The organism is Streptomyces sp. NPDC050147, from assembly GCF_040660195.1.
In the GTDB taxonomy this organism is placed as follows: domain Bacteria; phylum Actinomycetota; class Actinomycetes; order Streptomycetales; family Streptomycetaceae; genus Streptomyces.
The window spans coordinates 55852-170820 of record NZ_JBFALJ010000022.1; the positions used below are offsets into that span (position 1 = coordinate 55852).

Annotated in this window: 105 protein-coding genes and 2 pseudogenes (2 of these 107 cut by a window edge); 78 read left to right on the top strand and 29 right to left on the bottom strand. The window is 70.2% G+C overall.

The features are described 5' to 3' along the window. From glpK to AB0I94_RS29135, 3 genes are all read right to left on the bottom strand, one after another. Positions 1 to 251, bottom strand: partial view of a glycerol kinase GlpK gene (glpK, locus tag AB0I94_RS29125; RefSeq protein ID WP_363312671.1) — the start only. Its footprint begins 1297 nt before the window's first position; the window shows 251 of its 1548 coding nt (coding positions 1-251); the start codon lies at positions 249 to 251; the stop codon falls past the left edge of the window. A gap of 63 nt (positions 252 to 314) precedes the next feature. After that, entirely contained in the window at positions 315 to 1106 is a 792-nt protein-coding gene (locus AB0I94_RS29130; RefSeq protein ID WP_363312672.1) for an MIP/aquaporin family protein, read from the bottom strand. 340 nt (positions 1107 to 1446) lie between these two features. Next, positions 1447 to 2217 (bottom strand): IclR family transcriptional regulator, encoded by a 771-nt coding sequence (locus AB0I94_RS29135; protein WP_363312673.1) that lies wholly within the window; start codon positions 2215 to 2217, stop codon positions 1447 to 1449. Positions 2218 to 2564: 347 nt separating this feature from the next. On the opposite strand from AB0I94_RS29135, the gene metH reads away from it, so the two are divergent. From metH to AB0I94_RS29155, 4 genes are all read left to right on the top strand, one after another. Continuing rightward, entirely contained in the window at positions 2565 to 6083 is a 3519-nt protein-coding gene (metH, locus tag AB0I94_RS29140; RefSeq protein ID WP_363312674.1) for a methionine synthase, read from the top strand. Between the two features lie 98 nt (positions 6084 to 6181). Continuing rightward, complete coding sequence (locus AB0I94_RS29145; RefSeq protein ID WP_363312675.1) at positions 6182 to 6883, top strand: HAD family phosphatase; 702 nt, start codon at positions 6182 to 6184, stop codon at positions 6881 to 6883. A 321-nt stretch (positions 6884 to 7204) separates the two neighbouring features. Continuing rightward, positions 7205 to 8812 (top strand): ABC transporter substrate-binding protein, encoded by a 1608-nt coding sequence (locus AB0I94_RS29150; protein WP_363312676.1) that lies wholly within the window; start codon positions 7205 to 7207, stop codon positions 8810 to 8812. Positions 8813 to 8884: 72 nt separating this feature from the next. Then, a complete protein-coding gene (locus AB0I94_RS29155; protein WP_363312677.1) occupies positions 8885 to 10471 on the top strand; it encodes an ABC transporter substrate-binding protein in 1587 nt (528 codons plus the stop codon). A gap of 76 nt (positions 10472 to 10547) precedes the next feature. On the opposite strand, the gene AB0I94_RS29160 is transcribed toward AB0I94_RS29155, so the two are convergent. Then, positions 10548 to 11222, bottom strand: a complete 675-nt coding sequence (locus AB0I94_RS29160) for a response regulator transcription factor (RefSeq protein ID WP_363312678.1) — start codon at positions 11220 to 11222, stop codon at positions 10548 to 10550. A gap of 14 nt (positions 11223 to 11236) precedes the next feature. Then, positions 11237 to 12118, bottom strand: a complete 882-nt coding sequence (locus AB0I94_RS29165; protein ID WP_363312679.1) for a RecB family exonuclease — start codon at positions 12116 to 12118, stop codon at positions 11237 to 11239. Between the two features lie 130 nt (positions 12119 to 12248). On the opposite strand from AB0I94_RS29165, the gene AB0I94_RS29170 reads away from it, so the two are divergent. The 3 genes from AB0I94_RS29170 to AB0I94_RS29180 all read left to right on the top strand — a co-directional run bounded on the left by AB0I94_RS29170 (position 12249) and on the right by AB0I94_RS29180 (position 15524). Next, positions 12249 to 13778 carry a site-2 protease family protein gene (locus AB0I94_RS29170; RefSeq protein WP_363312680.1) on the top strand — a complete coding sequence of 510 codons (1530 nt, stop codon included), beginning with the start codon at positions 12249 to 12251 and terminating at the stop codon, positions 13776 to 13778. A gap of 48 nt (positions 13779 to 13826) precedes the next feature. After that, entirely contained in the window at positions 13827 to 14738 is a 912-nt protein-coding gene (locus tag AB0I94_RS29175) for a tRNA (adenine-N1)-methyltransferase (protein ID WP_363312681.1), read from the top strand. A gap of 201 nt (positions 14739 to 14939) precedes the next feature. Then, positions 14940 to 15524 carry a hypothetical protein gene (locus AB0I94_RS29180; RefSeq protein ID WP_363312682.1) on the top strand — a complete coding sequence of 195 codons (585 nt, stop codon included), beginning with the start codon at positions 14940 to 14942 and terminating at the stop codon, positions 15522 to 15524. Between the two features lie 79 nt (positions 15525 to 15603). On the opposite strand, the gene AB0I94_RS29185 is transcribed toward AB0I94_RS29180, so the two are convergent. Continuing rightward, complete coding sequence (locus AB0I94_RS29185) at positions 15604 to 15918, bottom strand: ferredoxin (protein WP_363312683.1); 315 nt, start codon at positions 15916 to 15918, stop codon at positions 15604 to 15606. Between the two features lie 254 nt (positions 15919 to 16172). On the opposite strand from AB0I94_RS29185, the gene arc reads away from it, so the two are divergent. From arc to prcA, 6 genes and pseudogenes are all read left to right on the top strand, one after another. After that, complete coding sequence (gene arc / locus AB0I94_RS29190) at positions 16173 to 17939, top strand: proteasome ATPase (RefSeq protein ID WP_361834188.1); 1767 nt, start codon at positions 16173 to 16175, stop codon at positions 17937 to 17939. A gap of 213 nt (positions 17940 to 18152) precedes the next feature. Continuing rightward, positions 18153 to 19664 (top strand): depupylase/deamidase Dop, encoded by a 1512-nt coding sequence (gene dop / locus AB0I94_RS29195; protein ID WP_363312684.1) that lies wholly within the window; start codon positions 18153 to 18155, stop codon positions 19662 to 19664. A gap of 124 nt (positions 19665 to 19788) precedes the next feature. Continuing rightward, the gene (locus AB0I94_RS29200) at positions 19789 to 20007 is read left to right on the top strand and encodes a ubiquitin-like protein Pup (protein ID WP_160503981.1); all 219 of its coding nucleotides are present in this window, start codon (positions 19789 to 19791) and stop codon (positions 20005 to 20007) included. A gap of 145 nt (positions 20008 to 20152) precedes the next feature. Next, positions 20153 to 20344 (top strand): annotated as a pseudogene (locus AB0I94_RS29205) (endonuclease domain-containing protein); the annotation flags it as partial. After that, the gene (prcB, locus tag AB0I94_RS29210; protein WP_363312685.1) at positions 20296 to 21141 is read left to right on the top strand and encodes a proteasome subunit beta; all 846 of its coding nucleotides are present in this window, start codon (positions 20296 to 20298) and stop codon (positions 21139 to 21141) included. The pseudogene AB0I94_RS29205 and the gene prcB, both read left to right, overlap by 49 nt. A 53-nt stretch (positions 21142 to 21194) precedes the next feature. Beyond that, positions 21195 to 21974: a proteasome subunit alpha gene (gene prcA / locus AB0I94_RS29215; RefSeq protein WP_363312686.1), complete on the top strand. Its 780-nt coding sequence runs from the start codon at positions 21195 to 21197 to the stop codon at positions 21972 to 21974. Positions 21975 to 22041: 67 nt separating this feature from the next. Here the strand turns inward: prcA and AB0I94_RS29220 are convergent, their stop codons facing one another. Then, positions 22042 to 23124, bottom strand: coding sequence for a LacI family DNA-binding transcriptional regulator (locus tag AB0I94_RS29220; RefSeq protein ID WP_363312687.1), 1083 nt, complete (start codon positions 23122 to 23124; stop codon positions 22042 to 22044). 66 nt (positions 23125 to 23190) lie between these two features. Between AB0I94_RS29220 and AB0I94_RS29225 the strand changes: the two genes are divergently transcribed. From AB0I94_RS29225 to AB0I94_RS29305, 17 genes are all read left to right on the top strand, one after another. Next, positions 23191 to 24450, top strand: coding sequence for an MFS transporter (locus AB0I94_RS29225; protein WP_363312688.1), 1260 nt, complete (start codon positions 23191 to 23193; stop codon positions 24448 to 24450). Between the two features lie 9 nt (positions 24451 to 24459). After that, positions 24460 to 25821, top strand: coding sequence for a Pup--protein ligase (gene pafA / locus AB0I94_RS29230; protein ID WP_363312689.1), 1362 nt, complete (start codon positions 24460 to 24462; stop codon positions 25819 to 25821). Positions 25822 to 25951: 130 nt separating this feature from the next. After that, on the top strand, positions 25952 to 26953 hold the full coding sequence (locus AB0I94_RS29235) for an FKBP-type peptidyl-prolyl cis-trans isomerase (protein WP_363312756.1): 1002 nt from the start codon (positions 25952 to 25954) through the stop codon (positions 26951 to 26953). 44 nt (positions 26954 to 26997) lie between these two features. After that, positions 26998 to 27372 carry an FKBP-type peptidyl-prolyl cis-trans isomerase gene (locus AB0I94_RS29240; RefSeq protein ID WP_363312690.1) on the top strand — a complete coding sequence of 125 codons (375 nt, stop codon included), beginning with the start codon at positions 26998 to 27000 and terminating at the stop codon, positions 27370 to 27372. A gap of 138 nt (positions 27373 to 27510) precedes the next feature. Beyond that, positions 27511 to 28464 carry a WYL domain-containing protein gene (locus AB0I94_RS29245; protein WP_363312691.1) on the top strand — a complete coding sequence of 318 codons (954 nt, stop codon included), beginning with the start codon at positions 27511 to 27513 and terminating at the stop codon, positions 28462 to 28464. Between the two features lie 15 nt (positions 28465 to 28479). Continuing rightward, complete coding sequence (locus tag AB0I94_RS29250; protein WP_363312692.1) at positions 28480 to 29469, top strand: WYL domain-containing protein; 990 nt, start codon at positions 28480 to 28482, stop codon at positions 29467 to 29469. 11 nt (positions 29470 to 29480) lie between these two features. Then, positions 29481 to 29732, top strand: coding sequence for a hypothetical protein (locus AB0I94_RS29255; RefSeq protein WP_160510146.1), 252 nt, complete (start codon positions 29481 to 29483; stop codon positions 29730 to 29732). 9 nt (positions 29733 to 29741) lie between these two features. Next, the gene (locus AB0I94_RS29260; protein WP_363312693.1) at positions 29742 to 29939 is read left to right on the top strand and encodes a hypothetical protein; all 198 of its coding nucleotides are present in this window, start codon (positions 29742 to 29744) and stop codon (positions 29937 to 29939) included. A gap of 249 nt (positions 29940 to 30188) precedes the next feature. After that, positions 30189 to 30482 carry a Sec-independent protein translocase subunit TatA gene (gene tatA / locus AB0I94_RS29265; RefSeq protein WP_160503964.1) on the top strand — a complete coding sequence of 98 codons (294 nt, stop codon included), beginning with the start codon at positions 30189 to 30191 and terminating at the stop codon, positions 30480 to 30482. Between the two features lie 47 nt (positions 30483 to 30529). Continuing rightward, positions 30530 to 31492, top strand: coding sequence for a twin-arginine translocase subunit TatC (tatC, locus tag AB0I94_RS29270; protein WP_363312694.1), 963 nt, complete (start codon positions 30530 to 30532; stop codon positions 31490 to 31492). A gap of 42 nt (positions 31493 to 31534) precedes the next feature. Continuing rightward, positions 31535 to 32443 carry a diacylglycerol kinase gene (locus AB0I94_RS29275; protein ID WP_363312695.1) on the top strand — a complete coding sequence of 303 codons (909 nt, stop codon included), beginning with the start codon at positions 31535 to 31537 and terminating at the stop codon, positions 32441 to 32443. A 52-nt stretch (positions 32444 to 32495) separates the two neighbouring features. Further along, positions 32496 to 35306, top strand: coding sequence for a DEAD/DEAH box helicase (locus tag AB0I94_RS29280; protein ID WP_363312696.1), 2811 nt, complete (start codon positions 32496 to 32498; stop codon positions 35304 to 35306). Between the two features lie 417 nt (positions 35307 to 35723). Further along, on the top strand, positions 35724 to 37361 hold the full coding sequence (locus tag AB0I94_RS29285) for an ATP-binding protein (RefSeq protein ID WP_363312697.1): 1638 nt from the start codon (positions 35724 to 35726) through the stop codon (positions 37359 to 37361). Further along, on the top strand, positions 37358 to 37765 hold the full coding sequence (locus AB0I94_RS29290; RefSeq protein WP_344520684.1) for a roadblock/LC7 domain-containing protein: 408 nt from the start codon (positions 37358 to 37360) through the stop codon (positions 37763 to 37765). Before AB0I94_RS29285 ends, AB0I94_RS29290 begins: the two co-directional genes overlap by 4 nt. Then, positions 37762 to 38187 carry a DUF742 domain-containing protein gene (locus tag AB0I94_RS29295; protein ID WP_363312698.1) on the top strand — a complete coding sequence of 142 codons (426 nt, stop codon included), beginning with the start codon at positions 37762 to 37764 and terminating at the stop codon, positions 38185 to 38187. The genes AB0I94_RS29290 and AB0I94_RS29295 overlap by 4 nt, the downstream gene beginning before the upstream one ends. Then, positions 38168 to 38782 (top strand): ATP/GTP-binding protein, encoded by a 615-nt coding sequence (locus AB0I94_RS29300; RefSeq protein ID WP_363312699.1) that lies wholly within the window; start codon positions 38168 to 38170, stop codon positions 38780 to 38782. Before AB0I94_RS29295 ends, AB0I94_RS29300 begins: the two co-directional genes overlap by 20 nt. A gap of 79 nt (positions 38783 to 38861) precedes the next feature. Further along, a complete protein-coding gene (locus tag AB0I94_RS29305) occupies positions 38862 to 40328 on the top strand; it encodes a cytochrome P450 (RefSeq protein WP_363312757.1) in 1467 nt (488 codons plus the stop codon). Here AB0I94_RS29305 and AB0I94_RS29310 read toward each other — a convergent pair. The 4 genes from AB0I94_RS29310 to AB0I94_RS29325 form a co-directional block, all read right to left on the bottom strand. Next, positions 40322 to 41236, bottom strand: coding sequence for an RluA family pseudouridine synthase (locus AB0I94_RS29310; RefSeq protein WP_363312758.1), 915 nt, complete (start codon positions 41234 to 41236; stop codon positions 40322 to 40324). The genes AB0I94_RS29305 and AB0I94_RS29310 overlap by 7 nt on opposite strands. Positions 41237 to 41355: 119 nt before the next feature. After that, the gene (locus AB0I94_RS29315) at positions 41356 to 41952 is read right to left on the bottom strand and encodes a GNAT family N-acetyltransferase (protein WP_363312700.1); all 597 of its coding nucleotides are present in this window, start codon (positions 41950 to 41952) and stop codon (positions 41356 to 41358) included. Positions 41953 to 42106: 154 nt separating this feature from the next. Further along, positions 42107 to 42949 (bottom strand): siderophore-interacting protein, encoded by an 843-nt coding sequence (locus AB0I94_RS29320; protein ID WP_363312701.1) that lies wholly within the window; start codon positions 42947 to 42949, stop codon positions 42107 to 42109. Positions 42950 to 43001: 52 nt separating this feature from the next. Beyond that, positions 43002 to 43907 (bottom strand): 5'-3' exonuclease, encoded by a 906-nt coding sequence (locus AB0I94_RS29325; protein WP_363312759.1) that lies wholly within the window; start codon positions 43905 to 43907, stop codon positions 43002 to 43004. Positions 43908 to 44229: 322 nt separating this feature from the next. Between AB0I94_RS29325 and AB0I94_RS29330 the strand changes: the two genes are divergently transcribed. The 5 genes from AB0I94_RS29330 to AB0I94_RS29350 all read left to right on the top strand — a co-directional run bounded on the left by AB0I94_RS29330 (position 44230) and on the right by AB0I94_RS29350 (position 50590). Continuing rightward, positions 44230 to 45414, top strand: coding sequence for a glycine betaine/L-proline ABC transporter ATP-binding protein (locus AB0I94_RS29330; RefSeq protein WP_363312702.1), 1185 nt, complete (start codon positions 44230 to 44232; stop codon positions 45412 to 45414). Then, the gene (locus AB0I94_RS29335) at positions 45407 to 48019 is read left to right on the top strand and encodes an ABC transporter permease/substrate binding protein (RefSeq protein WP_363312703.1); all 2613 of its coding nucleotides are present in this window, start codon (positions 45407 to 45409) and stop codon (positions 48017 to 48019) included. Before AB0I94_RS29330 ends, AB0I94_RS29335 begins: the two co-directional genes overlap by 8 nt. A 162-nt stretch (positions 48020 to 48181) precedes the next feature. Beyond that, positions 48182 to 49168: a hypothetical protein gene (locus AB0I94_RS29340; RefSeq protein ID WP_363312704.1), complete on the top strand. Its 987-nt coding sequence runs from the start codon at positions 48182 to 48184 to the stop codon at positions 49166 to 49168. A 105-nt stretch (positions 49169 to 49273) separates the two neighbouring features. Next, positions 49274 to 49846, top strand: coding sequence for an XRE family transcriptional regulator (locus tag AB0I94_RS29345; protein WP_363312705.1), 573 nt, complete (start codon positions 49274 to 49276; stop codon positions 49844 to 49846). A gap of 21 nt (positions 49847 to 49867) precedes the next feature. Further along, positions 49868 to 50590 (top strand): helical backbone metal receptor, encoded by a 723-nt coding sequence (locus AB0I94_RS29350; protein ID WP_363312760.1) that lies wholly within the window; start codon positions 49868 to 49870, stop codon positions 50588 to 50590. Here AB0I94_RS29350 and AB0I94_RS29355 read toward each other — a convergent pair. After that, positions 50559 to 51692: a TDT family transporter gene (locus AB0I94_RS29355; RefSeq protein ID WP_363312706.1), complete on the bottom strand. Its 1134-nt coding sequence runs from the start codon at positions 51690 to 51692 to the stop codon at positions 50559 to 50561. The genes AB0I94_RS29350 and AB0I94_RS29355 overlap by 32 nt on opposite strands. A 70-nt stretch (positions 51693 to 51762) precedes the next feature. On the opposite strand from AB0I94_RS29355, the gene AB0I94_RS29360 reads away from it, so the two are divergent. After that, positions 51763 to 52713 carry a LysR family transcriptional regulator gene (locus AB0I94_RS29360; RefSeq protein ID WP_363312707.1) on the top strand — a complete coding sequence of 317 codons (951 nt, stop codon included), beginning with the start codon at positions 51763 to 51765 and terminating at the stop codon, positions 52711 to 52713. Between the two features lie 602 nt (positions 52714 to 53315). On the opposite strand, the gene AB0I94_RS29365 is transcribed toward AB0I94_RS29360, so the two are convergent. The 3 genes from AB0I94_RS29365 to AB0I94_RS29375 form a co-directional block, all read right to left on the bottom strand. After that, on the bottom strand, positions 53316 to 54005 hold the full coding sequence (locus tag AB0I94_RS29365) for a gamma-glutamyl-gamma-aminobutyrate hydrolase family protein (protein ID WP_363312761.1): 690 nt from the start codon (positions 54003 to 54005) through the stop codon (positions 53316 to 53318). 31 nt (positions 54006 to 54036) lie between these two features. Next, positions 54037 to 55482 (bottom strand): ethanolamine permease, encoded by a 1446-nt coding sequence (eat, locus tag AB0I94_RS29370; RefSeq protein ID WP_363312708.1) that lies wholly within the window; start codon positions 55480 to 55482, stop codon positions 54037 to 54039. Positions 55483 to 55606: 124 nt separating this feature from the next. Then, complete coding sequence (locus tag AB0I94_RS29375) at positions 55607 to 56353, bottom strand: FCD domain-containing protein (RefSeq protein ID WP_363312709.1); 747 nt, start codon at positions 56351 to 56353, stop codon at positions 55607 to 55609. 77 nt (positions 56354 to 56430) lie between these two features. Here AB0I94_RS29375 and AB0I94_RS29380 point away from each other — a divergent pair, with 77 nt between their 5' ends. From AB0I94_RS29380 to AB0I94_RS29405, 6 genes are all read left to right on the top strand, one after another. Further along, a complete protein-coding gene (locus AB0I94_RS29380; protein ID WP_363312710.1) occupies positions 56431 to 57795 on the top strand; it encodes a glutamine synthetase family protein in 1365 nt (454 codons plus the stop codon). Positions 57796 to 57802: 7 nt separating this feature from the next. After that, the gene (locus AB0I94_RS29385; protein ID WP_363312711.1) at positions 57803 to 59170 is read left to right on the top strand and encodes an aldehyde dehydrogenase family protein; all 1368 of its coding nucleotides are present in this window, start codon (positions 57803 to 57805) and stop codon (positions 59168 to 59170) included. A 6-nt stretch (positions 59171 to 59176) separates the two neighbouring features. Further along, a complete protein-coding gene (locus AB0I94_RS29390; RefSeq protein ID WP_363312712.1) occupies positions 59177 to 59959 on the top strand; it encodes a 3-oxoacyl-ACP reductase in 783 nt (260 codons plus the stop codon). A 78-nt stretch (positions 59960 to 60037) separates the two neighbouring features. Continuing rightward, a complete protein-coding gene (locus tag AB0I94_RS29395) occupies positions 60038 to 61330 on the top strand; it encodes a haloacid dehalogenase-like hydrolase (protein WP_363312713.1) in 1293 nt (430 codons plus the stop codon). Between the two features lie 34 nt (positions 61331 to 61364). Further along, a complete protein-coding gene (locus tag AB0I94_RS29400; RefSeq protein WP_363312714.1) occupies positions 61365 to 62660 on the top strand; it encodes a haloacid dehalogenase-like hydrolase in 1296 nt (431 codons plus the stop codon). A 28-nt stretch (positions 62661 to 62688) separates the two neighbouring features. Further along, entirely contained in the window at positions 62689 to 63657 is a 969-nt protein-coding gene (locus AB0I94_RS29405; RefSeq protein WP_363312715.1) for a DUF2510 domain-containing protein, read from the top strand. 33 nt (positions 63658 to 63690) lie between these two features. Here AB0I94_RS29405 and AB0I94_RS29410 read toward each other — a convergent pair whose 3' ends face one another. Continuing rightward, positions 63691 to 64893 (bottom strand): amino acid deaminase/aldolase, encoded by a 1203-nt coding sequence (locus AB0I94_RS29410; protein ID WP_363312716.1) that lies wholly within the window; start codon positions 64891 to 64893, stop codon positions 63691 to 63693. Between the two features lie 252 nt (positions 64894 to 65145). Between AB0I94_RS29410 and AB0I94_RS29415 the strand changes: the two genes are divergently transcribed. Genes AB0I94_RS29415 through AB0I94_RS29425 form a run of 3 tightly spaced genes read left to right on the top strand, consistent with a single transcriptional unit; the run spans position 65146 to position 68706 of the window. Next, positions 65146 to 66777 carry a hypothetical protein gene (locus tag AB0I94_RS29415; RefSeq protein WP_363312717.1) on the top strand — a complete coding sequence of 544 codons (1632 nt, stop codon included), beginning with the start codon at positions 65146 to 65148 and terminating at the stop codon, positions 66775 to 66777. Continuing rightward, positions 66774 to 67964: a type VII secretion-associated serine protease mycosin gene (mycP, locus tag AB0I94_RS29420; RefSeq protein ID WP_363312718.1), complete on the top strand. Its 1191-nt coding sequence runs from the start codon at positions 66774 to 66776 to the stop codon at positions 67962 to 67964. Before AB0I94_RS29415 ends, mycP begins: the two co-directional genes overlap by 4 nt. A gap of 10 nt (positions 67965 to 67974) precedes the next feature. Beyond that, positions 67975 to 68706, top strand: a complete 732-nt coding sequence (locus AB0I94_RS29425) for an SseB family protein (protein ID WP_363312719.1) — start codon at positions 67975 to 67977, stop codon at positions 68704 to 68706. 22 nt (positions 68707 to 68728) lie between these two features. On the opposite strand, the gene AB0I94_RS29430 is transcribed toward AB0I94_RS29425, so the two are convergent. Continuing rightward, positions 68729 to 69115: a DUF1844 domain-containing protein gene (locus AB0I94_RS29430; protein WP_363312720.1), complete on the bottom strand. Its 387-nt coding sequence runs from the start codon at positions 69113 to 69115 to the stop codon at positions 68729 to 68731. 400 nt (positions 69116 to 69515) lie between these two features. Here AB0I94_RS29430 and infC point away from each other — a divergent pair, with 400 nt between their 5' ends. From infC to AB0I94_RS29480, 10 genes are all read left to right on the top strand, one after another. Next, positions 69516 to 70196 (top strand): translation initiation factor IF-3, encoded by a 681-nt coding sequence (gene infC / locus AB0I94_RS29435; protein ID WP_363312762.1) that lies wholly within the window; start codon positions 69516 to 69518, stop codon positions 70194 to 70196. 119 nt (positions 70197 to 70315) lie between these two features. Beyond that, positions 70316 to 70510, top strand: a complete 195-nt coding sequence (rpmI, locus tag AB0I94_RS29440; RefSeq protein WP_135330421.1) for a 50S ribosomal protein L35 — start codon at positions 70316 to 70318, stop codon at positions 70508 to 70510. Between the two features lie 94 nt (positions 70511 to 70604). Next, on the top strand, positions 70605 to 70988 hold the full coding sequence (rplT, locus tag AB0I94_RS29445) for a 50S ribosomal protein L20 (protein ID WP_173311610.1): 384 nt from the start codon (positions 70605 to 70607) through the stop codon (positions 70986 to 70988). Positions 70989 to 71178: 190 nt separating this feature from the next. Beyond that, positions 71179 to 72024 (top strand): RNA methyltransferase, encoded by an 846-nt coding sequence (locus AB0I94_RS29450; RefSeq protein ID WP_363312721.1) that lies wholly within the window; start codon positions 71179 to 71181, stop codon positions 72022 to 72024. A 55-nt stretch (positions 72025 to 72079) separates the two neighbouring features. Continuing rightward, on the top strand, positions 72080 to 73222 hold the full coding sequence (locus AB0I94_RS29455; protein WP_363312722.1) for an ATP-binding protein: 1143 nt from the start codon (positions 72080 to 72082) through the stop codon (positions 73220 to 73222). Positions 73223 to 73399: 177 nt separating this feature from the next. Then, positions 73400 to 74539, top strand: a complete 1140-nt coding sequence (gene pheS, locus AB0I94_RS29460; RefSeq protein ID WP_363312723.1) for a phenylalanine--tRNA ligase subunit alpha — start codon at positions 73400 to 73402, stop codon at positions 74537 to 74539. After that, complete coding sequence (gene pheT, locus AB0I94_RS29465; RefSeq protein ID WP_363312724.1) at positions 74539 to 77049, top strand: phenylalanine--tRNA ligase subunit beta; 2511 nt, start codon at positions 74539 to 74541, stop codon at positions 77047 to 77049. The genes pheS and pheT overlap by 1 nt, the downstream gene beginning before the upstream one ends. Positions 77050 to 77466: 417 nt before the next feature. Then, positions 77467 to 78396: a PP2C family protein-serine/threonine phosphatase gene (locus tag AB0I94_RS29470; RefSeq protein WP_363312763.1), complete on the top strand. Its 930-nt coding sequence runs from the start codon at positions 77467 to 77469 to the stop codon at positions 78394 to 78396. 267 nt (positions 78397 to 78663) lie between these two features. After that, complete coding sequence (locus AB0I94_RS29475) at positions 78664 to 80013, top strand: transcriptional regulator (protein ID WP_363312725.1); 1350 nt, start codon at positions 78664 to 78666, stop codon at positions 80011 to 80013. Positions 80014 to 80137: 124 nt separating this feature from the next. Further along, positions 80138 to 80680: an NUDIX hydrolase gene (locus AB0I94_RS29480; RefSeq protein WP_160503895.1), complete on the top strand. Its 543-nt coding sequence runs from the start codon at positions 80138 to 80140 to the stop codon at positions 80678 to 80680. On the opposite strand, the gene AB0I94_RS29485 is transcribed toward AB0I94_RS29480, so the two are convergent. Continuing rightward, positions 80677 to 80934 carry a hypothetical protein gene (locus tag AB0I94_RS29485; protein ID WP_363312726.1) on the bottom strand — a complete coding sequence of 86 codons (258 nt, stop codon included), beginning with the start codon at positions 80932 to 80934 and terminating at the stop codon, positions 80677 to 80679. The two genes, AB0I94_RS29480 and AB0I94_RS29485, sit on opposite strands and share 4 nt — an antisense overlap. Before the next feature lie 199 nt (positions 80935 to 81133). Continuing rightward, on the bottom strand, positions 81134 to 81994 hold the full coding sequence (locus tag AB0I94_RS29490) for a 3-hydroxybutyryl-CoA dehydrogenase (RefSeq protein ID WP_363312727.1): 861 nt from the start codon (positions 81992 to 81994) through the stop codon (positions 81134 to 81136). Between the two features lie 179 nt (positions 81995 to 82173). On the opposite strand from AB0I94_RS29490, the gene AB0I94_RS29495 reads away from it, so the two are divergent. Next, positions 82174 to 83406 carry a family 10 glycosylhydrolase gene (locus AB0I94_RS29495; protein ID WP_363312728.1) on the top strand — a complete coding sequence of 411 codons (1233 nt, stop codon included), beginning with the start codon at positions 82174 to 82176 and terminating at the stop codon, positions 83404 to 83406. Positions 83407 to 83425: 19 nt separating this feature from the next. On the opposite strand, the gene AB0I94_RS29500 is transcribed toward AB0I94_RS29495, so the two are convergent. Both AB0I94_RS29500 and AB0I94_RS29505 read right to left on the bottom strand, forming a co-directional pair. Next, entirely contained in the window at positions 83426 to 83620 is a 195-nt protein-coding gene (locus AB0I94_RS29500) for a DUF1918 domain-containing protein (protein WP_344528111.1), read from the bottom strand. Between the two features lie 76 nt (positions 83621 to 83696). After that, entirely contained in the window at positions 83697 to 84680 is a 984-nt protein-coding gene (locus AB0I94_RS29505; protein WP_363312729.1) for a DMT family transporter, read from the bottom strand. Between AB0I94_RS29505 and AB0I94_RS29510 the strand changes: the two genes are divergently transcribed. Together AB0I94_RS29510 and AB0I94_RS29515 are read left to right on the top strand one after the other, a co-directional pair. Beyond that, complete coding sequence (locus tag AB0I94_RS29510) at positions 84679 to 86124, top strand: PLP-dependent aminotransferase family protein (RefSeq protein ID WP_363312730.1); 1446 nt, start codon at positions 84679 to 84681, stop codon at positions 86122 to 86124. The two genes, AB0I94_RS29505 and AB0I94_RS29510, sit on opposite strands and share 2 nt — an antisense overlap. A 35-nt stretch (positions 86125 to 86159) precedes the next feature. After that, the gene (locus AB0I94_RS29515; protein ID WP_363312731.1) at positions 86160 to 86600 is read left to right on the top strand and encodes a GNAT family N-acetyltransferase; all 441 of its coding nucleotides are present in this window, start codon (positions 86160 to 86162) and stop codon (positions 86598 to 86600) included. 16 nt (positions 86601 to 86616) lie between these two features. On the opposite strand, the pseudogene AB0I94_RS29520 reads toward AB0I94_RS29515, so the two are convergent. The 3 genes and pseudogenes from AB0I94_RS29520 to AB0I94_RS29530 all read right to left on the bottom strand — a co-directional run. After that, positions 86617 to 87105 (bottom strand): annotated as a pseudogene (locus AB0I94_RS29520) (DUF6314 family protein); the annotation flags it as partial. A gap of 47 nt (positions 87106 to 87152) precedes the next feature. After that, a complete protein-coding gene (locus AB0I94_RS29525; protein ID WP_363312732.1) occupies positions 87153 to 88139 on the bottom strand; it encodes an aldo/keto reductase in 987 nt (328 codons plus the stop codon). Positions 88140 to 88246: 107 nt separating this feature from the next. Next, complete coding sequence (locus AB0I94_RS29530) at positions 88247 to 88720, bottom strand: VOC family protein (protein WP_363312733.1); 474 nt, start codon at positions 88718 to 88720, stop codon at positions 88247 to 88249. A 198-nt stretch (positions 88721 to 88918) separates the two neighbouring features. On the opposite strand from AB0I94_RS29530, the gene argC reads away from it, so the two are divergent. Genes argC through AB0I94_RS29555 form a run of 5 tightly spaced genes read left to right on the top strand, consistent with a single transcriptional unit; the run spans position 88919 to position 93824 of the window. Continuing rightward, a complete protein-coding gene (argC, locus tag AB0I94_RS29535) occupies positions 88919 to 89947 on the top strand; it encodes an N-acetyl-gamma-glutamyl-phosphate reductase (protein ID WP_363312734.1) in 1029 nt (342 codons plus the stop codon). After that, entirely contained in the window at positions 89944 to 91098 is a 1155-nt protein-coding gene (gene argJ / locus AB0I94_RS29540; RefSeq protein ID WP_363312735.1) for a bifunctional glutamate N-acetyltransferase/amino-acid acetyltransferase ArgJ, read from the top strand. The genes argC and argJ overlap by 4 nt, the downstream gene beginning before the upstream one ends. Positions 91099 to 91106: 8 nt before the next feature. Then, a complete protein-coding gene (gene argB / locus AB0I94_RS29545) occupies positions 91107 to 92057 on the top strand; it encodes an acetylglutamate kinase (protein WP_363312764.1) in 951 nt (316 codons plus the stop codon). Further along, positions 92054 to 93262, top strand: a complete 1209-nt coding sequence (locus AB0I94_RS29550) for an acetylornithine transaminase (RefSeq protein WP_363312736.1) — start codon at positions 92054 to 92056, stop codon at positions 93260 to 93262. Before argB ends, AB0I94_RS29550 begins: the two co-directional genes overlap by 4 nt. Positions 93263 to 93269: 7 nt before the next feature. Then, positions 93270 to 93824 carry an arginine repressor gene (locus tag AB0I94_RS29555; RefSeq protein ID WP_363312737.1) on the top strand — a complete coding sequence of 185 codons (555 nt, stop codon included), beginning with the start codon at positions 93270 to 93272 and terminating at the stop codon, positions 93822 to 93824. Positions 93825 to 93929: 105 nt separating this feature from the next. On the opposite strand, the gene AB0I94_RS29560 is transcribed toward AB0I94_RS29555, so the two are convergent. Both AB0I94_RS29560 and AB0I94_RS29565 read right to left on the bottom strand, forming a co-directional pair. Next, a complete protein-coding gene (locus AB0I94_RS29560; RefSeq protein ID WP_363312738.1) occupies positions 93930 to 94901 on the bottom strand; it encodes a bile acid:sodium symporter family protein in 972 nt (323 codons plus the stop codon). A gap of 142 nt (positions 94902 to 95043) precedes the next feature. Next, positions 95044 to 95631 (bottom strand): pyridoxamine 5'-phosphate oxidase family protein, encoded by a 588-nt coding sequence (locus AB0I94_RS29565; protein ID WP_363312739.1) that lies wholly within the window; start codon positions 95629 to 95631, stop codon positions 95044 to 95046. 138 nt (positions 95632 to 95769) lie between these two features. On the opposite strand from AB0I94_RS29565, the gene argH reads away from it, so the two are divergent. From argH to AB0I94_RS29585, 4 genes are all read left to right on the top strand, one after another. After that, entirely contained in the window at positions 95770 to 97200 is a 1431-nt protein-coding gene (gene argH, locus AB0I94_RS29570; RefSeq protein ID WP_363312740.1) for an argininosuccinate lyase, read from the top strand. Between the two features lie 95 nt (positions 97201 to 97295). Beyond that, the gene (locus AB0I94_RS29575; protein ID WP_363312741.1) at positions 97296 to 98270 is read left to right on the top strand and encodes an aldo/keto reductase; all 975 of its coding nucleotides are present in this window, start codon (positions 97296 to 97298) and stop codon (positions 98268 to 98270) included. A 78-nt stretch (positions 98271 to 98348) separates the two neighbouring features. Beyond that, positions 98349 to 98900 (top strand): helix-turn-helix domain-containing protein, encoded by a 552-nt coding sequence (locus tag AB0I94_RS29580; protein ID WP_363312742.1) that lies wholly within the window; start codon positions 98349 to 98351, stop codon positions 98898 to 98900. Continuing rightward, positions 98897 to 100438 carry an MFS transporter gene (locus tag AB0I94_RS29585; RefSeq protein WP_363312743.1) on the top strand — a complete coding sequence of 514 codons (1542 nt, stop codon included), beginning with the start codon at positions 98897 to 98899 and terminating at the stop codon, positions 100436 to 100438. The genes AB0I94_RS29580 and AB0I94_RS29585 overlap by 4 nt, the downstream gene beginning before the upstream one ends. Positions 100439 to 100596: 158 nt before the next feature. Here the strand turns inward: AB0I94_RS29585 and AB0I94_RS29590 are convergent, their stop codons facing one another. Then, positions 100597 to 101217 (bottom strand): lysophospholipid acyltransferase family protein, encoded by a 621-nt coding sequence (locus AB0I94_RS29590; RefSeq protein ID WP_361056899.1) that lies wholly within the window; start codon positions 101215 to 101217, stop codon positions 100597 to 100599. 466 nt (positions 101218 to 101683) lie between these two features. Between AB0I94_RS29590 and AB0I94_RS29595 the strand changes: the two genes are divergently transcribed. From AB0I94_RS29595 to AB0I94_RS29605, 3 genes are all read left to right on the top strand, one after another. After that, positions 101684 to 102853 carry a glycerophosphodiester phosphodiesterase gene (locus AB0I94_RS29595; RefSeq protein ID WP_363312744.1) on the top strand — a complete coding sequence of 390 codons (1170 nt, stop codon included), beginning with the start codon at positions 101684 to 101686 and terminating at the stop codon, positions 102851 to 102853. Positions 102854 to 102942: 89 nt separating this feature from the next. After that, entirely contained in the window at positions 102943 to 103458 is a 516-nt protein-coding gene (locus AB0I94_RS29600) for a sigma-70 family RNA polymerase sigma factor (RefSeq protein ID WP_363312745.1), read from the top strand. Between the two features lie 37 nt (positions 103459 to 103495). Further along, positions 103496 to 103999 carry a GNAT family N-acetyltransferase gene (locus AB0I94_RS29605; protein ID WP_363312746.1) on the top strand — a complete coding sequence of 168 codons (504 nt, stop codon included), beginning with the start codon at positions 103496 to 103498 and terminating at the stop codon, positions 103997 to 103999. A gap of 5 nt (positions 104000 to 104004) precedes the next feature. On the opposite strand, the gene AB0I94_RS29610 is transcribed toward AB0I94_RS29605, so the two are convergent. Both AB0I94_RS29610 and AB0I94_RS29615 read right to left on the bottom strand, forming a co-directional pair. Further along, positions 104005 to 104343: a hypothetical protein gene (locus tag AB0I94_RS29610; RefSeq protein ID WP_363312765.1), complete on the bottom strand. Its 339-nt coding sequence runs from the start codon at positions 104341 to 104343 to the stop codon at positions 104005 to 104007. Positions 104344 to 104404: 61 nt separating this feature from the next. Beyond that, the gene (locus AB0I94_RS29615; protein WP_363210953.1) at positions 104405 to 104764 is read right to left on the bottom strand and encodes a hypothetical protein; all 360 of its coding nucleotides are present in this window, start codon (positions 104762 to 104764) and stop codon (positions 104405 to 104407) included. A 136-nt stretch (positions 104765 to 104900) separates the two neighbouring features. On the opposite strand from AB0I94_RS29615, the gene AB0I94_RS29620 reads away from it, so the two are divergent. From AB0I94_RS29620 to cobT, 8 genes are all read left to right on the top strand, one after another. Continuing rightward, positions 104901 to 105548, top strand: a complete 648-nt coding sequence (locus tag AB0I94_RS29620) for an HAD family hydrolase (protein ID WP_363312747.1) — start codon at positions 104901 to 104903, stop codon at positions 105546 to 105548. Positions 105549 to 105955: 407 nt separating this feature from the next. Further along, on the top strand, positions 105956 to 107014 hold the full coding sequence (locus tag AB0I94_RS29625; protein ID WP_363312748.1) for an ATP-binding cassette domain-containing protein: 1059 nt from the start codon (positions 105956 to 105958) through the stop codon (positions 107012 to 107014). Next, the gene (locus AB0I94_RS29630) at positions 107011 to 107736 is read left to right on the top strand and encodes a methionine ABC transporter permease (protein ID WP_363312749.1); all 726 of its coding nucleotides are present in this window, start codon (positions 107011 to 107013) and stop codon (positions 107734 to 107736) included. Before AB0I94_RS29625 ends, AB0I94_RS29630 begins: the two co-directional genes overlap by 4 nt. A gap of 69 nt (positions 107737 to 107805) precedes the next feature. Further along, positions 107806 to 108642 carry a MetQ/NlpA family ABC transporter substrate-binding protein gene (locus AB0I94_RS29635; RefSeq protein WP_363312750.1) on the top strand — a complete coding sequence of 279 codons (837 nt, stop codon included), beginning with the start codon at positions 107806 to 107808 and terminating at the stop codon, positions 108640 to 108642. A gap of 2 nt (positions 108643 to 108644) precedes the next feature. Further along, positions 108645 to 109487, top strand: coding sequence for a MetQ/NlpA family ABC transporter substrate-binding protein (locus AB0I94_RS29640; protein ID WP_363312751.1), 843 nt, complete (start codon positions 108645 to 108647; stop codon positions 109485 to 109487). Between the two features lie 135 nt (positions 109488 to 109622). Continuing rightward, complete coding sequence (locus tag AB0I94_RS29645; RefSeq protein WP_363312752.1) at positions 109623 to 110264, top strand: GNAT family N-acetyltransferase; 642 nt, start codon at positions 109623 to 109625, stop codon at positions 110262 to 110264. A 120-nt stretch (positions 110265 to 110384) separates the two neighbouring features. After that, the gene (gene cbiE, locus AB0I94_RS29650) at positions 110385 to 111596 is read left to right on the top strand and encodes a precorrin-6y C5,15-methyltransferase (decarboxylating) subunit CbiE (protein WP_363312753.1); all 1212 of its coding nucleotides are present in this window, start codon (positions 110385 to 110387) and stop codon (positions 111594 to 111596) included. A gap of 353 nt (positions 111597 to 111949) precedes the next feature. Continuing rightward, positions 111950 to 114969, top strand: partial view of a nicotinate-nucleotide--dimethylbenzimidazole phosphoribosyltransferase gene (gene cobT / locus AB0I94_RS29655; protein ID WP_363312754.1) — the 5' portion only. Its footprint extends 1030 nt past the window's final position; 3020 of the gene's 4050 nt are visible here — the first part of the coding sequence; the start codon lies at positions 111950 to 111952; the stop codon falls past the right edge of the window.

Below are 114969 nucleotides of genomic sequence, written 5' to 3' on the forward strand. Positions count from 1 at the left end.
CCGATCGCCTTGATGTCCTCGTGGGTGATGCCCGCCTTGGAGATGGCGCTCGCGACGACTTCCTGGACGTTGGTCCAGATCTCGGTCGCGTCGTGCTCGACCCAGCCCGGCTTGGGGAAGATCTGCTCGTGCTCCTTCTGGTCGACCGAGACGATCCGGCCGTCCTTGTCGAAGACGATGCAGCGGCTGGAGGTGGTGCCCTGGTCGATGGCCGCGATGAAGGGGCCGGCGGTGTGTGCGTCGGTGGTCACGGTGTGCTCCTGAATTCTTGCTCGGCGGTCTGTCTCAGGCGATCATCGGTAGCTGTCGCGCTCCTACTTGAACGCGATGTTGTAGATACCGCCCGCGATGGCGCCGCCGATCAGCGGGCCGACGATCGGCACCCATGCGTACGTCCAGTCCGAGCCGCCCTTGTTGGGCAGCGGGAGCAGGGAGTGCACGATGCGCGGACCCAGGTCACGGACCGGGTTGATCGCGTATCCGGTCGGGCCGCCGAGCGAGAGACCGATGCCCACCACGACGAGCGCGGTGATCAGCGCACCGAGGACGCCGATGCCGTTGCCGTTGTCGTTCAGGCCCTGGGTGAGGATCGCGAGGACCAGTACGACGGTCGCGATGACCTCGGTCAGCACGTTCTGTGCGTAGTTCCGGATCTCGGGGCCGGTGGAGAAGATGCCGAGCACCGGACCGGCCTTGGGCGCGGCCTTCTGGTCGACGAGGCCCTCGTCCACCGGCTGGGCGGCGATGATCGCCGGGTCGGTGAGGTGCGCCTTGAACTGACCCATGTACGTGAGCCAGACCAGGATCGCGCCGATGATCGCGCCGAGCAGCTGCGAGCCGAGGTAGAGCGGAACATTGCTCCACTTGGTGCCGCCCTCGATGGCGAGACCGACGGTGACCGCCGGGTTGAGGTGGGCGCCTGACACGCCACCCGCCAGGTAGGCGCCGGTGAGCACCGCGAAGCCCCACCCGAAGGTGATCGCGAGCCAGCCGGCGTCCTTGGCCTTGGAGGCCTTGAGCGTGACGGCGGCGCAGACGCCACCGCCGAGCAAGATGAGTATGGCGGTACCGATGGTCTCGCCGATGAAGATGTCGGAGCTGGACACCCGCGACTCCTTTGTCCTTCGTCCAGGGGAAGGCGAACCCCGGGTCCCTCCGGTGGTCCGCGACCTCAGGTGAGGTCGTTGCCGGCCCTTGGCCTTGTCACACTCTAGCGCGTAATGCCGGTAGGTGTTCGACAATGCCGACCGATGGACGCGAGTCTCACCCCGGGGTTACTTGCCCGTCAAGAGCTCTGTTATTGAAAACACGATCGTTATTGATCGTTCCGGGTTATCGGTGGTGGCAGGGTCGCCGCAGGCTGAAACGCTGTCCGATGATGTTCGCGCAGAAGAGTGCCCCCTGCATGTCGGGCAGGGGGCAGAGCCGGGCGCGGGCGGACGTGGGTCAGAAGCGCCCGGCGCCCAGATCGCGCGACACGGCGCGGGCGCAGTCCCGTACGGCCGCGATCAGGTCGGGGCGCAGCTCCCCGTCCTTGCGGACCCGTTCCACCGCGCCGGTGATGCCGACCGCTCCGACCGGCATGCGGCGCCGGTCGTGAATGGGGGCGGCCACGGAGGCGATGCCCTCCCACGTCTCCTCGACGTCGGCGGCGTACCCGCGCGCGCGGGTCAGGTCGAGGACGCCCTCGAAGGCCTCGGCGTCCACGACGGTGCGCGGGGTGAAGGTCTGCCAGTCGGCTTCCGCCTCGGCCGCCTCGCTGTGCGCCACCGGGTCATAGGCGGCGAGCACCTTGCCGAGGGCCGTGGAGTGCAGCGGCTGCATCGCGCCGACCTCCAGGACCTGGCGGCTGTCGTCGGGCCGGAAGACGTGGTGCACGATCAGGACGCCCTGCTGGTGCAGGACGCCGAGATAGACGCTCTCGCCGCTGGACCGGGCCAGGTCGTCGGTCCACACCAGGGCGCGGGCCCGCAGCTCGTGGACGTCCAGATAGCTGTTGCCCAGGCGCAGGAGCTCGGCGCCGAGCTGATAGCGGCCCGACGCCGACTCCTGCTCGACGAAACCCTCCGCCTGCAGGGTGCGCAGAATGCCGTGGGCCGTGCCCTTGGCCAGGCCAAGGGCGGACGCGATCTCCGAGAGGCCGAGCCGTCGCTCGCCGCCCGCGAGGAGCCGCAGCATCGCGGCCGCCCGCTCGAGCGACTGGATGTTCCGTGCCATCGCAGCCTCTTCCTCCGTCCCCTCTGACTCCACGTTCGACAATGCTGAACACTATCGGTCGTTGTCGACCTCCCGCGACAGAGCGGCAGGCTGGTTTCTCGCCGTTCTCGCGGTTGCCGCCGGCTCTCGCGGGTTCTCGCCATTTCTCGCCGGTTCCCGGAGCCACCCGCAGGATTTTCGTCGTTCCCCGCCGTGCGTCGTGCCACGCACCCGGGACAGGCCGGACCCGCCGGGCGTCCGCCTCGTGAACACTCGCGCGCCGTGGACCTTCGTCCCGTTACCCTGACCGAGTGCGCCTTCCTCCGAAGCGCAAAGCCGACAGCCGTCGCACCTCAGGGAGCTCTTTCATGGCCTCGTTGCCGACCCCCTCGTCCGGTTCCTCGAACGGAAGCCGGGCCGACGCCCTCCGTGAAGCCCTCGCCACCCGCGTGGTGGTGGCCGACGGCGCGATGGGCACGATGCTTCAGGCGCAGGACCCCACCCTCGACGACTTCCAGCAGCTCGAGGGCTGCAACGAGATCTTGAACGTGACCCGCCCGGACATCGTCCGCTCGGTCCATGAGGAGTACTTCGCGGTCGGCGTCGACTGCGTGGAGACGAACACCTTCGGCACGAACTTCGCGGCCCTGAGCGAGTACGACATCCCCGAGCGGAACTTCGAGCTGTCGGAGGCCGGGGCCCGTATCGCCCGCGAGGTCGCCGACGAGTACACCGAGAAGACCGGTCAGCAGCGCTGGGTCCTCGGCTCGATGGGTCCGGGCACCAAGCTGCCGACCCTGGGCCACGCCCCGTACACGGTGCTGCGCGACGCCTATCAGACCAACGCCGAGGGCATGATCGCGGGCGGCGCCGACGCGCTCCTGGTGGAGACCACGCAGGACCTGCTGCAGACCAAGGCGGCGATCCTCGGCGCCCGTCGCGCCCTGGACGCCACCGGCGCGAACCTGCCGGTGATCTGCTCGGTCACCGTCGAGACCACCGGCACGATGCTCCTTGGTTCGGAGATCGGGGCGGCGCTGACCGCGCTGGAGCCGCTGGGCATCGACATGATCGGCCTGAACTGCGCGACGGGCCCGGCGGAGATGAGCGAGCACCTGCGCTATCTCGCCCGCCACTCGCGCGTCCCGATCTCCTGCATGCCCAACGCGGGCCTGCCGGTGCTCGGCAAGAACGGCGCCCACTACCCGCTGACGGCGCCCGAGCTGGCCGACGCCCAGGAGACCTTCGTACGCGAATACGGCCTCTCCCTGGTCGGCGGCTGCTGCGGCACGACCCCCGAGCATCTGCGTCAGGTCGTGGAGCGGGTGCGCGGAATGGAGACCGTGCGCCGTGAGCCGCGCCCCGAGCCGGGCGCCGCCTCGCTCTACCAGACCGTGCCCTTCCGGCAGGACACCGCGTACATGGCGATCGGTGAGCGCACGAACGCCAACGGGTCGAAGAAGTTCCGTGAGGCGATGCTGGAGGGCCGCTGGGACGACTGTGTGGAGATGGCCCGCGACCAGATCCGCGAGGGCGCCCACATGCTCGACCTGTGCGTCGACTACGTCGGCCGCGACGGCGTTGCGGACATGGCGGAGCTGGCGGGCCGCTTCGCCACCGCCTCCACGCTGCCCATCGTCCTTGACTCGACCGAACTGCCGGTCCTCCAGGCCGGGTTGGAGAAGCTGGGTGGCCGTGCGGTCATCAACTCCGTGAACTACGAGGACGGGGACGGCCCCGAGTCGCGGTTCGCGAAGGTGACCGCGCTGGCCAAGGAACACGGGGCGGCGCTGATCGCGCTGACCATCGATGAGGAGGGCCAGGCCCGCACCGTCGAGCACAAGGTCGCCATCGCCGAGCGCCTGATCGACGACCTGACCGGCACCTGGGGCATCCATGAGGCGGACATCCTCATCGACTGCCTGACCTTCACCATCTGCACGGGTCAGGAGGAGTCCCGCAAGGACGGTATCGCCACCATCGAGGCGATCCGCGAGCTCAAGCGCCGCCATCCGGACGTGCAGACCACGCTGGGCCTGTCCAACATCTCCTTCGGTCTGAACCCGGCCGCCCGTGTCGTGCTGAACTCCGTCTTCCTGGACGAGTGCGTCAAGGCGGGACTGGACTCGGCGATCGTGCACGCCTCCAAGATCCTGCCCATCGCGCGCCTGGAGGAGGAGCAGGTCAAGGTCGCCCACGACCTGATCTACGACCGCCGCGAAGAGGGCTACGACCCCTTGCAGAAGCTCATGGAGCTGTTCGAGGGCGTCAACATGAAGTCGATGAAGGCGGGCAAGGCCGAGGAGCTCATGGCGCTGCCGCTGGACGAGCGCCTGCAGCGGCGCATCATCGACGGCGAGAAGAACGGCCTGGAGACCGACCTGGACGAGGCCCTGCAGACCCGCCCGGCCCTGGACATCGTCAACGACACCCTCCTGGAGGGCATGAAGGTCGTCGGTGAGCTGTTCGGCTCCGGCCAGATGCAGTTGCCGTTCGTGCTCCAGTCCGCCGAGGTGATGAAGACCGCGGTGGCGCACCTGGAGCCGCACATGGAGAAGTCGGACTCCGAGGGCAAGGGCACCATCGTCCTGGCCACCGTGCGCGGCGATGTGCACGACATCGGCAAGAACCTCGTCGACATCATCTTGTCCAACAACGGCTACAACGTGGTCAACCTCGGCATCAAGCAGCCGGTGGCCGCGATCCTGGACGCCGCGGCCGAGCACCGCGCGGACGTCATCGGCATGTCCGGCCTCCTGGTGAAATCCACGGTGATCATGAAGGAGAACCTGGAGGAGCTCAACCAGCGCAAGATGGCCGCCGACTTCCCCGTCATCCTCGGCGGCGCCGCCCTCACCCGCGCCTACGTCGAACAGGACCTCCACGAGATCTACGAGGGCGAGGTCCGCTACGCCCGCGACGCGTTCGAGGGCCTGCGCCTGATGGACGCCCTCATCGCCGTCAAGCGCGGCGTCCCCGGCGCCACGCTGCCCGAGCTGAAGCAGCGCCGGGTGGCGAAGAAGGACACTCCGGTCCTGGAGGTGGCCGAGGACGAGGGCCCCGCCCGCTCGGACGTGGCCGTCGACAACCCCGTCCCCACCCCGCCGTTCTGGGGCACCCGCGTCGTCAAGGGCATCCAGCTCAAGGAGTACGCGTCCTGGCTCGACGAGGGCGCCCTGTTCAAGGGGCAGTGGGGCCTCAAGCAGGCAAGGACCGGCGACGGACCCTCCTACGAGGACCTCGTCGAGACCGAGGGGCGGCCCCACCTGCGCGGCTGGCTGGACGAGCTGCACACCAAGAACATGCTGGAGGCGGCCGTCGTCTACGGCTACTTCCCCTGCGTCTCCAAGGGCGACGACCTGATCATCCTGGACGACCAGGGCAACGAGCGCACCCGCTTCACCTTCCCGCGCCAGCGCCGCGGCCGGCGCCTGTGCCTGGCGGACTTCTTCCGCCCGGAGGAGTCCGGCGAGACCGACGTCGTCGGCCTCCAGGTGGTCACCGTCGGCTCGAAGATCGGCGAGGCCACCGCCGAGCTGTTCGCCGCCGACTCCTACCGCGACTACCTCGAACTGCACGGCCTGTCCGTGCAGTTGGCCGAGGCGCTCGCCGAGTACTGGCACGCGCGCGTGCGCGCCGAGCTCGGCTTCGGTGGCGAGGACCCCGCTGACGTCGAGGACATGTTCGCCCTGAAGTACCGCGGCGCGCGCTTCTCGCTCGGCTACGGCGCCTGCCCCGAACTGGAGGACCGCGCAAAGATCGCCGAACTCCTGGAGCCGGAGCGGATCGGCGTCCAGCTCTCCGAGGAGTTCCAGCTCCACCCGGAGCAGTCCACGGACGCGATCGTCATCCACCATCCCGAGGCGAAATACTTCAACGCGCGCTGAGCGGACAAGTCGTACACTTATCGGTCCAGTGCAGGCCGGTTGCCCTCCCGTCACCAGGGGGCAGCCGGCCTTCTCGTCCCTCATGGAGGTGTGACCGGATGACCAGTACGGTTCCCGCGCTCGGTACCCGAACGGCCGAAGGCTCCGCCCTGCAGGCGGTGCTCCTCGACATGGACGGAACACTCGTGGACACCGAGGGGTTCTGGTGGGACGCAGAGGTCGAGGTCTTCGCCGCACTCGGACACACGCTCGACGAATCCTGGCGTGACGTGGTCGTCGGCGGTCCCATGACGCGCAGCGCCGGATTCCTCATCGCGTCCACCGGTGCCGACATCACCGTCCCCGAACTGACCGTGCTGCTCAACGACGGCTTCGAGGACCGCATCGGCCGTGCCCTGCCACTGATGCCGGGCGCCGCGAGACTGCTCGCCGAACTCGCCGCGCACGAGATGCCGATGGCCCTCGTCTCCGCGTCGCACCGGCGCATCATCGACCGCGTACTGGAATCGATCGGCGCCCACCACTTCACGCTGACCATCGCGGGCGACGAGGTGACCCGGACCAAGCCGCACCCCGACCCGTACCTCCTCGCGGCGGCCGGGGTTGGCGCGGAACCGGCCAGATGTGCCGTCATCGAGGACACCGCGACCGGCGTCGCGGCGGCGGAGGCGGCGGGGTGCCAAGTGGTGGCCGTACCGTCGGTCGCGCCCATCGCACCGGCCTCGGGCCGGATCGTCGTCCCGTCCCTCGAACATGTCGACCTGCCTTTCCTGCAGGGACTGATGGCTGGAAAGCGCTGAACGGTTGAAGTTGTGACCTTTCCCACTGCCTGAGGGGTCGACAGCCGGTGACGGCTGTGCCGGACCCCCGATTTGGGCGGGTTGTGGAGTGACGTTGTGTCCCGATTGAGGGGAACCTGACGAAACCTTCCCGTGTCGGGTTATCGGTGCGTCCGCGCCCGGTTTCGCTGCGTGATTGAGGGTCAACTCCGGTCCCTTCCGGCCCTCCTGGCGGTGCGGACTAATGTCGTCGCGAGAACATCGACATGCCCCCGCGGACCGACTGACCCCACCCCTCGTTGCCGGTCCGGACGGGACCAACAGCTCTGGAGAACGTCGAGCATGAACCGTAAGACTTTGGTGCTGCCGGCCGTCATAGGTCTGCTCGCTCCCGCGCTCGCGGCGTGCGGCGGGGCAGGCGACGGTGGGGGAGACGACGCGATAGCCGTCGGCACCACGGACCGGTTCTCCACGTCACCCGAGATCCCGGCACCCTTCGACCCGGCGTACGCCTACGACGCGGGCTCCTGGAACGTCGTGCGCCAGACGGTCCAGACGCTGATGGCCGCTCCGCGCGGCGGCGGAGACCCGGAGCCGGACGCCGCCGAGAAGTGCGGCTTCACCGACACCGGCAACGAGCGCTACGAGTGCACGCTGCGCAAGGGCCTGAAGTTCTCCGACGGAGAGCCGCTGACCGCCACCGATGTGAAGTTCTCCATCGAGCGGGTGCGCGACATCAAGATCAAGGACCCCAGCGGCTCCGCGGGCATGGTGTCCAACGTCGACGCGATCGAGACCGAGGGTGACCGGGGCGTCATCTTCCACCTCAAGAGCCCCGACGCGACGTTCCCGTACAAGCTGGCCACGCCCATCGCGGGCATCATCAGCTCGGACCACTACGCCAAGAACAAGCTGCGCGACGGCTTCGACCTGGACGGTTCGGGGCCCTACATCGCCAAGCAAGAGGTCGAGGGCAACGAACTCGTCAAGACGGTGTTCTCCAAGAACCCCCACTACCAGGGCGTGTTGAAGCCCAAGAACGACAAGATCGAGATGCGGACCTACGAGTCCACCGACGCCATGGGCGAGGCGCTCAAGAGCGGCGACATCGACATGATGACGCGCACCATGTCGCCCGAGCAGATCAAGCAGCTCGACGCGGACCCGGGCAACAACATCGAGCTGGTCGAGACGCCCGGCCTGGAGATCCGCTACCTCGGCTTCAACACGGACGCCACCACCGTCAAGTCCAAGGCGGTCCGCCAGGCCATGGCGCAGATCGTCGACCGCGGCGCCCTCGCGTCCGGCGTCTACGGCGACGCGGCCGAGCCGCTCTACTCCCTGGTGCCTGCCACGATCACGGGCCACACCAACTCGTTCTTCAACCAGTACGGCGACCCGAGCCCGTCCAAGGCCCGTACCCTGCTGCAGAAGGCCGACATCAGCACCCCGGTGAAGCTCACCCTGCACTACACGACGGACCACTACGGCCCGGGCACCAAGAAGGAGTTCCAGCTCCTGCAGAAGCAGCTCAACGGGAGCGGCCTGTTCGACGTGTCGATCAAGGGCACGGAGTGGAACACCTTCCGCCCCGCCGAGCAGAAGGGCGCGTACGACGTCTACGGGATGGGCTGGTTCCCGGACTTCCCCGACGCCGACAACTTCCTGACGCCGTTCCTCGACAAGGACAACATCCTCGGCTCGCCGTACGTCAACAGCACCATCAACGACGAGCTGCTCCCGCACTCGCGCCGCGAGGCGGACCGCCTCACCGCCTCCAAGAGCATCAAGAAGATCCAGGACATCGTCGCCGAGGACGTGCCGGTGCTTCCCCTCTGGCAGGGCAAGCAGTACATCGCCGCCCGCGACGACATCACAGGCGTCGAGTGGGCCCTCAACTCCTCCTCGAACCTGCAGCTGTGGGAGCTCGGCCGCGGTGTGAGCGGCTGACCTCCGCGCGCACCGGCACACAAGACCGCCGGGCTTCGTTCCACCGATTGACATCAACGACAAGGCACGTTCGTGAATTTGCGTAACCAGTGGCTGGCCCTTCCCCTCTCGGGCGGTCTGGCGGCGGCTCTGCTGACCGGCTGCGGCTCGGAATCGGGTGGAGCGGGGGAGGACGGCGACTCGGTGGTGATGGGGATGTCGGACGACGTCCTGGCCACCGACCCGGCGTCCGGCTACGACCCCGGGTCGTGGCTCCTGTTCAACAACGTCTTCCAGTCCCTGATGAGCTTCCCGAACGGGGCCACGGAGCCGGAGCCGGAGGCCGCCAAGGAGTGCGGCTTCACCGACACGGAGACCAAGGTCTTCACCTGCACGCTGCGGGACGGTCTGAAGTTCAGCAACGGCAACGCGCTGACCTCGAAGGACGTCAAGTACTCCTTCGACCGCATGATGAAGATCAACGACGACGACGGCCCCGCGATCATGTTCCCGATGCTTGACCGCGTCGAGACCCCGAACGCCAAGAAGGTCGTCTTCAAGCTCAAGTACGCCGACGCGACCTTCCCCAGCAAGATCGCTTCCGGCGCGGGTTCCATCGTCGACCACGCGTCGTACGACATGAACTCCCTGCGCGACGGCGGCGAGGCCACGGGTTCGGGACCGTACAAGCTCGACTCCTTCGACAAGGAGCAGGCGGTGTTCTCGGTCAACCCCGACTACAAGGGCACCGCCAAGGTGAAGAACAAGGGCGTCACGCTCAAGTTCTTCCACGACGACCAGAAGGGCCTGAAGAAGGCGCTCCTGGACGACAAGATCGACATCGCGTACCGAGGCCTCGCCGCGTCCGACATCGCGGACATCGAGCAGGACACCTCCGACGCGAGCCAGAACATCGACGTCGTCGAGGGCACGAGCGCCGAGGTGCAGCACCTGGTCTTCAACATGAAGGACCCCGTCGCGGGCAAGCTGGGCGTCCGCAAGGCCATGGCCTACCTGCTCGACCGTGACGCCCTGGTCAGGGACGTCTACCGGGACACGGCGACGCCGCTGTACTCGATCGTCCCGGCCGGCATCGGCGGTCACAACACCGCCTTCTTCGACACCTACGGCGCCCGCCCGCAGCGCTCCAAGGCCGCCGCAGCCCTGCGCGCTGAGGGCCTGAGCGGCAAGGTCAAGCTCACGCTCTGGTCCACGCCCTCGCGCTACGGCCCCGCGACCGACCAGGAGCTGCGGGCGATCGCCAAGCAGCTCAACGCGAGCGGTCTCTTCGACGCCGACGTGAAGTCGATCGAATTCAGCCAGTACGAGCGGGACATCAAGTCCGGCAAGTACGGCGTGTACGTCAAGGGCTGGGTGCCGGACTACCCGGACCCGGACAACTTCACGCAGCCGTTCTTCGGCAAGGGCAACGTCCTGGGCAACGGCTACGAGAACAGCGACATCACCGGGAAGATCATCCCCGGCACCGCCGCCGAGACGGAACGCACGAAGACCGACGAGGACTACGCCGAGCTCCAGGACACCGTCGCCGACGAGCTGCCGATCCTGCCGGTCTGGCAGGCCAAGCAGTACGCGGTCATCCGCGACGACGTGTACGGCGTGGAGTCCTGCCTCGACGCGTCGACCGTGTTCCGCTTCTGGGAGCTCAGCAAGGGCTGAGCCCACGGACAACTGAAGGTGGCCGCCCCCGTGGGGGCGGCCACCTTCGTCGTTCGTCCGGCCGGACCGTCTGCTGCTACTGCTGGGCGCCCGGCCGCACCAGACCGCTCTCGTACGCGTACACGGCCGCCTGCACCCGGTCGCGGAGGCCGAGCTTCGTGAGCACATGGCCCACATGCGTCTTGACCGTCGTCTCGCTCACGAACAGGTCCGCCGCGATCTCCGCGTTCGACAGGCCGCGCGCCACCAGCTTGAGGACCTCGACCTCCCGCTCGGTGAGCGTGTGCAGGGTGTCCGGCACCGGCTCGTCCCCCGACGGGAGATGACCGGCGTACTTGTCGAGGAGTCTGCGGGTGATGCTCGGCGCGAGCATCGCCTCGCCCGACGCGACCACCCGGATCGCCTGCACCAGTTCGTTCGCCGGGGCGTCCTTGAGCAGGAAGCCGCTGGCACCCGCGCGCAGCGCCTCCACCACGTACTCGTCGAGGTCGAAGGTGGTCAGGACCAGGACCTTCGCCGGTCCGTCCCGGCCGGGCCCGGTGATCTGCCGGGTCGCCTCGACGCCGTCCATCCTCGGCATACGGATGTCCATCAGGACCACATCGGGCTGCAGAGCCCGCACCTGGTCGAGAGCCTGCAGGCCGTCTCCGGCCTCGCCGACGACCGCGACGTCCTGCTCGGCCTCCAGGATCATCCGGAATCCGGTGCGCAGCAGTGGCTGGTCATCGACCAGTAGGACACGGATCGCCACGTAACTCTCCTTCGCTAGCCCGGGGCCATTCTGCCCTGCGCGTCCTGCGCGGACTCGGGCACCCTCACCGCAAGGGGGTACGGCGGGGGAGTCCCGCCGAATTCCGGACATACGGCCTGGTGGTCGCACCAGCCGCAGAGCTTCGTGGGCCTCGGCCGCCAGTCACCCGTCTCGGTGGCGAGCGTGATCGCCTCCCACAGCGCGTGCAGCTTCCGCTCGACCTGCTCGAGGTCCTCGGTCCTGGGGTCGTACGTGATGACGTCGCCGCTGCCCAGGTAGACGAGCTGGAGGCGGCGCGGGACCACGCCCTTCAGCCGCCACACCACCAGGGCGTAGAACTTCATCTGGAAGAGCGCGCCCTCGGAGTACTCGGGGCGGGGAGCCTTGCCCGTCTTGTAGTCGACGATCCGCACCTCGCCGGTGGGCGCCACGTCCACCCGGTCGATGATGCCGCGCAGCTTCAGGCCCGACTCCAGCTCCGCCTGCACGAACAGCTCACGCTCGGCGGGCTCCAGACGGGTCGGGTCCTCAAGCGTGAACCACCGCTCGACGAGCTTCTCCGCGTCCGCCAGCCAGCGCGCGAGCCGCTCACCCTGCTCGTCGCCGGCGAACAGCTCCGTCAGCTCCGGCTTGGCCTCGCGAAGACGGTCCCACTGGCCCGGGATCAGCTCCTTGGCGCGCGGCGCGGTCCGCTCAGCCGCGGGCGCGTCGAAAAGCCGCTCGAGGACGGCGTGCACCAGCGTGCCGCGGGTCGCCGCCTCGCTCGGCTTCTCCGGCAGCTTGTCGATCACCCGGAACCGGTAGAGCAGCGGGCACTGCATGAAGTCGCTGGCCCGCGAGGGCGACAGGGACGCCGGACGCACGGCCGTCACGGCGCCCTCGGTGCTGGTTTCCATGTAGACAGACCCTACGGCCCGCCACTGACAACGGCCGCATACCATCGACGGCAGACCCTCTCGCCCTGCATGATCGAGCGTGAACCGCGCCGGGCAGGGGCGAGGGACGCTTATCGAACGAGGGGACATCGTGGACGAGAGCGGCGGGAGCGGCAGGCCGCGCTCCGACGGCACGGACGGCCGGCGTCCGGTTGCCGCGGCAGACTCCGCCCACCCGGAGTCGGCACATCCGGTGGACACGGCCGCGGACACCACCGGGGACGGCAGCACCGAAGACACCGCCCGGCCCCAGGCCCGAGACGAGGCGACCCCGCAGGTGCCCGAGTCCGAGCAGGCGCCCGAGTCCGAGCGGGCGCAGGCGCCCGCGGCGGAACCGGCCCGGCCCGCCGACCGCCTCACCAAACCCCCGCGCGACACGCCCGGCAACCCCCCGCGCGACACGCACCCCGAGTTCGCGCACGCCACCCAAGGCCCCACCGAGAAGGCCACCCCTCCGAACGGCAAGAAGAGCCCCGGCGGAGGACTTCTGATGGGACGCCCCTTCGGCGTGCCCGTGTACGTGGCGCCGAGCTGGTTCCTGGTCGCCGCCCTCATCACCTGGGTCTTCGGCGGCCAGCTCGACCGCGTCCTGCCCGAGCTGGGCGCCGCCCGTTACCTGGTCTCCCTCTTCTTCGCCGTCGCCTTCTACGCCTCCGTGCTGGTCCACGAGCTCGCGCACACGGTCGCCGCCCTGCGCTTCAAGCTGCCGGTGCGCCGCATCCAGCTGCAGTTCTTCGGCGGCGTCTCGGAGATCGAGAAGGAGTCCGAGACCCCCGGACGCGAGTTCATCCTCGCCTTCGTGGGGCCGCTGCTCTCCCTCGTCCTCTCGGGCGTCTTCTACGGGGCCATGCGCCTCGTGGAGCCCGGCACCGTCCCCGGCGTCCTGCTCGCGGGACTGATGATCTCGAACCTCATCGTCGCCGCCTTCAACCTGCTGCCCGGCCTGCCCCTGGACGGCGGCCGCATGCTCCGCGCCGTCGTCTGGAAGATCACCGGCAACCCCATGAGCGGCACCATCGCCGCCGCCTGGGTCGGCCGCGCGCTCGCCATCTCGGTCCTGATCGGCCTGCCCCTCCTCAACCAGTCCGGCGCGCTCGGCGGCGAGAGCCAGGACATCGGCGGCATGGACACCATCACGGACGCCCTGCTCGCCGCGATCCTCGCCGCGATCATCTGGACCGGCGCCGGAAACAGCCTGCGCATGGCCCGCCTGCGCCAGCACCTGCCCGAACTCCGCGCCCGCGCGCTGACCCGCCGCGCCGTCCCCGTCGAGTCCGGCACCCCGCTCTCCGAGGCGCTGCGCCGCGCCAACGACGCCGGGGCCCGCGCCCTCGTCGTGGTCGACGCCGACGGCGACCCGATGTCGGTGGTCCGCGAGGCGGCCATCGTCGGCGTGCCCGAGCACCGCCGACCCTGGGTCACCGTCAGCGGCCTCGCCCAGGACATCACCGAAGGCATGCGGATCTCCGCCGAACTGGCCGGCGAGGAACTCCTCGACACCCTCCGGGCGACGCCCGCCACCGAGTACCTCGTGGTCGAGGCCTCCGGCGAGATCTACGGAGTGCTGTCAGCCGCCGACGTGGAGCGCGCCTTCGTCAAGGCGATGGCCCGCCCCAGCTGACGCCGCCACCTGGTCGGCGGCCCCCGCACGGGCCGGTAGGCTGGTCACATGTCCGAACCGACCGGTGCCGCCCGCCGACGCGGGCCCTTCAAGGTCGGGGACCAGGTTCAGCTGACCGACCCCAAGGGCCGCCACTACACGTTCACGCTCGAGGCCGGGAAGAACTTCCACACCCACAAGGGTTCCTTCCCCCACGACGAGCTGATCGGTGCTCCCGAGGGCAGCGTTGTCCGCACCACGGGGAACGTCGCCTACCTCGCGCTGCGCCCCCTGCTCCCCGACTATGTCCTGTCCATGCCCCGCGGCGCCGCCGTGGTCTACCCCAAGGACGCGGGGCAGATCCTGGCCTTCGCCGACATCTTCCCCGGCGCACGCGTCGTCGAGGCGGGGGTGGGCTCCGGCTCGCTGAGCAGCTTCCTCCTGCGCGCCATCGGCGACCAGGGAATGCTGCACTCGTACGAGCGCCGCGAGGACTTCGCCGAGATCGCCCAGCAGAACGTGGAGCGCTACTTCGGCTCCCCGCACCCCGCCTGGCAGCTCACCGTCGGCGACCTCCAGGACAACCTGAGCGACACCGACGTGGACCGCGTCATCCTCGACATGCTCGCCCCGTGGGAGTGCCTGGACGTCGTCTCCAAGGCGCTCGTCCCCGGCGGCATCCTCTGCTGCTACGTCGCGACCACCACCCAGCTCGCGCGGACCGTCGAGTCCATCCGCGAGATCGGCGGCTTCAACGAGCCGACCGCCTGGGAATCGATGATCCGCAACTGGCACGTCGAGGGCCTGGCGGTCCGCCCCGACCACCGGATGATCGGCCACACCGGCTTCCTGCTCACCGCACGCCGCCTCGCGGACGGCGTCGAGCCGCCCATGCGCCGCCGCCGCCCCTCCAAGGGCGCCTACGGCGACGACTACACCGGCCCGAACGCCGGTGGCGGCACCCCCCGCGCGGAAGACTGAAAGCCCCGGCACCGCCGGCACCCGCGTACAACCGCTGAACGCACGGACGCCGTCGCCGAGTTCCCCCCGAAACCGGGGAACTCGGCGGCGGCGTCTTTCGGTTACGGAAGCGGACGACCCCGGTGTTCCGCCGCACTGTGAGGTATGGCACGATGCTGGCCACCTCCCCCACCGGCACAGCCCTCACAGGAGACACTCCTAGTGCAGCACCCCGCCGTCCCGGAACTGGCACACAACACCACCCGCCCCATCCACTGGCTGGCCACCGCGGCCGCGCTCGCCGCCGTCATCGCCGGCTCTTCCTTCCTGCAGCCCGACCCCGCGACCGCCGCCCAGTCGGGCCCCGAGCCGTCCGGGAAGACCGCGGCGGCCCCCGCGCCCGCGACCGCCCCGGACGCGGCCACCGTCACGTACCCCCTCGCCTGCGGCAACGTGAAACCCGTGGTCAAGAAGAAGGCTTCCGGGGACCTCGACGGGGACGGCAGCCCCGAGACCGTCGCCGTGGTGCACTGCGCCGCCGGATCGGGCACACCGCCCGACGGCGTGTACGTCGTCACCCGCGCCACGCAGGGCAAGCCCCGGGTCGTCGCCACACTCGTCGACCCGAAGGACCGACAGAACGTCAGCGACTTCGCCGTACGTGATGGTGTGATCACCGCCACACTCCTCGGCTACTCCTCACCGAACGTGCCCAGCTGCTGCCCCGACCTCCAGGACGAGGCCAAGTGGCAGTGGAAAGACGGCACGTTCGCGCGGTCCACGCCGGCCGAGGCGCACAGCGTGTGACCGCACCGGCGTGAGCAAGGGCCTGTACCCGCCGCTGGACGGCGGGTACAGGCCCTTGCTCACGCGTCAGTTCGTGGCCTCAGGCCGCGTCGGGACCATAGACCTCGACTCTGTCCGAAACGCGGCGCACATGAATGCAGTCGCCCGGGCACTCCTTCGCCGAGTCGACCACGTCACGCAGAAGCGGCAACGGAACGGGCGTTGTGGCGCCCGGAGCCTGCAACAGCTCGTCATCGCCGCTCTTCACATAGGCCAGTCCGTCGATGTCCAGCTCGAAGACCTCAGGCGCGTACTGCGCACAGATGCCGTCGCCAGTACAGAGGTCCTGGTCGATCCAGACCTCCAGCGGATCACGGCTCTCGGAGCCGGTACCGGCCTCGTCTCCCACGGTCATCTCTCCTGCCGATCGTCACGCCGAGTGAGCCGACTTGGCAGCAAGTCGGGCCAGCTCTGACGGGTGTTGAACGCTTCGACGATACAACCGCTCGCTTTCCGATGTTGTTGGGTGGGTAATGACCTGACGTGAGGGAGAGCGCAAGGGTGAAGATCGGACACACCTCTACCGTCTTTGTGATCTAGGGGTTTCAATCGACACCCACCCAGGTAGGGTCTGGAAGCGTCCAGCTCCCCTTGGAGGAGGTGAGGACCGTGGCAGCCCACGACGACGACATCAACCGCGGCATCCGGCCGGGGCGAGGGTCTGAGGACCCCGCCGGTCAGGTTGCCTATCTCGAGCAGGAAATCGCCGTCCTGCGACGCAAGCTCGCCGACTCTCCGCGTCATACGAGGATTCTCGAAGAGCGGATCGTCGAGCTGCAGACCAACCTGGCCGGCGTATCCGCACAGAACGAGCGGCTCGCCAACACGCTCCGTGAGGCCCGCGACCAGATCGTGGCCCTCAAGGAGGAAGTCGACCGGCTCGCACAGCCGCCGGCCGGCTTCGGAGTCTTCCTCGTCGCGAACGAGGACGGCACGGCGGACATCTTCACCGGGGGCCGCAAGCTCCGGGTGAACGTCAGCCCCAGCGTGGAGCTCGAAGAGCTCAGGCGTGGCCAGGAAGTCATGCTCAACGAAGCGCTCAACGTGGTCGAGGCCATGGAGTACGAGAGCGTGGGAGACATCGTCACCCTCAAGGAGATCCTCGAGGACGGCGAGCGCGCCCTGGTGGTCGGGCACACCGACGAGGAGCGGGTGGTACGGCTCGCCGAACCACTCCTCGACGTCACCATCCGGCCCGGCGACGCACTCCTACTCGAACCCCGCTCCGGCTACGTCTACGAAGTGGTTCCCAAGAGCGAGGTCGAAGAACTGGTCCTCGAAGAGGTACCGGACATCGGCTACGAGCAGATCGGCGGTCTGGGCAACCAGATCGAGCTGATCCGCGACGCGGTCGAACTGCCCTACCTCTACCCGGACCTCTTCAGGGAGCACGAACTGCGGCCGCCCAAGGGTGTCCTGCTGTACGGGCCCCCCGGCTGCGGCAAGACGCTGATCGCGAAGGCCGTCGCCAACTCCCTTGCCAAGAAGGTCGCCGAGGTGACCGGACAGGCGTCGGGGAAGAGCTACTTCCTCAACATCAAGGGCCCCGAGCTCCTCAACAAGTACGTCGGCGAGACCGAGCGTCACATCCGCCTGGTCTTCCAGCGTGCGAGGGAGAAGGCGAGCGAGGGCACCCCCGTCATCGTCTTCTTCGACGAGATGGAATCCCTCTTCCGCACCCGCGGATCCGGCGTCAGCTCGGACGTGGAGAACACCATCGTCCCCCAGCTGCTCGCCGAGATCGACGGCGTGGAAGGCCTGGAGAACGTCATCGTCATCGGCGCCTCCAACCGTGAGGACATGATCGACCCCGCGATCCTGCGGCCAGGACGACTCGACGTGAAGATCAAGATCGAGCGCCCGGACGCCCAGGCGGCGAAGGACATCTTCGCCAAGTACCTCACTGAGCGGCTCCCGCTGCACGCGGACGACCTCGCCGAACACAGCGCCGACCGGCGCACCACCGTGGACGGCATGATCCAGTCCGTCGTGGAGCAGATGTACGCGGAGTCCGAGGAGAACCGCTTCCTCGAGGTGACGTACGCCAACGGCGACAAGGAAGTCCTGTACTTCAAGGACTTCAACTCCGGCGCCATGATCGAGAACATCGTCGGGCGTGCGAAGAAGATGGCCATCAAGGCCTTCCTCGACGCCAACCAGAAGGGCATCAGGGTCTCCCACCTCCTACAGGCTTGCATCGACGAGTTCAAGGAGAACGAGGACCTGCCCAACACCACCAACCCGGACGACTGGGCCCGCATCTCCGGCAAGAAGGGCGAACGGATCGTCTACATCCGTACGCTCGTCACCGGAAAGCAGGGCGCGGACACCGGACGCTCCATCGACACGGTGGCGAACACCGGTCAGTACCTGTAGAAGACAGGACGGCTGCGGGTGTCCTTCGTGGGTACCCGCAGCTGTCTGTTTTTCAATGAACGCAATGATCTCCCCACCAGCGCAAAGGCGCTCTAGGCTCTTCGGTACCGCCGAGTCGCGCAGTGCGGGGACGGGCACCGCACACGCACCGGAGAACCAGCGGTACTTGAGCGCCGTTCCCGAAGGGGAGCGCCGCCGGGCAAGGAGGGCCGCATGACCGTACGGCGAGTAATGGGCATCGAGACGGAGTACGGCATCTCCGTCCCTGGCCACCCGAACGCCAATGCCATGCTCACCTCGTCCCAGATCGTCAACGCCTACGCCGCGGCGATGCACCGGGCGCGACGCGCCCGCTGGGACTTCGAGGAGGAGAACCCCCTGCGGGACGCGCGGGGCTTCGACCTGGCCCGTGAAACCGCCGACGCCAGTCAGCTCACCGACGAGGACATCGGCCTCGCCAACGTGATCCTCACCAACGGGGCCCGCCTCTACGTGGACCACGCGCACCCCGAGTACAGCTCACCCGAGGTCACGAACCCCTGGGACGCCGTCCTGTGGGACAAGGCCGGCGAACGCATCATGGCGGAGGCGGCCGAGCGGGCCGCGCAGCTGCCCGGGGCCCAGCCGATCCACCTCTACAAGAACAACACCGACAACAAGGGCGCCTCGTACGGCACGCACGAGAACTACCTGATGAAGCGGGAGACCCCCTTCTCGGACATCGTGCGCCACCTGACGCCGTTCTTCATCTCCCGGCAGGTCATCACCGGCGCCGGCCGTGTCGGCATCGGCCAGGACGGGCACGAGCACGGCTTCCAGCTCAGTCAGCGCGCCGACTACTTCGAGGTCGAGGTGGGCCTGGAGACCACCCTCAAGCGGCCCATCATCAACACCCGGGACGAGCCGCACTCCGACGCCGAGAAGTACCGCCGCCTGCACGTCATCATCGGCGACGCGAACCTCTCCGAGATCTCGACGTACCTGAAGCTGGGCACGACATCCCTGGTCCTCGCCATGATCGAGGACGGCTTCATCGCGGTGGATCTCGCCGTCGACCAGCCCGTACGCACCCTCCATCAGGTCTCCCACGACCCGACGCTCAAGCGTCTGATCACTCTGCGTAGCGGCCGGACACTCACCGCTGTCCAGCTCCAGATGGAGTACTTCGAGCTGGCCCGCAAGTACGTGGAGGAGCGGTACGGCTCCGACGCCGACGAACAGACCAAGGACGTCCTCGCCCGTTGGGAAGACGTCCTGGGCCGCCTGGAGAGCGACCCGATGAGCCTCTCCGGAGAGCTCGACTGGGTCGCCAAGCGAGAACTCATGGAGGGCTACCGCCGCCGTGACAGCCTCGACTGGGACGCGGCACGCCTGCACCTGGTCGACCTCCAGTACGCGGACGTACGGCCCGACAAGGGCCTCTACAACCGTCTGGTGGCACGCGGCAAGATGAAGCGCCTCCTGGAGGAGCCACAGGTGGAGCGCGCCCAGACCAAGCCTCCGGAGGACACGCGCGCGTACTTCCGTGGCCGCTGCCTGGAGCAGTACGCGGACGACGTGGCCGCGGCCTCGTGGGATTCGGTCATCTTCGACCTTCCGGGGCGCGACTCCCTCCAGCGTGTGCCCACACTGGAGCCGCTGCGCGGGACGCGGAACCACGTCAAGGAGCTCCTTGACCGCTGCCGCACGGCGGAGGATCTGGTACGGGTGCTCTCCGGAGGCTGAAAGACCCGGCGTGTGGGAATCATCGAGGTGGTCCCCGGACGTTGCAGTAACTACGGGGCCGATGTCAGACCTGGCTTATAGGGTCTGATCAAGTGCATCGAACCTAACGAGCGGGGTGAGGTAGATGGCGACCAAGGACACCGGCGGCGGACAGCAGAAGGCGACGCGTTCCACCGAGGAGGTCGAGGAGCAGACAGAGGAAGCGCAGGGCTCCGAAGACCTCAAGGAGCGCCAGGAGAAGCTGAGCGACGACGTGGACTCCGTCCTGGACGAGATCGACGACGTCCTTGAGGAGAACGCCGAGGACTTCGTGAGGTCCTTCGTTCAAAAGGGTGGGGAGTAGACTCTTTCACCTTCGTTTCGAAGGATTGAAGCGGAGGTTGTGAAGGGGGTTGCTGGGTTGGCCGATGACCGGCGGGCGTAAGACCGCCGTGCCTCGGATGACCTGGCGACGCTCTCCGGCCGGACCCCATGTGATCTCTCCGAACGCTCCAGCCGTTCATGTGGATCACCGCCATGAGACGGGTAGGGTCCCTGGCGTACGGTGCTTCAACTGCAATGCGGCCATCGGCAAGTTGGGAGACGTTCCCGACACCTTGCGTCGGGCCGTCACTTACCTGGAAGGAAACGCGTGGAAGCCAACACTCGTAGCACCGGGCGTCTGCCGGCTGCCTTCCTGACGCCTGGTTCCTCGTCCTTCATGGACTTCCTGTCCGAGCATCAGCCCGACATCCTGCCGGGCAACCGGCAGTTGCCGCCCACGCAGGGTGTGATCGAGGCGCCGCACGGCACGACCATCGTGGCGACGACGTTCCCCGGTGGCGTGGTGCTCGCCGGTGACCGGCGGGCGACGATGGGCAACGTCATCGCACAGCGCGACATCGAGAAGGTCTTCCCGGCCGACGAGTACTCAGCGGTCGGCATCGCCGGCACCGCCGGTCTCGCCGTGGAGATGGTCAAGCTCTTCCAGCTGGAGCTCGAGCACTTCGAGAAGGTCGAGGGCGCCACGCTCTCCCTGGAGGGCAAGGCCAATCGTCTCTCCACGATGATCCGGTCGAATCTGGGAATGGCCATGCAGGGCCTGGCCGTTGTCCCGCTCTTCGCGGGGTACGACGTGGACCGCGAGAGGGGACGCATCTTCAGTTACGACGTCACGGGCGGCCGTTCCGAGGAGCATGGCTTCGCGGCCACCGGCTCCGGCTCGGTGTTCGCGCGTGGTGCGATGAAGAAGCTCTACCGCAACGACCTGTCGGAGCAGGAGGCGACGACGCTCGTCGTCCAGGCGTTGTACGACGCGGCGGACGACGACTCGGCGACGGGTGGTCCGGATGTCGCCCGCCGGATCTATCCGATCGTCACCGTGATCTCCGACGAGGGGTTCCGGCGGCTGGGAGATGAGGAGTCTTCCGAGATCGCCCGCTCGATCCTGGAGCGGCGCCTGGAGCAGCCCGACGGCCCGCGGGCCGCGCTGCTCTGATCGATCCGTATTCGCCACTGACTGAGTCACTGACAGAAAGGGACGGATAGCCGGTGTCGACGCCGTTCTATGTCTCACCCCAGCAGGCCATGGCCGACCGGGCGGAATACGCCCGCAAGGGCATCGCCCGCGGTCGCAGCCTTGTCGTGCTGCAGTTCGCCGATGGCATCGTGTTCGTCGGCGAGAACCCGTCCCGTGCGCTGCACAAGTTCAGCGAGATCTATGACCGGATCGGCTTCGCGGCCGCCGGCAAGTACAACGAGTACGAGAACCTGCGGATCGGTGGCGTGCGGTACGCCGATCTGCGGGGGTACACCTACGACCGTGACGATGTGACGGCCCGTGGGCTCGCGAATGTCTATGCCCAGACGCTGGGCACGATCTTCTCGAGCCAGGCGGAGAAGCCGTACGAGGTGGAGTTGGTCGTCGCCGAAGTGGGTGCCACGGCGGACACCGACCAGATCTACCGGCTGCCGCATGACGGTTCGATCGTGGATGAGCACGGCTCGGTCGCGGTCGGTGGCAATGCCGAGCAGATCAGCGCGTACCTCGACCAGCGTCATCGTGACGGGATGTCGCTGGCGGAGGCGTTGAAGCTGGCCGTGCAGTCGCTGTCGCGTGACACCAACGGCAGCGAGCGCGAGATCCCCGCGGAGCGGCTCGAAGTGGCGGTGCTCGACCGTACGAGGCCGCAGCAGCGGAAGTTCAAGCGGATCGTCGGGCGTCAGCTCGCGCGGCTGCTCGAGGGGGGCGCGTCGGCTCCCACGGACGCCGCGTCCGACAACGAGGAGGAGCCGGAGACGGATTCCGACTCCGGGTCCTCCGAAGAGTAGTTCGGTTCGTCGTACGCCCCGTGTCCCGGCCTGTGGTCGGGCGCGGGGCGTACGCGTGTGTGGAGGTCTAGGGGGCGGCGGTCGAGCCGCGGATCACCAGTTCGACGGGGAGTGTGTCGGCCTGGGGTGTGTGTCCGTCGAGGACGGCGAGCAGGGAGGTCATGCCGTGTGCGCCGAACCGCTCCGCCGGGAGCCGCACGGTGGTGAGTTCGGGTTCCACGGCGGTCGCCAGGGTGAGGTCGTCGAAGCCGGTCACGGAGAGGTCCTCGGGGACGCGCAGGCCGAGGCGCCGGGCCGCCTTGCAGGCGCCGGCGGCGAGGATGTCGTCGTCGCAGACGAGCGCGGTCGGGCGGGTTCCCGGCGTGGAGAGGGCGGCTTCCGCGGCCTCGCGGGCGTCTTCGACGGTGAGGAGTGCCCGGGCGGTGCGCACGGCGGCCTCGGTGCCCCTCAGCGCCGCCGCGAGGGCGTGGGAGCGTACGTCGAAGGTCCAGGAGTCGACGTCCGCGGCGAGGTGCAGGAAGTCGCGGTGGCCCAGGGCGAGGAGATGTTCGGCCACCTGGCGCATGCCGTCGCCGATGTCGAGGTTGACGGTGGCGGCGCCGAGGCTGTGCGCCGGGTCGCTGTCGAGCATGACCAGGGGGAGTGCGTCGCCCTGGATGGTGGCGAGCGCGTCGGAGGCGATGGAGGACGCGATGATGCCGTCGAGGGCCGCGCGGCTGGAGTCGAAGGGGTCGCGGGCGGGGCCCATGCCGTCGGGGGAGGGGTAGAGGACGACTCCGAAGCCGTGTTCGGCGGCGACGCGGGCGGCTCCGGTGTAGACGCGGGCGAAGAATTCGTTGGTGAGGGCGGGGACGACGAGGAGCGCTGTCCTGGTGCGGCCGAGGCGGAGGTTGCGGGCGGCGAGGTTCGGGCGGTAGCCCAGGTCGCGGGCGGTGGCCCGGACGCGCTCGGCGGTCCGCTCGGCGACCCGGCCGCGCCACTTCTCGCCGAACACCAGGGAGACGGTGGCCTGGGATACGCCGGCGGCGCGTGCGACGTCGCGGCTCGTGGGGCGCGGCCCCGCGGGCTCCTTCTGTGGCCCGGCCACTACTGGTACCTCCCAGATCGGTGCCGCGGGGGAGATCGGGATGGACCCACGGTGAGTGCTCATGGTACGTATGACGCTCGAAGTTATACGTACAACCTCAGCGCTGGGCGCAGAGTGAGGGGCGGGAACATGGCTGCCGGATACGCGGAGATCCTCCGGACGAGATACGCCGGGCGGCTGCTCGCGGGCACGCTGGTGGGCCGGCTGCCGAACGCGACGGCCGCGATCGCGATCGTGCTGTTCATCCGCGCCGAGGGCGGGACGTACACCCTGGCCGGTGCTCTCGCCGCCGTGTACGGGGTGACCAACGCGGTGGGGCAGCCGCTGCTCGGTCGCCTGGTGGACCTGTACGGGCAGCCGCGCATCCAGCTCCCCTCCGCGGTCGTCTCCGCCCTCGGCATGGGGGTTTTCGCCTTCACCGGGCCCGATTCGCTCGGCCTCGCGTACGTCGCGGTGGGCGTGGCGGGTCTCTTCACGCCGCCCCTCGAAGGCGGCCTGCGCGCGCTGTGGCCGAGCGTCCTCGGCAAGGAGGAGCAGGTGCACACGGCGTACGCCATGGACGCCATCGCCCAGGAAGTCATGTTCACCGTGGGCCCCTTGCTCATCACCGGCTGCGCCGCGCTCTGGTCCGAGCAGGCCGCACTGCTCGTCGTGAACGCCATCGGCCTGCTGGGCGCCCTCTCCGTAGTGGTGTCCCAGCCCTCGCGCGCGTGGCGCTCGGCACCTCGTGAGGCGCACTGGCTCGGCGCGCTGCGCTCACCCGGGCTGCTCGCGCTGCTCGGCGCTTTCCTCTTCATCGGCATGGCGCTCGGCTCCATCACCGTCGCCGGTGTGTCGTACGCCGACGAACACGGCGGGGACGCGGTGTACGGCTGGATGATGGCGGCGCTCGGGCTCGGCGCTCTTGTCGGCGGTTCCGTGTACGGGGCGCGGCAGTGGGCCGGCGTGCCGGAGAGGCGGCTGACCGTCCTGGTGGCCCTGCTCGCCCTGGGCTACTGGCCGTTGACGCTGACGCCCGGTGCGGTCGCGATGACGGCGCTCGTGGCCGTCGCTGGGGTCTTCCTCGCGCCGGCGCTCGCGTGCGCGTTCATCATCGTGGACCGGCACGCGCCGCGGGGCACCGTCACCGAGGCGTTCTCCTGGCTCGTGACCACGTTCACGGTCGGCGCGTCGCTCGGTACGGCCGCCGCGGGGCCGGTCGTCGAGTGGGGCGGGACCGTGTGGGGCTTCGCCGTTCCGGGGGGCGCGGGCGTCGCCGCGCTGCTTGTTCTGCTGGCCACGGCTCGGGCGCTCGTACTCCCCGCTGATTCGACGGTCGTTGCGGGTTCATCGGAAAATGATCGAAACGGTGCCGTCGAACCCGGTTTCAGGGCAGGGCATCAGGCGTAATGTTCAGTCATGGACCGCCGCATTTTCGGGCTGGAGAATGAGTACGGCGTCACGTGCACGTTTAGGGGACAGCGCCGTCTGTCGCCTGACGAGGTGGCGCGCTACCTCTTCCGCCGTGTTGTCTCATGGGGCCGCAGCAGCAACGTCTTTCTGCGGAACGGCGCCCGCCTCTATCTTGACGTCGGGTCACATCCGGAATATGCGACACCGGAATGTGACAACGTGACCGAGCTGGTCACGCACGACAAAGCGGGCGAGCGCATTCTGGAAGGCCTGCTCGTCGACGCCGAACGCCGCCTGCACGAGGAGGGAATCGCGGGCGACGTCTATCTCTTCAAGAACAACACCGACTCGGCGGGAAACTCCTACGGCTGCCACGAGAACTACCTGGTGGCCCGGCACGGGGAGTTCTCGCGGCTCGCGGACATCCTCATTCCCTTCCTCGTCACGCGACAGCTGCTGTGCGGCGCGGGCAAGGTGCTGCAGACTCCACGCGGCGCCGTGTACTGCGTCAGTCAGCGTGCCGAGCACATCTGGGAAGGGGTCTCCTCCGCGACCACCCGCTCCCGGCCGATCATCAACACCCGCGACGAACCGCACGCGGACGCCGAGCGCTACCGCCGGCTGCACGTCATCGTCGGTGACTCGAACATGTCCGAGACGACCATGCTCCTGAAGGTCGGAGCCACCGACCTCGTGCTGCGCATGATCGAAGCGGGCACGGTGATGCGCGACCTGACCCTGGAGAACCCGATCCGGGCGATCCGCGAGGTCAGTCACGACATCACGGGCCGCCGCAAGGTGCGTCTGGCCAGCGGCCGCGAGGCCTCCGCCCTCGAAGTCCAGCGCGAGTACTACGAGAAGGCCGTGGACTTCGTGGAGCGCCGCGGCATCCGCACGGGCACGGTCGAGCAGGTCCTCGAGCTGTGGGGCCGCACGCTCGACGCGATCGAGGCTGAGGACCTCGACCGCATCGGCACGGAGATCGACTGGGTCATGAAGTACAAGCTCATCGAGCGGTACCGAGCGAAGAACAACATGACCATGTCGCACCCGCGGGTCGCGCAGATAGACCTCGCATATCACGACATCCACCGCCGTCGCGGGCTGTACTACCTCCTGGAGAAGAAGGGGCAAGCCGCCCGCATCTGCAACGACTTGAAGATCTTCGAGGGCAAGTCGGTGCCGCCGCAGACCACCCGCGCGCGGCTGCGGGGCGACTTCATCCGCAGGGCCCAGGAGCAGCGCCGCGACTTCACGGTCGACTGGGTGCACCTCAAGCTCAACGACCAGGCACAGCGCACGGTGTTGTGCAAGGACCCCTTCCGGTCGGTGGACGACCGCGTGGAGAAACTGATCGCCGGAATGTAACCCCTGATACAGCAGGCGCGTTGCGGGAACGCAACGCGGGGCGCCGTACGTTCCTCGTACGGCGCCCTTCTCCATGCGTAGAGTTGCGCGCACGCCAACCGACAAGATCGACCGATACGAGGCCCCCACCGTGCGCCGACGCTCACTTCTCCTTGCTGTTCCGGCCGGCCTGCTCACGCTGGCCGGGTGTGGTGACGACAAGAAGGCCGACAAGGCCAAGACCAGCGACAGCCCAGCCCCTTCCAACTCGACCTCGGCCGCGCCGACGGCGAAGATCGTGGACGGGCCCCTGCCCGAGATCACGAAGGGGACGAAGTTCGGTCAGAAGCCGACCGTCGCGAAGGGGTCGGGCAAGCCGTCCTCCGACCTCGCGGTGAAGACCCTGGTCGAGGGCAAGGGCGCCGAGGTGAAGAAGGGCGACTACCTCCAGGCCAACTACCTCGGCCAGATCTGGGCCACGGCCAAGGTCTTCGACAACTCGTACGACCGCGGCAACCCCACGGTCTTCCCGATCGGTGTCGGTCAGGTCATCCCCGGCTGGGACCAGGCGCTCGTGGGCAAGAAGCTCGACAGCCGTGTGCAGCTCGCGATCCCGCCGAAGATGGGTTACGGCACGGAGGGCAACAAGCAGGCGGGCATCAAGGGCGACGACACGCTGGTCTTCGTCGTCGACCTGGTGAGCACCTTCAGCGCCAAGAGCTCGGCCAAGGGCAAGGAGGTCGCGCAGTCCAACATCGACCTGCCCAAGGTCGGCACGAACACGGACGGCAAGGCCCCCTCGATCGACGTCCCGAAGAAGGACGCCCCGAAGAAGCTCGTCGCGAGCTACATCCTCGAGGGCGACGGCGAGGAGATCAAGAAGACCGACAGCCTCCTGTGCCAGTACAAGGGCGTGCTGTGGGCCGACGGCAAGGAGTTCGACTCCTCGTACAAGAGGAACGAGCTCGCCTCGTTCCAGCTCGCGCAGGTCGTCAAGGGCTGGGCGCAGGGCCTGACCGGCAAGAAGGTGGGCAGCCGCGTCCTGGTCGTCGTCCCGCCGAAGCTCGGGTACGGTGACCAGCCGCCGCAGGGCAGCACCATCAAGAAGGACTCCACGCTGGTCTTCACCGTGGACATCCTCGCGAAGATGTAACACTGTCCCGGCTGGTCATTCGTATCAAAGCAGGAGCATGAGACGTGAGTATCGAGAAGCCCGAGATCGACTTCCCCGACGGTCCGGCCCCCACCGACCTCGAGATCGTGGACATCTGGGAGGGCGAAGGCCCTGAGGCGAAGGCGGGCGCCACCGTCTCCGTCCACTACGTGGGTGTGGCTTTCTCCACAGGTGAAGAGTTCGACGCCTCCTGGAACCGCGGCACGCCGCTCCAGTTCCAGCTGGGCGCCGGCCAGGTCATCGCCGGCTGGGACCAGGGTGTGCAGGGCATGAAGGTCGGCGGCCGGCGCAAGCTGACCATCCCGTCCCACCTCGCGTACGGCGAGCGCGGCGCCGGTGGCGGCCGTATCGCGCCCGGCGAGGCCCTGATCTTCGTCTGCGACCTCGTCGGCGTCTGAGCGACGCCTGAGGCCAGGGTCTGATCAGACCTGTCCACCGAGGGTCCATGCCTGTCCTGGCGTGGGCCCTCGGCTTTTGCCCGGACACCCCGGGGCGGTACGGTCGGCGGTCGGAAGCACTGTTGAGAAAGGGCGTCGATGGCCATTGCCAAGGCCGAGCGGCTGATGAACCTGGCGCTGTGTCTGCTGGGGACGCGGCGACCGCTCAGCAAGCGCGAGCTGCGCGAGTCCATCGAGGCCTATCTGGAGGCGGGGTCCGACGACTCCTTCAACCGGATGTTCGAGCGCGACAAGGACGATCTGCGCGAACTCGGCCTGGTCATCGAGACGGTGGAGAACCTCGACGGCGAGGTGGGCTACCTCGCGCGCCGCGACAGCAACCGCCTCCCGCCCATCACCATCGACGCCGAGGAAGCCGCCGCGCTCGGCCTCGCGGCCAAGGTCTGGCAGCAGGCCCGGCTCGCCGGGGCCGCCAGCGGCGCCCTGCAGAAGCTGCGCGCCGCCGGGCTCCCGGAGGACCTCGACCCGTACGGGACGCACAGCGCGCTCGAACCGCGCATCCCCGTGCACGAGGCGTCCTTCGAGCCGCTGATGCTCGCCTGCCGCGACCGCCGCCCCGTCGTCTTCGACTACCGCAAGGCCACCGCGGCCCGCCCCGAGCAGCGCCACGTCGAGCCGTGGGCCCTGGAGTGCTGGCGCGGCCACTGGTACCTCGCGGGCTGGGACCGCGACCGCGGCGCCGAGCGGGTCTTCAGGCTCTCGCGCATCACCGGGAAGGTCCGCTCCCGCGCCGGGAAGTTCACCGCCGACATCCCCGATGTGGTCACGGTGCGCGAGACCGTCGCGAGCTGGGCCGGGGAGAGCGCCGACCGCTCCGCCCTGATCCGACTGCGTACGGGCGCGGGCTATCCGCTGCGCGCCAAAGCCGCCCGGATACGTGAAGTGGGCGAGGGGTGGGACGAGTTGGAGATTCCGTACGGGCACGGGCTCGACGCCTGGCTGGTGGAGTTCGGACCCGATGTGGTGGTTCTGGAACCCGCCGAGCTGCGGGCCGACGTAGTGGACCGGCTGCGCGCCGTGGCCAAGGGCTGAGGGGACGTACAGACCATGGCCTCGAACGCCATCGACCAGACCCGGCGGATGCTTTCGCTCGTGACCTATCTGCGCGAGCGCCCCGGCGCCCACGTACACGACGTCGCCCGCGCCTTCGGCATCACCGAGGACGAGCTGATCTCCGACCTGGACGTGCTGCCGCTGTGCGGGACCAGTTTCCGCGGTGGTGACCTCCTGGACATCGACACCGACGGCGACCGCATCTGGTGGCACAACCCGGACGACGTGGCGGCCCCCCTGCGGCTCGCCGCCGACGAGGCCACCGCGCTCCTGGTGGCCGCCCGAGCGGTCTCCACGCTCCCCGGGCTGCGCGAGAGCGACCGGCAGGCGCTGGTGCGCGCCACCGCGAAGCTGGAGACGGCGGCCGGAGAGAACGCGGGCGCCAGCGCCCGCCTCTCGGTGACCTTCGAGTCCGAGGGCGGCGTCTTCGCCGAGGTCGACCGCGCCATCTCCGAGCGGCGCAGGCTCTGGCTGCGCTACTACTCACCGGCGCGCGACGAGCTCACCGAGCGCGAGGTCGACCCGATCCGGCTCTTCGCCGTCGGGCACACGTACATGGAGGCGTGGTGCTACCTCTCCGAGGCGCGCCGCACCTTCCGCCTTGACCGGGTGGCCGAGATCAGAATTCTGGACGAGCCGTCCGCGCCGCCCGAGGTCGAACTGCGCGATCTCTCCGAGGGGCTCGTACAGCCCGCCGCGGAGGACCCCGAGGTGGTCATCGAGGTCGGCCCGGGCGGCCGCTGGGTCGCCGAGTACTACCCCCACGACGCGGCCGATGAACTCCCCGACGGCGGCCTGCGGATCACGCTGCGCACCCCGGAGCCCACCTCGCTGCGCAGGCTCGCGCTGCGGCTCGGCGGTGACGGGCACATCGTCTCGCCGACGGATCTCGCGGACAGTGCACGGCAGGCCGCACGCGAGGCACTCGCGGCCTATGACCGACACCCTGACGGGTCGTACGACAGGCAGGAGCAAGGGCATTGACCACCAGCCTTATGTCTGAGATTCCCGGAATGTCGAGAATCGCCCCCGTGCTCTTCAAGGCCGCCTGCCCCGACTGCCGCGCCCGCTTCGAGCTCTCCGCCGGCGCCCTGCGGTTGGCCATCGGAGCCTCGGCCCGCACCACCTTCTACTCCTTCACCTGCCCCGAGTGCGGCAACGCGGTGCGCAAACCCGCGGGCGAACGCATCGTCGAGCTGCTCACCGGTGGCGGGGTGCGGACACTGCGTCTGCACTCGACCGTCTAGGCTCGGCGCATGTTCTGGGCGATGCTGGCGATCGCCGCGGGGTTCTGTGGCCTCGCGGTGCTCGGCGTACTGGCGATTCGGGTCTTCATCGAGGCGCAACGCCTCAGCACTCAAGTGACGCAGACCACGCAGCGGATCAATCGCGCGGCGGAGGATCTCGAGGCGGCGGCGACGGGTGTGGCCCGCGCGAGCCGAGACGTCCTGTAGCTCCCGTGCGTCCGGCCGATGCCGCTGAGACGCGCATCGACGTCGCGGCCTGTCAACTTCCCTTGTCCGGAAGGTACGCTGCTGAAGTAGCCCGGAGTGCGAGGCGCGGGCCGCAACTGGGGGTACGCACAGGGATTGCCCTGCGTTCACCCCTGAGCGTTACGATCGCTGTCAGCACGGTGGCCGGACAGCAAGTCCGACCTGTCCGGCAGCCCCGCCCCTGCCGCCTCGGTGAGAAGGTAAAGACGTATGTTTTCCGGAAAGATCGGCGCCCCCGAGATCATTCTCATTCTCGTCGTTGTCATTCTTCTGTTCGGCGCGAAGAAGCTTCCCGACATGGCCCGGTCGCTCGGCAAGTCCGCGCGCATCCTCAAGAGCGAGGCCAAGGCGATGAAGTCGGACGGCAAGAAGGACGAAGCCGCCCCGGCCGATCCGCCCGGCGACCCTTCCGCCGCTCAGCCGCGCACCATCCAGGCCGCGCCCGGCGACGTGTCCAGCTCCCGCCCGGTCACCGAGCCCACCGACAGCACCACACAGCGCTGATCCAAGGCCGGCGACGGCCGGCCTGCCGCACGAGATGAGGACGTGGGTTGCTCAAGTCTGCCCGCAAGAAGGAACAGGATCCCGAGGGGCGGATGCCGCTTGCGGAGCACCTTCGCGAGCTCCGCAACCGGCTCGCGAAGGCCGTGCTGGCCATCATCGTCGTCGCGATCGTCGCTGCCTTCTTCTACAAGGACATCATCGAGTTCTTCACGAACCCGATCCTGAGCTCCGTAGGCTGCGAGTCGAGCTTCACCGAGTTGGCGGACAAGGGTGGCGAGGAGACCTGCGCGCGCATCGTGCTGAACGGTCTGATCACGCCGTTCACGCTCGCCCTGAAGATCTCCCTGATGGCCGGTGTGGTGCTCGCGTCGCCGATCTGGCTGTACCAGCTGTGGGCCTTCATCGCGCCGGGCCTGCACAAGAGCGAGAAGAAGTACGCGTACGCGTTCGTGAGCGCCGGCTTCCCGCTGTTCATGGGCGGCGCGTTCTTCGCGTACAAGACGCTGCCGACGATGGCACGGGTGCTGCTCGAGTTCTCACCCACCGGCGTGGACAACCAGCTGCCGCTGGACGAGCTGATCGACCTGGTCACCCGCATGGTGGTCGTCTTCGGTCTCTCCTTCGAGCTGCCTCTGCTCCTGGTGATGCTCAACCTCACCGGAGTCATCACCGGCAAGCGCATGCTCGGCTGGTGGCGCGGCATGATCATGGGCATCACGGTCTTCGCGGCCGTGGCGACGCCCAGCACGGACCCGCTGACCATGATGGCCCTCGCCGGACCGATCTGGGTGCTCTACTTCGCGGCCACCGGCTTCTCACTCCTGAACGACCGGCGCAAGGCCAGGATCGAAGCGGCGGGGCCCGACGACGACGAGGCGTCCGATCTCGACCTGACCCCCGAGGACGTCGGCGAGATCGAGCCCGTGTCCGCGAACAGGGCGCTGCCCGAGCAGGCGAGCGGCGACGGAGCCAAACGGGACCGGGTGAACGGTTTCGACGACGTGACCTGATCTTGTAAGGTCCTGCCCCACACTCCGTCCGGGGGGACCCCAGTGACCAGCGAGATCACGCTCTTCGTCAATCCCACCGCGGGCCGCGGCCGGGGCGCCCACGCGGCGCAGCCGGCCGCTTCCGCGTTGCGGGCCGCGGGTCACTCCGTACGCACGGTCATCGGTGAGGACTCCGCCGACGCGCTGCGCCGTGCCCGCGACGCCGTCGATGCCGGGACGCGCGCGCTGGTGGCCGTCGGCGGTGACGGCATGGCGAGCCTCACGCTGCAGGCCGTCGCGCGGACACCGACGCCGCTGGGCGTGATCGCCGTGGGCACGGGCAACGACTTCGCGCGTGCCCTCGGGCTCCCGGTGCGTGATCCGGCCGCCGCGGGGGCCGTCATCGCCGAGGCGCTCGACGCGGGGCGCACCCGCGACGTCGACCTGGGCCGGGTGGGCAAGACATGGTTCGGCACCGTGCTCGCCTCCGGCTTCGACTCACGGGTCAACGACCGGGGCAACCGGATGCGATGGCCCACCGGACGCTTCAAGTACGACCTCGCGATGGCTGTGGAGCTCGCGGCCTTCCGGCCCATCCCGTTCCGGATCACGCTGGACGACGAGCAGGTCCACGAGGCCGACGCGACGCTCGTCGCCGTAGGGAACGGATCGTCGTACGGCGGGGGCATGAGGATCTGCGCGCGGGCCGACATGAGCGACGGCCTCTTCGACGTCACGGTGGTCGGCGACTGCAGCCGTACGACGCTCCTGAAGGTCTTCCCCCGCGTCTACAAGGGCACGCACCTGGACCACCCCGAGGTCACCGTGTTCCGGGCATCGAAGGTGGAGCTGGCTGCCCCGGCAGTCACCGGTTACGCGGACGGCGAGCAGCTCGGCGGGTTGCCGCTGACGGCACAGTGCGTGCCGGGGGCCGTGCGGGTGCTTGGACCTGAGGGGCCGAGGGAGCCGTAAGGCAGATAATGATCGTCCGTTGTCAGTGGTGGCCGGTAGTCTCGAAAGCACGATGACAGAGGACCTCTCACCGGCCGAGCGGTATGCGGCGGCGCGCGAGCGCGCTGTCGAGCAGGCCACCGCACTCGCGGGCTTCCGCGAGATGTACGAATTCGGCCTCGACCCCTTCCAGATCGAGGCCTGTCGGGCGCTCGAGGCGGGCAAGGGCGTGCTCGTGGCCGCCCCCACGGGTTCGGGCAAGACGATCGTCGGCGAGTTCGCCGTGCACCTGGCCCTGCTGCAGGGCAGGAAATGCTTTTACACGACGCCCATCAAGGCGCTCTCCAACCAGAAGTACGCCGACCTCTCCAAGAGATACGGCGCGGACAAGGTCGGTCTCCTCACCGGTGACAACAGCGTGAACTCCGACGCCCCGGTGGTCGTGATGACCACCGAAGTGCTGCGGAACATGCTGTATGCGGGCTCCCAGTCGCTGCTGAACCTCGGCTATGTGGTGATGGACGAGGTGCACTACCTCTCCGACCGCTTCCGTGGCGCCGTCTGGGAAGAGGTGATCATCCACCTCCAGGAGTCGGTGACGCTGGTCTCCCTGTCGGCGACCGTCTCGAACGCCGAGGAGTTCGGCGACTGGCTGGACACCGTGCGCGGCGACACCCAGGTGATCGTCTCGGAGCACCGGCCCGTGCCGCTGTTCCAGCACGTCCTCGCCGGGCGCCGGATGTACGACCTCTTCGAGGAGGGCGAGGGCCGGCGAAAGGCCGTCAACCCCGACCTCACGCGCATGGCGCGGATGGAGGCGAGCCGTTCGTACAACCCGCGGGAGCGCCGCAAGGGCAAGATGGTCCGCGAGGCCGACCGTGAGCGCGAGCGCAGACAGCGGTCGCGGATCTGGACGCCGGGGCGGCCCGAGGTCATCGAACGCCTCGACTCCGAAGACCTGCTGCCCGCGATCACCTTCATCTTCAGCCGCGCGGCCTGCGAGGCCGCCGTGCAGCAGTGCCTGCACGCGGGGCTCCGGCTGAACGGCGAGGACGCGCGGGCCCGGGTCCGCGAGATCGTCGAGGAGCGCACGGCCGCCATCCCGGACGAGGACCTGCACGTCCTTGGTTACTACGAATGGCTGGAAGGTCTGGAGCGCGGCATCGCCGCGCACCACGCGGGTATGTTGCCGACCTTCAAGGAGGTCGTCGAGGAGCTCTTCGTCCGCGGGTTGGTGCGCGCCGTCTTCGCCACCGAGACCCTCGCCCTCGGCATCAACATGCCCGCGCGCAGCGTCGTGTTGGAGAAGCTGGTCAAGTGGAACGGCGAGCAGCACGCGGACATCACGCCCGGTGAGTACACACAGCTGACGGGCCGTGCCGGGCGGCGCGGCATCGACGTCGAGGGCCACGCGGTGGTCCTGTGGCAGCGCGCCATGAGCCCGGAGCACCTCGCGGGGCTCGCCGGCACGCGCACGTATCCGCTGCGGTCCAGCTTCAAGCCCTCGTACAACATGGCGGTGAACCTGGTCGAGCAGTTCGGGCGGCACCGTTCGCGCGAGCTTCTGGAGACGTCCTTCGCGCAGTTCCAGGCCGACAAGTCGGTCGTCGGCATCTCCCGCCAGGTCCAGAAGAACGAAGAGGGGCTCGAGGGCTACAAGGCCTCGATGACCTGTCACCTGGGCGACTTCGAGGAGTACGCGCGCCTGCGCCGCGAGCTGAAGGACCGGGAGACCGAGCTCGCCAAGCAGGGTGCCAACCAGCGCAGGGCGGCCGCCGCCGCGGCCCTGGAGAAGCTCAAGCCCGGTGACATCATCCATGTGCCGACCGGGAAGTACGCGGGCCTGGCGCTCGTCCTCGACCCGGGGATCCCCGCCGGGCGGGTCAACGGCCACCGCGGCTTCGAGCACCAGGACGGGCCCAGGCCCCTGGTGCTCACCGCCGAGCGGCAGGTCAAGCGGCTGGCGTCGATGGACTTCCCGGTGCCGGTCGAGACGCTGGAGCGGATGCGCATCCCGAAGTCGTTCAACGCGCGCTCGCCGCAGTCGCGCCGGGACCTGGCGTCCGCCCTGCGCACGAAGGCCGGGCACATCGTCCCGGAGCGGCACCGCAAGGGACGCGCCGCCGCTGCCGACGACCGCGAGATCGCCCGCATCCGCACGGAACTGCGGGCGCACCCCTGCCATGGGTGCGACGAGCGGGAGGACCACGCACGGTGGGCCGAGCGCTACTACCGGCTGCGGCGGGACACCGTCCAGCTGGAGCGGCGCATCGAGGGGCGCACGAACACCATCGCGCGGACCTTCGACCGGATCGTCGCGCTGCTCACCGAGATGGACTACCTCCGGGATGACGAGGTCACTCAGGACGGCAAGCGGCTCGCCCGGCTCTACGGAGAGCTGGATCTCCTTGCGAGCGAATGCCTGCGCGAAGGCGTGTGGGAGGGGCTCAGCCCGGCCGAACTGGCCGCGTGCGTCTCGGCGTTGGTGTTCGAGGCCCGGATGGCGGACGACGCGCTCGCCCCCAAGCTGCCCTCCGGGAAGGTGAAGGCCTCCCTCGGTGAGATGGTGCGGATCTGGGGTCGGCTCGATGCTCTGGAGGAAGAGTTCAAGATCAACCAGGCGGAAGGGGTCGGGCAGCGGGAGCCGGACCTCGGGTTTGCCTGGTCGGCGTACATGTGGGCTTCGGGCAAGGGCCTTGACGAGGTGCTGCGGGAGGCGGAGATGCCGGCCGGGGACTTCGTCAGGTGGTGCAAGCAGGTGATCGACGTACTGGGGCAGATCTCGGCCGCCGCTCCCCGTGAGGGTTCCACCGTGGCCAAGAACGCCCGTAAGGCCGTGGACCAACTGCTGCGAGGTGTGGTGGCGTACAGCTCCGTCGGCTGACGGCTGACGGCTGTCGGCTGATGTCTGACGTCTGATGGCTGTCGGTTTACGGCTGGCGTCGAGAAGGGCGGGCCCGGGGTTTCACCCCCGGGCCCGCCCTTTTTCGTATCCAGGTCCGCCTGTTCGACGCCATCACTCCACGTGTTCGATTGATCGCCACGCGTGCAAATGGGGCCGAGTGTATGCCCGCCGGAGAGCGCGCTGCAGGGGCTTGCTGAATATGACTCGGCGATGATTTCGGCGGACTAAGCTCGCCCGGAGCGCGGCGAGTTGAAACGAGTTGCGATAGATTCGCGCGCTTGTTCCCAAATCTTTCGATTGTTCGCATACGTCTCCAGCGCCCAACTCCCCGAGCATCCCCCCCATTTCCAGCACTTCCCCCATTCCTCCCCCGAGACAAGTCTTCAGAGGGCATACATGGTGAGTGTTCAATCGCCTCCCGGTGGCCGAGAAGTCCCTTACGTACGCGTGCTGTTGCTGCCCGCCATGCTGATGGCCGCGGCTACCGGAGCCGCCGTCGCCGCGGTGCCGGAACCCGCCCGCATCGCGGTGGGCTGGTGCGGCGCGATCGCGACCCTCGTGGTCGTCGCGGTCGGCGCCGAAGCAGTACGACGCGGCCGGTCCATCCGGGAGTTGCACACCCAGTACGCGCAGCGGCTCGCTTCCCTGGAGCGGCGCATCGCGTCCCATGACGACGAGACCATCCGCCTGGGCAGGGAGATCATCCCCGAAGCCGTCTACAGGCTCCGCCAGGGCGAAGCGCCCTCGGAGGTCATCCGCCATCTCGTCGACGCCGACGAGTCCTTCGCCGAACTGCCGCAGTCACAGCGGAAGTTGCTCCGCAACGTCCTGGACACTCTGGACTCCGGAGAGGCGATGCGCGAGTCCTCGCAGCGAGCCTTCGTCAACATCGCCCGGCGCGTCCAGTCCATCGTCCACCAACAGTCCGCGGAACTGCGCGAGATGGAGGAGTTCCACGGCCGCAACCCCGAGGTCTTCGACGACCTGCTGCGCATCGACCACGGCACGGCACTGATCGGTCGCCTCGCCGACTCGATCACCGTTCTCGGCGGCGCCCGCCCGGGACGCCAATGGCCCAAGCCCGTACCGCTGTTCAGCGTCCTGCGCGGCGCCATGTCCCGGATCCTGGAGTACCAGCGCGTCGACCTGCACTCGATCGCCAAGGTCGCGATCCGCGGCACGTCCGTGGAGCCGCTCATCCACGCCTGCGCCGAACTGCTCGACAACGCCACCCGCTACTCGCCGCCACAGACCCGCGTGCACGTCACCGCCGTCGAGGTGCAGACCGGCATCGCCGTCGAGATCGAGGACGGCGGCGTCAGCCTCAGCGAGGAGGCACGGGCACGAGCCGAGCGCATGCTCGCGCGGGCCCAGGCCGGCTTCGACCTGAACGACCTCGGCGACAGCCCGCGCCTCGGGATGGCCGTCGTGGGACGGCTCTCGCAGATGTACAACCTGCAGGTCTCGCTGCGGCAGTCCGCGTACGGCGGCGTCCGCGCGGTGCTCATCGTCCCGCACGAGATGATCACCACCGGGCCCGCCCCCGGCCTCGCCCACGGCATCGGCGCGTCCGCGGTGCCCCGGGTGAACTCCGAAGGCGTGCCCATCGAGGAGGCCCACGGCATCCGGCGCAAGAAGCCTCGCGTGATGACGGCGGGACCGCCGCTCTCCAAGTCGCTCGGCGCGGCCATGGAGGACGACATCCCCGAGGTCACGGAGTGGACGTCGAACGGTCTGCCGCAGCGCCGCAGCAGGGTCCGCACCCCGCTGCACGAGCGTCTGGCCCAGGAAGCCGCGGACGAGCGGTACGCGGCGCAGCGCGCGCAGTACTCCCCGCAGGCGGCCGCACCCGTCGTACCCGAGCCGGCGAAGAAGGAGGAGAAGGAACCCGGTCTCTGGATCGAGGCCTTCATGAAGGGTGTCAACGGCGACGACTCCGCGGCCGCTGACCCGTTGTTCCCCAAGGGCCACAGCGAGAACGACCACGGCACCGCCGACAGTGCCGACAACGCCGACGAGGGGGGCTGGAAGTGATCCAGCAACGGGCCAATTTCGACTGGATGCTCAAGGAGCTCGCCGACGGCGTGCCGCAGACCCGGCAGATCGTGGTGCTCTCCGCGGACGGCCTGCGCATCGCGCGCTACGGCGGCGACCCTGACGCCGCCGACCGGCTCGCCGCCGCCTGCGCGGGACTTCAGTCCCTGGCCGCCGCGGTCGCCACCGAGATTCCGCACGCCGACGGCGGCATGCGCATGGTGATCATCGAAGTCGGCGGCGGCTACTTCTATCTGATGGCCGCGGGAGCAGGGGCGTATCTCGCCGTGCTGGCCGACGAGACCGTCGACGCGGGCCTCATCGGCAACCGCATGCGGGACCTGGTCGTCCGGATCGGCGCCCATCTGACGAGCCCGCCCCGGCGAGACGGGCAGGCCGTATGAATCCTCCGCAAGGCGAGAACCCCTCCCACCGGGACGACCCTCCGCAAGGCGACAACCCCTCCCACCGGGACGACCCTCCGCAACGGGAACGGCGCAGCCCGGAGAACCCCGAGCGGCTCTACATCCTGACCGGCGAGGACACCGAGCGGGCAGAGCTCGACCTCGTCACGCTGATCGTCGCGCACGGCGAGGCACCGCCCACGGCCGAACCCGAGCACTCCGTCGTCCTGCGGCTGTGCAAGACGCCACTGTCCGTCGCCGAGCTCTCGGCGTATCTCGCGCTGCCGTTCAGCGTGGTGACCGTGCTGCTCACGAAGATGCTCGGGGCTGACCTGGTACAGGCGCGGGCGCCGATCGTCCGCTCCACGCTCCCCGATCGTTCCCTTCTCGAAGCGGTGATGCATGGACTTCAAAAGCTCTGACACGATCACCGGGCCCAGCAACGAAGAGGTCCTGCCGCATACGGCCACGGCCGCGGTGAAGATCGTGATCGTGGGCGGGTTCGGGGTCGGCAAGACGACGATGGTCGGCTCGGTCAGTGAGATCCGTCCGCTGACCACCGAAGAGACCATGACCCAGGCGGGCATCGGCGTCGACGACAACTACGGCTCCGACAGCAAGACCGCCACCACCGTGGCGATGGACTTCGGGCGGATCAGCATCTCCGAGGAGCTGGTCCTCTATCTGTTCGGCACCCCCGGCCAGGAGCGCTTCTGGTTCCTGTGGAACGGCCTCTTCGAAGGGGCGCTCGGCGCGGTCGTCCTCCTCGACACCCGCCGCCTCGAAGTCAGCTTCGACGTGATCGGCCGCCTGGAGGAGCGTGGTGTGCCCTTCGTCGTCGCCGTCAACGACTTCCCCGACGCGCCCCAGCACCCGATGGAGACGCTGCGCCGCGCACTCGACCTCGACGAGGAGGTGCCGATGCTGAAGTGCGACGCCCGGCAGCGCGCATCGAGCCGGGACACCCTGCTGACCCTCATGCGGTACCTGCACTCCCTGACCGTGGCCCGCGTCTGACCTTTCCCTCATCCGCAACCCCGGAGCAACGAACGTGACGACTCCTTCCCCATCCCACCCCGGCACGGAAGACCCCGCCATGCCGCCGCCCGGCTGCCCCGCGCACGGCCTCGGCGCCGGCGGCCTGCGCCGCCTCTACGGGCCCGAGGCGGAGACCGACCTCGCGGGCGTGTACGAGAAGCTGCGTGCCGAGCACGGTGCGGTGGCCCCGGCCCTGCTGCACAACGACGTACCCATCTGGGCGGTCCTCGGTCACAGCGAGAACCTCCACATGGTCCGCACCCCCTCCCAGTACACCCGCGACCCGCGCCAGTGGCGGGCCGTCCTCGACGGCTCCATGGGCCCCGAACACCCGCTCGCCCCGGTCGTCACCTGGCAGCCCATGGCCAGCATGGCCGAGGGCGACGAGCACGAGCGGCTGCGCGGCGCGGTCACCGGCGCCATGGCGAGCCTCGACCACCGTGGCATCCGCCGCTACATCAACCGATACAGCAACCTCCTGCTCAACGACATCTGCCAGGACGGGCGCGCCGACGTCGTGGGCCAGTTCGCCGAGCATCTGCCGATGATGGTGATGTGCCATGTTCTCGGCATGCCCGAGGAGTACAACGAGCGGATGGTGCAGGCCGCCCGCGACATGCTCAAGGGCACCGAGACCGCCATCGCCAGCAACGCGTACATCATGGACGCGCTGATGCGGCTCGTGGCGCGCCGCCGGGCGCAGGCCGAGGAGGACTTCACCAGCAACCTCATCGCGCAGCCCGCGCAGCTCACGGACGACGAGGTCGCCGCGCACCTGCGCCTCGTGCTCATCGCCTCGTACGAGGCCACGGCCAACCTCATCGCCAACGCCCTGCGCATGGTCCTGACCGACCCGCGCTTCCGTGCCCAGCTCAGCGGCGGCCAGATGACGGTCCCCGAGGCGGTCGAGCAGTCCCTGTGGGACGAGCCGCCGTTCAGCGCGATGATCGGCTACTTCGCCAAGCAGGACACCCAGCTCGGCGGCAAGCAGATCAAGGCGGGCGACGGTCTGATCCTCGGCATCGCGCCGGGCAACGTCGACCCCGTCGTGCGCCCGGACCTCACCGCCAACATGCAGGGCAACCGCTCGCACCTGGCGTTCAGCGGCGGTCCGCACGAGTGCCCGGGGCAGGACCTCGGCCGCGCCATCGCCGACACGGGGGTGGACGCGCTGCTCATGCGCTTCCCGGACGTGGAACTCGCCGTCGAGGAGCACGAGTTGCGGTGGACCTCGTCGATCCTCTCCCGGCACCTGGTGTCGCTTCCGGTGCATTTCGCGCCGCGGCCTCCGCAGGACGTCATGGCGCGGCCCATGGCGCGGGTCCCCGACGCGCGCAAAGACTGGCACGTGTCGTCCCCGGCGCCGCGGCCCGCGAATCCCGCGACGCCCGCGCCCCGGCCGACGCCCGGACCGGCCGCGCAGCCCGCTGCGCCGCCGCCCGTGCCCGAGTCCGCGCCGGTGGTGGTGTCCGTGCCACGACAGGGGGTGTGGCGGCGGCTCGTCACCTGGTGGCGGGGCTACTGACCGTCCACCGGCGGGCTCTGGCAGGAGTCGTGCCAGGAGTCGTACGAGGTCCAGGCGCCCAACTCGCGTGCGCTGACGAAGCGGTGGTCGGCGCCCGTGACGGGGTCTTTGAACTCCAGTACCCGTGACAGGAGTTGCAGGGGCCGCCGGAAGTCGTCCGGCGGCACCGGGCCCGTCACCAGCGGGTAGACCGGATCGCCGAGGATCGGCAGACCCAGCGCGTTCATGTGCACGCGCAGCTGGTGGGTGCGGCCGGTGTGCGGCGTGAGGCGGTAGCGGCCCAACGTGCCGTTGTACTCCGTGAGTTCGACGCGGCTCTCGCTGTTGGGCTCGGCGCCGGGAACCTCGTACGCGGCGATGATGCCGCGCTCCTTGACGATGTGGCTGCGTACGGTGCGGGGGAGTTCGACGCGGGGGTCGTGGACGGCCACGGCCTCGTACTCCTTCGCCACCCGCCGCTCACCGAACAGTGTCTGGTACGCGCCGCGTTCCTCCGGCCGCACGGTGAAGAGGATCAGCCCGGCGGTGAGCCGGTCCAGTCGGTGTGCGGCACCGAGCGTGGGGATGTCGAGATCCCTGCGGAGCCGGGCGAGCGCGGTCTCGGTGACGTGGCTGCCGCGGGGTGTGGTCGCCAGGAAGTGGGGCTTGTCGGCGACGACGATGTGCTCGTCGCGGTAGACCACGTCGATGCCGTACGGCACGGGGACCTCGTCCGGCAGATCCCGGTGGAACCACACGAAGGTGCCGGGCACATAGGGGGCGTCCGGCGCCACGGGAAGCCCGTCCACGCCGACGATCAGCCCGTCCCGCAGCATCCCGTCGATCACTCCCGGCCCGGCCTTGAGCCGCTCGACGAGATGATCCCGTACGGTCGCCCACGCCGCGTCGGCGGGCAGCTTGACCCGCATGGGGTCGACGCCGCGCCGCTGCGGCAGGGGAGAGGGCGGGATGCGGGGCTTACGGGTCACAACCGGCAAGAGTACGGGCCCGGCGCGGGCGCCCTGCCGTGGTGTCCGGGCTTCCCGGGTCAGGTGCCGGCCGGCTCGTCCCCCTGGACGCGGGCGTGCAGATGCATGTCGTGCCAGCCGTCCGTGTGCAGCCCCGAACTGCGCTTGGTGCCCTCCGGCGCGAAGCCGGTCTTGAGCGCGACGCGGCAGGAGGCCTCATTGGCGGTGGCGTGGGTGAGTTCGAGGCGGTGCAGGCCGATCTCGTCGAAGGCCCAGTCGCTCAGTGCCGTGAGGGCGCGCGGGGCGACGCCCCGGCCGCGGGCCGACGGCATGGTCCAGTACGCGACTTCGGCCTGCCCGTCGGCGAGCACGATCTGCCGCAGCGAGATCCGCCCCACCACCGCGTCCGTCGAGGCGTCGGCGACGGCCCAGTGCGCGTCGCGCTCCTCGGGCCAGGCCTTGCGCCAGCCGTCGATCCAGCCACGGGCCTCGTCGACGGAATCGGCCTCGCGAGGGTGCCAGTGCTGGAGCACGGGGTCCTGGAACGCCTCGTACACGACGGGCGCGTCGTCGGGCGACCAGGGGCGAAGGATCAGCCCTCCGGGGACGGGGACGACCGGCTGCTCCCGGCGGGCGAGGGCGCCCGCGGGGACGACGTCAGGGATCTTGAAGGGCATGCGGGCATGGTGCCAGCGGGCGCCGCCGGGGGAAACTGGTTTTGATTGCCTGTCATCCGCGAACCGGTGGGGGCTTGTCGCCCGCTCAGCGGCAGGCGACGACATCCCAGGCCGGCGGTCAGCCTCCGCACGCCGCTCAAGCCAAGCGCAGCAGTCACGCGGAGGGCACGGACTCCTGCTCCGCCTCGACTGCGGCGTTCCAGTCGCGCTTGGACGCCTGCCAGCCGTCCTCGTTGTCGCCCAGACGCCAGTAGCCGGAGATCGAGAGGCGCTCGCGCGGGACCTCCCGCTCCATGCGGAGGTGGCGGCGCAGCTCCTTCACGAACCCGGCCTCGCCATGCACGAACGCGTGCACGTCGCCCGCCGGGAAGTCGAGGGAGCGCACGGCCTCGACGAGGGCTTCGCCCACGGGCCGCTGCCCGCGGTGCAGCCACTCGATCTGCGCGGCCGAGCTGATCTTCTGCTCCTCTTCCGCGTCGGCGACCTCCACGAAGGCGAATGCCTTGGCGCCCTCGGGCAGTGCCTCCAGGGCGGCGGCGATCGCGGGCAGCGCGCTCTCGTCCCCGGCAAGGAGGTGCCAGTCGGCCTCGGCGTCCGGGGCGTACCCACCGCCGGGACCGAGGAAGCGGACCGTGGCACCGGTCTTGACGCGCTGGGCCCACGGGCCCGCGAGGCCCTCGTCGCCGTGGATGACGAAGTCGACGGCGAGCTCACGGGTCTGCGGGTCCCAGGAGCGCACGGTGTACGTACGCGTCACGGGCCACTGGTCGCGGGGGAACTCCTCGCGGATCCGCTGGATGTCGAACGGCTCCGGATAGGTCACGCCCTCGGCGCCGAAGAGCAGCTTGATGTAGTGATCGGTGGAGTCGCCCACCGTGAACTCCGCGAGGCCCTCGCCGCCCAGGACCACGCGCTGCATGTGCGGGGTGAGGCGCTCGGTGCGCACCACCTGGGCGACGTGAGTCTTCGGTGCCTTGCGTGCCGGACGTTCTGCCATGGCGGCGGCCTCCCCTGATCAAATGTTGCTTAGGCTTACCTAAGCTAACACCTCATCCCTGAAGAGTCGTGAGCAACCGCTTGAGCGCCCCGCCCAGGTTCCACCGCGCCGCGAGCTCGTCCAGCGCCGCGGGATCGCGGGGTTCGCCCGGCAGTGCGAGGTCCACGTCCGGCAGAGGCACGTCGCCCGCAACGCGGACGACCGTCGGCGCGACGGCGACATACGCGCGGGATTCGTCGAGCCGCTTGCGCTGGGAGGGCGTCAGCTTGCTCCTCGGGTCGTCCACGGCAGCCATGATTCCGGCCAGATCGCCGTACGCGTCGAGGAGCTTGGCCGCCGTCTTCTCGCCAATGCCGGGGACGCCGGGCAGGCCATCGCTCGGATCGCCGCGCAGCAGGGCCAGGTCGACATAGCCGGAGCCGTCCACCCCGTACTTCTCGCGGAGCCAGGCCTCGTCCGTGAGCTGGAGCGAGCCGACGCCCTTGAGGGGATAGAGGACACGGATGCCCCGCTCGTCGTCGACCAGCTGGTAGAGGTCACGGTCGCCGGTGACGATGTCGACCGGTCCCGTGGCGCGGCCTGCGTACGTGCCGATCACGTCGTCCGCCTCGTACGACGGCACGCCCACGCGGGCGATGCCGAGTGCGTCCAGGACGTCCTCGATGATCGGGACCTGCGGTGCGAGGGTGTCCGGGGTCTCCTCGGCGTCCGGACCCTGCTCGACCTCCTCGGCGACGCGATGTGCCTTGTACGAGGGGATCAGCTCGACCCGCCAGTGGGGGCGCCAGTCCGCGTCCATGCAGGCGACCAGGTCGTCCGGGCGATGGTCCTGCACGAGCCGGGCGATGAAGTCGAGCAGACCGCGCACCGCGTTCACCGGTGTGCCGTCCGGGGCCTTCACGGAATCGGGGACCCCGAAATAGGCCCGGTAGTACAGGGACGCCGTGTCGAGCAGCATGAGCCGTCGCGTTCGCTGAGTCACCTTCGCATCATGCCGCACGGCACTGACAGCGGACCGGCTCCGGTCGGTGGCAGGCGTCGTTTCCGCTCCGGTGGGCAGGGGGCCTGTTCGCAGCGCATTCCGGCCAACAGATATGAACGGAATGTGAACTGGAACACTCTTGCGTTTGATTTGTGTAAGTGAGGGCAGGCGCCGGGCCGGAGCGCCTCCGGTCGAGGATTCAACTATTTCACCGGGCAAACAGCGGGCAGAAACCGCGTCGCTCCACGGCCCGCCGGCGGGGGAGGCGGGCCGTCTTGGTTCAACCCGAGAGGTGTATGTGTCCAGGCTGCAAGCCGAACACCTGTACAAGGTATTCGGCAGACGACCCGCTGACGCGGTGGAGAAACTCCGCCACGGAACCGACCGAGAGGAGCTGCGCGCCGAAGGCACCACTGCCGCGGTGATCGATGCTTCCTTCACGGTCGAGCCGGGCCAGATCTTCGTCGTCATGGGTCTCTCCGGATCCGGCAAGTCCACGTTGCTGCGCATGCTCAACGGTCTGTCGGAGCCGACGGCCGGACAGGTGCTCTTCGACGGTCAGGACCTGACCGGCCTGAGCGCCCGTGAGCTGCGCGAGGTGCGCTCCAAGAAGATCAGCATGGTCTTCCAGCACTTCGCGCTCTTCCCGCACCGCAGCGTCCTCGAGAACGCCGGATACGGCCTCGAGGTGCAGGGTGTGCCGCGCGCCGAGCGCGAGGAGCGCGCCACGGTGGCGCTCGAACTCGCCGGGCTCAAGGGCTGGGAGAAGTCCTGGCCCGACGAGCTCTCCGGCGGCATGCAGCAGCGCGTGGGCCTGGCCCGCGCGCTCGCGACCGACGCGGACCTGCTCCTCATGGACGAGTCGTTCAGCGCGCTCGACCCGCTGATCCGCCGCGACATGCAGGACCAGCTCCTCGAGCTCCAGAAGCGGCTGAAGAAGACCATCGTCTTCATCACCCACGATCTGAACGAGGCCATGCGTCTGGGCGACCAGATCGCCGTCATGCGCGACGGCGAGATCGTCCAGATCGGCACCGCCGAGGACATCCTCGTCACCCCGGCCAACGACTACGTCGCCGCGTTCACGCAGGACGTCGACCGCTCCCGTGTCCTCACGGCGGGCGCGATCATGGCCGAGCCCGAGACCGTGTTCGGCACGAAGACGGCCGAGGGCAAGGAGCTGACGACCCCACAGGACGTGCTGTCCGCGGCCCCCGCCACGGTCGAGGCCGAGACGCCGATCATCGAGCTGTTCACGCCGTGCTCCACCAGTGACGTGCCGGTCGCCGTGACCGACGACGAGGGCGCTCTCATCGGTGTCGTGCCGCGGGCGCGACTGCTCGCGGTGCTGGGCGAGCCGATGACGCCCGAGGACGAGCCGAAGGACACCGCCGTCCCGCTCGACAAGACGCAGGACGAGACGCGGGACGAGACGCCGCGCAACGGCGGTCAGCCTGTGAGCAAGGTGGTCAGCGGTGCCTAGGATTCCCTTCGGCGAGTGGGTCAACGACAGCGTCGACTGGCTGCTCAGCCACATGGCCTGGCTGTTCGACTTCTTCCAGACCGTCTTCCAGGGCGCCTACGACGGCATAGCCGACGTGCTCCAGGCGCCCGAGCCGCTGCTCCTCGCGGGCATCTTCGCCGTCATCGCCTTCTGGCTGCGTGGTGTGGTCGCCGGTGTGCTGACCTTCGCGGGCTTCGCGTTCATCGTCTCCCTCGAACTGTGGGACCACGCGATGATGACGCTGTCCCTGGTGCTCGTCTCGACGATCATCGCGCTCGTCATCTCCGTGCCCGTGGGCATCTGGGCGGCACGGTCGAGCACGGTCAGCGGCATCGTCCGCCCGGTGCTTGACTTCATGCAGACGCTGCCGGCGATGATCTACCTCATCCCCGCCATCCTCTTCTTCGGGATGGGCGCCCCCGCGGGTATCGTCGCCACCCTGATCTTCGCCCTGGCCCCCGGCGTCCGCATGACGGAGCTGGGCATCCGCCAGGTCGACAAGGAACTGGTCGAGGCCGCTGACGCGTTCGGCACCACGCCGCGCAACATCCTGCTCCGCGTCCAGCTGCCCCTCGCGCTCCCCACGATCATGGCCGGTGTCAACCAGGTCATCATGCTGGGTCTGTCCATGGCCGCCATCGCGGGCATGGTCGGCACGGAGGGCCTGGGCGCCGACGTCAACGAGGCCATCGGCCAGCTGAACGTCGGCCTCGGCTCCGAGGCGGGCGTCGCCATCGTCATCCTGGCGATCTACCTGGACCGGATGACCAGCTCGCTCGGCACCCAGGTCTCCCCGCTCGGCCGTCGCGCCCTGGCGAAGGTGCGTGCCGCGCAGGGCCTGAACATCTGGACCTACCGTCCGCAGGCCGCCGTCGCCGTCGTCGGCGTGGTCGTCCTCGCGCTCGTCGCGGGCGGCATGGGCGCCTTCGGCGGCTCGAAGTCCGAGAACGCAGCCACCGACGGCAAGAACGTCGGCCAGGGCAAGGAAATCAACATCGGCTACATCCCCTGGGACGAGGGCGTGGCCTCCACCTTCCTCTGGAAGGAGATCCTGGAGCAGCGTGGCTTCAAGCCGCAGACCAAGCAGCTCGAGGCGGGCCCGCTCTACACCTCGCTGTCGCAGGGCAGCATCGACTTCCAGACCGACTCCTGGCTGCCGACGACGCACGCCGCGTACTGGAAGAAGTACGGCGACAAGCTCGAGGACATGGGCTCGTGGTTCGGCCCGACCTCGCTCGAGCTCTCCGTGCCCTCGTACGTGAAGGGCGTCGACTCGCTCGAGGACCTCAAGGGCAAGAGCGGCAAGTTCAAGGGCAAGATCGTCGGCATCGAGTCGAGCGCCGGAATGATGGGCCTGCTCAAGGACAAGGTCCTCAAGGAGTACGGCCTCGACAAGGAGTACAAGGTCGTCGACGGCTCCACGCCCGCGATGCTGGCCGAGCTGAAGCGCGCGTACGCCAAGAAGGAACCGATCGTCACCACGCTCTGGTCGCCGCACTGGGCCTACAGCGACTTCGACCTGAAGAAGCTCAAGGACCCGAAGGGCGCCTGGGGCAAGGGCGACGGCGTGCACACGCTCGCGCGCAAGGGCTTCTCGAAGGAGAACCCGCAGGTCGCCGAGTGGCTCAAGGACTTCAAGATGAGCGAGAAGCAGCTCACGAGCCTTGAGGCGGAGATCAACAAGGCGGGCAAGGGCAAGCAGCAGGAAGCCGTCCGCGCCTGGCTGAAGAAGAACCCGGGCGTCGTCGACAAGCTGGCCCCGCTGCCGGACAACTCCACCCCCGCCGAGGCGAAGCGTCCGCTGAACGCCGCGTACTTCGCGTGGGACGAGAACATCGCCGTCACCAATCTCTGGAAGCGTGTCCTGGAGAAGCGCGGCTACAAGATGAAGCTGACGCCGTCCGACGTCGGCCCGGTCTACACCGCTCTCGCGCAGGGCGACCTCGACCTGGATCTCGACGCCTGGCTGCCCACGGCCCAGAAGCAGTACTGGGAGAAGAACAAGGCGAACCTCAAGGACCTGGGCTCCTGGTACAGCCCGACGTCCCTGGAGATCGCCGTCCCGTCCTACGTCAAGGACGTGAAGTCGCTCGAGGACCTCAAGGGCAAGGGCGACAAGTTCAAGGGCAAGATCATCGGCATCGAGCCCGGCACGGGCGTGATGACGGCGCTCAAGGAAAAGGTCCTGCCGGGCTACGGCCTGGACAAGGAGTACAAGATCGTCTCCGGTTCGACGCCCGCCATGCTCTCCGAGCTGAAGTCGGCGTACGCCAAGAAGGAGCCGGTGGCGGTCCTGCTCTGGTCGCCGCACTGGGCGTACAACGAGTACAAGCTCACCAAGCTGAAGGACCCCAAGGTCGGCTTCGGCAAGGGCGACACGATCCGCACGATCTCCAGCAAGGCGTTCCCGAAGCAGTACCCGCAGCTCACGAAGTGGCTCAAGAGCTTCAAGATGAGCGAGAAGGAACTGGCCAGCCTGGAGAACGAGATCAACAAGGCGGGCAAGGGCAACGAGCCCGAGGCCGTCGACACGTGGCTGAAGAAGAACCCGGGATTCGAGCAGAAGATGACTCCGCAGTCCTAGTTCTTCCTCCGCGTTCTTCCTCCGCGCCGCTGAATCACCGCATCACCCCCGAGGGGTGGGCCTCGCCCTTGTGGCGAAGCCCACCCCTCGGGGCGTTCCCGGGGGTACCTCCGCTCCCTAGGCTGGGCAGCCTCCCCGCCGCTCGAACGTAAGTGCCCCTCTGTGACCGTCCGCGTCTCCCGTGCCGTCCTCGGCCTCGCCGTGGCCCTGGCTCTCGCCGCCGCCCTGCTCCTCGCGCATGTGGCCGCAGCGAGCTCCGCACCCGCCTCCACCGGCACCGCCCGCCTCGCCGCGCTCGCCGAGGACGTCACCGCCGCCGACGGCCACCGCTACGACGCGCGGGACCACACCGGCCGCACCATGGACGCCGCGCAGATCACGCAGGCCCCCGACGGCGCGTATCTGGCCGTCTACCACACCCTTCTGGACGATGGCCGCTTCCACGCCGCCGTCGCCACCTCCACCGATCTGCGGCACTGGCACCGCCGCCACGACTTCGGGCCGGGCACTCATCAGGCGTCACTCGTCGGCAATGGGCGCGGCGGGTACGTCCTCGCGTACGAGAAGGACCCCGACAACCACATCGCCGTACGCGCCTACGCGGACGAAGCCGCGCTGCTCGACGGACGCCCGGCACGGGCCTTCGACGCGCCGCGTACCCTCTCGCGGTGCGCCGAGGGCACGCCCAGCATCACCGCCGTACACGGCGACACCATCGAGCTCACCGGGCACTACCGCGCCGACTGCGACACCGACCGCCAGCTGCGCGCCACCCTCACCGGGTTCCGCGACTGGCACGCGACACCGGACCGGCGGCTCGACCGGGCACTGCAGACGTGGGGCAACGGCGGGAACCTCGGAGACCGGGCGCCCGTCGAGCTCGACGGACGGCGGGTCCTCCTGGTGGAGGGGCAGCGGTGGCGGGGTGACTTCGGGAGCTGGCGGACCTACGCCTACGACCCGCTGAGCGGCCGGGCCGACCGCCTCGCCATCTCCACCCACGGCGGAAGCCGGGCCTTCGCCAATCCGTCGGCGACCCTCCTCACCGACCCGCACGGCAGGCCTGCCTTGCTGGTCAGCCTGTTCATACCGGCACAGGGGGCGGCTTTGGGAGAGGCGGGACAGCTCGTCTACTGGCGCAAGCTGTAGGTGGCGGTCCTGGCAACCGGGCAGAACCGTTTGGCGAACATGCGTAGGGTGCAGAAAACCCAACAGGGGTGAGAGTGGACCGACGCGCAGAAGGGAGCCGAGGCGATGGACGAGCAGAAGGAAACCCTCCGGGTGGGCTCGGCCGTGCGGCGCCGCCGCCGGCAGCTGGAGCTCACCCTCGCCGTGGTGGCCGAGCGCAGCGGTCTCTCGGTGCCCTTCCTGAGCCAGGTCGAGAACGAGCGGGCGCGCCCCAGCAGCCGCTCTCTGCAACGCGTCGCCGATGCCCTGCGGACGACCGACGTCGAACTGCTGGCCGCCGCGGATCCCGCCTGCACGGTGGAGCTGGTGCGCGCCGGGGAGGGCGAAGGTGAGGGTTCGTCCTCCGACGCCCGCGTCCGCAATCTGGTGCGCGGCCACCATCAGCTGCACGCCATCGAGTTCACCGGCGATCACGACGAGGGCCGCGAGTTCCAGCACCGGAACGACGAGTTGATGTACGTGGTGGGCGGTGCGGTCGAGGTCGAGGCGGAGGGCAGGGCCTACCGCCTCGGGCGCGGCGACAGCCTCTATCTGACCGGTGGGGTGCGCCACCGGTGGCGGGCGACCGTGCCGGACAGCCAGGTGCTCGTCGTGGCCGTCGCCGACCACGTCGAAGCCGTGGACGGCTCGCGGCGCTGAAGGGATCACACGGTGACCGAGGTGCGGCAGGTACGGGTCGTCTCGCTGGTGCCCTCGTTGACCGAGGCGGTCGCGGTGTCCGCGCCCGGTGTGCTGGTGGGGGCCACGGAGTGGTGCAGCCATCCGGAGGACCTGGACGTCGTGCGCGTCGGCGGCACCAAGAACCCGGACCTGCGCAGGATCATCGGCCTCGCCCCGGACCTGGTGATCGCCAACGAAGAGGAGAACCGCGCGCCCGACCTCGCGGCGCTGCGGGCGGCGGGGCTCCAGGTGCTCGTGACGGAAATACGCGATCTGCCGGGCGCCTTCCGTGAACTGACCCGGGTGCTCGCGGCCTGCGGGGCGGGGCGGCCCGGGTGGCTGGCCGAAGCCGAGCGTTCGTGGGCCCAACTCCCCGTCCCGGGCGCCCGTTTGAAGGCGGTGATCCCCATCTGGCGGCGGCCCTGGATGGTCCTGGGACGCGACACGTTCGCCGGGGACCTGCTGCGGCGTCTCGGCGTCGACAACGCCTACGCGAGCCACCCCGAGCGCTATCCGCGCGTGCCGGTCGATGAGCTGCGGGCCGTGGACCCGGACGTGGTGGTGCTGCCCGACGAGCCCTACCGATTCACCCGCGAGGACGGCCCCGAGGAGTTCACCGCCCCGGCGGCCCTGATCAGCGGCCGCCACCTCACGTGGTACGGCCCGTCGCTGGCGGAGGCACCCGCAGTTCTCAGCGAGGCGCTGCGAGCAGCTTGCCGTTGAGCAGGCCGCGCAGGGTCTGGGTGAGCGCCACCGTCCAGGCGGTCACCAGCAGGGCGTACAGGGCGAGTGCCAGCCAGTCGTAGACCGCCAGGCCCGTGTGCCTGCCCAGGCCCTCGGCGCCCGTGACACAGGTGCCGACGGGGAACGTGAACGCCCACCAGGTCATCGCGAAGCCCATCCCGCGGCGCCGGGCCCGCACCACCATCGCCCCCGCGAGCGCCAGCCACAGCAGGGCGAAGCCCATCACCGGGACGCCGTAGAGCACGGCGAAGACGGCGAATCCCTGGGCGTAGGGGGCGGGCACGACGCCTGCCGCGGCGGTGTCCGCGAACTTGTTCACGGCCGTCGTCGACTGGCCGAGCGGGCCGAGGACCAGGAACAGCGCGGGGGTGAGCGCGAGGGGGTACGAGCCACCGGTCAGCAGGCGGGTGAAGATCATCGGGAGCATCACCAGGGTCGCGAGCAGGCTCAGGCCGAACATCGCGAGGCAGGCGTAGAGAAGCGTCTGCTGGGCCTGCCCCGCCGGGAGGTGGGGTACGAGGAGCGGGCCGAGAGCGGCGGACACCATGGGCGCCACCACGGGCAGCAGCCAGACGGGCGACGCCTGGCCCGGCTCCGTGCGGTGCTCCACCGCCATCAGGTACGGGATCGCGACGGCCACCGCGAGGCCGATGACCGTACCGGCGGTGAAGAGCACGGCGTCCAGTGCGACCGCCGCGCTCGTGCCGATCCAGTCCTCGCCCACGAGGAGGGCGCCGCCCCCGACGGCGAGCAGGGCCATGGAGAGGCAGCCGTAGAAGGGGGCGACGGCCGGGTCGAGGAGGTGGGCGCGGGCCTGGTCGCGGTGGTGGACCCAGTGCAGCGTCCGTGCGGTGAGCAGCGCGGCCAGCATCAGCAGGGAGAGCGCCCACACCGCGGTGCAGGCGGTCCGCAGGCCGGGGATGTGAACCGGCAGGGTCGCTCCGGCGCCGGCGATGATCGCCGTGCCCATGACGGCGGCGTACCAGTTCGGGCCGAGATGGCGGGTGGCGGGGGCGATCCCGGCCGGGCGGGGGAGGGCGGCGGTGTTCGAGGGTGCCTGCGGGTGGGCGACGGTGACCATGAGTCCACGGTCGCCGTTCGGCGGGGCCCCCACCAGGAGTCATCTTCGTATGAGGGCATAACCTGGACTTATGAGTACGTCTTCTGGTTCCTCCGGTGTGTCCGATACGTCGCCGGGGGCGGCGCCGCTCGCGCATCGCGTGCCGGACCTCGGAGCGCTGGAACTGCTGCTCGCCGTGGCGCGGCTCGGCAGTCTGGGGCGGGCCGCGAAGGAACTGGGCATCACGCAGCCCGCCGCGAGCAGCCGCATCCGGTCGATGGAGCGGCAGCTCGGGGTCGCGCTGGTCGACCGTTCGCCGCGGGGGTCCCGGCTCACGGACGCGGGAGCGCTCGTCACGGACTGGGCGCGGCGGATCGTGGAGGCGGCGGAGGCGTTCGACGCGGGTGCGCAGGCGCTGCGGGACCGGCGGGACTCGCGGCTCCGGGTCGCGGCGAGCATGACGATCGCCGAGTATCTGCTGCCGGGCTGGCTGATCGCGCTGCGGGCGCAGCGGCCGGACACGGCGGTGTCGCTGACGGCGGGCAACTCCACCGCCGTCGCGGAGCGGCTGCTCGCGGGCGACGCGGACCTCGGCTTCGTCGAGGGGCTCGCGGTGCCGACCGGCCTGGACTCGGCGGTCATCGCCCACGACAGCCTGATCGTCGTCACGGCGCCCGGCCATGCCTGGGCGAGGCGCGGGAAGCCGCTGGGGGCGGCGGAGTTGGCGGCCACGCCGCTGATCCTCCGGGAGGAGGGCTCGGGAACGCGGCAGGTCCTCGACGCGGCGCTGGGCGGTCTCGCGCGTCCGCTGATCGAGCTGTCGTCCACCACGGCGGTGAAGGCGTCCGCGGTGAGTGGGGCCGGGCCCGCGGTGCTCAGTGAGCTGGCGGTGGGGGAGGAACTGTCGGCCCGGCGGCTGGTGAGCATCCCCCTGGAGCAGATTCAGCTACGCCGAGCCCTCCGCGCGGTGTGGCCCACGGGGCATCGGCCTACTGGCCCGGCCCGGGATCTGCTGTCACTTACTCGGGCGGGGGTGCTTTAGGGGGGGGCTGGGGGGCTGGGGGCGGTTGTTTCCCCCTGGGGTGGGGGTGGGGAGACCTGCCGTGCCTTCGGCGACTGCTTTCCCCCGCCCGCCCGTTGCCGTTCCTCGTGCGGGTGGGCGCCCCTGCCCCGGGGGCGAGGGCGGGGGCGCCTGGTTCCTGGTCCGCTTTCGATGACTGCTTTCCCGCCCACCCGCCCGTTTGCCCGCGGGGTAATCGGGTGGGTGGGTGGGAGAGGTCCCGCCGAGGGCGGGTGTGGCGTTGCGGGGGTGATGGGCCTGACGCGGCTCTCCCGGCGGCGCGGGTGCTGCCGGGTAATCGGGTGGGTGGGTGGGAAGGGCCCTTCGGGAGGAGTTGCCCGGGGGTGCGGGCGTCTGGTGGGGAGGGAGGTGTCTGCCGGTCGGGGGCGGCGGAGGTGCGGGGTGCTGGTGGAGATAGGTGCGCTGCCGGGTAATCGGGTGGGTGGGTGGGAAAGGTCCTCCGGGAGGAGCTGCCCGGCGGCGCCGGGATCTGGTGGGGGAGGGGCGCCGCAGGTCGGGCCCGCGGTGCGGGGGGCCGGTAGGGGCACCGCAGGTCGGGCCCCGGCGCTGCAGGGAGCCGGTGGCTAGCGGGTTGCCGCGTGGACCAAGGCAGTCATGACGCGGAGCTCCGTCCCCATCTCCGGGTGCCACTGGACCCCCAGGACCCAGTCGGCGGACGGTAGTTCCACCGCCTCCACCGTCCCGTCCTCCGCGTGGGCCGACGCGATTAGCCCCCGGCCAAGCCGGTCCACCGCCTGGTGGTGGTACGTGGGGACGGCCGACGCGGACGGCGCGATGGACGCGTAGAGCGTGCCCGGCACCGGCTTCACCTCGTGCGTGCCGAAGACCCCCACCGCCTCCACGTGACCGTCCATGTGCTGCACGAGCGTCCCGCCGAGCGCCACGTTCAGAAGCTGCATCCCCCGGCAGATGCCGAGCAGCGGCTTTCCGGACGCCAACGCCGCCTCGATCAGCGCGAGTTCCCACGCGTCCCGCTCCCGCGCCGGTGGGCCTGTACGCTCCTCACGCTCCGAGCCGTAGCGGGAAGGCTCGACATCGGGGCCACCGGCGATGACCACGCCGTCCAGCCTGGCGACGACCGCATCGGCGTACGAAGGATCATCCGGCGGCAGCATGGCGGTGAGTCCGCCCCCTGCCTGCACCAGGCGCGGGTAGCCGGCGGGGAGCAGCGCCGCGGGCAGCTCCCACACGCCCCAGCTCGCCTTCGACTCCAGGTAGGTGCTGACGCCGATCAGTGGTCGGCCGGTGGTCACGCTCACCCTCGTCTCCTTCTCTTCCGCACGCTCAGTCGCGTTCCAGTTCCGCCTCCGCGGCCGCCAGCGCCGCGAACTCCTCCTCCGGCGCCCGCGCCACAAGCCGCTTGCGGCTGTAGAAGCCGAAGTACGCGATCGCCACCACGTATACCGCGAGCGCGATCAGCGCCGCCGTCACGTCCACCAGGAATGTCGCCACCAGCGCCGCGCAGGCGAGCACCAGCGCCACCGAGGACGTCAGTACGCCGCCCGGTGTGCGGTACGGCCGCTCCAGGCCCGGCTCCCTGCGCCGCAGCACGATGTGCGAGAGCGACATCAGGGCGTACGAGATGGTCGCGCCGAACACCGCCACGTTCAGCATCCGCGCGCCGTCCCCGGTCGCCGCGGCCAGGCCGAAGCCGATCGCCCCGGGGACCAGGAGCCCCAGGTAGGGGGCCTTGCGGCTGCTCGTGAGCGACAGGAACCTCGGCAGGTAGCCCGCCCTCGACAGGGCGAAGAGCTGGCGCGAGCCCGCGTAGATCAGGGAGAAGAACGAGGCCACCAGACCGGCCAGGCCCGCGTAGTTGACGATGCGGCTCAGCGCCGTCGCCTCACCGCCCGGCTGCAACGCCTCCACCAGCGGATTGCCCGCGTCCTGGATGGCGTTCGCGCCGCGCGCCCCCGCGGAGGCGAAGAACGTGAGGAGCGCGAGGACGATCAGGATCGCCATCGACCAGCGGATCGCGCGCGGAAGAGTACGGGCGGGGTCCTTCGTCTCCTCGGCCGCCAGCGGAACGCCTTCCACCCCCAGGAAGAACCACATGCCGAACGGGAACGCCGCCCAGATGCCCAACAGCCCCATCGGCAGCCAGGAGTTGGAGCCGAACGCGTCCGCCTCCACGGGGATGTCGTTCAGCTTCGACGCGTCGAAGTCCATGAACGCGCCGACCGCGAAGACGAGCAGCGCCGCCACCGCGATGCCCGTGACGACGAAGCTGAACCGCAGCGCCTCGCCGACACCCCAGAGGTGGATGCCGATGAAGATGACGAAGCAGGCCAGATACACCGGCCAGCCGGAGGTCAGGCCGAAGAGACCGAGGGACTCGACGTAGTCGCCGATGAAGATGGAGATCGCCGCCGGCGCCAGGATGTACTCGATGAGGATCGCCGTGCCGGTGAGGAAGCCGCCCCACGGCCCGAGCGCCCGGCGCGCGAAGCCGTAGCCGCCGCCCGCCGTCGGCAGGACCGACGACAGTTCCGCCAGCGAGAAGACCATGCACGCGTACATCACGCCCATCAGCGCCATGGCGATCCCGAGGCCGCCGAACCCGCCCTCCGCCAGACCGAAGTTCCACCCCGAGAAGTCGCCGGAGACCACGTACGCGACGCCGAGGCCGGTGAGCAGCAGCCAGCCCGCGCTGCCCCGGCGCAGCGTTCTGCGCTCCAGATAGTCGTCCGCCGGCTCGGCGGTGCTCGTCTTGGAGGACTCCACGGTCATGGCACGGCTCCTGGGGACGGGTGAACGGGCGGCTCAATGGAACGGATCCATACCTTTGCCGTGCCGGGTGCGAGAAAGCAAGACCCGTGCGTTACGCCGCCGTAAATCCCGCTCGCCCCGCCCCTTATGTCAGAAAGCCCCGCAGCAGGGCGGCCGTACCGGCGCAGTGCTCGCGCATCATCTCCCGCGCCCCGTCCGCGTCCCCGTCGAGCACCGCCTCGACCAGAGCGGTGTGCTGGCGCTGTGAATGCTCCAGGTTCCGCACCAAGAGGGGGATGCAGTCCAGGAGGTCGTTGACGGTCGCGCGGACCGCCGCGTACTGCGCGGTGAGCGAGGGGGAGCCGCACAGCTCGGCGAGGGTCAGGTGCAGCAGGGTGTCCAGACGGCGGTACTCGGAGAGCGGCGCCTCGTGCGTCTGTGCGAGCGCCGTGCGCAGCCGCTCGCGCTGCTCTTCGCTCAGGCCGTGCGCCGCGCAGAGCCCGGCCGCGCCGACCTCGAGGACCTCGCGGAACCGCAGCGCGTCCTCGACGTCGACGTCCGCCACGCGCCGCCGCAGCTCGTCCTCGCCACCCGCCTCGGGGCGCGGACGCACGAACGTGCCGCCGTACCTGCCCCGCCGTGACTCGACCAGGCCCTGGTCCTGGAGCACCTTGAGGACCTCGCGCAGGGTGACCCGGCTGATGCCGAGCCGGTCGGCCAACTCCCTCTCCGACGGCAGGCGTTCGCCGCCGGGCACCAGGCCGAGGCGTACGACCTGGAGGATCTGTTCCAGGGCCTCCTCGAAACCGTTGCCCGCCCGTACGGGACGCAGGACCGGTGTGAGCCGGTCGTCGGCCCCAGCGCCAAAGGCGTCGGTACCCGTGTGCGACATCTGGCCGTACCCCCTTCCCAATCAATGGTTCTCGGCAATACCTTATGGCTCTCGGCTGACCCAAGGAGGCTTTTCCCGTGGCAGACCGCACACCCCCGCTCGGGATCGAGGAGCTGCGTGCTCTCGTCACGAGCGGCGAGATCGACACTGTCGTCCTGGCCTTCCCCGATATGCAAGGGCGGCTCCAGGGCAAGCGGTTCGCCGCCCGCTTCTTCCTCGACGACGTCCTGGAGCACGGCACGGAGGGCTGCAACTACCTCCTGGCCGTCGACACGGAGATGAACACCGTCGACGGATACGCGATGTCCTCCTGGGACCGCGGCTACGGCGACTTCGCCATGCACCCCGACCTGAGCACCCTGCGCCGCGTCCCCTGGAACGAGGGGACCGCGATGCTCATCGCGGACCTCGCCTGGAACGATTCCTCGCCGGTCGTGGCCGCGCCCCGCCAGATCCTGCGCCGCCAGCTCGACCGGCTCGCCGAACTCGGCTACACCGCCAACGTCGGCACCGAGCTGGAGTTCATCGTCTTCAAGGACACCTACGAGCAGGCCTGGGACGCGGGCTACAAGGCCCTGACCCCGGCCAACCAGTACAACATCGACTACTCGGTGCTCGGCACCGGACGCATCGAGCCGCTCCTGCGCCGCATCCGCAACGACATGGCGGCCGCCGGACTCGTCGTCGAGTCGGCCAAGGGCGAGTGCAACCCGGGCCAGCACGAGATCGTGTTCCGCTACGACGACGCCCTCGTCACCTGCGACCAGCACGCCATCTACAAGACCGGCGCCAAGGAGATCGCCTCCCAGGAGGGTGTCTCGCTCACCTTCATGGCCAAGTACAACGAGCGCGAAGGCAACTCCTGCCACATCCACCTCTCGCTCGCCGACGCGGACGGCACCAACGCCATGGCCGGTGACGGGCCCGGCGGGATGTCGCCCGTCATGCGGCACTTTTTGGCCGGGCAGCTCGCGGCGCTCAGGGAGTTCTCCCTGCTCTACGCGCCCAACATCAACTCGTACAAGCGGTTCCGGCCGGGGTCCTTCGCGCCCACCGCCGCCGCCTGGGGCCACGACAACCGGACCTGCGCGCTGCGTGTCGTCGGCCACGGCCGCTCGATGCGCTTCGAGAACCGGCTGCCGGGCGGAGACGTCAACCCGCACCTCGCGGTCGCCGGACTCGTCGCCGCTGGTCTGCACGGCATAGAGCAGAAGCTCGAACTGCCCGAGGAGTGCACGGGCAACGCCTACACCGGTGACTACGCGCACGTTCCCACCACCCTGCGCGAGGCCGCCGAGCTCTGGGAGAACAGTCCCATCGCCAAGGCCGCCTTCGGTGACGAGGTGGTCGCGCACTACAGCAACATGGCCCGGGTCGAGCTGGACGCCTTCGACTCCGCGGTGACCGACTGGGAGCTGCGCCGCTCCTTCGAACGCTTGTGAGGCACCCTTGCTGGACGTACTGAACCTCGAAGTACTGAACCCGGCGACGGAAGAGGTCGTCGCGACCGTCCCCGCCGCCACCCCGCAGGACGTCGACGCGGCCGTCGCGCGTGCGACATCGGCGCAGGCGAAGTGGGCCGCCACCGCCCCCGCCGACCGCGCCCGCCTGCTCCGCCGCTTCGCGGTCGCCGTCGACGAACACCTGGAAGAACTCGCCCGGTTGGAGGTGCGCGAAGCCGGTCACGTCATCGGCAACGCCCGCTGGGAAGCAGGCAACGTACGCGACCTCCTGGACTTCGCGGCTGGGGGAGTGGAGCGGCTGAGCGGCCGTCAGATCCCCGTACCCGGCGGCCTGAACGTCACGATCCTCGAACCCCTCGGCGTCGTCGGCGTCATCGCCCCCTGGAACTTCCCCATGCCGATCGCCGCCTGGGGCACCGCCCCGGCGCTCGCGGCCGGCAACGCGGTCATCCTGAAGCCCGCCGAGACGACGCCGCTCACCGCGCTCCGCCTCGCCGAACTCGCCCTGGAGGCGGGCCTTCCCGAGGGCCTCTTCCAGGTACTGCCGGGCGCGGGGGCCGTCGCGGGCAACGCCCTCGTCGAGCACCCGGGCGTCGCCAAGATCGTGTTCACCGGTTCTACGGGCGTCGGCAAGCAGATCATGGCCAAGTGCGCCGACCGCGTGAAGCGTCTGACGCTCGAACTCGGCGGCAAGAGCCCGAACATCGTCTTCGCCGACGCGGACGTGGAGGCCGCCGCCCTCGCCACCCCCATGTCGTATCTCGACAATTCCGGACAGGACTGCTGCGCCCGCACCCGCATCCTCGTCCAGCGCTCGGTCTACGACCGCTTCCTGGAGATCGTGCGGCCCGCGGTCGAGTCGATCGTCGTCGGCGACCCGTCCGACGAGAAGACCCAGATGGGGCCGCTGATCTCCAGGACGCAGCTGGAGCGCGTGCGTGCGTACGTCCCCTCCGGCACCGGAATCCACGGCACGGTCCCCGAAGGTCCCGGCTTCTGGTTCCCGCCGACGCTCCTCATTGACGTCGACGCCGCGTCGCCGGTGGCGACGGAGGAAGTCTTCGGGCCGGTCGCCGTCGTCCTGCCCTTCGACGACGAGGCCGACGCGATCCGCCTCGCCAACGCGACCGCGTACGGCCTTTCCGGGTCCATCTGGACGCGGGACGTGGGCCGCGCGCTGCGGGTCTCCGGAGCCGTCCAGGCGGGCAACCTGTCCGTCAACTCGCATTCCAGCGTGCGCTATTGGACCCCGTTCGGGGGTTACAAACAGTCCGGACTCGGCCGTGAGCTCGGTCCGGACGCGCTCGCCGCCTTCACGGAAACCAAGAACGTCTTCATCAGCACGGAGGCCTGAACCCCTATGTCGGACCAGAACATCTGCCGCCGCCTCGTCGGCCGCACCGCCGTCATCACCGGCGCCGGCAGCGGCATCGGCCTCGCCACCGCCCGCCGCCTCGCCTCCGAGGGCGCGCACGTCGTCTGCGGCGACATCGACGAGAGCGCGGGCAAGAAGGCCGCCGAGGAGGTCGGCGGGACCTTCGTCAAGGTCGACGTCACCGACGCCGAGCAGGTCGAGGCGCTCTTCAAGACCGCGTACGACACCTATGGCTCGGTCGACATCGCCTTCAACAACGCGGGCATCTCACCGCCCGACGACGACTCCATCCTGGACACCGGCCTCGAAGCCTGGAAGCGCGTCCAGGAGGTCAACCTCACCTCCGTGTACCTCTGCTGCAAGGCCGCCATCCCCTACATGCGGCGCCAGGGCAAGGGCTCGATCATCAACACCGCCTCGTTCGTCGCGAGGATGGGCGCGGCGACGTCGCAGATCTCGTACACGGCGTCCAAGGGCGGTGTCCTCGCGATGTCACGCGAGCTGGGCGTGCAGTTCGCCCGCGAAGGCATCCGCGTGAACGCGCTCTGCCCGGGCCCGGTCAACACCCCGCTCCTCCAGGAGCTCTTCGCCAAGGACCCCGAGCGGGCCGCGCGCCGCCTCGTCCACATCCCCGTGGGGCGTTTCGCCGAGGCCGACGAGCTCGCCGCGGCCGTGGCATTCCTCGCCAGCGACGACTCCTCGTTCGTGAACGCCACGGACTTCCTCGTGGACGGCGGCATCGCCGGGGCGTACGTCACGCCCGTGTAGTTCATCCTCCATCAACCACCCCGTCAGCCGGGCGTCGCACGACGCCCGGCTGACCTGCGTAAACACGGGAGTGTGTTTGTGAACTTCAAGCGCCGCGCCGCCGCGGCAGCAGCAGTGATCGCCGTCGCCGGAGCCGGTCTCGTCACCGTCCAGGCCACCGCGGAAGCCACCCAGCCGGCGCGGTCCCAGCCGAAGGACTGCCCCTCGCTCACCGTCTCCCACGGCTGGTACGGCGAGAACAAGGCGCGCCTGCAGCGGTTGATCGACGCGTACGGCCACTGCGGCCCCCGGCGCCACCAGGGCGCCGCCAAGCCCGTCGCCGTCTTCGACTGGGACAACACGGTCATCAAGAACGACGTCGGCGACGCCACCATGTACTGGCTCCTGCGCAACAGCAAGATACGTACGCCGCAGAACGCCGACTGGCACACCACGAGCCGCTATCTCACCGACCCGGCCGCCAAGGCCCTCGCCAAGGCCTGCCCCGCCGACGGCGCCACCCTGCCCACGCGCCGCGACACGGACTGCGCCGACGAGATCGTCTCGGTCTACGGCGAGGGCACCACCAACGGCGGTGACGCGGCCTTCGCCGGCTTCGACCACCGGCGCATGGAACCCCAGTACGCCTGGCTCGCCCAGCTCACCCGTGGCTGGTCCAGCCAGCAGGTCAAGAAATTCGCCGCCGCGGCCCGCAGCGAGAACCTCGCCGCGCCCGTCGGCACCGAACAGCGCGTCGGCAGCGGCAAGGTCACCGGCTGGGTCCGCTACTACGACCAGCAGCGCGATCTGATCCGTACGCTCAAGAAGGCCGGATTCGACGTCTACGTGGTCTCCGCGTCGCCCGAGCCGGTCGCCGAGGTGTGGGCGAAGAGCGCGGGCGTCGACGCCCGGCACACCATCGGCATCCGCAACGTCACCGCGCGAGGGAAACTGACGGCCCATGTGAAGGGATGCGGTGCCGTCAAGGACGGCGACGACTCGATGATCACGTACATCGACGGCAAACGCTGCTGGATCAATCAGGAGATCTACGGGGTCCGGGGAGCCGCCGCCGAGAAGGTCCGACCGGCGGCCGGGCGCCAGGTGTTCGCGGCCGGGGACTCCGACACCGACATCTCCTTCCTGCGCGACGCCACGGCCCTGCGCCTCGTCCTGAACCGCAACAAGAACGAGCTGATGTGCCGTGCGTACGACAACGGCGACGGCCGCTGGCTGGTGAACCCCATGTTCATCGAGCCCAAGGGCAAGCTCGCCGAGCCGTACCCGTGCGCGAGCACCGGCTACACCGAACGGAACGGCGACGAGGGCCCCGTGCGCCGCGCGGACGGGTCCGTCATCCCCGACCAGAAGGACCGGGTGCATGGCTCCTGACCTGGCCCGGGAGATTGATGTACGGTCCATGCGCATGCGCAACAGACATGCCTTGGCTCTGACGCTGGCCACGGCCGCCACCCTGGCGGCCGTGCCGGCGACGCTCCCCGCGGCCGCCGCCACGCCCGCGAACCACTCCGCTGCGAAGGCCCGTTGCCCGCAGCTGTCCAAGAAGCTGACCTGGTTCGGCGACAACCGCGACCGGCTCCAGCAGGTGATCGACGAGCGCGGACGATGCGGCTCACACCGTGGCCACGACGACAAGCGCCCCGTCGCCGCCTTCGACTGGGACAACACGGTCGTCAAGAACGACATCACCGACGCGACGATCGCCTGGTCCCTCCGCCACGACAAGATCCTGCGCCCCGCCACCTGGAAATCCACCAGCAAGTGGATGACGGACGAGGCCGACAAGGCCCTCACCAAGGCGTGCGGCACGAAGGTGGCGGTCGGCAAGCCGTTGCCCACCTCCACCGACACCGACTGCGCCGACGAGATCTTCGAGGTCCGCGAGGACGGGAAGACGATGAGCGGCGCCGCCGCCTTCGCGGGGAAGTGGGACCACCGGCACACCGTCCCGCAGTACGCCTGGGTGCCCCAGCTCTTCGCCGGGCACACCGTCCCCGAACTGGAGTCCTACGCGGCGAAGGCCCGCAAGGAGGCCCTGGCCGCCCCCGTCGGCGCCACCCGGACCGTCGGCACGCACACCATCCCCGGCTACGCGCGCTACTACGACCAGCAGCGTGACCTCATCCGCACCCTCAAGAAGGCCGGGTTCGACGTCTACATCGTCTCGGCGGGCTCGGAGCCGGTGACGGAGGTCTGGTCGAAGAGCGTCGGTGTCGACCGCGAGCACACCATCGCCATCCGCTCCGTCCTCGACCGCGAGGGGCGGATCACCACCTGGAACCAGGGCTGTGGCGGCGTACCCGTGAACAAGGGCGAGGCCATCCCCTACATCGACGGCAAGCGCTGCTGGATCAACCAGGAGATCTACGGCGTCAAGGGCAAGTCGGCCTGGGACAAGCAGGACCCGTCGCGCCGCATCGCGCTCGGCGGCGGTGACGCCGACACGGACGTGACGTTCGTCGGCGACGCCACGGACGCCCACCTCGTCCTGAACCGCAACAAGAACGAGTTCATGTGCCGCGCGTACGACAACGCCGACGGCCGTTGGGTCGTGAACCCCATGTTCATCGAGCCCATGAAGCAGAAGCCCGACCTCTACCCGTGCTCGACAGCCGCGTACAACGCACCTGACGGGAGCAAGAGCCCGCTCCTGCGGGAGGACGGCTCGGCGGTGCCCGATGAGGCGGACTCGGTGTTCTGATCCTCACGGCACGTCTTAGAGTGCCGGGATGAGCATGTCGCCCCCTCCCGGCTGGTACACCGACCCGTCGGCGCCGCCGGCACAGCACGTCGAGCGCTGGTGGGACGGGTCGGCGTGGACCGAGCACCGGCGTGCCCCCGAGGCGCCCCCCATGGGCCAGGCGCAACCAGGGTTCGGCCCGCCGCAGGCACCGACCCAGGCCCAGCCGCTTGCGGGGACCTCCACAGGCGGCCGGGCCAAGGTGGTGGCGCTGACCACCGCCGGGGTCGTCCTGGTCGCGTCGATCGTCACCGGCGTGGTGCTCCTGGGCAAGGACGACGGCGGTGACCCGCGGGTCGAGGGCCCTGTGCCGGGCACGTCGGAGCCGGTGGACCCGCCCTCGCCGACCTCGCCGACGCCGACCACCTCGGCGCCGGACCCCGACCCCTCCACCCTGGTCGACCAGCTCAACGGCATCACGATCCCCGTCCCCGACGGCTGGGAGAAGGCCGACAGCACGGTCGGCGGCGACCCGACCGTCCGCACCCCGGACGTCTACGACTGCCCGGGCGAGGGCAGCCTCTGCCGCCACGGCACGGTCTACTCGCGCACGTCGACCGCGACCGACGAACGCTCGCCCAAGGCGCTCGCCCTGGGGGACATCAAGGACGCGGCGGACCGGGCGTACGACGAGGACAAGGTCGGAATGCGGCCCTTCGGCGGCATCGCGAGCCACGAGAAGGTGAAGGAGGGGACCGTGGCGGTCGCGGGCCGCTCCGGTTACCTCGTGCGCTGGCGCGTCCGCACGGAGAAGGGCCCCGGCGGGTACGTCCAGTCACTCGCCTTCCCCTCCAGCGTCGGGTCCGAGGCGATGGTGATCATCCGCTTCGCGATCGACGCGCGAACCGACGAAGGCGCGCCGCCGCTCTCCGACATGGACGAGATCACCAAGGGGATCCGCCCGGTCGGCGGCGGGACGAGCGGCGGCGTGGGCAACAGCGTGGGCGCGACACCCTGACGCTCCCGGTTCTCACCTGACGCTCCCGGGACCTCAGAGGAAGGTGTGGCCTTCTCCCCGGTACGTCGGGACGGTGGCCGTCACCCGGTCGCCCTCGACGAGGTGCAGCGCGTCGAACCGCTCGCACATCTCACCGGCCTTGGCGTGCCGGAACCACACCTTGTCGCCGAGTCGCAGGTCGTCCGCGGGTGCGCCGAGCAGCGGGGTCTGCACCTCGCCCGCGCCTTCCTGCGGGTCGTAGCGCAGCCCCTCCGGGAGGTACGGCACCGGGGAACGGTCGGCGCCCGCGGCGCCCGACGCGGGGTAGCCGCCGCCGAGCACGGTCACGGTGCCCGCGCCGGGGCGGCGCACCACGGGCTGGGCGAAGAGCGCGGCCGGACGCCCGCTGAACGACGTGTAGTTGTCGAAGAGGCGCGGTACGTACAGGCCCGACCCCGCGGCGATCTCGGTCACCGCCCGCTCGGCCGCCGTGTGCTGCACACTGCCGGTGCCGCCGCCGTTGACGAACTCCAGGTCCGGCGCGACCGCCCGCACCGCGCGGATGGTCTCCGCCCTGCGCGCCACGAGCTCCTTGCGGGCGGCGGCCTGCATCAGCCGGATCGCCCGGGAGCGCGCGGGATGACCGGCGACCGCGTCACCGACCCCCGCCACATGCCCCTCGTACGCCATCACCCCCACGAGACTGAAGCCGGGCCGCCGGGCCACGGCGCGGGCCAGCGCGGCGACCTGGACGGGGGAGTGCAGCGGCGAGCGCAGCGCACCGATCCGCACCCGCCCGCCGAGGATCTTGTAGGCGGTGTCCAACTCCAGGCAGACCCGCACCTCTTCGCGCCCGCCGTCCCTGGCCTCGTCGATGAGCCGCAGCTGCGCGGGGTCGTCGATCATCACGGTCACGGAGGACGCGAGCTTCGGATCGGCCGCCAACTCGGCGAAGGCCGCGCGGTCGGCCGAGGGGTAGGCGAGCAGGATGTCCTGGAACCCGGACCGCGCGAGCCACAGGGACTCGGCGAGCGTGTAGGACATGATCCCGGCGAAGCCGTCGCGGGCCAGAACGCGTTCGAGCAGGGCCCGGCAGCGCACGGACTTGCTCGCGACCCGGATCGGCTTACCGCCGGCCCGGCGCACGAGGTCGTCGGCATTGGCGTCGAACGCCTCCAGATCGACGATCGCGACAGGGGCGTCGAGGTGTGCGGTGGCCCGGTCGTAGCGGGCCCGGTCTGCTGCACGGGAGGTCATGGCCGAAGCCTGCCAGACGGGATTACCCGAGGGTAGGGGGATGATCCGGGCAGATCGCCCGGGGCCGCGGACTGGTTCCCGCGCGCCCGGAACCTGCCCTTAGAGTTACGCGCACAAGAGCGAGGAAACGGGGGGTGCATGAGCACGGAAGCGCGACGGGCCCCAGTCCCGCCACGTCCCACGACTCCGCCCCCACCGCCGGGCCCTCCCTCGTCGATGCCACCGCCCGCCCCCTCGGCCCGCTTCCCCGACGTGAGCCCGCCGTCCGCGGACCCGGAGCCGGCCGACGACGACCAGGACTCACTTCTGGAGGACCTGCTCGCGCCCTTCGACCGGGTGCGGATGCCGCGGCCCTCGGTACCACTGGACGACACGGACGGCATGGGGGACGCGGGGGAGCCGGACACCCCGGACGCCCTGGACGCCCCGGCCACCGGCACCCCGGGCAACCTGGACGACGCGGACGGTGCTGCCGACGAGGCGCAGCGGGTCGCCGATGAGGCGCAGGACTCTCCGCCCCCGCCGCCCGCCTCGGCGCGTTTTCCCGACGTGCCGCCGCCGTCGGCGACGACACGGACATCCGCGCGCCCCGCCGACCCGGCCCCGGACCCCGTCCCGTCCCCGCCGCTCCCTTCCGCCCCGCCGCACGTCGAGGCCCCGGACGTGGCAGAGCGGCGCACCGCGGAGTACCGGCTCCGTCCACCGATGCCTCCGGTGCCACCGCCGGATCCGACGGCGGCGGGCATACCCGGGCAACCGCCACGGCCGACGTCCGAGCCCGTGGCGGATCCCGCCGGTCGCGCCGCCGCCGGGCCGGCGGAGAAGGCCGAACCCTGGAGCGCGCCTGACGCGGGGCTCAGCCCCCCACCGCCCGCTTCGGAGCCCCGGCCCGTGCGCGAGGCAAGGACCCCCGCGGCCCCGCCCGCCCACGCGCACCGCCTCACGCCGAAGCCCGTATCCACAGCCACACCCCCACACACCACCGCCGCCTCCCCCCGAACGGCCGCCGCCCGTCGCGCCGTCGGTGCCGTCGACCTGACGCCCGGCCCCGGAGCCGGAGGTCCCTTCGTCTCGTTCGCCCGGCCCGCGCTGTACGACGACAGCACCACGCGGCTGCGGCCCGTCCGCACCTGGGCACAGCCTCGCGTGAGCGCCGCCGCTGCCTGTGTCGTGCTCGGTCTCGGACTCATCGGGGGCGCGGCGACGGGGAGCTGGCTGACTGGGGGCTCCGAGGGGACGGCTCCCACGCGCACCGCGTACGCCGTGGCGGGCGAGCTCTGGCACAGCGTGCCCGTCGACCAGCTCTTCCCGGCCACCATCAAGGGAGAGGGCGCGGGCCCCGGCGGGGCCGACCGGACCTGGACCCGCGTCGCCGTGGCCCCCGACACCCACTGCAGAAGCGCCTTCGACCCGCTCCTGCGCAAGGCGCTCGCCCCTGCGGGCTGCCTCCGGCTGCTGCGCGCCACGTACACGGACGCGACCCGCAGCCATGTCACCACCGTCGGCCTGCTGTTCACCAAGGCCGACGCCGAAGCGATGAGCTCCCTGCGCACGCGCTTCACGGAGGAGGGCCTCGACCGGCGCCCCGACCTGATGCCACGGCCGTACGCAGCCAAGGGCACCCCGGCCGGGGACTTCGGCGACGCCCAGCGCGCCTCCTGGACCGTCTCCGTGCTCCCGGATGCCCCCGTCGTCGCCTTCGCCGTCTCCGGCTTCGCCGACGGCCGTACGGTCACCGAGCCCGAGCCCGCCGATGAGGCCATGAAGACGTCCGCCACCTCCGCTCCCGCCCAGGCGGGCCTCGGCCACGAGGCGAAGGGCATCGCCGACCGCGTCGAGCGACGCCTGCGCAAGGCCATCGCGGCCACGGAGAAGCCCTCATGAGATTCCGTCAGGCGGTCGCCGCCGCCCTCGCCCTCCCGCTCGCCCTGCTGCCCGCCACCGCCCACGCCGACGACGGCATACGCGCCCAGCAGTGGGCCCTCGACGCCATGCACACCAGCCAGGCCTGGCAGACCACCAAGGGCAAGGGCATCACCGTCGCCGTCCTGGACACCGGCATAGACGGCGACCACCCCGACCTGGCAGGCAGCGTCCTCGAAGGCAAGGACATGGTCGGCTTCGGGGCGAAGAAGGGCGACCGCCCCTGGGCCAGGCACGGCACCGCCATGGCCGGCATCATCGCGGGCCACGGACACGGCGCGGGCCGCGGTGACGGCGTACTCGGCATCGCGCCCGAGGCGAAGATCCTCCCGATCCGCGTGATCCTGGAGGACGGTGACCCCGACCGCTCGAAGGCCCGCAACACCCGGGGCAACGCCCTTGCCGACGGCATCCGCTGGGCCACCGACCACGGCGCCGACGTCATCAACCTCTCCCTGGGCGACGACTCCAAGTCCGCCCACCCGGAGCCCGCGGAGGACGCCGCCGTCCAGTACGCACTGAAGAAGGGCGCCGTCGTCGTCGCGTCGGCGGGCAACGGCGGCGAGCGCGGCGACCACATCTCGTACCCCGCGGCCTACCCCGGCGTCATTGCCGCCACCGCCGTCGACGAGAGCGGCGACCGCGCCTCCTTCTCCACCCGCCGCTGGTACGCGACGGTCAGCGCCCCCGGCAAGGACATCGTCATCGCCGACCCGGACCGGGAGTACTACGAGGGCTGGGGCACCAGCGCCGCTTCGGCGTTCGTCTCGGGTGCCGTCGCCCTGATCCGCGCCGCCCATCCCGGCCTGACCCCGCCCCAGATCAAGCAGCTCCTGGAGGACACCGCCCGCGACGTGCCGAGCGGCGGCCGCGACGACTCACGCGGCTTCGGCTTCATCGACCCGGCGGCCGCGATCGCCGAGGGCGGCAAGAAGAAGCCGGACGGGCTGAGATCGGCGACGTACGGAAAGAAGTACTTCGGGCCTGGCCCGGACGCGGACGAGGGCGACGACGGTCCTGCCGGCTGGGTGGGGCCGGTCGCGGGCGGCTTCGGCTTCGCCCTCCTGGCAGCGGCGGTCTACCTCTGGCGCGGTCGCGGGGCAACCCGCCCCGGCACCGCCCGACAGGACCGGGACCTCGGTCGATAGGGTCGTGACCGTGGCGAACAAGAACATCCCGGACCCCGGCTTCTCCGACGACGACGGCTCCGCCGACCCCCGCCTCCACGCGGCCCTGACCGCGTGGGCCGAGGACCCCACGGCCCACGGCCCCGTCCTTGAGGCGCTCACCGGCGCCCGGCTGCTGGTCCCCGTGGTCGCCGTACTGGGAGAGGTCGAGGAGGACGAGAACGGGCTGCGCCGCGAGAAGACCAGCGACATGGCGGTCCCCACCCTCAAGGCGGGCGACCGCAAGGCGCTCCCCGCGTTCACCTCGACCCGGGCGCTCGCCCTGTGGGACCCGGAGGCCCGGCCTGTCGCCGTCCCCCTGCATCAGGCGCTCCAGGCCGCGGCCCACGAGCAGGCCGACACGATCGTGCTGGACCTCGCGGGACCCGTCCCCTACGAGCTCAACCGGCCCGCCCTGATCGCCCTCTCCGAGGGCCGCCACACCCCGGACCCGCTCGCCGACCCCGCCGTCACGGCCGCCGTGCGCGCGTCCGTCGCCGCAGAGCCCGCCGTCGTGCGGGCCTACCTGGGCGCGGGCACCGCGGACGGCACCCTCGCGCTCGTCCTCGACCCCGCGGCGGACCAGGCCGAAGCCGCCCAGCGCGTCGCCCGGCACATCGCGGCCGACGAAACACTGAGGGCCCGCCTGGTGAGCGGCCTCGACCTGGCACTGCTGCCGACCGGGGCGACGCCACCGGGCGAGCCCTTCTACGTACGTCCGTGACGCGCGTGAGGTACCTGACGGCTCAGCCGAAGACCGGGCCCGTGTACTTCTCGCCCGGACCCTGACCCGGCTCGTCCGGAACCTCGGACGCCTCGCGGAAGGCCAGCTGCAGCGACTTCAGGCCGTCGCGCAGCGGCGCCGCGTGGAACGAGGAGATCTCCGTGGCGCTCGCGTCCATCAGGCCGGCGAGCGAGTGGATCAGCTTGCGGGCCTCGTCGAGGTCCTTGTGGCCCTCGCCGCCCTCGGCGAGACCGAGGTTCACGGCCGCGGCGCTCATCAGGTGGACGGCGACCGTGGTGATCACCTCGACCGCGGGGACGTCCGCGATGTCACGGGTCAGGGTGTCGAAGTCGGGGGAGTCGGAGGCCGGGCCGGTGCCGGACTCGGGGGTGGGGGTCGCGTCGCTCATGTCCCACACGATATGCGGAGCCCCGCCTGGAGCGACCCGCGGGAGTCCGTGAACACGTTCGAGCGCGGTGGTTAGCCCCACCTCTGTGGAGGTGCTAACCTTGTGTAACGACCGGCCGGACACTCGCGTGCCACGCAGAGACCCGGCCCACAAGTGGAGGCTCCGCTTCCCACCTAGTCGCTCCTTGAGCGGCGGGTCACCGGTCAGGCAGCCGTAGTCCTTGAGACTTACGGCAGGCCCGAGATGCGCCCCGCGATCATCGCGGAGGTGCTCCGGTAGTAATGGAGCCCCTTCCTGTGATCGGTTGGGGCATTTTTTATGCACTCACTCGGTTGGTCGACACAACAGACGTAACGCGGCTGTCCGCCAGACCGCCGCGTGGTGCTACCGAGGAGGATCCATCAGCGCCGAGCCCCGCATCAACGACCGGATTCGCGTTCCCGAGGTGCGACTTGTCGGCCCCAGCGGCGAGCAGGTCGGGATTGTTCCGCTTGCCAAGGCCCTGGAGCTCGCACAGGAGTACGACCTCGACCTGGTCGAGGTGGCGGCGACCGCCCGTCCGCCCGTGTGCAAGCTCATGGACTACGGGAAGTTCAAGTACGAGTCGGCCATGAAGGCCCGTGAGGCGCGCAAGAACCAGGCGCACACGGTCATCAAGGAGATGAAGCTCCGGCCGAAGATCGACCCGCACGACTATGACACCAAGAAGGGTCACGTCGTCCGGTTCCTCAAGCAGGGCGACAAGGTCAAGATCACGATCATGTTCCGTGGTCGCGAGCAGTCCCGGCCGGAACTCGGCTACCGACTGCTGCAGCGTCTCGCGAACGACGTCGAAGACCTCGGGTTCATCGAGTCGAACCCGAAGCAGGACGGCCGAAACATGATCATGGTCCTCGGTCCGCACAAGAAGAAGACCGAAGCCATGGCCGAAGCTCGCGAGGCCCAGGCGGTCCGCAAGGCGGACGCCAAGGCCAACCCGGGTCGCTCGCAGAACTCGGCCGCGGAGGACGAGTCCGACGAGGCTCCCGCCGAAGCCGCCCCCGAGGCCGAGGCGCCCGCCGAGGAGCCTGCAGAGGCCTGATCCGGGACGCGCCTCCCACGCGCGCCCTGGTGACAACCGATACATCTGACGCTCCCTGCCTCCGGTTCGCAGGAACCGGAAACGGCAGGGAGTGCCACTGACGAGGAGAGAACGGCGCTATGCCGAAGAACAAGACGCACAGCGGTGCCAGCAAGCGCTTCAAGATCACCGGCTCCGGCAAGGTGCTCCGTGAGCGCGCCGGCAAGCGCCACCTGCTCGAGCACAAGTCGTCCCGTCTGACGCGTCGCCTCAGTGGCAACGCCGAGATGGCCCCGGGCGACGCCAAGAAGATCAAGAAGCTTCTCGGCAAGTGAGTACGGGCGCACACCGCGCCTGACCTCTGACCGGGACCTATTCGAAACCGGGTCGTGTGAGTCCAACCACGGCCCCGCTACAAGGAGTTAACAAGTGGCACGCGTCAAGCGGGCAGTCAACGCCCACAAGAAGCGTCGGGCGATCCTCGAGGCGGCCAAGGGTTACCGCGGCCAGAGGTCGCGCCTGTACCGCAAGGCCAAGGAGCAGGTCACCCACTCCCTGGTCTACAACTACAACGACCGCAAGAAGCGCAAGGGCGACTTCCGTCGGCTGTGGATCCAGCGCATCAACGCCGCTGCCCGCCAGAACGGCATGACGTACAACCGCCTCATCCAGGGTCTGAACGCCGCCAACATCGAGGTGGACCGTAAGATCCTGGCCGAGCTTGCCGTCAACGACCCGAACGCGTTCGCCGCGCTCGTCGAGGTCGCGCAGAAGGCTCTGCCGTCGGACGTCAACGCGCCCAAGGCTGCCTGACGCTGCGCTGTACTTGAGCCGTGACTCGCGGACCCGCAGGCCCTCTGGCCTGCGGGTCCACGTGCGTCCGGCCTCACGTCCCCCGTCACTGCCGTCCGCCGGTCGTCGCCGGCTGAGCGCGCCCACGCGGCGGAGCCGCACATAGACACAGCCCCGCGCCCCTGACGGGGCTCTCCCCAAGGTGAGTTTCATGGTTGCCGCCCCCGAGTTGATCTCTCCCAAGTCGCCGCGCGTCAGCGCCGCCCGGCGGCTGGCCAAGCGGAACTTCCGGGGGAAGGAGCAGCTGTTTCTCGCCGAAGGGCCGCAGGCCGTGCGGGAGGGGGCCGCGCACCCGGACACGCTCGTCGAGCTGTTCGCCACCGTCGAGGCCGCCGAGCGTTACGCCGACATCGTCGGCGAGGCGCGCGCCGCCGGTGCCCGGGTGCACCTGGCGGACGAGGACGTCATCGCCGACATCTCGACGACCGTGACGCCCCAGGGGCTCGTCGGCGTCTGCCGGTTCCTGGACACCCCCTTCGACAGCATCCTCGCCGCCAGGCCGAAGCTGGTCGCCGTCCTCGCGCACGTCCGCGACCCCGGAAACGCAGGCACCGTACTGCGGTGTGCCGACGCGGCGGGGGCCGACGCCGTCGTCCTGACGGACGCCTCCGTGGACCTCTACAACCCCAAGTGCGTGCGCGCGTCGGTCGGTTCGCTGTTCCACCTGCCCGTCGCCGTCGGCGTACCCGTCGAGCGGGCCGTCCAAGGGCTGAAGGACGCGGGCGTACGCATTCTCGCCGCCGACGGAGCGGGCGACGACGACCTGGACGACGAGCTCGACAAGGGCACCATGGGCACACCCTCCGCCTGGGTCTTCGGCAACGAGGCATGGGGGCTCCCGGAGGAGACCCGCGCACTCGCCGACGCCGTGGTGCGCGTTCCGATCCACGGCAGAGCCGAAAGCCTCAACCTCGCGACGGCGGCGGCCGTGTGCCTCTATGCGTCCGCCCGTGCACAGCGTGCGGCTGGAGGGTGCCGTTCCGTCACTCCCAGCTAGTAGGGTGACGGGCTCGGAGGCCTCCTGCGCCGGTCCGAGAGGTGGGGTACGGGGAATGAGCATCGGCACGAGCAGATCACCGGGAGTACGGGGCATCCTGTCCACTCGCGCGGACCATGGCGCCCTCGGTGACCTCGGCGGCCTCGGTGTCGACCCGGACGACCTTCCCGACGGCCTCGTCGTCGCGGACGAGACCGGCCACGTCATCTGCTTCAACGCCGCTGCCGTGCGCATCACCGCGGTGCACGCCGACGACGCCCTGGGCGCGCCGCTGGAGCGCGCCCTTCCTTTAGAGGACCTCGAAGGCCGCCGCTGGTGGCAGCTGACCGATCCGTACGGCGGCCTGGCCACCCGCTTCGCCCAGCCCGAGCGCAATCTGCTGCTCCCCGGCGGACGTGAGGTCCTCGTCTCCGCGCGCTATGTGCGCACCGCGCCCACCGGCCCCGTCCGCCGCGTCGTCGTCTCCCTCCGCGACACCGAGGCCCGCCGCCGCACCGAGCGCAGCCACGCGGAACTGATCGCCACCGTCGCCCACGAGCTCCGCTCGCCGCTGACCTCCGTGAAGGGCTTCACCGCGACGCTGCTCGCCAAGTGGGAGCGGTTCACCGACGACCAGAAGAAACTGATGCTGGAGACGGTGGACGCCGACGCCAACCGCGTCACGCGGCTCATCGCCGAGCTCCTCGACATCTCCCGCATCGACTCCGGGCGGCTCGAACTGCGCCGTCAGCCCGTCGACATCGGCGCCGCCGTCGGCCGCCACGTCCAGGCCCACGTCGCCTCCGGCCAGGACGCCGACCGCTTCCTCGTGCGGATACAGCAGCCCCTGCCCGATCTCTGGGCCGACCCCGACAAGATCGACCAGGTGCTCAGCAATCTGCTCGAAAATGCCGTGCGGCACGGCGAAGGAACCGTCACCATCGACGTGGCACCCTCATCGTCCCCGCGCGAGCGGGGCGGGGCCGAGACGGCCGTGACCGTGAGCGACGAGGGGACCGGCATTCCGGAAGAATCGATGGGCCGCGTCTTCACCCGCTTCTGGCGGGGCAGCAAGCGCGGCGGGACGGGACTCGGCTTGTACATCGTGAAGGGCATCGTGGAAGCGCACGGCGGGACCATCACCGTCGGCCGCGCGCCCGGCGGCGGCGCCCAGTTCCGATTTACGTTGCCCGTGGGCACTCCGGCGTATCTCCTGTGACCTTCTCCGGTCACCACTGATCACTTCTGATCCGCCTGAGCACGGCCCGCGGGCTCATTCACCTGCGCCACCCCCGTTAGACTCGATCCTTGGCACGTTTGCGTCCCCCTATGTGGACGATTCGTCTCCGAGTCGTAGACGGGGACCATCACCAGCCAACCGGAAGCACGGGAAGAGATGTCGGCACCGAACAAGTCGTACGACCCTGTTGAGGTCGAGGCACTGAAACCTGAAGAGATCGAGCGCATGCGGGACGAGGCGCTCGCCGCCTTCGCCGCCGCCGGCGACCTCGAACAGCTCCAGGAGGCCAAGGTCGCGCACACCGGCGGCACCTCGCCGCTGGCCCTCGCCAACCGCGAGATCGGCGCACTGCCCCCGCAGGCCAAGGCCGAGGCCGGCAAGCGCGTCGGCATGGCGCGCGGCGCGGTCAGCAAGGCGCTCGCCGCCCGCCAGAGCGAGCTCGAGGCCGAGCGCGACGCCCGGGTGCTTGTCGAGGAGGCGGTGGACGTCACGCTGCCGTACGACCGCGTACCGGCCGGTGCCCGGCACCCGCTGACCACGTTCATGGAGCGTGTCGCGGACGTCTTCGTCGCCATGGGCTACGAGATCGCGGAGGGCCCCGAGGTCGAGGCGGAGTGGTTCAACTTCGACGCCCTGAACTTCACCCCGGACCACCCGGCCCGGCAGATGCAGGACACCTTCTTCGTCCAGGGCCCCGACGGCGCCAAGGACGCGGCAGGCGACGAGTCCGGTGTCGTGCTGCGTACGCACACCTCGCCCGTGCAGGCCCGCGCGCTCCTCGAACGCCGTGAGCCGCCCGTCTACATCGTCTGCCCCGGCCGTGTGTACCGCACGGACGAGCTCGACGCCACGCACACCCCGGTCTTCCACCAGATCGAGCTGCTCGCCGTGGACGAGGGCCTGACCATGGCCGACCTCAAGGGCACCCTGGACCACATGGTCCAGTCGCTCTTCGGCGCCGACATGAAGACGCGCCTGCGGCCGAACTACTTCCCGTTCACCGAGCCGTCCGCCGAGATGGACATGGTCTGCTACGTCTGCCGTGGCGAGTCCGTGGGCAACCCCGGCCGCCCCTGCCGCACCTGCGGCAGCGAGGGCTGGATCGAGCTGGGCGGCTGCGGCATGGTCAACCCGAAGGTGCTCACCGCCTGCGGCGTCGACCCCCAGAAGTACAGCGGATTCGCCTTCGGGTTCGGCATCGAACGGATGCTGATGTTCCGCCACAACGTCGAAGACATGCGAGACATGGTCGAGGGTGACGTCCGGTTCACCCGGCCCTTCGGGATGGAGATCTGATGCGGGTCCCGCTTTCCTGGCTGCGGGAGTACGTCGATCTCCCCGCCACCGAGACCGGCCGTGACGTACAGGCCAAGCTGATCGAGGTCGGCCTCGAGGTCGAGACCGTCGAGCAGACCGGTACCGGCCTCACCGGCCCGCTGGTCGTCGGCAAGGTCCTCACCATCGAGGAGCTGGAGGGCTTCAAGAAGCCCATCCGCTTCTGCACCGTCGACGTCGGCCAGGCCAACGGCACCGGCGAGCCGCAGGAGATCGTCTGCGGCGCCCGTAACTTCGCCGTCGGCGACAAGGTCGTCGTGGTGCTGCCCGGCGCCGTCCTGCCCGGCGACTTCAAGATCGCCGCGCGCAAGACGTACGGCAAGACGTCGCACGGCATGATCTGCTCCGGCGACGAGCTGGGCATGGGCGACGACGGAAGCGGCGGCATCATCGTCCTTCCGCCCGAGCACGAGGCCGGCACCGACGCCATCAAGCTGCTCGAACTGGTCGACGAGGTCCTGGACATCGCCGTCACGCCCGACCGCGGGTACGCCCTGTCGATGCGCGGCGTCGCCCGCGAGACCGCCATCGCGTACGGCCTTCCGCTGCGCGACCCGGCGCTCCTCGACGTGCCCGCGCCGAACGCCCTCGGCTACCCGGTCAAGATCTCCGACCCGATGGGCTGCGACCGCTTCACCGCGCGCACGGTCACGGGTCTGCGGCCCGAGTCCCGGTCGCCGATCTGGCTGCAGCGCCGCCTCCAGAAGGCGGGCATGCGCCCGATCTCGCTCGCCGTCGACATCGCGAACTACGTGATGCTGGAGCTCGGCCAGCCGCTGCACGCCTACGACCGCTCGCGCATCGAGGGCGCGATCGGCGTACGCCGTGCCGAGCAGGGCGAGAAGTTCACGACGCTCGACGGGATCAAGCGCGTCCTCGACGCCGAGGACCTGGTCATCACCGACGACCGCGGCCCGATCGGCCTCGCGGGCGTCATGGGCGGCGCCAACACCGAGATCGCCGACCACGAAGAAACGGCCGGGACCACCGACGTCGTCATCGAGGCCGCGCACTTCGACGCGATCTCCATCGCCCGCACGGCCCGGCGCCACAAGCTGCCCTCCGAGGCGGCCAAGCGCTTCGAGCGCGGCGTCGACCCGCAGGCCGCCTCCGCCGCCGCGCAGCGCACGGTGGATCTCCTCGTCCTGCTCGCGGGCGGCACCGCCGAGCCCGGGGTCACCGAGGTCATCGCGCCCTCCGCGCCGCACACGATCGCCATGCCCGCCGACCACCCGGACAAGGTCGCCGGCGTGAAGTACGGCCGCGAGACCGTCGTACGCCGCCTCCAGGAGGTCGGGTGTGACGTCTACGGCCAGGATGCCCTGACGGTCACCGTGCCGTCCTGGCGTCCCGACCTCGCCGAGCCGAACGACCTCGCCGAAGAGGTCATCCGCCTCGAGGGGTACGAGAACCTCCCCTCGACGCTGCCCAAGCCCCCCGCGGGCCGCGGCCTCACCGCCCGGCAGCGGCTGCACCGCCGCGTCGGCCGCGCGCTGGCCGGAAGCGGATTCGTCGAGGCGCCGAACTACCCGTTCATCGGCGAGCAGGTCTTCGACCAGCTGGGCCTCGAGCCCGGCGACCCCAAGCGCCGCGTCGTGAAGCTGGTCAACCCGCTCTCCGACGAGGAGCCCGCTCTCCGTACGACGCTGCTCCCGGGGCTGCTCGGCGCGCTGCGCCGCAACGAAGGCCGCGGCAGCCACGACCTGGCGCTCTTCGAGACGGGTCTGGTCTTCCAGCCGCGTGAGGAGTCCCGTGTCGCGGTGCGGCTGCCCGTCGACCGGCGTCCCACGGACGAGGAGATCGCCTCCCTGACCGAGGCGCTCCCCGTGCAGCCGAGGCACGCAGCCGTCGTCCTCGCGGGCGCCCGGGAGCAGGCCGGCTGGTGGGGCAAGGGCCGTCCGTCCGAGTGGGCCGACGCGGTCGAGGCCGCGCGCGTCCTGGCCGCCGAGTCGGGCACCGAACTGCTCGTGCGCCAGGGCCAGTACGGTCCGTGGCACCCGGGCCGGTGCGCCGAGCTCGCCGTCGTGATCGACGGTGCCGAGCAGGTCATCGGGCACGCGGGCGAGTTGCACCCGCGCGTCGTCAAGGCGCTCGGTCTGCCCGCGCGCACCTGCGCGATGGAGCTCGACCTGGACCGTCTGGAGGACGCGAGCTCCGGTGTCCCGCAGGGGCCGAAGATCTCCACCTTCCCGGTCGCCACGCAGGACGTCGCGCTCGTCGTCGACGGGGGCGTGCCCGCCGCCGACGTGGAGAAGGTGCTGCGCGAGGGCGCGGGTGAACTCCTGGAGTCCATCCGGCTGTTCGACGTCTTCGAGGGCGAGCAGATCGGCGCGGGCAAGAAGTCCCTGGCGTACGCGCTGCGCTTCCGCTCGGACGACCGCACGCTGACCGTCGACGAGGCCTCCGCGGCCCGGGACGCGGCCGTCGCCCTGGCGGCCGAGCGGACCGGCGCGGTGCTGCGCGGAGCGTAGTCACCGCCAGTAGTCGCCGCCAGGCGCACAAGAGGCGCAAAGAAGGGCGTATCCGGGTCTCCGGGTACGCCCTTCACTCGTTTGAGTGGCAAGTGAGCCCTCTCTGACCCGTTCGGCTCAGACGGTCGACAGAATCAGTGCGGCCGCGGGGGCTGTGATCTGCAAGGCCCGCGCGGTCCGCACGCTGAACAGGGCCTTAGGGGGGCCGTCGGCATGATCCGTATCAGGGCTGGAGATCCCCGCCGGGCGCTGCTCCGGGCGAGGAGCCGGGCCAGGCTCCGTGTGAAGGCCGGGACGAGGGTGTCCCGTGTGAATCCGCCGCGCGTCCGACGTGTCCTGGCGCTCGGCCTTCCCACGGTGTGGGGTGCGGCCGCCATCACGTACAAACTCGCCTGCCCGCTCGCCCAGCAGGACGGTATGGGGGCGCGGATCGCCACCAGCGCGGTCTTCTTCGCGGTCGGCACCGGTCTGATATGGCATGTCCGCGGCACGCTGCTGCGGGAGCTGCGCCAGCTCCGTGAGGTGGCGGGCGCCGCGCAGAACGTCCTGCTTCGCCCGCTGCCGCCATGCGTCGAGGGCCTCACGGTCGCGGCCGGGCGGCTCTCCGCGTCACGGGGTGCCTCCGTCGGCGGGGATCTGTACGAGGTCATGGCGACCGATCACGGTGTCCGCGTGGTCATGGGCGATGTACGCGGGCACGGCCTGACCGCCATCAGCACGGCCGCTGCCGTGCTCGGCAGCTTCCGCGAGGCGGCCCACGAAGAACCCGAACTCTCCCATGTGCTCAGGAAGTTGGAGCGCTCCCTCGGACGGCATCTGCGGGAGCGGTCGCGGGCCGAGCACCCGGCGGGCGGCGGCCCGGCGCCGGACAGCGCGGCCGGCGAGGAGTTCGTCACCGTACTCCTGATGGAGATCGGCCCGGAGGGCGAGCTGTCCGCGCTCAACTGCGGTCATCCCTGGCCCTACCGCCTGAGCGGGCACGCCGAGCCGGTCGCCGGAGAGGACCCGTTGCCGCCGCTCGGACCCTTCCCGCTCCCCGCCGAACTGCCCCTGCTCCGTTGCGGACCGCTCCTGCCGGGGGAGGCGCTGGCCCTGCACACGGACGGCATGGAGGACGCGCGGGACGCGGCCGGACAGTTCTTCCCGCTCCAGGCGGCGCTCACCGAAGCGGTGCGGGTCCCGCCGGTCGCGCCCCAGACCGTGATCCGCGCGGTGTACGCCCAACTCGCGCGGCACGCCGGGCGGAAAGCCACCGACGACGCCGCGCTCCTGATCCTGCGGAACGACCGTCGAAGGGTGCCGGCGCAGAAGAGGGAGACGGTGCGTCGGCAGAGCACCATGACGTGACGCACCGTCAACCTCCGCCGGCCTTGCGCCGCCCGACCCCGCCTGTAGGTGTCGGGCAGACGGCGGGGCGGGCGGCGCCAGTGAGGGCCGCCGTACTTTTCGAGGGGGAGCCGGCGGCCCGGCCGGCCTCCTTGTGAGGAACCTCAGTCAAGCGTGACGGGAGTGGCGACGGCAGAGCGCACACCCCCCGGATTCGGGCGTTCCGTTCACACCCCGTGTGAAACCACCTCTACTACGCTGGCCACACCGAGCCACCGGAGGGCCTCCATGCAGCCCAATACCCTGCTCGACGCGATCCTCGACGAGGCGGGAATCTCCCACGCGGGCCTGGCTGCCCACGTCAATCAGGCAGGGAGGAGCCGAGGCCTCGCCCTGCGGTACGAACACACCGCCGTATCACGGTGGTTGAAGGGCCAGCGCCCGCGCGGCCAGGTGCCCGACCTGATCTGCGAGGTCCTCGCGGGCCGCCTCCAGCGCACCGTCACTCTCGACGACATCGGCCTAGGCGTGCCGGGGCGGCCGGCCGTGGGGCACAGCTCCATGGCCTCGACGCTTTCCGGGTTCGTGGAGCGAGCCACGGCCCTGTGGCGCTCGGACGAACAGCAGCGCCCGCACCTTCTGGGCGCACCCGCGGTCACCGGAACACCCGCGGTCATGCCTGTCTGGGAGTGGGAGAACCCGCCCGAGGACGTGGACGTCTCGCGCGGCGGCAGGCACCAGGTGAGCACGGCCGACATCGACATGATGCGCGCGGCCCGCGCCCACTACGAGCAGATGTACCGCAAGACCGGCGGCATCGCGACCCGCACCCGCATCGTCGGCTTCCTCAACGCCGAGGCCGCGCCGCTGCTGCGCGGCAGCTACACGGACGAGACGGGACGCCAACTGCACAGATCCACCGGGGGTCTGGTGGCCATCGCGGGGATCTGTGCCTACGACTCGGACGCGCACGGCCTGGCCCAGCGCTACTTCCACCAGGCCCTGCGGCTGGCAAAGGCCAGCGGGGACAGGGGACTTGGCGCCTATGTGATCGCGCTGCTCGTCAACCAGTCGCTGTTCATGCGCGAGTACCGCCAGGCGGTGGCCTTCGCGGAGGCCGCGCTGCGTGCCGCGGGCCGCGAGCTCACCCCGGCCCTGGCATCCGATCTCTACGCCATGCAGGCCAAGTCGTACGCACACCTGGGCGACGGCAGCAGCGCGCTGTCCTGCATCCGGCGTGCGGAGGTCGCAGCGGATCGCATCCGGCGTGGGCGCGAACCGGACGAGACCGGATATGTCCAGCCCGGACTCGTCAACGTACAAGTGGCGGAGGCGCTGCTCAGCCTCGGCGACCTCACGGGGGCGCGTGAACACGCGGCGGCGGCGGTGGACACGCCGGCTCACGACCGGGGCCGGGTCCATCGGCTCGCCATGCTCAGCCAGATCGAACTACGCCAGGGGAACACCGACGAGGCGGTGGCCACGGCGGTGGAAATGGCAGAGCAGGCACGGGGAATGGAGTCCCAGCGGCTGCGCGACCGGCTGCGGGCCGTGCGGGAACATCTGGTGCGCAGCGACTGCGCGGGCACGGCCGAGGCGGCCGAACTCATCGACGGGGCACTGCGCGTACCCCTGTGATGCGCACCGCGCGTATGAAGGCTACGACCCACGGCGAGCGCTGAACTCAGCCGTCGTTCACACGCTGCTCTGAACACCCTCCTGCTGCGATATTGCCATCTACTCGGCGGAAGGTGGCAGAACCGTGCAGTGGACGAAACAAAGCGAACAAACTGTGTATGGAAACCGATGGTTCACGGTCAATTTGGCAGATGTGGAGCTGCCCGATGGCCGTCACCTCGACCACTTCCTGATACGGCTGCGGCCCGTCGCCGTGGCCACCGTCGTCAACGAGGCCAACGAGGTGCTGCTGCTCTGGCGGCACCGCTTCATCACCGACAGCTGGGGCTGGGAGCTCGCCGCGGGCGTCGTCGAGGACGGCGAGGATCTCGCGTACGCGGCGGCGAGGGAAATGGAGGAGGAGACCGGCTGGCGGCCGGGCCCGTTACGACACCTGATGAGTGTCGAGCCGTCCAATGGGCTCACCGATGCCAGACACCACATCTACTGGTCGGATGAGTGCACCTACATCGGTCATCCCGAGGACGACTTCGAGTCCGACCGCCGTGAATGGGTCCCACTCAAACTCGTCCCTGACATGGTGGCCCGCGGAGAAGTACCGGCCGCCAACATGGCGGCGGCGCTCCTCCTCCTGCACCACCTGCGCCTTGGCCAGGACGCGCACTAACGACCGATGGCCTGCCAAACTGCCACGGCGAGCGCGCCTACCGCCGTGAGGGCGAGTAGGGCGGGCAGCGGCCAGCGAGTGTGCTCAAGTGCGGTGATCCTTACCGCCAACTCATCCTGGTTCTTGACGTTCTGTTCGTCGTGTTGGGTGAGCAACGCCAGCTGTCCGTCGACGCGGGCAAGGCCCACCTCCAAGCTGCGGCGTAACTCGGCGAGTTCTTCGGGGACCACGCGAAGTTCAGGGTCGGCGGTCACAAGTCCGTTCCTTTCTGTAGCTGTCCATCCCCCTGCTACGCACGGAAAGTCAACTCGCCTGGTGGCCGGGGCGGGAGAGTGTGCGAAGGGCATATGCGAGCCCATGGCGCACACGGTGTGTGAACGCCGCGGGCCCGGCACTCGATCGAGTGCCGGGCCCGCGTGCGGTGCGAAGTTCCGGATGCCAGTGTGAGCGGCGTCAGCCGTACGGATAGAAGCCCGAGCCGGACTTGCGGCCGAGCCTGCCCGCGTCCACCATCCGCTGGAGCAGCGGGGGAGCGGCGTACAGCGGCTCCTTGTACTCGGCGTACATGCTGTCCGCGACCGAGGCGACGGTGTCGAGGCCGATCAGGTCGGTGAGCTTGAGCGGACCCATCGGGTGGGCGCAGCCCATCTCCATGCCGTTGTCGATGTCCTCGCGGCTCGCGATGCCCGACTCGAACATCCGGATCGCGGAGAGCAGGTACGGGATGAGCAGCGCGTTGACCACGAAGCCCGAGCGGTCCTGGGCGCGGATCGCGTGCTTGCCGAGCACCTTCTCGACCATGGACTGCGCGCGGCTGATCGTCCCCTCGGACGTCGTGAGCGCGGGGATCAGCTCGACGAGCTGCTGCACCGGGGCCGGGTTGAAGAAGTGGATGCCGATCACCGCGTCGGGACGCGACGTCGCAACGGCCAGCTTCACCAACGGGATGGACGAGGTGTTGGAGGCGAGGATCGCGTCCTGCCGGGTCACCACCTGGTCGAGCACCTGGAAGATTTCGGTCTTGACCGCCTCGTTCTCCACGACCGCCTCGATCACGAGGTCGCGGTCGGAGAACTCCCCGAGGTCGGTCGTGAAGCTGAGGCGGGCGAGCGTCTCATCCCGCTCCTCCTCGGAGATCTTGCCGCGTTCGGCGGCCTTGGAGAGCGAGTTGTAGAGCCGGGTGCGGCCGATCTCCAGGGCCTCGCCGGTGGTCTCCGCGACCTTCACATCCAGTCCGGAGCGGGCGCAGACCTCCGCGATCCCGGCGCCCATCTGGCCACAGCCCACTACTCCGACGCGTGCGATGTCGGGCATAGAGTCGGTCACCTCGTGCCTTTCGCTGATCAACGGGCGGGCAGTCCCCCGTACGGTTGCGGTATCTGCCCCGGCGGTGAACGTTACTCCGCAACCTCCGGTGAATGACGTCCCGGGTCGGGCATGCTGTCCCCGACAGACTGCGGTTTTGGCGGATATCAAGGCCAAGGGGCGAGCGGATGAGGCGTATGTCACGCCGAGGTTTCACGATTGCGGCAGCCGCGATGGTGGCGGGGCTCACAGCCGCGGGGGACGCGGCCGCCGTGCCGGAGAGGGCCCCTTCGCGCCGCGAGCTACGGGGTATGTGGCTGGCGACCGTCGCCAACCGCGACTGGCCGTCGAAGCCCGGACTCACGGCGGCCGAGCAGCGCGCCGAACTGATCGGCCACCTCGACACGGCCGTACGGCGTCGGCTGAACGCGGTGATCTTCCAAGTGCGACCCACCGCCGACGCGTTGTGGCCCTCGCCGTACGAGCCGTGGGCGCAGTGCCTCACCGGCGTGCAGGGCAAGCACCCCGGCTGGGACCCGCTGGGCACCGCCGTGGCCGAGGCGCACAGCAGGGGCCTCGAACTGCACGCCTGGTTCAACCCCTTCCGTATCGCCAACCACACGGACCCCTCACGCCTCGTCCCCACGCACCCCGCGCGGCTGCACCCCGAGTGGGTCGTGCCGTACGGCGGGAAGCTCTACTACAACCCCGGCCTGCCCGAGGTGCGGCGCTTCGTCCAGGACGCGATGCTCGACGCCCTGCGCCACTACGCCATCGACGCGGTGCACTGGGACGACTACTTCTACCCCTATCCGGTCGCCGGGCAGGTCTTCGACGACGACGACGCCTTCGCGCGCTACGGCGGTGGCTTCCAGGACCGGGCCGCCTGGCGGCGTGACAACATCGACCGTCTGGTGCGGGAGATGGCGGCGCGGGTGAAGAAGGTGCGGGGGCGCGCACAGTTCGGGATCAGCCCGTTCGGGGTCTGGCGCAACGCCTCGACCGATCCGCTCGGTTCGGACACTCAGGCCGGCGTGCAGACCTACGACGACCTGCACGCCGACACCCGCGGCTGGGTCAAGAAGGGCTGGCTCGACTACATCTGCCCGCAGCTGTACTGGAACATCGGCTTCACCGTCGCGGACTACGCCAAGCTGCTGCCCTGGTGGGCCGATGCCGTCAAGGACACGGGCGTGCGCCTGTACGTGGGGGAGGCCCTCTACAAGGCGGGCGACCCCGCGCAGCCCGCCGCCTGGCAGGACCCCGCCGAGCTGTCCCGCCACCTCACGTACGCCAAGAAGTTCCCGCAGGCGCGCGGGCACGTGTACTTCTCGGCCAAGGAAGTGGGCGTGGACAAGATCGGCGCGATGGCGCGGGTGGTCGCCGACCACTATCAGCAGCGGGCCGAGCCACCCCGCTGATCTTGTCCCCGGCCGGGGGCTACTGAGCCGGGTCCTGGTGCCGTACGACGGTGTCGGGGCCCGGCGACATGACCGTTTCGTGGCCGTCCTCGAGGCGCACGCGGTACGGCGGTCCGCCGTCCGTGCCGAGCACCTCGACGACCTCCGCGATCCGGTCGTGCTGCCCGACGACCCTGCCGTGGACCACCAGCTTGTCGCCTACGGTTGCGCGCATCTGGAGCGACCTCCTCGTCCCACTCTGCGGTTGCTTTCCGTGGCCGTCAGTCTACGTCCGGTGGGTGAGCCGGGCCCTAGCCGCGCGCCCGTTGGGTGACCGCGATGCACACGAGGACCGCGGCGGCGGTCAGCGGCGCGGCCGGGGTGAGGTGCTCGCCGAGCAGGAAGACCGACCAGACCAGCGTGAGCAGCGGCTGCGCCAGCTGCAGCTGGCTGGCCTTGGGCACGCCGATCATGGCCATGCCGCGGTACCAGACGACCAGGCCGAGGAACTGCGAGCCGATGGCCGCGTAGAGCAGGCCCGCGGTGCTGTGCCCGGTGAGCTGGAAGGGCTCGTGCTGGAGGGCGACGGCAGCCCCCACGACGGCGAGCGGCAGGCACAGGACCAGCGCCCAGCCGATGACCTGCCAGCCCGGCATCTCGCGGGCGAGCCGGCCGCCCTCGGTGTATCCGGCCGCGCAGATCAGGAGCGAGGCGAAGAGGTAGAGGTCGGCGGTCGACAGGGCGCCGCCGCTCTGCTGGACCGTGAACGCGATCACCGCTGCCGCGCCGGTGAGGGCCGCGGCCCAGAACGTCCGGGAGGGTCGCGCTCCGGTGCGCAGCGCCGAGAACACGGCCGTGGTGAGGGGGAGCAGGCCGACGACCACGGCCGCGTGGGCGGTGGTGGAGGTCTGCAGGGCGAGCGTGGTGAGCAGCGGGAAGCCGACGACCACTCCGGCGGCGACGACCGCGAGCCCAGCCCAGTGGCGGCGGGCGGGCAGCGGGATGCGCAGGGCGAGCAGGGCGCCACCCGCGATGACGGCGCTCAGGACGCAGCGCAGGGCCACGAACGACCAGGGGCCGATGCCCTCGAGGCCCCAGGCGGTGGAGGGGAAGGTGAGCGAGAAGGCGGTGACGCCGAGCGCCGCCATGACGGTGCCCGCGCGGCGGGAGCCGTGCTGCGGGGGCTCGGCGCGCCGGGCGTCCCCGCTCTCGGCTATGCCCGTGCTCTCCGCGAGGCCGGTTCCCGTGGTGACTGCTACTCGGTTCGGGCGAGTAGCGCTATCCTGTGCTGTCATGCATGAGGGTAGCAGTGTCGCTGAGTTGGCAAAACAGTTGCGGGGCGAGCTGGACCGCTACTCACCAGGTGGAAAGCTGCCGTCGAGTCGGGCGCTGGTCGATCGGTTCAGGGTGAGCCCGGTGACCGTGTCGCGGGCCCTGGGACAGCTGGCCGCCGAGGGTTTGGTCGTCTCCCGGCCCGGCGCCGGTGTCTTCCGCGCCGAAACGCAGGCCGCCGCGGCGCCGGCGGGGGACACCTCGTGGCAGGAGGTGTCGCTGAGCGCCGACGCGGCCACGGAGCTGGTGCCGCGCGCCGTGGACGCCTCCGGGGTCCTGGCCACGCTCGCGGCGCCCGCGCACGGCGTCATCGAGTTCAACGGCGGTTATCTGCATCCCTCGCTGCAGCCCGAGCGCGCGATGGCGGCGGCCCTGGCGCGGGCGGGGCGGCGGCCCGGCGCGTGGGGGAGGCCGCCGATCGACGGGCTGCCCGAGCTGCGGGAGTGGTTCGCGCGGGGCATCGGCGGCGCGATCACGGCCGCCGAGGTGCTGATCACCGCCGGCGGCCAGAGCGGGCTCACCACGGCGCTGCGGGCCCTCGCCCCGCCGGGCGCGCCCGTCCTGGTCGAGTCGCCGACGTATCCCGGCATGCTGGCCATCGCCCGCGCGGCGGGGCTGCGGCCCGTTCCGGTGCCGGTGGACGTGGACGGCGTACGTCCCGAGCTGCTCGCCGCGGCGTTCAAGGCGACGGGGGCGCGGGTGTTCGTCTGCCAGCCGCTGTTCCAGAACCCCACGGGCGCGGTGCTCTCGGCCGAGCGCCGACCGGAGGTGCTGCGCATCGCCCGCGAGGCCGGGGCCTTCGTCATCGAGGACGACTTCGTGCGCCGCCTCGTCCACGAGGACGCGGGGCCCCTGCCGAGACCCCTGCAGTCCGACGACCCCGACGGGGTCGTCGTGCACGTCTGCTCGCTCACCAAGGCCACGTCGCCGAGCTTTAGGGTGAGCGCGCTCGCCGCGCGCGGACCGGTCCTCGAGCGGCTGCGCGCCATCCAGGTCGTCGACCACTTCTTCGTGCCGAGACCGCTTCAGGAGGCGGCGCTCGAACTGGTCGGCTCTCCGGCCTGGCCGCGCCATCTGCGGCACGTGGCGGGCGAGTTGAAGGACCGCAGGGACGCGATGGCCGCGGCCCTCCGTCGTGAGCTGCCCGAACTCGCTCTGCCGCACATCCCCGCGGGCGGCTATCTCCTGTGGCTGCGCCTGCCCGACGGCACGGACGAGGCGGCCCTGGCGGGCGCGGCGCTGCGCGCGGGCGTCGCGGTGGCTCCGGGGCGCCCGTACTTCGCGGCCGAGCCCCCGGCGGCGTACCTGAGAATGAGCTTCGCCGCGGTCGCCGGGGTCGGGGAGATCGCCGAGGGGGTGCGCAGGCTTCGAGGGGCGTGCGACGAGGTGTGGGGGTCCGCCCGCTGAGGCCGCCCATCGGGGCGGCTGCGAGGCTTGCCCTCATGACCGACGCACTTCAGACGCTTCCCGCCGGGTACGAGTTGTCCACCGACGCCGCCCGCCTCGATGCCGCCCGCGTCCATCAGTGGCTCTCCACCGACGCGTACTGGGCCATGGGGCGATCCCGCGAGAAGCAGGACCGCGCGATCGCCGGGTCGCTCAACTTCGGCGTGTACGAGGCGGCTTCGGGCAAGCAGGTCGCGTACGCCCGTGTGGTCACGGATCACGCGACCTTCGCCTGGCTCTGTGACGTGTACGTGGACCGGTCGGTGCGCGGCAAGGGCTTCGGGAGCGCGCTCGTGGCCGCGGTCAGGGACCATCTCGAGCCGTGCGGTCTGCGCCGGATTCTGCTGGCCACGGCCGATGCGCACGGGGTGTACGAAAGGGTCGGGTTCGGGGCTCTGGAAGACCCGGCGAAGTGGATGGCGCTCGGGCTGCAGTGAGCGGTCCGCCGTCGCGCCGCGCGTACGTGGTCGTGAGGATCAGGTCCTTGGCGGGGCCCGCGACCCGCCACCGCATCCGCCAGTGCCGCTCGTCGTACACCTCGAACTCGCCGCGGTAGAGGTCGAGCGCGCACGGGTGGTCGGCGGTGTGCCTGCCCGTGCGCAGGTCGAGGTCGTGGAAGGGGCGGCCGTCGGCGAACAGGACCCGCGCGGTGGCCGGGTCGTCGCCCGGCACGAAGCGGAGGGTGCGTTCGGCGGGGCGGGGAGTGCCGCGCCAGGTGAAGGTCCCGGACTCATGGTGCAGGAGGCCGCCGCCGTCGGCCGGGGTGAACACCGTCGTGCCCGAGAAGTGGCCCTCCGCGTTGCCCGCCACGTCCAGGGCCGTCCGCTCCACCTGCCAGTTCCCCGCCAGAAACGCCAGGACATCGGGTACTCCGTGGAAGGCCCGAAGGCCCCCCACGCGTCCCGTGCCGTGCGGTTCGGCTGTCGCGTCCGGAAAGGCCATGTCCGCAGGTTACGCGGCCCCCGGCCTGGGCCCGGACCCCAGGATGTCTACTTGTCGACGAACGCGAGACTGCCCTCGTCGTACCGCGTCCCGGCGACCGCGTCCGCCGGTGCCGCCGCGTCGATCGCCGCGAGTTCCTCGGCCGAGAGCTCGACGGCGAGCGCGCCCAGGTTCTCCGTGAGGTACTTCTCCCGGCGCGTGCCCGGGATCGGCACCACGTCGTCGCCGCGGTGCTGCACCCAGGCAAGGGCGAGCTGCCCCGCGGTGACGCCCTTCTCCTCGGCGAGCGTGTTGAGGGCGGTGACGATGGGCAGGTTCCGCTCCAGGTTCCCGTCGGCGAACCGCGGCTGACCGCGCCGCATGTCCCCTTCCTGGAGACCGGCCACCGAGGTGTAGCGCCCGGTCAGGAAGCCACGGCCGAGCGGCGAGAACGGCACGATGCCGACGCCGAGTTCACGGCAGACCGGCGCGATCTCCGCCTCCAGGTCCCGCGTCCACAACGACCACTCGCTCTGCAGCGCGGCGATCGGATGTACCGCGTGCGCCCGCCGGATCGTGGGCGCACTCGCCTCGGAGAGCCCGAGGTGACGCACCTTCCCGGCCTCGACGAGCTCGGCCATCGCGCCGACGGTCTCTTCGATGGGCACGTCCTGGTCGACGCGGTGCAGGTAGTACAGGTCGATGTGGTCGACCCCGAGCCGCCGCAGCGAGGCGTCACACGCCTGTCGTACGTAGGCCGCGTCGCCCCTGATCCGCGTCGGCTCGCCGAGGCGGTTGGCGAAGCCGAACTTCGTGGCGATGACGGCCTGCTCGCGGCGGCCGGCCAGCGCGCGGCCGATCAGCTCTTCGTTGTGGCCCGCGCCGTAGAAGTCGGAGGTGTCGAGCAGGGTGACGCCGAGGTCGAGGGCGCGGTGGAGCGTCGCGATCGACTGCGCGTCGTCCGAGGCGCCGTACGCGTGGCTCATCCCCATGCAGCCGAGCCCCTGCGCCGAGACGGTCAGTGCTCCGAGACGGCGGGTGGAAACGCTGGTCATGCCGGTACCTCCAGGTGGAGCCGTTTGCCCGTTGCCGGGCGGACGGCTCCGACCCTAGGAGCTGGAGCCAACTCCAAGTCAAGCCGTTTCGGCGGGCCTTGGGACGCTCACTTCTGGTCCGCCGCCGCGTACAGCGCCGCCACGTCGAGCTTCTTCATGCCGAGCATGGCCGCCATGGCGCGCTGCGCCCGTGCCGCGTCGGGGTCCGTCAGGAGCTCGCCCAGGGCGGCGGGGACGACCTGCCAGGAGAGGCCGAACTTGTCCTTGAGCCAGCCGCAGGGGCCTTCCTCGCCGCCCTCGGAGAGCTTCGTCCAGTAGTGGTCCACCTCTGCCTGGTCGGCGCACTCGATCGTGAAGGAGACCGCCTCGTTGAAGGTGAACTGGGGGCCGCCGTTGAGCGCCAGGTAAGGCCGGCCGTCGAGCTCGAACTCGATGGTCATCACGGTCCCGGCCGGCCGCGGCCCGGCATCGCCGTAGTGGGAGACGTTCGTGATCTTCGAGTTCGGGAAGACCGACACGTAGAACGTGGCGGCGTCCTCGCCTTGCGTGTCGAACCAGAGGGTGGGTGTGATGCGGGGCATGACGTTCTCCTGTCGTGGGCGGGGCGTTGTCGGTCTTTCTGCCTGTCTTGTCTGTCTGCCTGTAGTGACCCTTGCTTCCGCGCAAACTCATCGCCGCCCGGCAGGGAACTCGGCTGCTGTGCGCTCCCGTGCCGCCTTGGGCTCGTTGCATAAAACTGCGGCCATGCGTATAGTCATGCTCTCCAGGAGGAGGGTTCCATGGCGGTACGCGCAGCAGTGGCAGGAGCGAGTGGGTACGCGGGCGGTGAATTGTTGCGTCTGCTCCTCGTCCACCCCGGGGTGGAGATCGGCGCCCTGACCGGCAACTCGAACGCGGGTCAGCGCCTGGGCGCGCTGCAGCCGCACCTGATGCCGCTCGCCGACCGTGTCCTGGAGCCGACCACCGCCGAGGTCCTCGCCGGTCACGATGTCGTCTTCCTCGCCCTGCCTCACGGCCAGTCCGCCGCCGTCGCCGAGCAGCTCGGCCCGGACGTCCTCGTGGTCGACATGGGCGCCGACTTCCGGCTGAAGGACGCGGCCGACTGGGAGAAGTTCTACGGCAGCGAGCACGCCGGGACCTGGCCCTACGGTCTGCCCGAGCTGCCGGGCGCCCGCGCGGCCCTGGAGGGGGCCCGGCGCATCGCGGTGCCCGGCTGCTATCCCACCGCGGTCACGCTCGCGCTCTTTCCCGCGTACGCCGCCGGGCTCGCCGAGGCCGAAGCGGTGATCGTCGCCGCTACCGGGACCTCGGGCGCGGGCAAGGCGCTCAAGCCGCACCTGCTCGGCTCCGAGGTCATGGGCTCCATGTCGCCCTACGGCGTGGGCGGCGTCCACCGGCACACCCCGGAGATGATCCAGAACCTCTCCGCGGTCGCGGGCACCCCCGTCACCGTCTCCTTCACGCCCACTCTGGCCCCGATGGCCCGCGGCATCCTCGCGACGTGCAGCGCGAAGGCGACGGAGGGCGTCACCGCCGATTCCGTGCGGGCCGCGTACGAGAAGGCCTACGCGGACGAACCGTTCGTGCACCTGCTCCCCGAGGGGCAGTGGCCCGCGACGTCCGCCGTGTACGGCTCGAACGCCGTGCAGATCCAGGTCGCGTACGACGAGGCGGCGGGCCGCGTCATCGTGATCAGCGCCATCGACAACCTCACCAAGGGCACCGCGGGCGGCGCCCTGCAGAGCATGAACATCGCCCTCGGCCTCGACGAGGCCACCGGGCTGACTACGATCGGAGTCGCGCCGTGAGTGTGACGGCAGCTAAGGGATTCACGGCGGCGGGCATCGCCGCCGGGATCAAGGAGAACGGCAGCCCGGACCTGGCCCTCGTGGTCAACACCGGGCCCCGCCTGGCCGCCGCGGGCGTGTTCACCTCCAACCGCGTCAAGGCCGCCCCCGTCCTCTGGTCGGAGCAGGTGGTCAAGGGCGGGCTCGTCTCGGCCGTCGTCCTCAACTCCGGTGGCGCCAACGCCTGTACGGGCCCCCAGGGTTTCCAGGACACGCACGCCACCGCCGAGAAGGTCGCCGAGACGCTCGATCTGAACGCGGGCGAGGTCGCCGTCGCGTCGACCGGGCTCATCGGCGTCACGCTCCCCATGGACAAGCTCCTGCCGGGCGTCGAGGCAGTGGCCGGTGAACTCTCCGCGCACGGCGGCGAGAAGGCCGCCATCGCGATCAAGACCACCGACAGCGTGCACAAGACGGCCGTGGCCGTCCGTGGCGGCTGGACGGTCGGCGGCATGGCGAAGGGCGCGGGCATGCTCGCCCCCGGCCTCGCCACCATGCTCGTCGTCCTCACCACGGACGCCGACCTCGAAGCCGACGTCCTGGACAAGGCCCTGCGGGACGCCACGAAGGTCACCTTCGACCGGGTCGACTCCGACGGCTGCATGTCGACGAACGACACGGTGCTGCTCCTGGCCTCCGGCGCCTCCCAGGTCGCTCCCGAGTACGCCGAGTTCGCCGAGGCCGTCCGCACCGTCTGCGACGACCTCGCGCGCCAGCTCATCGGCGACGCCGAGGGCGCCAGCAAGGACATCCGGATCGAGGTGGTCAACGCCGCGACCGAGGAGGACGCCGTCGAGGTGGGCCGCTCCATCGCCCGCAACAACCTCCTCAAGTGCGCCATCCACGGCGAGGACCCCAACTGGGGCCGGGTGCTCTCCGCCATCGGCACCACGAAGGCCGCCTTCGAGCCGGACCAGTTGAACGTCGCCATCAACGACGTCTGGGTCTGCAAGAACGGCAGCGTGGGCGAGGACCGCGACCTCGTCGACATGCGCTACCGCGAAGTCAGGATCACCGCGGACCTGGCGGCCGGAACCACCGAGCCGGTCGTGATCTGGGCCAACGACCTCACCGCCGACTACGTCCACGAGAACAGCGCGTACTCCTCATGAGCGGCAACATCAGCGGCAGCACCAGCGGCAACCCGACCGCGCGCAAGCACACCGCGCTCCCCAAGGCGCAGATCCTCATCGAGGCGCTGCCCTGGCTGACCCGGCACCGCGGCAAGACCGTCGTCATCAAGTTCGGCGGCAACGCCATGGTCGACGAGGAGCTGAAGGCGGCCTTCGCGCAGGACGTCGTCTTCCTGCACCACGCGGGCCTCAAGCCCGTCGTCGTGCACGGCGGCGGACCGCAGATCAGCAAGGCCCTCGACCGGCACGGCATCGTCAGCGAGTTCAAGGCGGGCCTGCGCGTCACCTCCGAGGACGCCATGGACGTCGTACGCATGGTGCTGGCGGGGCAGGTCCAGCGCGAGCTCGTCGGCCTGCTCAACCAGCACGGCCCGCTCGCCGTCGGTCTCACCGGCGAGGACGCGCACACCATCACGGCCACCAAGCACCAGCCCCGCATCGAGGGCGAGTTGGTCGACATCGGCCGGGTCGGCGAGATCACCGAGATCGACACCGGCGCCATCGAGGCGCTGCTCGCCGACGGCCGTATCCCGGTCGTCTCCTCGATCGCACGCTCCCAGGACGATCACCATGTCTACAACGTCAATGCTGATACGGCGGCTGCGGCACTTGCGGCTGCGTTGGACGCCGAAACCCTGATGGTCCTCACGGACGTCGAGGGGCTCTACGAGGACTGGCCGAACAGCGACGAGGTGATCAGCCGCCTGACCGCGAAGGAGCTGGAGAAGCTCCTGCCCGAGCTGGCCAGCGGCATGGTCCCGAAGATGGAGGGCTGCCTGCACGCCGTGCGCAACGGCGTCGAGACGGCCCGCGTGATCGACGGACGCGTCCAGCACTCGATCCTGCTGGAGGTCTTCACCGACGAGGGCATCGGCACGATGGTCGTGCCCGACGCGCCCGGCGTATCCGGCAACGCGACAGAGGGGGAAGCGGCATGACCGGCAACGAGGAGCTGACCAAGCGCTGGCAGGACGCGCTGATGGACAACTACGGCACCCCCAGGCTCCCCCTCGTGCGCGGCGCGGGCAGCAAGCTTCTGGACGCCGACGGCAAGGAGTACGTCGACTTCGTCGGCGGCATCGCGGTCAACGCGCTCGGCCACGCCCATCCGGCGGTCGTCGAGGCGGTCAGCACCCAGATCGCCTCCCTCGGCCACGTCTCGAACCTCTTCGTCGCCGAGCCGCCGGTGGCACTCGCGGAGCGGCTGCTCCAGCTCTTCGGGCGCGAGGGGCGGGTGTACTTCTGCAACTCCGGCGCCGAGGCCAACGAAGGCGCCTTCAAGATCGGCCGGCTGACCGGGCGTTCGCACATGGTGGCCACGGAGGGCGGCTTCCACGGCCGGACCATGGGGGCGCTCGCGCTCACCGGCCAGCCCGGCAAGCAGGAGCCGTTCCTGCCGCTGCCCGGTGACGTCACGCACGTCCCGTACGGCGACGTCGAGGCCCTGCGGGCAGCGGTCACCGAAGAGACCGCCCTCGTCGTCATCGAGCCCATCCAGGGCGAGAACGGCGTCGTGGTGCCGCCCGCCGGCTACCTGAAGGCGGCCCGCGAGATCACCACGGCCACCGGAACCCTCCTCGTCCTCGACGAGGTGCAGACCGGAATCGGCCGTACCGGCCACTGGTTCGAGTACCTCGCGCACGAGGGCGTGCAGCCCGACGTCGTCACACTCGCGAAAGGCCTCGGCGGCGGTCTGCCGCTCGGCGCGACGGTCGCGTTCGGCGCGGCGGCCGGGCTCCTCAAGCCCGGTCACCACGGAACGACGTTCGGCGGGAACCCCGTGGCATGCGCCGCCGGACTCGCGGTACTCGACACGATCGAGGCCGACGGGCTCCTGGACAACGTGAAGCGGGTGAGCGAGAAGCTGCGCGACGGAATCGAGTCACTCGGACACCCGCTCGTGGGCCACGTCCGGGGTGCGGGCCTGCTGCTGGGTATCGTGCTCACCGAGCCGCTCGCGCCCCAGGTGCAGCAGGCGGCTCAGGACGCAGGCTTCCTGGTGAACGCGCCCGCCCCCGATGTCGTACGGCTGATGCCGCCGCTGAACGTGCGCGACGACGAGGTGGACGCGCTCCTCGGGGTGCTGCCAGGCGTGCTTGACCAGGCCACCGCGGCCGACGGGGACGAACGATCCGGAGAATGAGACGACGATGAGCCAGGCGCAAGGCAACGAGCACGCGGAGCACCCGGATCACGCCGGGCCCGCCGTGCCGCAGACCCGCACCGCACGCCACCGCCGGATCGTGGACATCCTCAACCGGCAGCCGGTGCGCTCCCAGAGTCAGCTGGCGAAGCTGCTCGCCGACGACGGCCTCACCGTCACCCAGGCGACGCTCTCGCGGGACCTGGACGAGCTGAACGCGGTGAAGATCCGCAACGCCGAGGGCGACCTCATCTACGCGGTGCCGAGCGAGGGCGGCTTCCGCACGCCGCGCGCGCCGCTGGGGGAGTCCGCCAAGGAGGAGCGGATGCGCCGCCTCTCCGCGGAGCTCCTGATCTCCGCGGAGGCCTCGGCCAACCTGGTCGTCCTGCGCACACCGCCGGGCGCGGCCCAGTTCCTCGCCTCGGCGATCGACCAGGCGGAACTGCACGACATCCTGGGAACGATCGCGGGGGACGACACCCTGATGCTGATCAGCCGGGAGGCCATGGGGGGCCAGGCGCTGGCGGATCATTTGCTGCGACTGGCGTCCAACGAACACTGACCGGGCCCCTGGCCTCGGGCGCCGTCCATCACCGGCTTCGCCGAGTTCGTCCTCGAACGCCGGACGGGCTGATTCTCATCAGCCCGTCCGGCGTTCGCTGATGCGTCAGGACTGTTCGGAACGCCGCGCCCGGTGCGCCATCCACGCCGCGACCAGCGCGCCCGAGACGTTGTGCCACACGGAGAACACGGCGGCGGGCAACGCGGCCAGCGGGCTGAAGTGGGCGGTGGCGAGCGACGCCGCGAGCCCTGAGTTCTGCATGCCGACCTCGAAGGCCATGGCCCGCGACGCCGGCGGGCCGAGGCGGGCCAGCTTGCCCGCGCCGTAGCCGAGCGCGAGGCCGAGGCCGTTGTGCAGGACGACGGCGAGGAACACGAGCAGGGCGGCCGACTTGATGGCCGCCGCGCTGCCCGCGACCACGATCGCCACGATGACGGCGATGGTCAGGGCGGACAGCCACGGAAGAGCGCTGAGGACCCGCCCGATGGAGCGGCCGAACAGCAGCCGGACGGCGAGACCTGCGATGACCGGGAGCAGCACGGTCTTGAGGATGTCCGTGACCATCGACCCCGCGTCCACGGGCAGGTACTCGCCCGCGAGGAGCAGCGTCAGCGGCGGCGTGATGAGCGGCGCGAGCACGGTCGACACGGTGGCCACCGAGACGGAGAGGGCCACGTCGCCGCGCGCCAGGTACGTCACGACATTGGAGGCGGTCCCGCTCGGCGCGCAGCCCACGAGGATCACGCCGGCCGCCAACTGGGGCGAGAGCCCGAGCGCGTGGGCGATCAGCCAGCCGAGCCCCGGCATGATCACGTAATGCGCGACAAGGCCGAGCGCGACGGCCCAGGGCCGCTTGACGACGCCCTGGAAGTCGAGCGGGGTCATGGTGAGCCCCATGCAGAACATCACGAGACCCAGGAGGTACGGGACGTCACCGCCCCAGCTCTTGAAGGCGTCCGGCGCCATCAGGCCGAGCACGCCCGCGGCGAGTACGAGGACGGGGAAGACCGTGACGGCGAGGCGGGCCGCCTTGTCGCCGCTCTCCGTTGAACTGGGGGTCGTCTGTTCGGTTTGCACCCGGCGATGCAACGCCGCCGTGCGGCACGACGCAAACCCGTCTCGATATGTGGTCGCTACATGAAGTTGGCGGAGTCGTTGAGTGGCGCGTGACGGCGGCGGTCCCCGCCGTCGTCCCGACGGCGCGGACCCGGCGCAGGGCTCAGACCGTAGTAGGAGGCAAGGGCAGCGGCAGTCCGGGCAGGCCGTCGATGCTCTGTGCGATGTGCTCCTTCTTGGCGAAGTAGGCGCTCAGCGAAGCGTCGTCCTCACGCGCGAAGCGCTTGCCGTGCAGGTCGCGGTCCTCGTCGTACGACATGAAGGGCACCGCGTATCCGCAGCTGTCGCGGACGAGTTCGGCCTTCACGACGATGATCGCGCGCAGTCCGTGCGGGGTCGGGTCTATGTCGGGGAAATGCCCGAGCAGCTCCGCCCAGCGCGGGTCGTCGCGGAAGACGGGCTCGCCGCGGCCGTGCACCCGGACGATGTTCGGCGGGCCCTGGAAGGCGCACCACATCAGCGTGATGCGGCCGTTCTCCCGCAGATGCGCGACGGTCTCCGAGGTGCTGCCCGCGAAGTCCAGGTAGGCGACGGTGAGGTCGTCGATGACGGCGAGGGAGCCGGTGAGGCCTTTGGGGGAGAGGTTGACCGTGCCGTCGTCGGCCAAGGGTGCGGTGGCGGTGAAGAAGACGGGCTGAGCCTCGATGAAGGAGCGGAGTCTGCCGTCGATGCGTTCGTGAGTCTTTCCCATGGCCAGGGATTATTCGTCGAGATCTTTCGCCTGTCTAATGACTTCACGCACCGGCTCGTGCCATGGCCGGATTGACGAAACATACGGAGTTCTGCATACTCATGCATAACGGCGAATGCAGGCTAAGGAGTACGTGAAGTGAGCAGCAACAACGGCGGTGACGTCCGGCTCTGGGGCGGCCGGTTCGCGGACGGCCCGGCCGAGGCCCTGGCCAAACTGTCGGCGTCGGTCCACTTCGACTGGCGCCTCGCGCCGTACGACATCGCCGGGTCCCGCGCCCACGCGCGCGTGCTCCACAAGGCGGGGCTGCTCACCGAGGACGAGCTGACCCGCATGCTGGCCGGGCTCGAGCAGCTGGAGACCGACGTGGCGGACGGCTCCTTCGTGGGCACCATCGCCGACGAGGACGTCCACACCGCCCTGGAGCGGGGCCTGCTGGAGCGCCTCGGAGCGGACCTCGGCGGCAAGCTCCGCGCGGGCCGCTCCCGCAACGACCAGGTGGCGACGCTCTTCCGCATGTACCTGCGGGACCACGCCCGCGTCATCGGCGGCCTCATCGCCGACCTCCAGGGCGCGCTCGTCGGCCTCGCCGAGGCGCACCCGGACGTCGCCATGCCGGGCCGTACGCACCTCCAGCACGCGCAGCCCGTGCTCTTCGCCCACCACGTCCTCGCGCACGTCCAGTCTCTCTCCCGGGACGCCGAACGCCTGCGGCAGTGGGACGAGCGGACGGCCGTTTCGCCGTACGGCTCGGGCGCGCTCGCGGGATCCTCCCTCGGCCTCGACCCCGAGGCCGTCGCCGCGGACCTCGGCTTCGAGCACGGCTCGGTGGCCAACTCCATCGACGGGACGGCGTCCCGGGACTTCGCGGCGGAGTTCGCCTTCATCACCGCGATGATCGGCGTGAACCTCTCGCGGATCGCCGAGGAGGTCATTCTCTGGAACACGAAGGAGTTCTCCTTCGTCACGCTCCACGACGCCTTCTCGACCGGGTCGTCGATCATGCCGCAGAAGAAGAATCCGGACATCGCCGAGCTGGCGCGCGGCAAGTCGGGGCGTCTCATCGGCAACCTGACGGGCCTGATGGCGACGCTCAAGGCGCTCCCGCTCGCGTACAACCGCGACCTCCAGGAGGACAAGGAGCCGGTCTTCGACTCCTGCGACCAGCTGGAGGTCCTGCTCCCCGCCTTCACCGGCATGATGGCGACGCTCACCGTGCACCGCGAGCGCATGGAGGAGCTGGCCCCGGCCGGCTTCTCGCTCGCCACGGACATCGCCGAGTGGCTGGTCAAGCAGGGTGTGCCGTTCCGAGTGGCGCACGAGGTCGCCGGCAGTTGCGTCAAGGAGTGCGAGGCGCACGGCATCGAGCTCGACCAGCTCACGGACGAGCAGTTCGCCAAGATCTCCGAGCACCTCACCCCCGAGGTCCGCACCGTCCTGAACGTCGCCGGCGCCCTGGCATCCCGCAACGGCCGCGGCGGCACCGCGCCCTCGGCCGTCGCCGCCCAGCTCGCCGAGGTCAAGGCCGATCTGACGGCACAGCAGGAGTGGGCCGCGGCGCGCCAGTGACGCCGGGGCAGCGCGTACCGCGTTGACGTGGGCATCGCGGGTTACGTTGGTCATCTTCGCAAGGAGCCGAAGGAGTCGACCGAACGGAGCCCGCGATGCCCTTCTCGCGTCTGGCCGCAGCAACGACCCCCACCGCCCACATCGGCTTCGGCTTGGCCGCCGTCGGCAGGCCCGGCTACATCACGCTCGGCCGCGACGCCGACCTGCCGCCCTCGCGCAGCGTCGAGGCCCTGCGCGAGCGCACCATCGAACTCCTGGACGCGGCCTACGCGTTGGGCGTGCGGTACATCGACGTGGCGCGCTCCTACGGTCGGTCCGAGGAGTTCCTCGCCGACTGGCTGCACGCCAGGCCCGACATCCACGACGTCGTCATCGGCAGCAAGTGGGGCTACACGTACACGGCCGCGTGGAACGCCGACGCCGCGGGCCCGCACGAGGTCAAGGACCACAGCCTCGCGGCGTACGTCAGGCAGCGCGAAGAGAGCGCGCAACTGCTCGGTGAGCGGCTCGACCTGTACCAGATCCACTCCGTGACGCCGGAGAGTCCCGCCCTCACCGACAAGGAACTGCACGCCGCACTCGCAGAGTTGGCGGCCACGGGCGTGACGGTCGGGCTGTCCGTCAGCGGCCCTCAGCAGGCGGCCGCGATCCGCGCCGCGCTAGAGGTGACCGTCGACGGCGCGCCCCTCTTCCGTACGGTGCAGGCCACGTACAACGTCCTGGAGACATCGGCGGGCTCCGCGCTCGCCGAGGCCCATGACGCGGGGCTCACCGTACTGGTCAAGGAGGCCATGGCCAACGGCCGCCTCGCCGACCCGCAGGCCCCCGCGGCTCTGCGCGAGATCGCCGGGGCCACCGGGCTCGGCTGCGACGCGGTCGCCCTGGCCCTGGTCCTCCGGCAGCCGTGGGCGGGCGTGGTCCTCTCCGGCGCCGCCACCTCGGTCCAGCTCTTCTCGAACCTGCACGCGGCGGCCGTGGACCTCGACGCCGGGCAGCTGGAGCGGCTCGCGGGGCTGGTGGAGGAGCCCGCCGCGTACTGGGAGAGGCGCCGGCAGCTGCCCTGGCACTGACCAACCCGTGGCACGCCTCGGTGAGGGGTGCACGTATCTTGTGAGACAAATTTGTCTCACATGGCCTATGGTTGTCTCATGTCAGTCGATCGCGACCAGGTGCTGCGCAGCGCCGCGGCCCTCCTCACCCGCAAAGGCTCCGCCACGATGGACGAGGTGGCGCGCGCGGCGGGGATCAGCCGGGCCACCCTGCACCGCCACTTCGCCGGGCGCGACGCCCTCGTACGCGCCCTGGAAGAGCTCGGCATACAGGAGTGCGAGGCCGCCCTGGAGGCGGCCAGGCTCGGCGAGGACAGCGCCGAACAGGCCGTGCGCCGTCTGGTGAAAGAGATCCAGCCGGCCGCGGGTCTGCTCGCGTTCCTCGTCACCGAGAACCAGCTCTTCGAGGACGACGCGCAGCACGAGGGCTGGTCCCGGCTCGACGACAGCATCGGCGCGCTGTTCCGGCGCGGCCAGGAGAGCGGGGAGTTCCGCATCGACCTGAGCCCCGCCTGGCTCACGGAGGCGCTGTACGGACTCATCGGCGCGGCCGCCTGGGCCGTACTGGACGGCCGCGTGGCCGCCAAGGACTTCACACACATGATCGCCGAGCTGCTGATCGGCGGAGCACAACGGAGAGTGGAACCATGACCAGCATCGAAAAGCGCACAGAGCCGGCGGAGGTCGAGCGCAGCCCCGGCCGCTGGCTCGCGCTCGCCGTGCTGGTCCTGGCCGTGCTGCTCGTCGCCGTGGACGCGACGGTGCTCGGCCTCGCGACCCCGTACATCAGCGAGGACCTCAAGCCCACCGGCACGCAGCTGCTGTGGATCGGCGACGTGTACTCGTTCGTCATCGCCGGTCTGCTCGTCTCCATGGGCAGCCTCGGTGACCGCATCGGACGCAAGAAGCTCCTGCTGATCGGCGCCGTCGCCTTCGGCGCGGTCTCGGTCCTCAACGCCTACGCGACCACTCCGGAACTCCTGATGCTGGCCCGGGCGCTGCTCGGCGTCGCGGGCGCGACGCTGATGCCGTCCACACTCGCGCTGATCCGCAACATCTTCCACGACCCGCGCGAGCGCAGCCTCGCGGTCGGCATCTGGGGCGCGATGGCGTCGGCCGGCGCCGCCGTCGGGCCGGTCGTCGGCGGCTTGCTGCTCGAACACTTCTGGTGGGGCTCGGTCTTCCTGATCAACCTTCCGGTGATGGCGGTCCTGGTCGTCGTGGGCATCAAGTTCCTGCCCGAGTCGAAGAATCCGGCGCCGGGCCCGTGGGACCTGATCAGCGTCGTGCTCTCGCTCATCGGCATCATCGCGGTCGTGTACGCCATCAAGGAGGCGGCGGCGCACGGGATCCGCTGGGACATCGGGGTGGCCGCCGTGCTCGGCGTGGCGGCGCTCACCTGGTTCGTACGGCGCCAGCTCACCCTGACGGCGCCTCTCCTGGACATGCGCCTCTTCCGTAACCGGGGCTTCTCCGGGGCGGTCCTCGCCGACCTGCTCACGGTGCTCGGGCTCTCGGGCCTGGTCTTCTTCCTCTCCCAGTTCCTGCAACTGGTCCAGGGGCGGCGGCCCTTCGAAGCGGGCCTGGCCGAACTGCCCGCAGCGGTGGGCGCCGTTGCGGCCGGTCTGATCGCCGGCATGGTCGCGCGGCGGTTCTCCGTGCGCGTGGTGGTCGCCGGCGGGCTCGCGGCGGTGGGCATCGCGTTGGCGGCGCTCACCACGCTGGAGCAGAGCACCGGATATCCGCTGCTCGGCGCCTCGCTCCTGGTCGTCGGCATCGGCGCGGGCTTCTCGTTCACGGTGACCGCCGACGTCATCCTCTCCAGCGTGCCCAAGGAACAGGCGGGCGCCGCGTCCGCGGTCTCCGAGACGGCGTACGAACTGGGAGCGGCACTCGGCATCGCCCTGCTCGGCTCCATCGTCACCGGCGTCTACCGCGACTTCACCGCCCCGGCGGGCACCCCGCCCGAGGTGGCGGCAGCCGCCCACGAGTCGCTGGGCGGCGCGGTGGAATCCTCGGCGGCCCTCCCCGCCCACGAGGCCCAGGCCCTGCTGCACTCGGCCCAGGACGCCTTCGTCGACGGCCTGCGCCTTGCCGCCGGCGCGGGGGCCGTGGTGTTGCTCGTCACCGCGGTGGTGGCCTGGTTCCTCTTGAAGGGCTCAAAGCTGGAGGACGGCATCGAGCACTGAGGAGCGCCCCGAAGGGGCGCGGGGCTGTGACATGGTGCGGCTCCGCCGCGTGGGCGCGGCCAGCCACGGGGGGCCCGCAGGCAACACGAAACGCCCGCCCGGTGTCGGGGGAAGCCCCGAGCGCCGGGCGGGCGCACTGCCAAAGACCGAGCCCCGGGCTACGCCGCCTTCGCCTTGGTGGCGTACATGTCCACGTACTCCTGACCGGAGAGCTGCATGACCTCCGTCATCACGGAGTCGGTCACGGCCCGCAGCACATAGCGGTCGCGGTCCATGCCCTCGTAGCGCGAGAACTCCATCGGCTCACCGAAGCGCACCGTCACGCGGCCCGGACGCGGAAGGCCCTTGCCGCCCGGCTGGAGCTTGTCCGTGCCGATCATCGCGAAGGGGACCACGGGCGCACCGGTCATGAGGGTGAGCCGGGCGATGCCCGTACGGCCGCGGTACAGGCGGCCGTCGGGCGAGCGGGTGCCTTCGGGGTAGATGCCGAAGAGCTTGCCCTCCTCCAGGACGCGTCGCCCGGTCATCAGGGCGGCGACACCGCCGTGTCCGCCGTCGCGGTCCACGGGGATCATGCCGGAGCCGGTGAAGAACCAGGCCATCAGGCGGCCCTTGAGTCCCTTGCCCGTGACGTACTCGTCCTTGCCGATGAAGTACACCGGACGCGGGCAGACGAGGGGCATGATCATCGAGTCGATGAACGTGAGGTGGTTTCCGGCCATGATGACCGGACCGGTGCCCGGAATGTTCTCGGCGCCTTCCACCCGAGGGCGGAACATCAGACGCAAGATCGGTCCGAGCACAGCCTTGATGAGCGCGAGACGGGACAACGGGCCCTCCGGTGTCAACGGGTCGACGACGAGTATGTGCAGGTGAGGACGATACTCGCGGGTCCCCGCTCACCGCACATCGGGTTCACGCACTGGATACGCAGAGTTGACACGCAGGTGCGTGGTGTAGCCCTCGGACCGCTCTCCCTGTGACGACGTTATCCCTGTGTGCGGCCTGTGGCGCGTCCTAGTGGCCCTTGTCACGCACCGCGGTCACGCGCTGCCACGCAGTCTGAAGGCAGTCCGAAGGCAGTCCGCGCCGGACCGTGCTCACCGAATGGACCCCACCTCGCACACCAGTAGCCATCCGGCGTCATCCTTCCGTTCGGTCCGGGGTCTCCCGTCCGTCACGTGCGGCCACCTACGATCGAGCCGCTTTGTCAGGTGCAAGGCAGTACATCGGGAGGAGCGCTCAATGACTACGCGGAAGCCGGGGCAGTCGGGTTCGGGGGAGCGGCGGCCGGGACGGCGCGCGGTACTGGGAGCGGCGGTCCTCGGGGCGGGCACAGCTGTCGTAGGACTGCCCGGCGTGGCGAGAGCCGACGGGAAGCACGGGCACGGGGGTCACAAGGACCTGCCGGTGCCCACGGTCGTCGCGCACCGCGGCGCCAGCGGCTACCGGCCCGAGCACACGATCGGCGCGTACCAGCTCGCCCTCGACATGGGCGCGCACGTCATCGAGCAGGACATCGTGCCCACCAAGGACGGTCATCTCGTATGCCGTCACGAGAACGACATCACCGGGACGACGGATGTCGCCGCGCACCCCGAGTTCGCGTCCCGCAAGACCACCAAAACCGTGGACGGCACCTCGTACACCGGCTGGTTCACCGAGGACTTCACGCTCGCCGAGCTGAAGACGCTGCGGGCCAAGGAGCGCATCCCCGGCACCCGCCAGCGCAACACGCTCTACGACGGCCGCTGGGACGTGCCCACCCTGGAGGAGGTCTTCCGGTGGGCCGACAAGCAAGGCCGGGAGCGCGGCAAGCGGGTCTGGCTGCACATCGAGACCAAGCACCCCACGTACTTCCGCAAGCTGGGCCTCGGCCTGGAGGAGCCGCTCGCCAAACTCCTTCGCAAGTACGGCCGTCACAAGAAGGGTTCGCCGAACTTCCTGCAGTCCTTCGAGCCCAGCAGCATCCAGCGCCTGAACAAGCTGGTCGACCCGCCGCTCGTGGTGCTCCTGTCCGGCGCGAGCTCCCGCCCCTGGGACTTCGTCGAGGCGGGCGACCCGCGCACCGTCGCCGACCTCATCAAGCCCGAGGGCCTCACGTGGATGGCGTCGTTCGCGCAGGGCATCGGCCCCACGCTCGACCTGATCATCCCCAGGAAGCCCGACGGAAGCCTCGGCACCCCGACCACTCTGGTCAAGGACGCGCACCAGGCGGGTCTGATCCTGCACCCGTACACGATGCGCAACGAGAACACCTTCCTGCCCACGAACTTCAGGAAGGGAACCGACCCGGCCGCCTACGGCGACGCCTTCGGAGCCTTCAAGGCCTACTTCGAGACGGGCATCGACGGGATCTTCTCCGACAACTGCGACACCGCGCTGCTCGCCCGCGCGGACTTCGTCAACGACTGATCGCCCGGCCCCGCTTGGGGTGACAGACGGCCGCCCCGGCAACCTCCTGCCGGGGCGGCCGCGTCAGGCCTTTCATGACTCAGCCCTGCATGACTCACTCGCTCATCCCGGCACTGCGTCCGCTCCTCGCCGCCGAGGCGTCCGCCGCGGCGCACGGCTCCGGCGCCGACCCCGGCGACCTCGAACAGGCCGTCTGGCTGCGCCTCCTCGAACGCATGGAGGCCGCCGACCCACCCGCCGACCCGGCCACCTGGCTGCGCGCCGCCGTGGCCTCCGAGGCGCGCCGCAGCCGGCGTACGGAAGAGCGCGAGGTGGCGTACACGGCCGAGCCCGCGGACGACTCCGAGTGCGGGCCCGAGCAGCGTGCCCTGCGGGCCGACCGCGAGCGCACCCTGCACGCGGCGGTGCGCAGACTGCCCGGCCGGTGCCCCGGTCTCATGGCGGCCCTGCTGTCACCCAAAGACCTCACCTACCGGGAGATCGCAGGTGAGTTGGGAATGTCACAGGGCAGCCTGGGGCCGGAACGTTCCCGTTGCCTGGGATGCCTGCGCAGAATGCTCGCGGCGGAGGTTGCAGCTCCTGACCCGCGGGGAAGGGAGCGATAGACAACCGGCGGAGCAGGTGAGCGGGAGGCATGCACACATGGGCATGAGCGTGACCATCTCGGAGGCGGGCGAGCAGGACGCCGAGAAGATCCTCAAACTGCAGTACCTGTGCTACCAGAGCGAGGCCGAGCTGTACGGCGACTATTCCATCGAGCCGCTCACGCAGTCCCTCGACTCCATCAAGGCCGAACTGACCACCGGGAACGTACTGGTGGCCCGCCTCGGGGACGAGGTGGTCGCGTCGGTGCGCGGCACGGTCGACGCCGACGGAACGGCGCGGATCGGCAAACTCATCGTCCACCCCAGGATGCAGCGCCACGGCCTGGGCGGTCGGCTCCTGAACACGATAGAGCGGCGCCTCGGGTCGGGCGGCACCGCCAAGTGCTTCCAGCTCTTCAGCGGCCACCGCAGCGAACAGAACCTCCAGCTCTACCGCAAGCACGGGTACGTGGCTGTGGGCACCCAGCGGGTGAACGACCGGCTCACCCTCGTCACGCTCGCCAAGGAGATCAGCGCCAGCGCCTGCGTGACCAGCGCGTAGGGGCTCTACGAGGCCTTGCGCGCCTTGTTCAGCCAGAAGATCGCCGTGACCGGGAGGAGCACCGGGATGAACAGATAGCCCATCCCGAAGTCCGACCACACCGTGGCGTCGGGGAAGGCGGACGGCTCGACGAGCGTCCACGTCCCCACCGCCAGGACGCCCACCAGCTCGGCGGCGCAGCACACCAGCGCCGCCCTGCGGGCCTTCTCACCGCCGCGCACCAGCGAGTACGTGATGAAGCCGTAGACGAGACCCGCGAGCGCGGACAGCGTGTAGGCGAGCGGTGCCTTGTGGAAGTCCGTCGAGATCTGCACGGCCGAGCGCGACACGGCGCCGACCACCATCACCCCGTACAGCCACACCAGAAGGATGCCGGGCCCGCCGACCAGCTTCTGCCGGGCCACCTCAGCCTCCCCAGATGTCGTAGAGCCGCACCTGGAGCACGGCGAGGACCACGCCGCCCGCGGCGACCGTGATGGAGCCCCAGCGGGTGCGCTCGGCGAGGGACATGAAGCCCGCCGCCGGGACGCAGGCGAAGGAACCGATCAGATACGCGATGAAGATCGTCATGCCCTGCTCGGGCTTCTCGCCCCGCGCCAGCTGGACGATGCCGACGATCAGCTGGACCGTGGCCAAAAAGGTCACCACGCCCATGCCGATGAAGTGCCAGTCCTTGGTCGGCTGGTCCCGGTAGGCGGCGAAGCCGCACCACGCGGCGAGCGCGAGCGCGGCCACGGCGGTCGCGATCGTCAGGGCAACAAGCATGCGGCGACTTTATTACGGGCCCTGTGCCCCGATGCGCGCACCCCTGTGCCCCGATGCGCGCAGCCCTGTGCCCCGACGCGGGCACCCCTGAGACCTGATGCGTGCACCCCAGGGGTGGCCCGTACGCTCGGACACCATGAAGATCCACGCTAAAGCGCTCCTGTTCGACAACGACGGCACCCTCATCTCCTCCATGGAGTCGGTGTACCGCTGCTGGAGGCGCTTGGCGCAGGAGTACGGGATCACCGTCGAGGAGTTCGAGCGGGTCGAGCTGCACGGCCGCCCCGCCGCCGAGATCATCGCCGACATGCTGCCCGCCGAGCGCGTGGCCGAGGCCGTCGCCCGCATCGAGGAGCTCGAGGTCTCCGACGTCGCGGGCGGCGTCGTGCTGCTGCCGGGCACCCGTGAGCTGCTCGCATCCCTGCCCCCGGAGCGCTGGGCCGTCGTCACCTCCGCCGGACGGCGCCTCGCCGAGGCCCGGCTCGCGGAGGTCGGCATCGACGCCGCGATGCTGATCGCCGCCGACGACATCACGCGCGGCAAGCCCGACCCGGAGCCCTTTCTGCTCGCGGCGGCGAAACTGGGCGTCGACCCGGCGCGCTGCGTGGTCTTCGAGGACGCGCCCGCGGGTCTCACCGCGGGACGGGCGGCCGGCATGACCACCGTGGCGTTGGCCACAACGCACACCGCCGGTGAGCTCTTCGCCGACGTCGTCGTGAAGGACCTCTCGGACGTGTCCGCGCAGTCCACCGAGGGCGGCGTGGAGATCGTCGTAGAGGGCTGAGCGACCGCCCCCGGGCGTTCGCGCCTGTCCAACGGTTGTCCGTATAGCGGACAGCCGTGGCGGGCCGCGGACGCACGCGTGTTTTACTGGTCCACATGACCACGACGAGCAGCCGCATCCCTGCGACCGAGGCGATCACGACGCCCGGTGCTCGTTGTATGTGTCGAATGTGCGCCTTCTGAGGGCCCCCGCACCACCCCTGAGCATCGCGCCCCGAAGCGAAGCCGCTGTGCCGCGCCCCTGTGCAACGTACGCCTTGTCGGCGGACGAGACGTAGGAAGCGAGCCTGCCCCGCGCACACCTCCTCCGGTTCCTTTCGCCACCGCGAGAAACCGTGCCGCGTTCCCCACGAATGCCCCGTGCCCGGCGAAAACCGCGCCGCGCACTCGACAGTGACGGAAACCCCTGTGATCACCACTTCCGGCCTCACCAAGGTCTACCGCTCACGCGGTCGTGAAGTAACTGCCCTCGACGGCGTCGATCTGCATGTCCGCGAAGGCGAGGTGTACGGCGTCATCGGCCAGTCCGGCGCCGGCAAATCCTCGCTGATCCGCTGCGTGAACCTCCTGGAGCGCCCCACCGCCGGCACCGTCAGCGTCGCCGGCCAGGACCTCACCGCCCTCGCGGGGCGCGGCAGCCGCGCGAGCAAGGACCTGCGCCGGGCGCGCAGCCGCATCGGCATGGTCTTCCAGCACTTCAACCTGCTGTCCTCGCGCACCGTCAAGGACAACGTCGAGCTGCCCCTGGAGATCCTCGGCCTCAGCGGCGCCGAGCGCTCCCGCAAGGCCCTCGAACTCCTCGACCTGGTCGGCCTCGCCGACAAGGCGAAGTCCTACCCGGCGCAGCTCTCCGGCGGTCAGAAGCAGCGTGTCGGCATCGCCCGCGCGCTCGCCGGCGACCCGAAGGTGCTGCTCTCGGACGAGGCGACCAGCGCCCTGGACCCGGAGACCACCCGCTCCATCCTGAAGCTCCTGCGCGACCTCAACCAGCAGCTCGGCCTGACCGTCCTGCTGATCACGCACGAGATGGACGTCGTCAAGAGCGTCTGCGACTCCGCCGCCCTCATGGAGAACGGCCGGATCGTCGAGTCCGGCACCGTCACCGAGCTCCTCGCGACGCCCGGCTCCGAACTGGCCGCCGCGCTCTTCCCGGTCAGCGGCGACGCCACGGGCGCCGACCGCACCGTCGTCGACGTGACCTTCCACGGCGAGGCCGCGACCCAGCCGGTCATCTCCCAGCTGTCGCGCACGTACAACATCGACATCTCGATCCTCGGCGCCGCGATGGACACCGTCGCGGGCAAGCAGGTCGGCCGCATGCGCATCGAGCTGCCGGGCCGCTTCGAGGAGAACGTCGTCCCGATCGGCTTCCTGCGCGAGCAGGGACTCCAGGTCGACATCGCGGGCGAAGACCACGTGACCACGCCGAAGGACGCCACGCTGCTGGTCAAGGAAGGTGCCAAGTGACCTGGTCGGAGATGCAGCCCCTGCTGGAGCAGGCCTGTTGGGACACCCTCTACATGGTGGGCTGGTCGACGCTGATAGCCGTCGTCGCCGGACTGCCGCTCGGCATCCTGCTGGTCCTCACCGACCGCGGCGGGCTGCTGCAGAACACGGTCGTGAACAAGCTCATCGGGCAGGTCGTGAACATCGCGCGCTCGATGCCCTTCATCATCCTCATGGTCGCGCTGATGGGCCTCACGCGCTGGATCACGGGCACGACGATCGGCCGTGAGGCCGCCATCGTGCCGCTCGCGATCGGTGCCATCCCGTTCTTCGCGCGCCTCGTGGAGACCTCGGTGCGCGAGGTCGACGGCGGTCTCGTCGAGGCCGTGCAGTCGATGGGCGGCAACACCTGGACCGTCGTACGCAAGGTCCTCGTGCCGGAGTCGCTGCCCTCGCTGATCTCCAGCACCACCACCACGATCGTCACGATCCTCGGCTATTCGGCCATCACCGGAGCCGTCGGCGCGGGCGGCCTCGGCGACATCGCCATCCGCTACGGCTACCAGCGCTTCGAGACCGAACTGATGTGGATCACCGTCGGCATCCTCGCCGTCGTCATCTCGATCATCCAGTTCGCGGGCGACTACGCGGCCCGCAGGCTGCACCGGCGCGGCGGCCGGTCGGGCGTCGCTCCCAGGCTGCGCCTGCTCAAGCTCAAGCCGTCCCCGTCCCAGGCCTCCTGAGGCCGGACCCGAAGTTCACCCCGCACACCCCACCGCGGGGCGTACCACCCATGGAGAAAGGCACTTTTCGTGCGTAACACCACCAAGATCACCACCGCTGTCCTCGCCACCGGAGCCCTCACCCTCGGGCTCTCCGCCTGCGGCTCCGACAAGGGCTCCGCCGCGGACGACAAGGACGGCCCGCTCATCGTCGCCGCGACCCCCACCCCGCAGGGCGAGATCCTCGACTACGTCAAGAAGAACCTGGCGAAGAAGGCCGGCCTCGACCTCGACGTGCGGGAGTTCACCGACTACGTCACGCCGAACACCGCCGTCGAGCAGGGCGAGGTCTTCGCCAACTACTTCCAGCACAAGCCGTACCTCGACGACTTCAACAAGAAGAACGGCACGGACATCGTGCCCGTCCCGAGCGCGACGGTGCACCTGGAGCCGCTCGGCGTCTACTCCAAGAGCGTCAAGAAGCTCGACGGTCTGAAGAACGGCGCCACGGTCGCCCTCCCGAACGACACCACCAACGAGGCCCGCGCGCTGAAGCTCCTGGCCGACAACGGCCTGATCGAGCTCAAGAAGGGCGTCGGATACGAGGCCACCCCCAAGGACGTCTCGAAGAACCCGAAGAACCTCAAGTTCAAGGAGATCGAGGCGGCCCAGGTGCCCCGCTCCCTCGGTGACGTCGACGCCGCGGTGATCAACGGCAACTACGCCCTCGAGGCCAAGCTCAGCCCGGCCAAGGACGCCATCGTCGCCGAGCCCGCCAAGGGCAACCCCTACGGCAACTTCCTCGCCGTGAAGAAGGGCGACGAGAACGACCCGCGCGTGAAGAAGCTCGCCAAGCTCCTCACCTCGCCCGAGGTCAAGAAGTTCATCGACGACAAGTACGACGGCGCCGTCGTCGCGGCGTTCTGATCATGCGCAGGAACACCCCCCGCAGGCACGTCACGGCCGCCGTCACCGGCGCGCTCGCCCTCACGCTCGGCCTGACCGCGTGCGGCGCCGGATCCGGCTCGGGAGGCGGCGACAGCGACACGCTCACCGTCGGCGCCACCCCGACCCCGGCCGGCGAAGTCCTCACGTACATCAAGCAGAACCTCGCGAAGAAGAAGGGACTCGACCTTCGGATCACGGAGTTCACGGACTACGTCACGCCGAACACCGCGCTCCAGGAAGGGTCCCTCGACGCCAACCTCTACCAGCACGCCCCGTACCTCGAGGACTTCAACAAGTCCAAGAAGACGGAGCTCACGCCGGTGACCGAGGTCTACCTGCCGCCGATGGGGGTGTACGCGAAGAAGGCGAAGGACGTCACCGAGCTGCCCGCCGGCGCGACCGTCGCCATTCCGAACGACACCACCAACGAAGGCAGGGCGCTGCAACTCCTCGCCTCCAAGGGCGTCATCGGGCTCAAGAAGGGGGCCGGTTCGACCGCCACCCCCGGGGACATCACGTCCAACCCGAAGAAGCTGACCATCAAGCCCCTGGAACCCGCCCAGCTGCCCCGCTCCCTGGAAGACGTCGAAGCCGCGGTCATCAACAACAACTACGCCCTCGACGCCAAGCTCAGCCCCAAGAAGGACGCCATCCTTCTCGAGTCGCCCAAGGACAACCCGTACAACAACGTGCTCGCCGTCAAGAAGGGCGACGAGGACGACCCCCGGGTCGAGAAGCTGGCCGAACTGCTCGCTTCACCCGAGGTGAAGCAGTTCATCCAGGACAAGTACAAGGGCTCCGTCCTGCCCGTCGCAACGAGCTGACGCACAGTCTGTTTCCACCCCCGCCACGGGGTCCTCTCCTGCCGAAGGAGCGGACCCCGTGGTGCGTTTGCGCGCCGACATGCTGCATGCTGGGCTCTTCAGCAGGCCCGAGGGTTCCAGGTTACGGAGCAGCGCATGACTACCTTCCCCGATATCTCCATCAGCACGGAGCGGTTGGTGCTGCGCCCGTTCGAGGAAGCCGACGCGTCCGCGTACGCGGAGATGATGAACGACGAGATGGTCACCGCCTGGACCTCCGTGCCCCAGCCCTACACCGAGAACGACGCCCGCGACTGGATCAACCGCCTCGCACCCGCCGAGCGCACCGAGGGCCGTGGCATCGCCCTCGCCGTTACGGAGTTCCTCACCCAGCGTCTGGTCGGCATCGTGCAACTGCGCGACACCGACTGGCGCGTACGCTCCAGCGAGCTCAGTTACGTCGTCGCCCCCTGGGCCCGCGGCGAGGGCTACGCCTCGGAAGCGGCGCTCGCCACCGCCCAGTGGCTCTTCAACGACCAGCGCTTCGAGCGCATCGAACTGCGCACCGCCGCCGACAACACCGCGGCACAGCAGGTCGCGCAGAAGATCGGCTGCATCAGCGAGGGAGTCCTGCGGGGCGCCTGGATAGCGCGTACGAGGAACGGCGGGGACCCGTTCGGCGGCTGGATCGACGTCCGCACCGACCTCATCGTGTGGAGCCTGCTCCCCGAGGACCTGGAGGGGGTCGGTGAACAGCTGGCGGACAGCGGGTTCACGGCTTTCTCCGACTGGAACTGACCCCACACGCGCCTTACGGCCCCACCAGGTACGCTCGCCCCTGGCCGCACGCGGTTGCCCTGCGCCGCGACGACACCCGGCCCCTCAGACGATCCGCGAGAAACCAGGAGACAGACGACGATGGCCGACCGCGTCACGGTGATCGGCTGGGACGGCTCGCCGCTGACCGCCGCGGCGCGTTCGGCGCTCGGCGCCGCCACACTCGTCGCGGGCGCCGCCCACCACCTCACGCTCACCGCGGTCCCGCCGACAGCGGAAAGGATTCGTCTGGGCAGCGTGAGCCTGGCCGCCCGCCGCATCGCCGCCCACCGCGGCACCGCCGTGGTCCTCGCCGACGGCGACCCGGGGTTCTTCGGCGTCGTCCGCACGCTGCGCGCCCCCGAATTCGGCCTCGAGGTCGAAGTGGTGCCCGCCGTCTCCTCCGTCGCCCAGGCCTTCGCCCGCGCCGGCATGCCCTGGGACGACGCCCAGGTCGTGGTCGCCCACCCCCGCACGCTGCGCCGCGCGGTGAACGTCTGCCGCGCGCACACCAAGGTCGCCGTCCTCACCTCGCCCGGCGCGGGCCCGGCCGAGCTCGGCCTGCTCCTTCAGGGCGTGCACCGCACCTTCGTGATCTGCGAGGAGCTCGGCACCGAGCGCGAACAGGTCACCGTCCTCACCTCGGACAAGGCCGCCGACCACACCTGGCGCGACCCGAACGTCGTCATCGTCATCGGCGGCCCGGCCGCCGCCTCCGACGCCGGCTGGATCGCGGGCCGTGACCCCGGCACCCCGCGTGGCTGGGCGCTGCCCGCCCCCGCCTACGGGGGCGACGCCCAGCTCGGCGAGGGCGAGAGCGACCGCCTGCGCGCCGCCCAACTCGCCCGCATCGGCCCGCGCGTGGGTGACCTGGTCTGGGACATCGGCTGCGGCAGCGGCGCCTTCTCGGTGGAGGCGGCACGTTTTGGCGCCGCCGTCATCGCCGTCGACGCCGATCCCGACGCCTGCGCCCGCACCACGGCGGTCGCCCGGCATTTCGGTGTACAGCCCCAGATTCTGCACGGCACCGCGCCCCACATCCTCGAAGACCTGCCCGAGCCCGATGTCGTACGGATCGGGGGCGGGGGCGCCGAGGTGGTCTCCGCCGTCGCCGACCGCCGCCCGGCGCGCATCGTGACGCACGCGTCGACCCGTGACGCCGCCGAACTCATCGGCAGGGGCCTGACGGAGCACGGATACGCGGTCGAATGCGCGCTCCTCCAGTCCGTCGAACTCGACACGCGTGCGTGGACGGAGAGGGAGCGGACGGTCGTCTTCCTGCTGTCCGGACAGTTGCCCGATCGCGCCCCGTGACCCTGCTGCGGCACGGTGCGGGGTAGGCTGGCCGATCGTTGTACCGCACCGAGTGTCCGGCAAATAGTTGGTCAATGTCCGGAAAGCTCGCCCGTTTTGGGGGGTGTGTGGTACGGCAGGACCGGAGGGCGCGCAACGTGGCGCAGCCCACAGCGGGCCGTTGCGGATCAAGGCGCCGCGGTGGCAGGCCGACCGGGACAATGCCTGTTGTCCGTACGCGGTTCGTGCCGCGTGGCGCGCACGCTCGTTGAGAATGACGGGCGGTTGGTGCGCCGCTCCGGGCAATGGGGCTTCCCCGGCCGAAGGCTGAGGGGCGGTCGAAGAAGCACTAACCGATGGGCGAGGGGTTACGCATGACCGACACCGGCCAGGTCCCGGGCGAGGGACTGCCGGAGAACGCAGGCATGGTGGAGCAGCCGGGCGTCCCCGCCCCGGGCGCGTACACCTACCTCGACCCCTCCGAGAGTCCCGCCGCAAGCGTCGCCCCCGCCGACGATGACGACCTGTTGCTGATGCCGGGCGCCCAGGGCGCCTGGAGCGAGCCGCAGTCGGCGCAGCCACAGCCGCAGCCACAGCCGCAGCCACAGCCGCAGTCGGCGCAGCCGGGAGTGCAGGGGCAGCCGTCGGCCGGTCAGCAAGGTGTGGGTCAGCCTCTGGGCCAGCCTGTGGGGGACCCGTCTCAGGCTTCTCAGGCTGAGCAGTACGCCGCCGGTCAGGCGTTGGGAGGCCAGTCCATGGCGGACCAGTCCATGGGAGGCCAGTCCATGGCGGGCCAGTCCATGGGAGGCCAGTCCATGGCGGGCCAGTCCATGGGAGGCCAGCACGGGGCGCCCCCGCAGGCGTTCGCCCAGGAGTCGGCCGGGCAGCCGCAGGCCGTGCACCAGCCGGGCCCGCACGAGACAGCCGGCCGCGACAGTGGTTCGGTCGATCTGAACGGCGTCCAGTTGCCCGGTACGCCCACCCCCGCGCCCGCCTCGCACTCCGGCCCCTCCCGCCGCCCGCTCCACCGGGGGCCTTCGGGTCCCGCCGTGCCCGACGGCTCGGGGAGCCCCGTACGGTCCCTCGCCGACCGTGGCCCGGCCGGCGCGCCGCAGCATGTCGCACCCGTGCGGCACGCGGGGCCGCCCACCGTGGGGCCGGAGTACCTCGACATCCCGCGTGACGAGGACGGGACGCCCAGAGGACCGGAAATCGGCGAGAACGCGCCGCAGGGCGCGACGCCGTGGACAGCCCAGCCTCAGCAGTCCCAGCCGTCCTCTCCGTCCTCCCCGCACTCCCAGCCCTCCCCGTCTCCTCAGCACGCGCAGCCTTCGCAGCCCGCGCCGCCCATCGCATCAGCAGAAACGGTCGTCCCTGGGGTCACTCCCGTCCCAGAGGGAACACCGAACGCGCAGGACGCACCGGGCGCACCGGGCGCTCTGGACGCCCCCGCGCCCGAAGCCCCGCAGCCCGCGCCCGCCGCCGAGCTGCCCCAGCCCGCGGTGACCGACCCCGCGGCTCCGGCCGCCGAGACGCCCCAAGCCGCGTTCCCGCAGGCTGCCGAGGCCGCCGATCCTGCGACCGCGCAAGGCGCTGATGCCGACGACCGGTTCGCGTACGCAGCCGCTGACGCCGGGCAGCCCGCGTTCGCCGTGGACGCCGAGCAGCCGGACGCCGGGCAGCCGTCCGCCGTAGACCCGTCCGCGCCTGCCCCTGTAGCGAGCCAGGAGCCCATGCACGCGCAGAGTTCCGGCCAGCCGCAGTTCGCCATGGCGGGCGCGCAGCCCTGGTCGGACGCGCCGCTCGCGGGAGCGGGGCACACGGCCCATGGCCCGCACATCCAGCAGGCCCAGCAGGCCCAGCAGGTCCAGGCTCCGCAGGCCCAGCAGTACGTTGACGCCCCCGTGGCCGAGGCACCCCAGGGTGAGGGGCTCCCGGGCGGACCGCACCAGTCCTTCGCGGACCCCCAGGCGCCCACGCCGCTCGGCCAGTTCGTGCCGGTCGAGGGCTCGGTGCCGACCACGCCTCACCTGGCACCGACGCCTCCGCACGCCGTGTCCGTACCCCCGGAGCACTCCGAGGCCCCGCAGCCCGGCGCTCCCGCGGCACAGCCGGAGCCCGTCGAGGTGGAGACCGCCCCACCGGCAGCCGACACCCCGGAGCCGCCGGCCGCCGAGGCGACCCCCGAGGCCCCCGAAGTTCCCGAGGCAACCCCGGAGGCCCAGAACCCCTCGGCTCTTCCCGAAGCCGCAGAAGCCGCAGAAGCCGCAGAAGCCGCAGAAGCCGCAGAACCCGCCGAAGCGGCTGGATCTGCCGAGACCGCCGAAGCTCCCGAGCCGGTGGCCCCGCAGCCCGTGGCCGCCCAGCCCGTGGCCACCGTGCCCGCACCGCGTGACGGAGGAGTGTCCGCGGCGACTTCCGCCTCGGAGGCGGCGCAGGAGCCCGTGGCCGTGGCATCCGAACCGGCGCAGGCCGAGGCCATGCCCCTGGAAGTCATCGACGCACCCGCCGAAGCCGAACCCGAAGCCGAAGTCGAAACCGAAGCAATGGCGGCGGCAGAGGCAGAGGCAGAGGCCCCCGAGCCCTTGGTCATCGTCGAAGCCGGGCCCGCCCAGGTGACCGAAGCCGTCGACCCGGCGGAACCCACGGACGAGACACTCGCGCAGCCGGAGCCCGTCCAGCAGTCGCAGACGCCCGCCGCACCCGCCTACGACGACGCCGAGCGCGAGGCCGTCCTGCGCGTCATGCGTGAACGCCGCGACATCCGCAACGGCTTCCGCAGCGACGCCATCCCGCACGAGGTGCTGCTCCGCGTCCTGGAGGCGGCCCACACGGCGCCCTCCGTGGGCCACTCCCAGCCCTGGGACTTCGTCGTCATCCGCTCGGCGGAGACCCGCCGCACGATGCACGAGCTGGCCATGCGCCAGAAGGACGCGTACGCGAAGTCGCTCCCCAAGGGCCGCGCGAAGCAGTTCAAGGAACTGAAGATCGAGGCGATCCTCGACACCCCGGTGAACATCGTCGTCACCGCGGACCCGACCCGCGGCGGCCGCCACACCCTCGGCCGTCACACGCAGCCGCAGATGGCTCCGTACTCCTCCGCCCTCGCCGTCGAGAACCTCTGGCTCGCGGCGCGCGCCGAGGGCCTCGGCGTCGGCTGGGTCAGCTTCTTCGACGAACGCGAGATGGTCAGGACCCTCGGCCTGCCCGAGCACCTCGAAGTGGTGGCCTATCTCTGTGTCGGATACGTCGACGAATTCCCTCAGGAGCCCGAGCTGATGCAGGCAGGCTGGTCCAAGCGCCGCCCGCTCTCCTGGGTGGTCCACGAGGAGACGTACGGCCGTCGCGCACTGCCCGGCGAGGAACCGCACGATCTTCTCGCCGAGACCATCTC

Bases quoted from the DNA above. Each gene is read 5' to 3' on its own strand.
- AB0I94_RS29135 (WP_363312673.1), bottom strand. From the start codon at position 2,217: ATGGCACGGAACATCCAGTCGCTCGAGCGGGCGGCCGCGATGCTGCGG.
- metH (WP_363312674.1), top strand. From the start codon at position 2,565: ATGGCCTCGTTGCCGACCCCCTCGTCCGGTTCCTCGAACGGAAGCCGG.
- AB0I94_RS29145 (WP_363312675.1), top strand. From the start codon at position 6,182: ATGACCAGTACGGTTCCCGCGCTCGGTACCCGAACGGCCGAAGGCTCC.
- AB0I94_RS29150 (WP_363312676.1), top strand. From the start codon at position 7,205: ATGAACCGTAAGACTTTGGTGCTGCCGGCCGTCATAGGTCTGCTCGCT.
- AB0I94_RS29165 (WP_363312679.1), bottom strand. From the start codon at position 12,118: ATGGAAACCAGCACCGAGGGCGCCGTGACGGCCGTGCGTCCGGCGTCC.
- AB0I94_RS29175 (WP_363312681.1), top strand. From the start codon at position 13,827: ATGTCCGAACCGACCGGTGCCGCCCGCCGACGCGGGCCCTTCAAGGTC.
- AB0I94_RS29185 (WP_363312683.1), bottom strand. From the start codon at position 15,918: ATGACCGTGGGAGACGAGGCCGGTACCGGCTCCGAGAGCCGTGATCCG.
- dop (WP_363312684.1), top strand. From the start codon at position 18,153: ATGACCGTACGGCGAGTAATGGGCATCGAGACGGAGTACGGCATCTCC.
- AB0I94_RS29200 (WP_160503981.1), top strand. From the start codon at position 19,789: ATGGCGACCAAGGACACCGGCGGCGGACAGCAGAAGGCGACGCGTTCC.
- AB0I94_RS29220 (WP_363312687.1), bottom strand. From the start codon at position 23,124: ATGAGCACTCACCGTGGGTCCATCCCGATCTCCCCCGCGGCACCGATC.
- AB0I94_RS29225 (WP_363312688.1), top strand. From the start codon at position 23,191: ATGGCTGCCGGATACGCGGAGATCCTCCGGACGAGATACGCCGGGCGG.
- pafA (WP_363312689.1), top strand. From the start codon at position 24,460: ATGGACCGCCGCATTTTCGGGCTGGAGAATGAGTACGGCGTCACGTGC.
- AB0I94_RS29245 (WP_363312691.1), top strand. From the start codon at position 27,511: ATGGCCATTGCCAAGGCCGAGCGGCTGATGAACCTGGCGCTGTGTCTG.
- AB0I94_RS29250 (WP_363312692.1), top strand. From the start codon at position 28,480: ATGGCCTCGAACGCCATCGACCAGACCCGGCGGATGCTTTCGCTCGTG.
- AB0I94_RS29255 (WP_160510146.1), top strand. From the start codon at position 29,481: ATGTCTGAGATTCCCGGAATGTCGAGAATCGCCCCCGTGCTCTTCAAG.
- AB0I94_RS29260 (WP_363312693.1), top strand. From the start codon at position 29,742: ATGTTCTGGGCGATGCTGGCGATCGCCGCGGGGTTCTGTGGCCTCGCG.
- tatA (WP_160503964.1), top strand. From the start codon at position 30,189: ATGTTTTCCGGAAAGATCGGCGCCCCCGAGATCATTCTCATTCTCGTC.
- AB0I94_RS29280 (WP_363312696.1), top strand. From the start codon at position 32,496: ATGACAGAGGACCTCTCACCGGCCGAGCGGTATGCGGCGGCGCGCGAG.
- AB0I94_RS29285 (WP_363312697.1), top strand. From the start codon at position 35,724: ATGGTGAGTGTTCAATCGCCTCCCGGTGGCCGAGAAGTCCCTTACGTA.
- AB0I94_RS29295 (WP_363312698.1), top strand. From the start codon at position 37,762: ATGAATCCTCCGCAAGGCGAGAACCCCTCCCACCGGGACGACCCTCCG.
- AB0I94_RS29300 (WP_363312699.1), top strand. From the start codon at position 38,168: ATGGACTTCAAAAGCTCTGACACGATCACCGGGCCCAGCAACGAAGAG.
- AB0I94_RS29305 (WP_363312757.1), top strand. From the start codon at position 38,862: ATGCCGCCGCCCGGCTGCCCCGCGCACGGCCTCGGCGCCGGCGGCCTG.
- AB0I94_RS29310 (WP_363312758.1), bottom strand. From the start codon at position 41,236: ATGCGGGTCAAGCTGCCCGCCGACGCGGCGTGGGCGACCGTACGGGAT.
- AB0I94_RS29315 (WP_363312700.1), bottom strand. From the start codon at position 41,952: ATGCCCTTCAAGATCCCTGACGTCGTCCCCGCGGGCGCCCTCGCCCGC.
- AB0I94_RS29320 (WP_363312701.1), bottom strand. From the start codon at position 42,949: ATGGCAGAACGTCCGGCACGCAAGGCACCGAAGACTCACGTCGCCCAG.
- AB0I94_RS29325 (WP_363312759.1), bottom strand. From the start codon at position 43,907: ATGCTGCTCGACACGGCGTCCCTGTACTACCGGGCCTATTTCGGGGTC.
- AB0I94_RS29345 (WP_363312705.1), top strand. From the start codon at position 49,274: ATGGACGAGCAGAAGGAAACCCTCCGGGTGGGCTCGGCCGTGCGGCGC.
- AB0I94_RS29355 (WP_363312706.1), bottom strand. From the start codon at position 51,692: ATGGTCACCGTCGCCCACCCGCAGGCACCCTCGAACACCGCCGCCCTC.
- AB0I94_RS29360 (WP_363312707.1), top strand. From the start codon at position 51,763: ATGAGTACGTCTTCTGGTTCCTCCGGTGTGTCCGATACGTCGCCGGGG.
- eat (WP_363312708.1), bottom strand. From the start codon at position 55,482: ATGACCGTGGAGTCCTCCAAGACGAGCACCGCCGAGCCGGCGGACGAC.
- AB0I94_RS29375 (WP_363312709.1), bottom strand. From the start codon at position 56,353: ATGTCGCACACGGGTACCGACGCCTTTGGCGCTGGGGCCGACGACCGG.
- AB0I94_RS29390 (WP_363312712.1), top strand. From the start codon at position 59,177: ATGTCGGACCAGAACATCTGCCGCCGCCTCGTCGGCCGCACCGCCGTC.
- AB0I94_RS29400 (WP_363312714.1), top strand. From the start codon at position 61,365: ATGCGCAACAGACATGCCTTGGCTCTGACGCTGGCCACGGCCGCCACC.
- AB0I94_RS29405 (WP_363312715.1), top strand. From the start codon at position 62,689: ATGAGCATGTCGCCCCCTCCCGGCTGGTACACCGACCCGTCGGCGCCG.
- AB0I94_RS29410 (WP_363312716.1), bottom strand. From the start codon at position 64,893: ATGACCTCCCGTGCAGCAGACCGGGCCCGCTACGACCGGGCCACCGCA.
- mycP (WP_363312718.1), top strand. From the start codon at position 66,774: ATGAGATTCCGTCAGGCGGTCGCCGCCGCCCTCGCCCTCCCGCTCGCC.
- AB0I94_RS29430 (WP_363312720.1), bottom strand. From the start codon at position 69,115: ATGAGCGACGCGACCCCCACCCCCGAGTCCGGCACCGGCCCGGCCTCC.
- rpmI (WP_135330421.1), top strand. From the start codon at position 70,316: ATGCCGAAGAACAAGACGCACAGCGGTGCCAGCAAGCGCTTCAAGATC.
- AB0I94_RS29450 (WP_363312721.1), top strand. From the start codon at position 71,179: ATGGTTGCCGCCCCCGAGTTGATCTCTCCCAAGTCGCCGCGCGTCAGC.
- AB0I94_RS29455 (WP_363312722.1), top strand. From the start codon at position 72,080: ATGAGCATCGGCACGAGCAGATCACCGGGAGTACGGGGCATCCTGTCC.
- pheS (WP_363312723.1), top strand. From the start codon at position 73,400: ATGTCGGCACCGAACAAGTCGTACGACCCTGTTGAGGTCGAGGCACTG.
- pheT (WP_363312724.1), top strand. From the start codon at position 74,539: ATGCGGGTCCCGCTTTCCTGGCTGCGGGAGTACGTCGATCTCCCCGCC.
- AB0I94_RS29470 (WP_363312763.1), top strand. From the start codon at position 77,467: ATGGGGGCGCGGATCGCCACCAGCGCGGTCTTCTTCGCGGTCGGCACC.
- AB0I94_RS29475 (WP_363312725.1), top strand. From the start codon at position 78,664: ATGCAGCCCAATACCCTGCTCGACGCGATCCTCGACGAGGCGGGAATC.
- AB0I94_RS29490 (WP_363312727.1), bottom strand. From the start codon at position 81,994: ATGCCCGACATCGCACGCGTCGGAGTAGTGGGCTGTGGCCAGATGGGC.
- AB0I94_RS29495 (WP_363312728.1), top strand. From the start codon at position 82,174: ATGAGGCGTATGTCACGCCGAGGTTTCACGATTGCGGCAGCCGCGATG.
- AB0I94_RS29500 (WP_344528111.1), bottom strand. From the start codon at position 83,620: ATGCGCGCAACCGTAGGCGACAAGCTGGTGGTCCACGGCAGGGTCGTC.
- AB0I94_RS29510 (WP_363312730.1), top strand. From the start codon at position 84,679: ATGCATGAGGGTAGCAGTGTCGCTGAGTTGGCAAAACAGTTGCGGGGC.
- AB0I94_RS29505 (WP_363312729.1), bottom strand. From the start codon at position 84,680: ATGACAGCACAGGATAGCGCTACTCGCCCGAACCGAGTAGCAGTCACC.
- AB0I94_RS29515 (WP_363312731.1), top strand. From the start codon at position 86,160: ATGACCGACGCACTTCAGACGCTTCCCGCCGGGTACGAGTTGTCCACC.
- AB0I94_RS29525 (WP_363312732.1), bottom strand. From the start codon at position 88,139: ATGACCAGCGTTTCCACCCGCCGTCTCGGAGCACTGACCGTCTCGGCG.
- AB0I94_RS29530 (WP_363312733.1), bottom strand. From the start codon at position 88,720: ATGCCCCGCATCACACCCACCCTCTGGTTCGACACGCAAGGCGAGGAC.
- argC (WP_363312734.1), top strand. From the start codon at position 88,919: ATGGCGGTACGCGCAGCAGTGGCAGGAGCGAGTGGGTACGCGGGCGGT.
- AB0I94_RS29550 (WP_363312736.1), top strand. From the start codon at position 92,054: ATGACCGGCAACGAGGAGCTGACCAAGCGCTGGCAGGACGCGCTGATG.
- AB0I94_RS29555 (WP_363312737.1), top strand. From the start codon at position 93,270: ATGAGCCAGGCGCAAGGCAACGAGCACGCGGAGCACCCGGATCACGCC.
- AB0I94_RS29565 (WP_363312739.1), bottom strand. From the start codon at position 95,631: ATGGGAAAGACTCACGAACGCATCGACGGCAGACTCCGCTCCTTCATC.
- AB0I94_RS29575 (WP_363312741.1), top strand. From the start codon at position 97,296: ATGCCCTTCTCGCGTCTGGCCGCAGCAACGACCCCCACCGCCCACATC.
- AB0I94_RS29580 (WP_363312742.1), top strand. From the start codon at position 98,349: ATGTCAGTCGATCGCGACCAGGTGCTGCGCAGCGCCGCGGCCCTCCTC.
- AB0I94_RS29585 (WP_363312743.1), top strand. From the start codon at position 98,897: ATGACCAGCATCGAAAAGCGCACAGAGCCGGCGGAGGTCGAGCGCAGC.
- AB0I94_RS29590 (WP_361056899.1), bottom strand. From the start codon at position 101,217: ATGTTCCGCCCTCGGGTGGAAGGCGCCGAGAACATTCCGGGCACCGGT.
- AB0I94_RS29595 (WP_363312744.1), top strand. From the start codon at position 101,684: ATGACTACGCGGAAGCCGGGGCAGTCGGGTTCGGGGGAGCGGCGGCCG.
- AB0I94_RS29600 (WP_363312745.1), top strand. From the start codon at position 102,943: ATGACTCACTCGCTCATCCCGGCACTGCGTCCGCTCCTCGCCGCCGAG.
- AB0I94_RS29605 (WP_363312746.1), top strand. From the start codon at position 103,496: ATGGGCATGAGCGTGACCATCTCGGAGGCGGGCGAGCAGGACGCCGAG.
- AB0I94_RS29610 (WP_363312765.1), bottom strand. From the start codon at position 104,343: ATGGTGGTCGGCGCCGTGTCGCGCTCGGCCGTGCAGATCTCGACGGAC.
- AB0I94_RS29615 (WP_363210953.1), bottom strand. From the start codon at position 104,764: ATGCTTGTTGCCCTGACGATCGCGACCGCCGTGGCCGCGCTCGCGCTC.
- AB0I94_RS29620 (WP_363312747.1), top strand. From the start codon at position 104,901: ATGAAGATCCACGCTAAAGCGCTCCTGTTCGACAACGACGGCACCCTC.
- AB0I94_RS29640 (WP_363312751.1), top strand. From the start codon at position 108,645: ATGCGCAGGAACACCCCCCGCAGGCACGTCACGGCCGCCGTCACCGGC.
- AB0I94_RS29645 (WP_363312752.1), top strand. From the start codon at position 109,623: ATGACTACCTTCCCCGATATCTCCATCAGCACGGAGCGGTTGGTGCTG.
- cbiE (WP_363312753.1), top strand. From the start codon at position 110,385: ATGGCCGACCGCGTCACGGTGATCGGCTGGGACGGCTCGCCGCTGACC.